We start from the raw sequence: 110,699 nt of genomic DNA, 5'->3' as shown, positions 1-110,699 counted from the left end.
CCGCTGCCGCCGATGCGGGCCAGCACGGTGCGCTTCGCGAACATGGCGGCGCTGGAGCAGGCGCAGCGCAGCAAGGCCGCCGGCGGCCGCGCGGCCACCTACGGCCGCATGGGCATGGACACGCACGCCGCGCTCGAACAGGTCTTCACCCAGCTCGAAGGCGGCACGCACTGCTACCTGGCGCCCTCGGGCCTGTCGGCCATGACGCTGGTGATGCTGGCGCTGTGCTCGGCCGGCGACCACGCCCTGATCTCGGACTGCGTGTACGGGCCGATGCGCGAACTGGACGATGCCGTGCTCAAGCGCATGAACATCGACATCACCTATTTCGCGGCCGGCGAAGACCTGGACGAACTGGTCCGTCCCAACACCCGCCTGCTGTACGTGGAGTCGCCGGGCTCGCTGCTGTTCGAGATGCTGGACATGGGCGCGCTGGCCGCCGTGGCGCAGCGCCACGGCCTGGTGCTGGCCACCGACAACACCTGGGGCTCGGGCTACATCTACCGTCCGCTGACCCTGGGGGCGCAGGTCTCGGTCATCGCCGGCACCAAGTACGTGGGCGGGCACTCCGATCTGATGCTGGGCGCGGTGGTCACCAACGACGAACAGATCGCCCGCAAGCTCAACCGCACGCAGTACGCGATGGGCTATTCCATCAGCGCCGACGACGCCTGGCTGGCGCTGCGCGGCGTGCGCACCATGCCCATCCGCATGGCCCAGCACGCGCGCCACGCGCTGCAGGTGTGCGAGTTCTTCAAAAGCCGCCCCGAGACCGTGCGCCTGTTCCATCCGGCCTGGCCGCAGGACCCGGGCCATGCGCTGTGGCAGCGCGACTGCACCGGCTCCAACGGCATGCTGTCGGTCGAGCTGCGCCTGTCGCCGGCGGCGGCGCGCGTGTTCGTCGATTCGCTGACGCTCTTCGGCATCGGCTTTTCCTGGGGCGGCTACGAAAGCCTGGTGCAGCTGGTGTCGGGCAAGGACCTGGCCAAGCACCGCTACTGGGGCGACGGCGACAACGCGCTGGTGCGCCTGCACATCGGCCTGGAATCGCCCGAGGACATCATCGCCGACCTGACCCAGGCGCTGGAAAAGGCCGCCGCCGTGCGCGAGTAAGGCGGCGCGGCGCGCTCAGGCGGCCGCGCCGCGTATCCAGGCGCCGATGCGCGCGGCGATATCGTCGCTGTTGTCGTCCATCATGGGCATGTGCGAATTGCCGGCCACGCCCATGTCGGCCAGGCGCCAGGTCTGCACGCGCGCGCCCTGCCGCGCCAGTTCGCCGGCATAGGCCTGGCCGGCGGCGCACAGCTTTTCCCACAGCGGCGTCGCGTCCAGGTAGTCGCCATAGACGAACAGAAAGGGCTTGTCCGCCACGGCCGCGGCCGCCACCTCCGGCGAGAAGCCCGAGGGCTCGATGCCGATGACGCCGCGCACCAGGTCCGGGCGCGCATGCAGCGCGCGGTAGGCGACCTCGCCGCCGTGGCTGTGCGCCATCACCAGGCACGGCCCCACGCGCTCCAGCACCGCGCAGAATCCCCGCAGCGCCGCATCGTTGTTGCCCAGCCAGCGCGGCACCGCGTGGCGGATGAAGGCGTCGAACGCCGCCACCGGAAAGCGCTGTCCCGCGAATGGCCGGCGCGCCGCGTAGTCCTCGGCGCGGCCGAAGCGAAACAGCGTCCAGCTTTCCTCGGCGTTGCGGATGATGGGCGGCTCCGGCCAGACTTCCTGGAACGGCGCCCAGCCCGCGCGGCCGCGCTCGACGTTGTCCACCACATACACCGCATGGCCCTGGCGCAGGAAATGCTGCATCCAGCCGGGCCGCCCGTCCGGCGTCTGCTCCCACATCGCGCCGGTCATGCCGCCGCCGTGCAGCATCACGATGGGCAGCGGATGCGCCAGCGCGGCCGGAATGAAGTACTGCACGTAGGCCTGCTCGAAGTGGTAGAGGCCGTTGGGGTCATAGGCCAGCGAGGCGCTTTGCGTGAATGCGATGTCGCGTCGCGGCAGGCCGTCGATGCGCACCTGCCGTCCGCCCGCGTAGAAGCTGCCGACATCGGCCAGCGCCAGCGTCCGCGTCATGGCTTGACCAGCGGGCACTGGCTGTCCGACAGGGGCCAGGCCAGCGTGGCGCCCGGGATGGTGCGCACGATGTTGTAGTAGTCCCACGGCGCCTTGGACTGCGCCGGGGTCTTGACCTGCGCCAGCATCATGTCGCGCACCACCAGCCCGTCTTCGCGGATGCGCGCGTTCAGGCTGAAGGGATCGTCGATGGGCAGCGATTTCATCTTCGCCATGACGGCGTCGGCCTCGACCGTGCCGGCGGCCTTCACGGCCTGCAGGTAATGGCGCACCGAGCCGTAGACGCCGGCCTGCAGGAAGGTGGGCGGACGCCCCACGCGGGCTTCGAATTTCTTGGCGAAGGCGCGCGTGCCGTCGTTCATGTCCCAGTAGGACGGCACGGTCAGGTAGGTTTTCTGCGCGGCCTGCAGCCCCAGGCTGTGGACGTCGGTAATCAGCAGCAGCATGGCGGCCAGCTGCTGCGCGCCGCCGATGCCGAATTCCGCTGCCTGCTTGATGGCCGATATGGTGTCGCCGCCCGCGTTGGCGATGGCGATGATCTGCGCCTTGGAGGCCTGCGCCTGCAGCAGGAAGGAGGCGAAATCCGATGCATTCAGCGGGTGGTAGACGGTGCCGGCCACCTCGCCGCCGTTGGCCTTGACCACGGCTTCCGTGTCCGCCGCCAGCTGCTTGCCGAAGGCGTAGTCCGACGCCAGGATGAACCAGCGCTTGTTGCCCTCGTTGACCACCGCGGTGGCCGTGCCGCGCGACAGCGCATAGGTGGTGTAGGTCCATTGCACGCCGTAGGGCGAGCACTGCGCCTGCGACAGCGCGGTGGTGCCGGGGCTGGAGAACAGCACCAGTTTCTTCTTCTCGCGCGCGATGCCCTGCACCGCCAGCGCCACCGAGGAGTTGGGCACGTCCACCACCACGTCCACGCCATCGGTGTCGTACCACTTGCGCACCATGCTGCTGCCGATATCGGGGCGGTGCTGGTGGTCGCCCGACACCAGCGAGATGGGCTTGCCCAGCACGCTGCCGCCGATTTCCTCGATGGCCAGCCGGGCCGCCTCGACCGAGCCCTTGCCGGTGGCGTCGGCGGTCACGCCCGCCATGTCGGTGAGCACGCCGATCTTCACGCCGTCGGCGTCGCTGGCATGCGCCAGGCCCGCGGCCAGCGCCAGGCACAGGCCGGCTGCACGGCCGCGCAGGATTTGCTGTTTCATGTCTTCCTCCCCTTGATATGCCGCCGCCGCGGCGATTTATTGTGGGAAAAGTGTAGCGTGGCCGCGGCGGCCCGGACACAAAAAAACGCCCCGGCCAGTGAAGGCTCGGGGCGTTGCGGACCGGGTCCGGGCGCGTCAGTTGCGCGCCATCGGGATCAGGCGGTCGACTTCCTTGAGCGCGCCTTCGTAGCTGTTGCCGGCCATGACGGGCGAGGTCATGAACTTGCCGCCGACGGCGAAGGACGGCGTGCCTTCGATGCGGTAGGCCTCGGCCAGCTGGGTGGCGCGCTGCACCTGCGTCTGCACGCTGAACGAATCGAATACCGAGTCGAACTTGGCGCGGTCCACGCCTTGCGCGGTGACCCATTCGCCCATGGCCTTCTTGTCGAACAGGCGCTTGTGTTCGCCGTGGATGGCGGTGAAGACCTTGGGATGCAGGTCGGCGCGGTCCAGGGCCAGCAGCGTGTAGTACAGCTGCTGCAGCGGCTTCATGCCGGCGTTGAAGGCGATGGGAACCTGCTTGAGCACCACGTCCTCGGGCTTGGTCTTGGCCCAGTCCTCGACCAGCGGTTCGATCGCCGCGCAGTGCGGGCAGGTGTAGGCGAAGAACTCCAGCACTTCCACCTTGCCCGGGGTGTCCGACGGCAGCGGCGGATTGATGGGCACGTATTGCTGCGTGCCCTGGGCGTGGCTCGCCGGGCTGAGGAACGTGGTGGCGGTCAACGCGGCCGCGGCCAGGATGCGAATAATCTTGGGGGACAGCATGGATGAGAGGTTCCTGAGCAAAAAAGTTACAGACAGGGGCGGGGCCGCATAAGTTCCGTCCGCCTCCGCGGACGGCCGCTTACTGGCGCACCACCGCGGTTTCGATCTTGTTCTCGCCCAGCCGGCCGCGGGCGCGGTTCATGTCGTCCAGGCGGGCGAACGGCCCCACCCTGACGCGGTTGATGGGCTTGCCGCCGACCTCGGCCTTCTGCACCGCGACCGGCAGGCCCAGCAGGATGATGCGGGCCTTGAGGGACTCCGCATCGCTTTCGCCGCGGAATGCGCCGGCCTGCAGGTAGTAAGTGCCGGTGGCCGCGGGAGCCGGCTTGGCGGCCGGCGCCGGGGCCTTGGAGATCGGCGTGGGCGGCGCGGCGCTGGGCGCGGGCGCGGCCGGGGCGGCCTGGCGGGTGGACGGCAGCGTGGCGATCAGCGCGCCCAGGTCGTCCATCTTGGAGGGCGGCTCATCGGTCTTGGGGGCGGCGGTGCCTGCGCCGGGCAGCGGCGCGGGGGCCGTGGCGGTCGGGCCGGTCGGGGCCGGGCCCGCGCCGCCGTCGCGCCCGTACAGGCCGGCGTTGGGGTCGGGCGCCAGGCGGGGATCGGGCAGCTTGCCGGTGTCGCCCTGGCGGCTGGCCCGGTCCACGAAGGGCACGGGCGCCTTGGTGACGTAGAAGGCGACGACGGCGGCCACGATCAGGCCGAGGAGCAGGCCGGCCAGCGCCCCGTACAGGGTGCTGCCGCTTTCGCCGGAGGAACGGCGGGAGGTTTTGCGCTTGGTTGCCATGAACCGATGTTACATCCGCTCGGGCGCCGAGACGCCCAACAGCGCCAGCCCGTTGGCCAGCACCTGGCGCGTGGTCGAGGCCAGGCGCAGGCGTGCCAGCTTCAGCGCGGTGTCGTCGACCAGCACGCGCTCGGCGTTGTACCAGGCGTGGAAGTCCGAGGCGCAGTCGCGCAGCCAGAAGGCGATGTGGTGCGGCGACAGCTCCTGCGCGGCCAGCGCGATCACGTTGGGGAATTCGGCCAGGCGCTGCATCAGCGCGAATTCGGTCGGGGCGGTCAGCAGCGCGGCGTCGGCCTGGGCCACGTCGGCGGCCGGCATGGCGGCGTTGGCGATCACCGAGCAGATGCGGGCGTGCGCGTACTGGATGTAGTAGACCGGGTTCTCGTCGCTCTTGGACAGCGCCAGGTCCACGTCGAACACGAACTCGGTATCGGCGCGGCGCTGGATCAGGAAGTAGCGCACCGCGTCGCGGCCGACCCAGTCGATCAGGTCGCGCATGGTCACGTAGCTGCCGGCGCGCTTGGAGATCTTGACCTCTTCGCCGCCGCGCATCACCTTGACCATCTTGTGCAGCACGTAGGACGGGTAGTCCTTGGGGATGCCCTCTTCCAGCGCCTGCAGGCCGGCGCGCACGCGCGCCACGGTGCCGTGGTGGTCGCTGCCCTGGATATTCACGGCGCGGTGGAAGCCGCGCTCCCATTTGGCCTTGTGGTAGGCCACGTCGGGCACGAAGTAGGTGTAGCCGCCCTCGCTCTTGCGCATGACGCGGTCTTTGTCGTCGCCCGTGCCCAGCTCGGTGGTGCGCAGCCACAGCGCGCCGCCTTCTTCGTAGGTGTGCCCGCCGGCGATCAGCGCCTGCACGGTGGCCTCGACCCGCCCGGAGGTGTAGAGCGAGCTTTCCAGGTAGTAATTGTCGAACGCCAGGCCGAAGGCCTGCAGGTCGAGGTCCTGCTCGCGGCGCAGGTAGGCCACGGCGAAGACGCGGATGTCGTCCAGGTTGTCGACGTCGCCCGAGGCGGTGACGTCCACGCCGTCGGAGTGCACGGTGGCGCGGGCCTGGAAGTCGCGCGCGATGTCGGCGATGTAGTCGCCCTTGTAGCCGTCGGCCGGCCATTCGGGGGAATCGGTGCTCAGGCCGCGGGCGCGCGCCTGCACGCTGATGGCCAGGTTGTTGATCTGGTTGCCGGCGTCGTTGTAGTAGAACTCGCGGGTCACGTCCCAGCCGCTGGCGTCGTACAGGCGGCAGATGGCGTCGCCCAGCGCGGCCTGGCGGGCATGGCCCACGTGCAGCGGGCCGGTGGGGTTGGCCGACACGAATTCGACCAGGATCTTCTCGCCGCTGCGGGGCGCGCGGCCGAAGTCGGCGCCCTGTTCGGCCACGGCGGCGATGACGGCCTGGCGGGCCGCGGCGGTGACGCGCAGGTTGATGAAGCCGGGGCCGGCGACCTCGGCGCTTTCGACCAGGCCGGTCGCGCCGGGCTGCGCCATCAGCGCGTCCACGATGGCCTGGGCCAGTTCGCGCGGGTTGCGGCGGGCCGGCTTGGCCAGCTGCATGGCCACGTTGGTGGCGACGTCGCCGTGGGCGGCGACCTTGGGGCGCTCCAGCAGCACGTTGGCCCGGGCCGCATCGGCGGCGGCGTCGGGCAGGCTTTGCGCGACGGCGGCCTGGATCAGGGAGATAAGCTGTTTCTGTTGCTCGAGGAGCATGGGCGTCTGGAGAGTTCTGAGTTGGTGACGGACGCGCCCGCGCGGGGCGGAGCGGACAGGATGGGGCGCTCTGCCTGCCGGTGGGCCGGCGGCCGCGCGCATGCCCGGTTTCGGGGCGGCGCAGGCCCTCCTGTCACGGGAATCCCCTGAATCATAGCTTGATTTGGCGGGCGGCCCGGCGCGCGCGGGGTCTGCGGGGGACGGATGGCCCGCGGGCGTATCCGCGGGGCAGGACCCTAGTTGGCATCCCCCGGGCGTTGCGGTAGTGTATGTAAGTAATCATTGTGGAGACCGGAATATGTTGATCACCTTTCACTCCAAGGTCGTGGCCGAGGTCCTGATGCTGACCGACCATGCCAGCGCGCTGCTGCACGCCGCCGGCAAGTCCTTCGGAGACAAGATTCCGGAGCGCGGCGTTTTCACCGTGGAACAGCTGCAGCCCGCCATCGACGGCATCGAGCGCGCGATCGAGGACTACCAGCGCGCCCACGAAGGCGCCGAGGACGAGGACGAAGACAAGCCGCCGGTGTCCCCGATGGCCCGCATGGTGGGCATGAAGGAGCGCGCCTTCCCGCTGCTGGACATGATGCGCCAGTCGCTGGCGGCCGGCGCGGAAGTCACCTGGGAAGTGTCGCGCGGCTGGTAACCCGCGGGCCAATGTCGCCGGACCGACAATCTGGCGGCGCTTTTTTTCCTACGCTTCTGGGCTGACGCCTTTTGAAGGAACCCCCATGCGCAGCGACATCACCATCGTTTTCGATCCCCGCCGTTCCGTGGACCTCGCGGCCGACGTCGAACCGTCTCCCGAGCGCCAGAACCAGGCCCGAGACTGGTTCGACGGCGCCTGGGAAACGCTGGGCTGCGAGCCCCTGCGTCCCAGCGGCAAGGTGCTGCTGCTGGACAAGGTGCTGGGCGTGGCGGACGCGCTCGGCTACGACACCCTGTCCACCGACGAAAAAGAAGCCCGCGAATTCGCCGAGAACCTGGCGCTGGCGCTGGAACGGCCGCGCATCACGGTGGACCTGCCGGGGCTGACGGTGGGGTATTAGAAGGGGTTCGCCCCGATGGGTTTCGCGCGTTCTGCGCCGGGGCCCTTGTCCCGACAGTTGGCGCGCTGCACCCATCGGCCTCCGCTACCTGATCCCCGCCCGCATGAACGACTGCACGAACTGGCGCTGGAACAGCAGGAACGCGATCAGCAGCGGCGCGGCCGACATCAGCGTGGCGGCGGTGATGACCGACCAGTCGATGCCCTGATCGGTGGACGAGAACACCTGCAGCCCCACCGTCAGCGGGCGCGATTCCACCGAGTTGGTGATGATCAGCGGCCACAGGAAGTTGTTCCAGTGGTGGCTGACCGACACCAGCCCGTAGGCCACGTAGATCGGCTTGGCCAGCGGCACGTACACCTTCCACAGGATCTGCAGCGCGTTGGCGCCCTCCATGCGGGCGGCCTCTTCGAGTTCGCGCGGCACGGTCTTGAAGGTCTGGCGCAACAGGAAGATGCCGAAGGCCGAGGCGAAGTACGGCAGGCCGATGGCGAACACCGTGTCGCGGATGCCGAGCTGACTCATGGAGCGGTAGTTCTCCACCAGCAGCACGTCGGGCATGATCATCAGCTGCAGCAGCACCAGCATGAAGACGAAGTCGCGGCCGCGGAATTCCAGGCGCGCGAACGCATAGCCGGCCAGGGTGGACAGCACCAGCTGGGCGGCCAGCACCATCGTGACGAGCAGGAAGGTGTTGAGGAAGTAGCGCGGGAACGGCGCGGCATGCCAGGCCCGCACGAAGTTGTCCAGCGTCAGCGGCGCGAACAGGTCGAAGCGGGTGGCGTAGGCGGGCGGGTGGAACGCTGCCCACATGGCGTACGCCAGGGGCAGGATCCACAGCAGGCCGAGCGCCCAGGCGCCCAGGGTATCGAGCTTGTCTTTCATTGATAGTGCGTCCTGCGGTCCAGCCAGCGGAACTTGACCAGCGCGGTCAGCGCCAGCACCACCAGCAACACGACGGTCAGCGTGGCGGCGTAAGCCGTGTCCCAGAAACTGAAACCCACCTGGTAGATGTAGTACAGCAGCAGCGTGCTGGCGTTGTCCGGCCCGCCGCGCGTCATGACCACGACGTGGTCCACCAGCCGGAAGGCGTTGATCAGCGCGTTGATGAGCACGAACAGCGTGGTCGGCATCAAGAGCGGCCAGAGGATGCGGCGGAAGTACTGCCAGCGCGAGGCGCCTTCGAGCATGGCGGCTTCGCGCAGCGACGGCGAGACGGTCTGCAAGGCGGCCAGGTAGAAGATCATGAAAAAGCCCGCTTCCTTCCACACGGTGACCAGCATCAGCGCCGGCAGCGCGGTTTCGCGCGAGCCCAGCCAGTTCGGCCCGGGCGTGCCGAAAAGCTGCATCACCTGCGCGATCAGGCCGTACTGCGGGGTGTAGAAGAACAGCCAGATATTGGCCACCGCCACCATCGGCAGCACCGTGGGCGTGAAGTAGGCCATGCGCAGGAACCCGCGCCCGCGCAGGTTGCGGTTGACCCAGAGCGCCATGATCAGCGCGATGCCGATGGAGGTGGGAATAGTGCCCAGCGCGAACCACAGGTTGTTCCACAGGGACTGCCAGAACACCGGATCGTCGCGCATGAGCGCGTAGTTCTCCAGCCCCACGTAGCGCGCCGGACGCGCGCCCTTGGGGGTGGAGAAAAAGCTGTGCCATAGCGTCGCCAGCGCCGGGTAGTGCGTGAACGCGGCGAGCAGCACGATGGCTGGCAGCAGAAGCAGCCAGCCATAAAGCGCATTCAAAGAGCGGCTCATCGTGCTTGTCGGTTTACTTGTAGGAACGCAGTATGCGGTCGGCCTCGCGCTGGGCGTCGGTCAGCGCCTGCTGGGGCGTCTTGGAGCCCGTCAGCGCGGCCTGCAGCGCATCGTTGAGCGTCTTGGTGACGCGCTGGTTTTCATGCGTGGAGAACTCGGCCACGCTGACTTCCAGCTGGTCGCGCGCGACCGTGGCGGCCGGCACTTCCTGCGCGTACTTCTTCATCTTTTCGGTTTCCCAGGCGGCCGGGGTCACCGCGACGTAGCCGGTCGCGATGCTCCAGTCGGCGGCGCGTTCGGGCGTGGTGACCCACTGCGCGAACTTGAGCGCGGCCTGCTGCTGCTCCGGCGTGCCGCTCTTGAAGATGTAGAAGTTGCCGCCGCCGGTCGGGCTGCCGCCGCGCTTCTGCTTGGGCATCATGGCGACGCCGAACGGGAAGTCGGCGTTCTTGCGGATGTTGGTCAGGTTGCCGGTGGTGGTCCAGACGATGGCGGCCTTCTTTTCGAGGAAGTCCTTGGGCGTGGTGCCCCAGTCGATGGTGCCGGCCGGCATGATCTTGTGCTTGGCCGACAGGTCGTGCCAGAACTGCGCGGCCTCGACCACCGCCGGCTTGTCCAGGTAGACCTCGTTGCCGGCCTCGTTCATCAGGATCGCGTCGTTCGGCGTGGTCAGCGCCTGGAACAGCCAGTAGGCGAACGCGCCGCCCGAGGGGATCTCGATGCCCCACTGCGTGGTGTTGCCGGCGGCGTCCTGCTTGGTCAGCTTCTTGCCGTACTCGACCAGTTCGGCCCAGGTGGCCGGCGCGCGTTCGGGGTCCAGCCCGGCGGCCTTGAACAGGTCCTTGTTGTAGTACATGACGATGGTCGAGCGCTGGAACGGCACGCCCCAGGTGTGGCCGCCGGTGCGGCTGTTCTGCATGAAGGCGTCATAGAAGCCGCCCAGCCACTTCTTGTCGGCCTCGCTCTTGGCCAGGCTGTCGATCGGGACGATGGCGTCCTCGTCGATCAGCGTGAACATGTCGGTCGACAGCAGCACCGCCAGCTGCGGCGGGGTGCCGCCCTTGAGCGCGGTCAGCGCCTTGGCGATCGAGTCCTGGTACGAGCCGGCGTAGATCGGCTTGATCCGGATGTTGGGATTTTCCTTCTGGAAGTCCGCCACCATGTCGTCGACGATCTTGGTGATGGGGCCGCCCACGGCGACCGGGTAATAGAACTCGACCTCGACGGGCTTGTTCTGCGCCTGCGCAGGCAGCGAAAGGCAGGCGGCGGCCAGGCTGGCGGCCAGGGTCTTCAGTACGGTGCGTCGCATGTTGGTTTTCCTTTCCTGTGCTGTGTGCGGGCTTGATCTAGTGCCCGACGGTGTTGATGACCGCCGAATCGGCGGCAAAGAAGTGCTGCTGCGCCTGCGGCCAGGACAGGCGCAGGGCTTCGCCGGCGCGCGCGCGCAGATGCCCGCTGACGCGCACGGCCACGCCGCTGGTGTCGCCGACGCGGCACACCACGATGGAGTCCGCGCCGAAGTACTCCACGCTTTCGACGGTGGCGGGGATGCCGCCGTCGTCGATCCGGATGTGTTCGGGCCGCACGCCCAGCTTGACCGCGCCGGCCGGCGCGCTGGCGATGGCCGGGCCGTCGGCGCCGGCGATGACGGTGGCGCCGTTGCCGCCGGCCAGGCCGATCAGGTTCATGGGCGGCGTGCCGATGAAGCGCGCGGCGAATTCGCTGGCCGGGCGCGCGTACAGGCCGTCGGGCGTGTCGTGCTGTTCGATCTGGCCGCCGCGCAGCAGCACCACCTGGTCGGCCATGCTCATGGCCTCGGTCTGGTCGTGCGTGACGTACACCATCGTGATGCCCAGCTCCTGCTGCAGCGCGCGGATCTCGCGGCGCATTTCGTGGCGCAGCTGCGCGTCGAGGTTGGAGAGCGGCTCGTCCATCAGGCAGACCGGGGCTTCGGAGATGACCGCGCGGCCCAGCGCCACGCGCTGCTGCTGGCCGCCGGACAGTTGCGAGGGCTTGCGGTCGAGCAGGTGGTTCAGGCCCAGCAGGCCGGCCACGCGCTGCAGGCGGCGGTCGTAGTCGCGCGCCGGCTCCTTGCGCACCTTCAGGCCGAACAGGATGTTCTCGCGCACCGACAGGTGCGGAAACAGCGCATACGACTGGAACACCATGGAGATGCGGCGCTTGGAAGGCGGCAGCTGGGTCACGTCGCGGTCGCCGATGCGGATGCTGCCCGAGGTGGGCGTGTCCAACCCGGCGATCATGCGCAGGGTGGTGGACTTTCCGCAGCCCGACGGACCCAGGAGGACCGTGAAGCTGCCGGCGGGAACGGTGAAGCTGACGCCATGGATCGCGGCGGCGGCGCCGTACTGCTTGGTGAGGTTATCCAGAACGATGGATGACATGCTGTCTCGAAGATCCGATAGTTGGATCCGCATTGTTGCCTGCGATGAAATCCTTTTCATTGTGCAGCGCAAACATGACGGATGTATGGCAAGGCGAGGTCCGATAGTCTAGCCGCAGGCCTCAGGCGAATGGGTAAGGTCCGGGGTATTCCCCAATGACGGCGTGGTGCGTGACCAGGTTGCCGCCATGCCACCAGTGCAATTGATAGCCCGGCGGCTCCATGATGTATTGCAGCGTCGGGCGCGGCCCGATCTCCAGCGCGAGCTGGTGCGCGGTGCCCGGACAGGTCGAGGCGATGGTGCCGCCGAAGCGCTGGAATATCGTGCGGTGCAGATGGCCGCAGAGCACGCGTTCCACGTTCGGGAAACGCGCCACGATGCGCTCGAGCTCGGGCGCGCCGGCCAGCAGGCCGATGGCGTCCATGTGCTCGATGCCGGTCAGGAATGGCGGATGGTGCATCAGCACCAGCGTGGGCCGCTGCGGCTGTTCGGCCAGGCGCGTGGCCAGCCAGTCGAGCCGGTCCTGGCACAGTTCGCCGTGGCTCTTCATCGGCACCACGGTGTCCAGCGCCAGCAGGCGCAGCGGATAGCTTTCGATGGCGTACTGGATGAACGGCCCGTCGCCTTGCAGATAGTCGTGGTCGCGAAACGCGGCGCGCAGCTGGGCGCGGTCGTCGTGGTTGCCGGGCAGCAGGAAGTACGGAATCTCCAGCGCCAGCAGGTGCTCGCGCAGCGCCTGGTATTCCTGGGGCCGGCCCAGGTCGGTCAGGTCGCCGGTGATGAGCACGCAGTCGGGCCGCGGCGTCAGGGCGTTGAGCGCGCGCACGGCCGGCGCCAGGAAGGCGGCCGGATCGATGATGCCGTAGGCCTTGTCGCCCGGGGTGCGCATGTGCAGGTCGGTAATCTGTGCGATGAGCATGATGCTTGGATATCGAAAGCGTTGAAGTGGCGGCGCCTAGGCGGCGGCCTTGCGCCGCACCGGCGCCGCGGTGCCGCCGACCACGATGCAATGCGGCAGGCGGTCGGATTGCGGCGGTTGTCCGTGGATCTGCGCCAGCAGATTGGAGCAGGCCGCCACGCCGATGCCGTCGCTGGGCTGCGCCACCGTGGTCAGCGGCGGCGTCAGCAAGGCGCCGAAACGCATGCCGTCGAAGCCGCAGACCGAGATGTCGGCCGGCACGGACAGGCCCAGCCCGACCAGGTCGGCGATCACCGCCGTGGCCAGCAGGTCGTTCGAGCAGAACAGGGCGGTGGGCGCCTGCTTGCCGCGCAGCGCGGCCTTGAGGGCATCGGCGTCGCTGCCGGTGTGCGAACTCATGGAGATGTGCTGGATGGCATCCAGGCCCAGGCGCTTGGCGCAGGCGCGCGCGCCGGTCAGGCGGCGGCGCGCGCGGTCGGAGGCGGTCAGCGGCCCGGTGACCAGCGCGATGCGGCGATGGCCCAGCGCCGCCAGATGGGCCACCATGTCGCTGGCGGCGGCGCGGTTGTCCACCGAGGCATAGGGATGGGCGGCCGATTCGTTGTAGACCAGCACATAGGGAATGCCGGCGCTGTCCAGGTCGTCCAGCGTCGCGCTCTTGGCCACGTCGGCGACCGTCAGGATCAGCCCGTCGACCTGGTGGTCCATCAGGCCCTGGACCGCGGCCGATTCGACCGCCGGATCGTAGCCGGTGGCCGTCAGCATCACGCTGTAGCCCGATTCGCGCGCGCGGCGCTCGGCGCCTTCGAAGCATTCTGCGAACACCGGGTTGGACAGCGTGGGCAGGATCAGCCCGATGGTGCGCGTGCTGCCCGAGCGCAGGCTGCGGCCCACGCGGTTGGGGCGAAAGCCCGCGCGCTTGGCGACGCTGCGGATATGGGCCAGCGTGTCGGGATGCACGATGTCCGGCTGGTTGAAGGCGCGCGACACCGTGGCCGGCGAAACCCCGGCCTTGCGGGCCACTTCAATGATGGAGAATCGGGGCGACGGGCGCGATGCCATGCGGAATTGCTGTCGGGTCGTGAAAACGATTTCATCTTACTAGACAAATATGACCTTTGTATTGCACGGGTTTGCGCTATGCTGGTGCCGACGCAACAGAAAAGCCAAGGCGCGACGCGCGGTTTCCGTGGAGAAAAGCGGTGATTTCCGTGTTTTTCCCAATTGACGCGTGGTGGACATTGGCAGCAGTCGGTTGGTCCGAAATGCGCGGCGGAATTTACCCGCCGCGTCTTCCGGCGAACCCCCGGTCAAGGGGACCGGGTGCGTCGCTCAGCCGCCGCGCGCCATGCGCGGCGCCGGTAAAGAGGAAAGGACCATGTCTATAGCCTTGAACAAGCTTGGCGCGCTCGAAGCCGCGCGCAAGCTGCAACGGCGCGAACTGACCGCGGAGCAGCTCGTGCGCGCTTGCTTCGCGCGCATCGAGCAGCGCGAGAACACCGTGCATGCCTGGACCGCGCTGCAAAAGCAGGCTGCGCTGGAACGCGCGCAGACGCTGGACCGCGGCGCGCTGCGCGGCCCGCTGCATGGCCTGCCCATCGGCGTCAAGGACCTGTTCGACACCGCGGACCTGCCCACCCGCTACGGCTCGCCCATCTACGAACGCCACCGCCCGGGTCTGGACGCGGCCAGCGTGGCGCAGTGCCGCGAGGCCGGCGCGATCGTGATCGGCAAGACCGTGACCACCGAATTCGCCACCTACCATGCCGGCCCCACGCGCAATCCGCGCAACGAGGCCTACACGCCGGGCGGCTCCTCCAGCGGCTCGGCGGCCGCGGTGGCCGACGACATGGTGCCATTCGCGCTGGGCACGCAGACCGCGGGCTCGATCATCCGGCCCGCCTCCTATTGCGGCGTGGTCGGCTACAAGCCCACCTTCGGCAGCATTTCGCGCGCGGGGGTCAAGAGCGTGGCCGAGTCGCTGGACACGGTCGGCGGCTTCGCGCGTTCGGTGCCGGACGTGGCGCTGTTCGCCTCGGTCCTGATGCGCGACCCGCGCATGCTGAACCTGTCGTACGACGGCAAGCCGCGCATCGGCATGTTCCGCACCCTGCAGTGGCGCCATGCCCAGTCCGAGACCAAGGAGGCCTTCGCGCAGGCGGCGGCCATCCTGTCGCGCGCCGGCGCCGTGGTGGAAGAAGTGCCGCAGCCGCAGGAACACTGCGCGCTGGTGCAGCTGCACGCGGACATCATGGCGTTCGAGCTGTCGCAGGCGCTGGCCTACGAGCGCATCGAGCACATGGGCCAGCTCAGCACCAAGCTGCAGGCCATCATCGAGGCGGGCATGCGCATCGGGGCCGAAGAACACCAGCAGAACCTGGCCCGCGCCGCCGAGCCGCGCGCGCGCGTGGACTCGTGGCTCGACACGTACGACGTGCTGATCGCGCCCAGCGCGGCCGGCGAAGCGCCCTTCGCGGACCTGGGCACGGGCGATCCGCAGTTCTCGCGGGCCTGGACGCTGTTCGGCCTGCCCTGCCTGAACCTGCCGTTCGCCACCGGCCCGCAGGGCCTGCCGGTGGGCCTGCAGCTGATCGGCAAGCGCCACGGCGACCACGCCATGCTGGCCATCGCGGCCTGGGTGCATCAGCGCCTGCTGGCCGCCAACTCGCCGGACATCGGCGCATCCGACATGTGGCCGCGCGGCTGACGCCGCCCGGAAACAAAAAGCCCGCCGGGTAGCGGCGGGCTGCTTTCATGCCGGGTTGCGGATCACGCGGTCTCGGCAGTCTCTTGCTCGGTGGTGGTCACGGCGCCGGCGTTGATGTGGCGGTTGACGGCGCTCAGCACGGCCTGGAACGAGGCCGTCACGATGTCGCGGTCGATGCCCACGCCGAAGCCCGTGCCGGAATCGCCCACGCGCAGCTCCACGTAGGATGCGGCGCGGGTGTCGGTGCCGGTGCCGATGGCGTGCTCATGGTAGTCCATGATGCGCACCGGCACGTCCAGCGCCGCAACGAAAGCCGAGATGGCGCCGTCGCCCTTGCCGGTGACGACGCGGCGTTCGCCGTTGTATTCCAGTTCGGCCTCGATGCTGAAATGCTGGCCTTCGCCGGCGGCCGGGTTGCCGTCGATGCGGTGGCGCACCAGCTTCCAGGGCGCCTTCTGCTCCAGGTATTCGCGGCTGAAGATGGTGTGCACGTCGTCGGCGGTGACCTCGCGGCCGGTCTCGTCGGTCACGCGCTGGATGGCGCGGCTGAATTCGATCTGCAGGCGGCGCGGCAACACCAGGCCGTGCTCCTGTTCGAGCAGGTACGACACGCCGCCCTTGCCCGACTGGCTGTTGACGCGGATCACCGCGTCGTAGCTGCGGCCCAGGTCGGCCGGGTCGATCGGGAGGTACGGCACTTCCCACACGGCGTCGGGCTGCTGCTGGGCGAAGCCCTTCTTGATGGCGTCCTGGTGCGAGCCGGAGAACGCGGTGAAGACCAGGTCGCCGGCGTACGGATGGCGCGGGTGCACCGGCAGCTGGTTGCAGTACTCGGCGCAGCGGCGCACTTCGTCGATGTCCGAGAAATCCAGGCCCGGATGCACGCCCTGGGTATAGAGGTTCAGCGCCAGCGTGACGAGGTCGACGTTGCCGGTGCGCTCGCCGCTGCCGAACAGGCAGCCTTCGATGCGGTCGGCGCCGGCCATCACGGCGAATTCGGCGGCGGCCACGGCGGTGCCGCGGTCGTTATGCGGGTGCACGCTGAGCACGATGCTGTCGCGGCGCGCCAGGTTCTTGTGCATCCACTCGATCTGGTCGGCGTACATGTTCGGCGTGGTGGCCTCGATGGTGGCCGGCAGGTTCAGCACCATCTTGCAGTCCGGCGTGGGCTCCCATACGTCGGCCACGGCGTTGGAGACTTCCAGCGCGAATTCGGGTTCGGTCGTGCTGAACACTTCCGGCGAGTACTGGTAGCGCCACTTGGTCTCGGGATGCTGGGCCATGTACTGCTTGACCAGGCGCGTGCCGGTCGTGGCGATGTTCTTGATCTCGTCCTTGCTCATGTTGAACACGACCTTGCGGAACGCCGGCGCGCAGGCGTTGTACAAGTGGACGATGGCCTGCTTGGCGCCGGCGGCCGATTCCACCGTGCGGCTGATCAGGTCTTCGCGCGACTGCGTCAGCACGATGATGGTGACGTCGTCGGGAATGCGCTTTTCGTCGATGAGCTTGCGCACGAAGTCGAAGTCGGTCTGCGAGGCCGACGGGAAGCCCACTTCGATTTCCTTGAAGCCGATCTTCACCAGCTGTTCGAAGAAGCGGAGCTTGCGCTCGACGCTCATGGGCTCGATCAGGGCCTGGTTGCCGTCGCGCAGGTCCGTGCTCATCCAGATCGGCGCGGCGGTAATGCGGCGGCTGGGCCAGGTGCGCTCGGAGAAATCGCGGGCAAACGGCGTGAACGGGACGTACTTGGTGGCGGGGTTGGCAAGCATCATGACTACACCTCGATCGGTTTCTTTTGAATCCCTATCCGGAGTCGTTCCGGAAGCTGCGCGGCCGGTTTGCGGCGTGCTGCGCGGGTTTGCCTTGACGGGTTCACCGTCGTCGTCTGGCTGGATTCAGAGATAAAAGGGAAAAATCGCGTGTGGCAAGCGTGGCTGCCGAGCTACCACGGGGACACTAGGCCCGGCAACCGATCGGTAGGTATAGCGATAGCGCGATGGAGGAGGTGCGAGCGCGCAGGCCGGCAACCGGAGCGTTAAAGCGTCCGATAGCAATCGCGAGGGGGTTGCGGTAAGCGGCCATAGGTTGCTAGTCAAACATATTTTTTCGTGCAGCGCAAACAAAATACGATGAAAAAGCCGGGGACGGATGGCTCCCCGGCTTTTTGCGCGGCCGTTTATTGCGTCTGCATGTGGCCGTTCTGCACGACCTTGCCCAGGCGTTCGCGTTCGTTGGCGGCGAATTCGGCGAAGCTGGCGCGCGAGCCGCCGCCGGGCTCGATGCTGCTCTGGCGCAGCGCGTCCCGCACCTCGGCCGTCTGCAGCGATTTGTCCACCGCGGCGTTCATGCGGTCCAGCACGTCGGCGGGCGTGCCGGCCGGGGCGAACAGGCCGGCCCAGTGGCCGATGCGCACGCCGGGAAAGCCTTGCTCGGCCGTCGTTGGGATGTCCGGCGCGCTGGCCATGCGCTTGTCCCAGGTGGTGGCCAGGGCCTTGAGCTTGCCGCTCTGGATCAGCGGCAGCGTGACGATGCTGGCCTCCGAGGTCGCGTCGACCTGGTTGCCGACCACCGCGGTCACGCCCTCCGAGCCGCTCTTGTAGGCGATGGGCTCGACCGGCAGGCCCGAGGCTTCCTTGAGCATTTCCGCGACGAAATGCGGCGTGCTGCCGTTGCCCGCGGTCGAGAACGTGATGCGGTCGGTCCTGGCCTGCTTGGCGCGGGCCACGAAGTCCTTGAGGTCCTTGGCCGGATTGGACGGGTTGGCGACGATGACCGAGGGCGTGATCGACAACAGCGCGACCGGGGTCAGCATGTCGTCCTTGTAGGGCTGGTCAGAGCGGATCAGGCTGTTGGTGACGGTGCCGTTGCTGCCCACCAGGTAGGTGTAGCCGTCGGCCGGGCTGCGCGCCACGTGCGCCGCGCCGATCACGCCGCCGGCGCCGGGCCGGTTCTCGACGATCACGGGCTGGCCCAGCTGGGACCCGACCGCCTTGGCGATGATGCGCGCGACCAGGTCATTGGCGCCGCCCGCCGTGAACGGGGCGACGAAAGTGATCGGTTTGTCGGGCCATTCGGCGGCTCCGGCGGCGCCGCAGGCAAAGGCGGCCGAGCAGGCCAGCAGCAGGCCGGCGGCGTACCGGCTGGGAGAGAAATGCATGAAAAAAACTCCAGGGGGCGGGCCGCGCATCCGGCAGGTCTGCGCTGCCGGTCGGTTGGAGTCGATGCGAAGGCGGCCGGCGGTTATGCGAGCCTGGAGTCCGAGTATAGGAGCGGCCGGCTGGCGGCTGCCTGAAACGAACAGGCCGCCCGTGGGCGGCCTGCGCGGCTTCAGTCGGCGGGGCCGCCGATGCGCGGTTCGACGTAGTGGTCGGTGCGCGGCTGGCGGCGGATTTCGCCGGGATCGCGATCGCGGCCGGTGGCCGACGCCGGATTGTCCAGGATGGCGGCCTGGTCGGCCACCATCGCGATCTTGTCGATGCGGCGGTGGCGCAGTTCGGACAGCGAGCGGCGCAGGTCGCCGACGGTGAACGGTTCCTGGCGGTCGCCCCAGGTCCAGCGCAGCACGCCCAGGGATTCATCCGAGAGCTGCGGCGCCAGGCCGGCCAGCACGTCGGTGTCCACCGGCGTGGCGCTGCCGGCGGCCAGGCTGGCGGACAGCCAGGCGCGGACGGTGAAAAATACAATCAGAGACCAGATGGCGGCGACGGCCCACCAGAGGTAGGGGTTGACCTTCTGCACCATGTCCACGGTCGGCTGGCCCAGGCTGTGCAGGAAGTCATAGTTCATGCTGCGGCCGAATGCCAGTATCCACTGGGCGACCAGATACCAGATGACGAGGGCGACGGCGATGACGATCGCACGCACTATGAGTCGGGGTAGCGCCAGTTTGAGCAGGGTCTGGCCGATCAGGCGGCAGTCCTGGCGGACGCTTGCGGGCGAAGTCAGATTCATCATGCAAAATATTGTACCTATGACCCGTCCTATTTTAGAACTGCGACCCGGCCAGCATCTGACGCTGACGCCACAGCTGCAGCAATCCATAAGGTTGCTGCAGCTGTCCACGCTCGAGCTCGAAGCCGAGATTTCGCAGGTGCTCGCGGAAAACCCCTTGCTGGAACGCGACGAGGACCCCCAGCCGGCCGAAGCGCAGGCCGAGTCCGAGCGCGAGTCCTCCGTGCAGGACGACGAGCCGCCGCTCGAACGCGAAACGCCGGCCGAGGAAATGCCCGGCTCGGGCGGCGTCTATCCGGACGAGGACTCCTCCATGCCCGAGGCGGCCCGGCCCGACACGCTGCGCGAATACCTGCTGGGCCAGCTGGTCCTGACCCGGGCGCAGGCCCGCGACGTGGCGCTGGCGGGGCTGCTGATCGACGAGCTGGACGAAAACGGCTATCTGGGCTCGCCGCTGGAGGAGATCCTGGGCTGGCTGCCGGCCGAAATGGAGCCCGACCTCGACGAGCTGAAGGCCGCGCTGTCGCTGCTGCAATCGTTCGATCCGCCCGGCATCGGTGCGCGCGACATGGCCGAATGCCTGCTGTTGCAACTGCGCAACCCCGATCTCGCCTGCCTGCCCGAGGCGGCCGACGCCGCCGTGCTGGACTGTGCGCGGCAAATCTGCGCGCAGCACCTGGCGCTGTTGGCTACCGGCAACACCGCCCGGCTGTGCGCCGCCGTGGGCTGCGACGAAGCCACGGTGCGCGCCGCGCATGCCCTGATCCTGCGGCTCGAACCCCGTCCCGGACGGGCCTGGACCGTGCCCGCCGCCGACTACGCGGTGCCCGACGTCATCGTGCGCAAGACCCGCCGCGGTTGGCAGGCCACCCTGAACAGCGCCGCCGTGCCGCGGCTGCAGATCAACGGGCTGTACGCCCAGATGCTGGGCAACCAGAAGGAATCGGCGCACGCCGGCCTGCAGGCCCAGCTGCAGCAGGCCCGCTGGATGATCCGCAACGTGGAGCAGCGCTTCGACACCATTCTGCGGGTGGCCCAGGCCATCGTGGAGCACCAGACCGCATTCTTCAGCCAGGGGCCGGGCGCCATGCGGCCGCTCATCCTGAAGGACATCGCGGGCGAGCTGGGCTTGCATGAATCCACGATTTCACGCGCCACAACACAGAAGTACATGCTCACTCCGTTTGGCACGCTGGAACTCAAGCGCTTCTTCGGCACGGGCGTGGCCACCGAGGGCGGGGACACCGCCTCGGCCACCGCGGTGCAGACCTTCATCCGCCAGATGGTGGCCGAGGAAAACCGCGCCAAGCCTTTGTCCGACAGCCAGATCACCCAAAAACTGGCCGATCAGGGGATCGTCATCGCCCGCCGCACGGTGGCAAAGTACCGCGAGGCGCTGCGGATCGCGCCGGCCGCGCTGCGCAAGGCCCAGGCCGCCGCCCGCTGAAATCAGGGACGGATAAATTCGAATTCGTCCCTGATTTCAAGCACTTGCGTGACACTTTGGTTGCAAATTTATTTACGCCTGGGACTTGTCAGTTATTGAATAATTTTCGATAATTATTCTCATGTACATTTGCGTATGTAATGCCATCACCGAACGCCAAGTCCGCGCCAGCGTGGACGCCGGCGCGACGACGCTTTCCGACCTGCAATTCGAGCTGGGCGTGGCCACGTGCTGCGGCTGCTGCGCGGCGACGGCCGCCGAATACCTGCCGGGCGGCCGCTGCTCCAGCGTGTGCGACGTGCGCTCGATTGCCGTTCCGGTCAATCCGCCGGCCACCGTGGCCGAACCGGGCGCGCCCGCTGCCAACAGCAGCTTCCCCATCGCGCTCGTCGCCACGGCTTAAACGGCGGATTCCTCTCCCGGCTCGCTGCTAGCTTGCGGCGGGCCGCGTCATTTCCTTCTCGCAAAACTCCTCGATCACCGTCGCCAGCCGGCGCACCGGCGCGCGTCCCGCGTCGGGCACGCACAGCGCCAGTTCGGTCGGCGGCACGCCGGGTAGCTCCGCATCGACGATGTGGTGGCCCGGCACGATGCAGCGCCGCTCCAGCAAGGCGATCCCCAGCCCGCCCTTCAGCGCCGCCTGCAGGCCCAGGAGATTCGGGCTTTCGTAGGCGATGCGCCAATGCCGGCCCGCGGCCTCCAGCGCGTGGATCGCCCGGTTGCGATAGATGCAGCCCTGCGGGAAAGCCACCAGCGGCACCGGCTCGTCGGCCGCCGGCGCCTGCGGCGTCCCGCCGATCCAGTGCAGATGTTCGGTCCAGGCCGCCGCGGCGCGGCCGACGCCGGGCTCGCGCTTGACCAGCGCCACGTCCAGGTCGCCGCGTTCCAGGCCGCGCACGAGCGCGGCGGTCAGGTCGCAGCGCACCGACAGCCGCACGCCGGGCTGCGAACGCGCGAATTCCGAAATCACGGCGGCCAGCGAGTCGGCGGCGAAGTCGTCGGGGATGCCCAGCCGGATCACGTCCACGCGCTTGCGGCCGCTGACCACCTCGCGCACCTCGGTCGACAGCGCCAGCATGCGCCGGGCGTAGCCCAGCAGGCGCTCGCCGTCCTCGGTCAGTAAGACCTGCCGGCCTTCGCGCACGAACAGGGCGCAGTCCAGCGATTCCTCCAGCTTGCGGATCTGCTGGCTGACGGTGGACTGGCTGCGGTGCACGCGTTCGCCGGCCGCGGTAAAGCCGCCGGCGTCGACCACCGACACGAAACTATGGAGCAGATCGAGATCCATTGGCGCTCCCGAAGCATCTGATTTTCAAATACTTTCGATCCGAATAAAGAGTTTGTCAATGGATCGGCCGCCGCGCAGAATCGCTCCATCGTTCGCGCTATTTCGGATCTCCCATGAAGGCCGTCTCCACCTTGTCCTCCAACGCCCTGCCCGCCGCACCGGGCCTGAGCTGGCTGCCCATCGCGGCGTTCTGCCTGCTCTGGAGCTCCGCCTTCGCGGCCGCCAAGATCGCGGTGCGCGACTGTCCGCCGCTGACCTTGCTGACCCTGCGCTTCCTGATCGCCGGCGCGCTGATGCTGGGCCTGGCCGCGGCGGGCGGGCGCTGGCGGCTGCCGCCGGCGCGCGACCTGGCGGTCCTGGTGCTGCTGGGCGTGCTGAACAACGCCCTGTACCTGGGGCTGAGCTGGTCGGGCATGACCACGGTGTCCTCGGCCTTCACCGCCGTGCTGATCAGCACCAATCCGCTGCTCATCGGCGTGCTGGCCGGGCCGGTGCTGGGCGAGCGGCTGGGCTGGCGCAAGCTGGCCGGCCTGTGCCTGGGGCTGGCCGGCGTGGCGCTGGTGCTGCGCTCGCGGCTGTCGGGCATGCAGGAGGACCTGCACGGCACTTTGCTGGTCACCGGCGGGCTGGCGGCGCTGGTGGCCGGCACGCTGCTCTACAAGCGCCTTGCGCCCGCCACCGGTCTGTGGACCTCGACCGGCATCCAGTCGCTGGCCGGCGCGGCCGCGCTGCTGCCGTTCGCGCTGGCCAGCGAGAGCCTGGGCGACGCGCACCTGACGGCCAGCCTCTTCTGGAGCATGGCCTACATGATCGTCGCCGTGTCGATGGGCGGCTACTACCTGTGGTTCATGATATTGGGGCGCGCCAGCGCCACCTCGGCCAGCGCGCTGCATTTCCTGATGCCGCCGCTGGGCCTGCTGTTCGGCTGGCTGGTGCTGGGCGAAGCGGTGTCGTGGCTGGACCTGCTGGGCATCGTGCCGATCGCCTTCGGCATCTGGCTGGCGACGCGGCGCGCCGGCTGAATTCCGCAGTGGCCGACCCGTAATCCGCGGGCCGCCAAGCCGCACGCATACTCATTCTCATTGGCCTATCGCTTTATGGTCGTGCTCCTAAAGCGGTTTACCAAATGCAGGGCAAAGGTAGCTTTGGCCACGTCACAAATGGTAGTCTGCCGGGGTTGCGTACGCGCGGCATCGTGCGCTCCTTTGTCGCGATGCATTCGCGTCGCGCCTGACTGCAAGGAGTCCATCATGAAAGGCGATAAAACCGTCATCCAGTTTCTGAACAAGCAACTCACCAACGAGCTGACGGCCATCAACCAGTATTTCCTGCATGCCCGCATGTTGAACCACTGGGGTTTCGACAAGCTGGGCAAGCACGAGTACGAAGAATCCATAGGCGAGATGAAGCATGCCGATCGTCTGATCGAACGCATCTTCATGCTGGACGGCCTGCCCAATCTGCAAGACCTGCACAAGCTGCTGATCGGTGAGGACGTGCCCGAGCTGCTGGCCTGTGACCTCAAGCTCGAACAGGCCGCCCAGGCCACCGTCAAGGAAGCGATCGCCCATTGCGAGTCGGTCCGCGACTACGTTTCTCGCGACCTGTTCCAGGACATCCTGGACGACACCGAAGAGCACATCGACTACCTGGAAACGCAGATCGAGCTGGTCGACAAGGTCGGCCTGCAGAACTACCTGCAGAGCCAGATGTCCGTGCCGGAATGATCGCCGCTCGCGGATAAGAAAATGGCGCCCGGTGGGCGCCATTTTTCATGGAGGGTCGGGTTCGCGCCGTCAGGGGCGGGCCGGGCATTCGGCCATGGTGCCCCAGGCGCGGTTGGGTCCGCAGTACTTGTTGCGCGCGGCCCAGGAACAGGAGGGGCGCTCGAAGAAGCCCTGGGTGGCGCAGTGCGCCAGTTCGCGCTTGAGGGCGTCCTGCCAGCCCGGCGCGCCGGGTGCCTGCGAGGAATTCGGCGGCGGGGGCGCCTGCACCATCTGGGTCGTGCCGTAGCCGCCGGCCTGCATCTGGCCGCCGTTGATGGCGGCGGAGGTGCCGGGGGCCTGCAGGTCCAGCGTGCTGACGTCCGACGGACCCGAGGGCAGCGGCACCTGCGAGTTCGCGGCGATTTCGCGGGCCTGTTCGGGGCTGATGCGCTCGCGCGAGATCTTCACGGAAGGATCGCTCACGCTGTCGAACAGCGACACCGTGTTGACCTGCCACTGCCGGTCGGCGGGCTTGTCCGGCACGCCCAGCGTGCCGTCGATGCGGGGCTGGGGCGGCTGCGCCACGTAGGGACGGCCATTGGCGTCCAGCACCGGCTGCTGCGAGGCCAGAGTGTCCTGGCCAGGAGCGGGCGCGGCGGTCGGCGCATGCGCCACCAGCCAGTCACCCAGTTGTATGCCGCCCCAGGCGGACGCGCCGAGCGCGACCAGGAGCGTTGCGAATAAAAAACGCCAAGACATTGCTACCCTCATCTGCCATGCGGAACCCCAACGGGCCTACGCTTTGTCTCCGAAAACCTTGCCGCCGTGCTCGCGCATGGCGTGGAATTTCACATCGGGATACAGTTCTTCGGCAACGCGCAATTGCGCGGGAGAACCGATCAAAAACGCCGCCGCATCCACCACATCATAGGCGATATGGGCTGCATTGGCATCCATGAACTTGCGCAGCGCCTTGGGGTTTTCAGAAGTAATCCAACGTGCCATTGTGTAGCGCGACGGCAGCATCCGGGCCTCCACGCCATACTCGGTCTTGAGGCGGTGGGCCACCACTTCGAACTGCAGCTGGCCGACCGCGCCCAGCAGCAGCGCGCCGCCGGCGGCCTCGGGCCGGAACACCTGGATGGCGCCTTCCTCGCCCAGCTGCGTCAGGCCGGTGCGCAGCTGCTTGGTGCGCAGCGGGTCCTTCACTTCCACCGCCTGGAACAGTTCCGGCGCGAAGAACGGCAGGCCGGTGAACTGCAGCGTCTCGCCTTCGGTCAGCACGTCGCCCAGCTGCAGCACGCCGTGGTTGGGAATGCCGATCACGTCGCCGGCATAGGCCTCGTCCAGCAGTTCGCGCCGCTGCGACAGGAAGGACACAACGTTGTTGGGCCGCATTTCCTTGTTGGTGCGCGCGACCTTCAGGCGCATGCCGCGCTCGAAGCGGCCGGAGCTGACGCGCACGAACGCCACGCGGTCGCGGTGCGCCGGGTCCATGTTGGCCTGCACCTTGAACACCACGCCGGTGAACTTGGGTTCTTCGGGCTGCACCTCGCGCTGCAGGGCCGTGCGCGGGCCCGGGGGCGGCGCCTGGTCGACCAGGGCGTCCAGCACTTCCTGCACGCCGAAGTTGTTGATGGCCGAGCCGAAGAATACCGGGGTCTGCTTGCCGGCCAGGAACTGGTCGCGGTCGAAGGCCGGCGCGGCTTCGTTGATGAGTTCGATCTCGCCGCTGGCCTGCTCGAAGGCCGAGCCGAAGCGCCGCGCGATCTCGGGATTGGTCAGGCCTTCGATGAAGTCGTCGTTGTCCGAGCGGCGCTCCTGGCCGGGGCGGAACACGCGCATGCGGTCGCGGCGGATGTCGAACACGCCGCCGAAGGCCTTGCCCATGCCCACCGGCCACGAGAACGGCACCGCGTCCATGCCCAGGTGGCCCTCGATCTCGGACAGCAGTTCCAGCGGCTCGCGCACCTCGCGGTCCATCTTGTTGATGAAGGTGATGATGGGCGTGTTGCGGGCGCGGCAGACCTGCAGCAGGCGGATGGTCTGCGGCTCGACGCCGTTGGCCGCGTCGATCACCATCAGCGCGGCGTCCACCGCCGTCAGCACGCGGTAGGTGTCTTCGGAGAAGTCCTGGTGGCCCGGGGTGTCGAGCAGGTTGATGACGCAGTCGCGGTACTCCATCTGCATCACCGAGGACGCCACGGAAATGCCGCGCTGCTTTTCGATCTCCATCCAGTCCGAAGAAGCGTGGCGCGAGGCCTTGCGCGCCTTGACGCTGCCGGCGATCTGGATCGCGCCTGCGAACAGCAGCAGCTTTTCGGTCAGTGTGGTCTTGCCTGCGTCAGGGTGGGAAATGATGGCGAACGTACGGCGCCGCGCAACTTCTTGGGTGATGTTCATGATCGGTGGATTTTACTCAGCGCCGTTGCATCGCCCGGCGCGGTCCGGTATCGGGCACGAAAGCGCGCGGGGCATGCGCCGTCGCCGGCGCATGCCCCGCGCAAGGGTTCAGGAATGGCGGCGGAACGAGGCCAGGAACACGCCGGCCAGGATGAACAGCGAGCCGAAGGTCCGGTTCATCCAGCGGATGTGCTTGGCGTCGCGCAGCATGCGCAGCACGCGCGCCGCCAGCAGCGTGTACACGCCCATCGCCACCAGGTCGGTGAACGCCAGCGTGGCCGCCAGCGCCGCGTACTGCGGCGTCAGCGGCAGCGCGGTGTCGACGAACTGCGGCACCACGGCCAGCAGGAACACCGTGCCCTTGGGGTTCATGGTGTTGATCAGGAAGCCGCGCAGCACCAGCTCGCGCACCGAGGCCAGCTTGGGGTCGCCGGCGTCGACCGTGACCGGCGCCGCGTCGGTGCGGATCTGGCGCACGCCCAGGTAGATCAGGTAGGCCACGCCCAGGTACTTGACGACGTTGAAGGCCATCTCGGAGGTGGCCAGCACCGCGCCCAGGCCCACGGCCACGACCACGAACTGGAACAGGATGCCCATGATCAGGCCGGCCGTGTTCCAGTAGCCGCGCGCGAACCCGTACTTCAGCCCGGAAGACATGGCCGAGATCGCGCCCGCGCCGGGCGAGAACGAAATGGCCCAGGAGGCCAGGAAAAACGTCAACCAGGTGGATAAGGGCATGGCGCGGGTCCGTGATCGCGGTTCTGGGGTTGCCGGTGATATTACTTGCTCAGCAGCGCGGCGCGCGCGGGGCGTCCCGCGCCGCCATTGCCGGCCGGACGGGCGGCGCCTTCCGGACGGCGATGGTTCTGCTGCGGGCGGTTTTCGTTGCGGCTGGCGTGGGCCGGGCGGTCGGCGGGCTTGCCGTCGCGCGGGGCGTGGCTGGCGCGGCCTTCGCCGGCGCGGGCCGGCACCGGCGCGCGGCCGCCGGCGGCCGAACGGGGCTGGCCCTGGGCCGGACGTCCGCGCCCGCCATTGGCGTTGCCGCCGCGGCCGTTGCGGTTGCCGCCGCGCGGGCTGCGGTTGTCTTCCTCGCGCTCCTGGCGCTCGTAGGCGGCGGCGCTGGTGGCGGGCGGGGTCCAGCCTTCGACCGGCTTGCGCTCGATGGTCTTCTTGATCAGGCGCTCGATGTCCTTGAGCAGCTTGATTTCGCTGTTGTCGACCAGCGAGACCGCGGCGCCGGTGGCGCCGGCGCGGCCGGTGCGGCCGATGCGGTGCACGTAGTCCTCGGGCACGTTGGGCAGCTCGAAGTTCACCACCTGGGGCAGCTGGTCGATGTCCAGGCCGCGCGCGGCGATGTCGGTGGCCACCAGCACCGCCACGGAGCTGTCCTTGAAGCCGGCCAGCGCGCGGGTGCGGGCCGACTGGCTCTTGTTGCCGTGGATGGCGGCGGCGGTCAGGCCGTCCTTGACCAGCTTTTCGGCCAGGCGGTTGGCGCCGTGCTTGGTGCGCGTGAACACCAGCACCTGGTGCCAGCCGCTTTCGCGGATGATGTGGCTGAGCAGGTCGCGCTTGTGGTGCTGTTCCACCATGTGCACGGTCTGGGTGACCAGCTCGGTGGCGGTGTTGCGCGGGGTTACGGAGACCTCGCCGGGGTTGTTCAGCACGCCGCGCGCCAGGGTGCGGATGTCGTCGGAGAAGGTGGCCGAGAACAGCAGGTTCTGGCGCTGCTTGGGCAGCAGCGCGAGGATCTTGCGGATGTCGCGGATAAAGCCCATGTCCAGCATGCGGTCGGCTTCGTCCAGCACCAGGATCTCGACGCCGGACAGGTCGATGGTTTTCTGGCCGCAGTGGTCCAGCAGGCGGCCGGGCGTGGCCACCAGGATGTCCAGGGGCTTTCTCAGCGCGGAGATCTGCGGGTTGATATTGACGCCGCCGAACATCACCATGGACGTCAGCGACGTGTACTTGCCGTAGGTCTGCACCGATTCCGCGACCTGCGCGGTCAGTTCGCGCGTCGGGGTCAGGATCAGGCAGCGCGGGCGGCCGGGCTTTCTCTGTTCGGGTTTTTTCTGCATCAGCAGATGCAGGATGGGCAGCGTGAAGCCGGCGGTCTTGCCGGTGCCCGTTTGGGCGGCGGCCAGCAGGTCGCCGCCTTTGAGCACCTGCGGAATGGCCTGGGCCTGAATGGGAGTGGGCGCGGTATAGCCGGTCTCGGCGATGGCACGCAACAGGGAATCAGCCAGCCCGAGGTCGGCGAAAGGGGAAGAGGTAGTCAAGACAACTCCAACGGCAGCCCGTCGCTCAAGTTGAGAGACTCCAATCCAGGCGGACGAACAAGGAGAAAAGGGAAGCGCCCTGATGGGCGAGGCTTGGCAGCGAAGGGCCTAGCGGACGTGTGCAGATTGGCAAAACACACGCAATGATTGTAGCCGATGTGGCGCTGCAGCACCGGTTCACGGCGGCGGATGCGTATCACCAGGTAACAAATAGCAGCGCCTGTGCACCAAATAAGTGTTTTCCCTAGGCTCCACTCCCTATAATCCGTGCGCTTTCCTCCATATTTGAAGAACAAAGGGTTGTTATGAAGAAATCGGCAGTAGTGGGCGTGGTCGTCGCGCTGGGCGCGGTCTGGACCGGCACGGCGTGGTACACGGGCCAGAAGGCCGAGGCCTTCGTCAAGCAATCGGTCGAGCAGGCCAACGTCGAACTGCAGAAATTCGGCGAGAAGTGGGGCGTGGCCGCCGTGGTCGAGCTGGTGTCGTTCGAGCGCGGCGTGTTCTCGTCGACCGAGCGCTACCGCGTGAAGATCACCGAGCCCGCGGCCGACGGCAAGCCGGCCCAGGAACATGAGATCCAGTTCGTCGAGCACCTGGACCACGGCCCGTTCCCGCTGTCGAACCTGAAGTCCGGCTCCTTCGCCCCGGCCATGGTGGCCAGCCGCTTCCAGCTCGAAGAAACGCCCGCCGTCAAGGATTGGTTCGCCGCCACCAAGGGCGTCGTGCCGCTGTCGGGCGCCTACAGCGTCAGCTACGCCAGGAACGTCGCCGGCACGTTCGACATGGCGCCGGTCGAGTTCGCCAAGGACGACACCAGCCTGTCGTTCTCGGGCATGAAGGGCGACGTCACCTACGCCACCGACAGCAAGCACGGCACCATCGCGCTGGCCGCCGAAAGCCTGGTGGCCGCCGGCCCGGCCTCCGAGGACAGCGACATCGAGCGCATGGCCCTGCAGGGCCTGACGCTGACCAGCGACATGACGCCCGGCAAGAACGACATGTATGTGGGCAGCCAGAAGCTGGGCATCAAGAACTGGACCATCACGTCCAAGGAAAAGCCGCCGGTCCAGCTCAAGGACACCAGCATGGCCGTCGACATGACCGAAGCCGACGCCACCGTGGGCGCCAAGATGGTGCTCGACCTGGGCATGATCAACATCCAGGAAAAGGACATGGCCGGCGCCAAGCTGGTCATCGACGCCCAGCGCCTGGACGCCAAGGCGTTCAAGGCCATCAACGACGTCTACGAAGCCGCTTCGCGCCGCATGCTGCAAAGCGATGACGAAGAGCAGACGCCCGAGTTCACCGATGAAGAGAAGCAGGTGCTCAAGACCAACGTCGAACTGCTGCTGGCCGGCAACCCGACGCTGAACGTGGCGCCGCTGGAAGTGCGCACCGCCAACGGCACCTCGACCTTCACGCTGGACCTGGACCTGACCAAGCCCGCCACGATGGACGGCGAATTCGCCGACACCGCCAAGGACGTGGTGCGCAAGCTCGCGGCCAGGCTGGTGCTGTCCAAGGCCAACCTGAGCGACCTGATGGCCATCGAGCCGCAGGTGCGCGGCGTGCCGGCCGAGCAGGCCCTGCAGACCGCCAAGGGCCAGGCCGAGATGGTGGGCACCATGGCCACGGCGATGGGCCTGGCCAAGATCGAAAACGACAACATCGTGACCTACCTGAACTACGCCGACGGCCAGGTGGACTTCAACGGCAAGAAGATGCCGGTCGAGCAGTTCCTGATGATGGTGCTGAGCGGCGCGATGGGCGGGGGGCGCTGAGCGCGGCGGCTGGGGCTGCCTGATGGGTGTCGCGCGCTGGGGATTTGGGTTCTTATCTGTACGGTCTCGCGCTATACCCATCCTACGAGCAACATGGCCGTAGGATGGGTATAGCGCGAGATCCCCTGAGCAAGAGCTCAGTTATCGAGCGCGCGACACCCATCAACCCGCCACCACGTCCAGCCCCTCCCGGGACATGGACTGCAGGCGCGGCATGAGCCCCAGCAGATGTTTGCTGTACGGATGCTGGGGCCGCTCGAACAGGTCTTCGGTGGCGGCGACTTCCAGCAGTTCGCCGTAGCGCATCACGCCCACGCGGTCGCACATCTGGCGGATCACCGGCAGATCGTGGCTGATGAACAGCATGGTCAGCCCCAGCTCTTCCTGCAGGTCCTTGAGCAGGTTGAGGATCTGCGCCTGGATCGAGACGTCCAGGGCCGAGGTCGGCTCGTCGCAGATCAGGAAGCGGGGGCGCGTGGCCAGGGCGCGCGCGATGCAGATGCGCTGGCGCTGCCCGCCCGAGAACTCGTGCGGAAAGCGCTCGGCCGCGCGCCCGCCCAGGCCGACCACGTCGAGCAGGTCGGCCACGATGCGGCGCGCCTCGGCCTCGCTGGCGGCCAGCTTGTGGAAGCGGATCGGCTCGGCCACGATGTCCAGCACGCGCATGCGCGGATTGAGCGAGGAGAACGGGTCCTGGAAGATCATCTGGATCTGCCGCCGGAACGGGTTAAGCTGCCTTTCCCCCTTGAGCGCGGTCAGTTCGACGCCGCCGAAATTCACCGACCCCGCGCTGGGCGTGTACAGCCCGGAAATCAGGCGCGCCACGGTGGATTTGCCCGAGCCCGATTCGCCCACCAGGCCGAACACCTCGCCTTCGGCGATGGAAAAATTGACGCGCTTGACCGCGTCCAGCGTGCGCTGGTTGCGCTTGAAGAACGCGCTCTTGAGCACGAAGCGCATGCTCAGGTCGCGCACCTGCACCAGCGGGCCGTCCGTGCGCGCGCCGAAGTCGCGCCGCTGCCCCAGCCAGTGCGTGGCCAGGTCCAGCGGCTGCGACGGCGTCTTGACGTCCTCGATGTAGGTGACCAGCGGAAACCGCTTGAGCTTGATGTCCGGGCGCGGCACGGCCGAGATCAGGCTGCGCGTGTAGGGATGGTCGGGGTCGCCCAGGATCTTGGCGGTGGGGCCCTGCTCGACCAGCTTGCCGTGGTACAGCACCGCGACGCGGTCGGTCACGTCCGCGATCACGCCCATGTCGTGGGTGATGATGATCATGCCCACCTGCTCTTCGCGGCACAGGCGCTTGAGCAGCTCCAGGATCTGCGCCTGGATCGACACGTCCAGCGCGGTGGTGGGTTCGTCGGCGATGATGACTTCGGGCTCGCAGCACAGGGCCAGCGCGATCACCACGCGCTGGCGCATGCCGCCGGAGAACTGGTGCGGGTATTGCTTGACGCGCAGCTCGGGCTGGTCGATGCCGACCTGTTCCAGCAGCTGCACGGCGCGTTTCTGCGCCTGGGCGTGCGACAGGTTCAGGTGCACCTGCATGGTTTCGACCAGCTGGCTTTCCACCGTCTGCAACGGGTCCAGCGAAGTCAGCGGGTCCTGGAAGATCATGCCGATGCGGCGGCCGCGCACGCGGCGCTGCTGCGCCGGGCTCAGGGTGTCGATGCGTTCGCCGTTGAGCAGCACCTCGCCGCCGGCCAGCCGTCCCGGCGCTTCCAGCAGCCCGATCACGGCGTTGCCGATGGTCGATTTGCCGGCGCCGGATTCGCCCACCACGCCCAGGATTTCGCCTTTTTCCAGCGCCAGCGATACGCCGTCCACCGCCACCAGCGTGCCGCGGCGGCTGGGGAACTCGATGCGGATGTCTTCGATGTTCAACAGGGCCATGGCGTCCTCAGCGCAGCTTGGGGTTGAGCGCGTCGCGCAGCCAGTCGCCCAGCAGGTTGACCGACAGCACCAGCGCCACCAGCGCGATGCCGGGGAAGATCGAGATCCACCACATGCCCGAGAACAGGTAGCTGTTGCCGATGCGGATCAGCGTGCCCAGCGACGGCGCGGTCGGCGGCACGCCCACGCCCAGGAACGACAGCGTGGCTTCGGTGATGATGGCGATCGCCAGGTGGATGGTGGCGATGACCAGCACCGGTCCCATGACGTTGGGCAGGATGTGGCGGCGCAGGATGGTGATCGGGCCGATGCCGATCAGGCGCGCCGCCTGCACGTATTCCTTGTTGCGCTCGACCAGCGTGGAGCCGCGCACCGTGCGCGCATACTGCACCCAGCCGGAGATGCCGATGGCGAAGATCAGCACGTACAGCGCGAGCTGGTCATGCAGGTCGCGCGGCAGCAGGCCGCGCGCCACGCCGTCGATCAGCAGCGCCACCAGGATGGCGGGAAACGACAGCTGCACGTCGGCGATGCGCATGATGAAGCTGTCGACCCGGCCGCCGGCATAGCCGCTGATCAGGCCCAGCGTCACGCCCAGCACCATCGAGAACAGCACCGAAGCGAAGCCCACCAGCAGCGACACGCGCGAGCCGTACAGCACGGCCGACAGGATGTCGCGGCCCTGGTCGTCGGTGCCGAGCAGGAAATCCGGGCTGCCGCCCTCTTCCCAGGACGGCGGGGTGTTGGCGTCCATGATGCTCAGGGAAGCCAGGTCGAAGGGGTTGTGCGGCGCGACGATGGGCGCGAACAGCGCGCCCAGCAGGATGGCCAGCGTGACGATGGCGGCGATGATGGCGCCGGGCGTGCGCTTGAAGCTGTGCCACAGGTCGCTGTCGGCGGCGCGCGAAAAAAAAGGGGCGATGCGGGCGATCATGCTGATTCCTTTATTTTCTCTGCACGCGCAGGCGCGGGTCGACGGCGAAGTACAGCAGGTCGACGATCAGGTTGATGACCACGAACATGAAGGCGATCAGCACCAGGTAGGCCGCCATCACGGGGATGTCCACCATGCTGATGGCCTGGATGAACAGCAGCCCCATGCCGGGCCACTGGAACACGGTTTCCGTGATGATGGCGAAGGCGATGATGGAGCCCAGCTGCAGCCCCGTGATCGTGATGACCGGCACCATGGTGTTCTTGAGCGCGTGGCGGAAATTGATCAGCCGTTCGGGCAGGCCGCGGGCGCGCGCGAACTTGATGAAGTCGGCGCGCAGCACCTCCAGCATCTCGGCGCGCACCAGGCGCATGATCAGCGTCATCTGGAACAGCGCCAGCGTGATGGCCGGCATGATCAGCGCCTGCCAGCCCGACTTGGTCAGAAAGCCCGTGGTCCACCATCCCAGGCTCACCACGTCGCCGCGGCCGAAGCTGGGCAGCCAGCGCAGCTGCACGCCGAAGAACAGGATGAGCAATATGCCGATCAAAAAGGTGGGCAGCGAGATGCCGGCCAGCGATATCGCCATGAAGGCCTTGGACAGCACGCCGTGGCGCTTGAGCGCGGTGTAGATTCCCATCGGGATGCCCAGCACTAGCGCCATGACCGCGGAAACGAAAGACAGTTCCAGCGTGGCCGGCATGCGTTCTTCGAGCAGTTCGCTGACGGGGCGGCGATGGCGGTAAGAGATGCCGAAATCGCCGCGCACGGCGTCGGCCACGAAATGCGCGTACTGCACCACGAAAGGATCGTCCAGGCCCAGCTGCTCGCGCAGCTGCGCCCGTTGTTCGGGCGTCGTGTCCTGGCCGACCATGCTGGCGATGGGATCGCCCACGTAGCGGAACATGGCGAACGCGATCAGCGCCACCGTCAACATCACCAGCACCGACTGGATAAGCCGTTGCGCAATAAAGGAAAGCATTAGGAGTGCCCCTCTGGTTCGGATAACGCCGGGCCGCGTTTCGCTGCTTGCGCAAAGCGGGGCTGGGCCGGGCGCGCCCGGGCGGCGCGCGCCGACCGGGCCTTTGCGTCAAGCCGTCAGGGCATCACGACGTCGCGCAGGTCGAGCACGTCGTCGGCGCGCTGCACGACCTGGATGTTGTCCTTCACGCCCCAGGACATGGGCTGCTGGTGCAGCGGCAGATAGCCGAAGTCGCTGCGCACGATGCCGAAGGCTTCCTTGATCATCGCGTTGCGCTTGGCCTGGTCGGTCTCGACGCCGATCTTGGCGGTGAGTTCGTCGACCTTCTTGTTGCAGTAGCCGCCCAGGTTGAACTGCCCCGCGGCCGTCTTGGCGTCGCGGCACGAAGTCAGGTTCAGCAGCGTGTTGTGCGCGTCGGTCGAGCTTGGCGTCCAGCCCAGCATGTACATGCTGGTCTGATTGCCGGCCTGCAGCAGGATCTTGCCGAAGTACTTGGACTTGGTCTGCGCCAGCAGATTGATCTTGATGCCCACGCGCGCCAGCATGCCGGCCACCGCCTGGCAGACCTTTTCGTCGTTGACGTAGCGGTCGTTCGGGCAGTCCATGGTGACGGTGAAGCCCTTGGGATACCCGGCCTCGGCCAGCAGCTTCTTGGCGCGTTCGGGGTCCGGCTTGTAGGGCGCGCCGAAGGATTCATCATAGCCGTTGATCGCCGTGGCGATGAGCGAGCCCAGCGGCTTGGCCGCGCCGCGCATGATCTTCTCGTTGATGGCCTTGGTGTCCACGGCCAGCACCACCGCTTCGCGGACCTTGGGGTCCTTGAACGGGTTCTTGCCCTTGACGTCCGAGAACAGCAGCTCGTCGCGGTCCTGGTCCATGCCGATGAAGATGGCGCGGGCTTCGGGCGCGGTCAGCGGCTTGACGCCCTTGGCGTCTTCCAGGCGCTTCCAGTCCTGCACCGGCACCGGCTGCACCAGGTCCATCTCGCCCGAGATCAGCGCGGCCACGCGCGTCGCTTCCTGCGTGATCGGCTGGAAGATGACTTCGTCCACGTTGGTCTTGATGTTCTTGTTCCAGTAGCCGTCGAAGCGCTTGAGCACCGTCTTCACGTCGGGCTGGCGTTCGGCCAGCATGAAGGGGCCGGTGCCGTTGGCGTGCAGGTTGGCGTAGTTGCCCTGGTTGTCGCCCTTGACGTTGGTGGCCTCGGTGGTCTTGTTCTTCTCCGACCACGACTTGCTCATGATGTACAGGAACACCCACTCGCGCGGCAGGATCGGGTTGGGCGTCGGGGTGATGACCTCGATGGTGTAGTCGTCGATCTTCTTGATGTCGGACGCCTTGGCGCCGTAGCCCTTCATGTCCGAACCGGGGGTCAGGCTGCGCTTCCACGAGAAGATCACGTCGTCTGCCGTGAACGGCGAGCCGTCATGGAACTTCACGCCCTTGCGCAGCTTGAACACCCACTTCGTGGGCTCCGGGTTTTCCCAGCTTTCGGCCAGCAGCGGGGTCAGTTTCAGGTTGCCGTCGTAGCCGGCCAGCGTTTCGTAGATATTGCCCTGGAAGCCCAGCGTGAACGTTTCGTTCAGGGCCATCGGGTCCATGGAAGTGGCGTCGCCCTGGTACGACCAATGGAAGGTCTTGGCGGCGACGGCGCTGGCGCTGAACGCCAGCGATGCCGCGACGGCCGCAGCCAGCGCCGCTTGCTTCAGGTGGGGAAAAGTACGCATAGCCCTCATGCTCCGTGTGATGCGCGGATAGCGCGACAGAAGTGATAGGCCCCTGGCCCCATCGGGGCGGGGCATGGCGTTGCTGCTTACGACGAAAGGCGGAGCGGGGTCGAACGGGATGCAGCGCGAAGCGCGCGCGGGCCGGTGATGGCGCGGCCGGGAATCACTGCGTGGGACTTCGAATTCACGATCGATCCAACCCCTTGTGATTATCATGACGGGGACGGACCCGCCGATGCAAAACGAATCTTATAGACGCATTCGTTTAAGCGTCAATCGGTTTGGATTGGGGTTAGTACGCGCTTGCCGCCGGCCTTGAATGGTGCGTGCCGCGGCCCTGCGGGTCAGGCGGGGAGCGGCGGCTGCGAAGCCAGGGTTTTCGCCAATTCGCCGACGATGCGCTTGCGCCGTTCGCTGTCTTCGTAGTGTTCGCCCAGCGCCGACCACTCGGGCCGGCTGCGCGCTTCTTTCAGCGCTTCGGGCAGCGGGCCCTTGCGCCAGGCCTCGTCATCCGGGCGGTCCAGTTGCAGCGGTTCGCGCGCGGCGTGCCCGCGGCGCTCCAGCGCTTCGATCAACTGCCGCTGGCGCAGCGCCAGCAGGCGCAGCACGGCGTCGTCCACGCTCAGTTCGCGCCAGCCGCGCAGCTTGCCGGCCATGCGCTTGCCCAGTTTTTCCACGCCCTGCCACAGGCCGCCGGCGGCGGCCCCGATCAGCATGCCGGTGCCCAGGCTCAGGCCGGCGCTGAGCAGGTCCACCGCGGCGCCCGCCATCGCGCCGGCGGCCGCGCCCATGCCCACCTGTACGCCCATGTCTTTCAAGGCCTGCGGATGGAACAGATCCATGCCCCAGCGTTCGCCGGCCAGCGGCAGCGCATCGCCCGCAAAATCGGAACGACGGAAGTTGTAGAGCGCCAGCAGGGCTTCGACGCTGGCCTGCTCGCGCTGGCGCACCAGCGCGCGCAGGCGCTCGGAAGCGGCGGCCAGCGCCGCTTCGTCGCTGGCGCTGGCCAGGTGCAGCGCGGCCGCGTCGACCAGCAGGTCGGCCAGCATTTCGTAGGCGGCCGCGCGCCGCGCGCGGCGCTGCGCGGCCAGGCTGTCGGCCAGTTGCGCCAGCGCGCCGGCGTGGCGGTCCAGCAGCACCCCGAGCTTGGCGTACAGCTGTTGCTCGCCGTCCAGCGGCGGGGCGACGGTATCGAACTCCACCACCGCGTGCAGCCCCAGGCGGGCCATGGCGTCGCGCCATTCATCGGCGCGGTGCGCCGGCGCGTTGACGAAATTCAGCACCGGCAGCAGCGGCCGGCCGCAGGCGGCCAGGATGGCGAGCTCGTCGCGGTGCTTGCCGAGAACCGGATCGCGCGCGTCGATCACGTACAGCGCGGCGTCGCACTCCAGCATCTTGGCCAGCACCCGCGCTTCCTGTTCGTAGCGGCCATGCGCCTCGGGCGTGTCGAGAAAGCGGCGGATGCGCGCCGGGCCGTCCAGGCGTTCGCCGGGGCGGTCCAGCCGTTCCAGGTACTCCAGCAGCGAGATGCTGTCTTCCATGCCCGGGGTGTCGAACCATTCCAGCACCGCGCGCCCTTCCAGGCGCAGGCGGGCGCCTTCGACGTGGCGCGTGGTGCCGGGGCTGTCGGCGACCTCGCCGAAGCCGGTGTCGCGCGTCAGCGTGCGCAGCAGCGAGGTCTTGCCGGTGTTGGTGTGGCCGACCAGCGCGATCTTGATGAGGGCGTCAACCATCGCCGGACTCCAGCCAGGCATAGGGCGCGGCCGACGACTGCACGACGGCCTGGGCCGGCAGACCCAGCGCCAGCAGGCGTTCGCGCCACAGCGGCGCGCGGCTGGCGGCAGGGGCCTGCGCCGCTGGCGGGATCAGCCAGACGCGGGTCTGGGCCGCGTGCGCGGCCAGTTCCGCGATCAGCGACAGCGTGCCGCGGTCGGGCGTCTGGCGCGCGTCGCAGGCGATCAGCAGGCGCGTGGCGGCGGTGTTGGCCAGCGCATCCAGCACGCGGTTGCGCTCCTCGCGGGTGTCCAGGTTGCCGGCCTGCTGCACCGCCGCCGGCACGTCCGCGGGCGGCCATTGCAGGTCCTGCGGCAGCTCCAGCCCCAGGATCACGGGGCGGCCGTCCAGGGCGGGCGGCGGGGCCGCGCGCACCCGCGGCTCATGCAGCGGATCGACCGGGCGGTCGATGCCGCTGGACAGGGCGGGCGGCTCCAGCCGGTCGCGCAGCGCCGCGAATCCGGGCAGCGCGGGATCGATGCGCAGGCGGCGCAGCGCGCGCAGGGCGGCGGCCGCGCACAGCGTCCCGGCCAGCAGGCGCGGCACGATGCCGTAGACCACCAGCACCCCGATCAGCCAGACCGACCACTGCACCTGCGCGTCGGCGGGCAGGACCTGGGCGCCGTCGCTGGCGCGCACCACCGCGGCGTCCGGCAGCGGAAAGCCGAGCTGCGCCGGCAGCCATCCCACGGCCTGCGTGAGCGTCACGAAGGTGTCGGGCGCCAGCAGCGTGGTGGCCCAGATGAAGCGGTAGCTGGCGGTGGACAGCACCGCCAGCAGCGCGGCCAGGGCCGCGCACAGGGCGGTCAGCCACAGCAGGTGGCTGACGGCGCCGAACAGGCCGCGCAGCGCGCCGGCGCGGGCCAGCAGGTTCAGGAAGGCTTGCGGCACCAGCGCGCCGTCCGGGCCGCGGGCGAGCTTGCGCGTGGCCCACAGCCACAGTCGGCCCAGCCCGGTCGCGCTGGAGGCCTTGAACAGAAAACTCGCCAGCCACAGCAGGAAGGTCAGCGCGTGCAGGCCGAGCAAGGCGCCCAGCGCCCACAGCACGTTGACCGGGCGCGTGCCGTCTCCCAGCGCGCCGAGCGCGGCGGCGGCGCCGGAAACCGCGGCCAGCGCGAACAGCGCGGCCAGGATGGCCAGCGCGCTGCGCCGCCAGGCATCGACCAGCGGGACGAGCTGCTCGCGTTGCGCCAGCAGCGCCGCGCGGGCCAGGATGCGGGCCGGCAGGCCGGCGTCCAGCTGGCGCACGCGGCGCACTGCGTCGGCGTCTTCCAGCGGGCCCCAGTGCGCTTCGCGCAGGCGGACGAGTTCGGCCAGCCAGTGCGCGCGCAGGCGGCTCGGATCGGCGGATTCAGGGTCGCGAGAGGTCGAAGACGGCATCGCGTCGGGGCAGGCGCGGTCAGGCCCTACGGGCGGTCCCCCATTGTAGACCGCGCGGCCGCGGAAACAGGGCCGGAACTAGTGCGCCGTCCTGTGGGCGCTGCGGTACTGGCCGGGCGTGGCCCCGACCGCGTCGCGGAAGACGCGCGCCAGGTGGCTGGCATTGCCGAAACCGCAGGCCTGGGCGATGCCGGCCAGGTCGCCCTTGCCGGCCGCCAGCAGCCCGCGTGCGCGCGCGATGCGCCTGGCCCGCACCCAGGCGTGCGGCGGTTCGCCGAAAGAGGCATGGAACATGCGGGCGAAGTGATAGGTCGACAGCGCGGCCACGCCGGCCAGCTGGTCCAGCGTGAGCGGTTCGGCCAGATGGGCCTCGACGTAGTCCATGACCCGGCGGCGCACGGCGGGCGCCAGGCCGCCCCGGGCCGGCGCGCCGGCCTTGCGCGCCACGCCCTGGTCGAGCAGGTGGTGCAGCACGGTCTCGGCGGCGCTGCTGGCCGCCAGGCGGTCGGCCGGCTGGTTCCAGTCGGTGCCCAGCAGCTGCCGGCAGACGTCGATCAGCGACGCGTCCTGGATATAGGTGCGGTCGCGCAGCTCCAGCGTGCGCGGCTCGCGGTCCAGCCGCAGCACCGCCTCGCGCGCCAGGCGTTCGGGCGCGATGTACAGGTGCAGGAAATGCACCGGATCGTTCATGCTCCAGCGCGAGTAATGCTCGGCCGGCAGCACACAGAACTTGCCGGCGCCGCCGTGCAGCGCATCGTGGCCCAGGCGGAAGGACTTGTCGCCGCCGCGCAGGTAGAGCGACAGCGTGTGGTGGCCCGGCGCGTCGTAGCCCATGGTCTCGCAGGCGCTGCGCGACCATTGCGAGATCGCCATGCCCTCGCCCAGCGTCACGGCGCGCGCCAGCCTCGCGGTGGAGCGCGACAGCGTGCGGAAAACGGAGAAGTCGGTCGGAGCCGATGCGACGGGAGCCATAGGATTGAAATGCTACTGCGATCTCGCGTGCGGCGCGCGCGCGAACCGCCAAAAAACCGCAAGAAACGGCAATCCAAAACGCGCCCGGACGCGCATACTGGCCGTCCGTTTCTGCCGCAAGCCCTCAACGTGAACCTGTTCCTGTATTTCCTCACCGTCGTCATCTGGGGCACCACCTGGATCGCCATCAAGTTGCAGCTGGGCGTGGTCGCCATACCGGTATCGATCTTCTACCGCTTCGCGCTGGCCGGATTGATCCTCTTCGGCGCCCTGCTGCTGACCCGCAAGCTGCAGCGGCTGGACCGTCGCGGCCACTGGCTGTGCGTCGGCCAGGGGCTGTGCCTGTTCTGCCTGAACTTCCTGTGCTTCTACACCGCCACGCAATGGATACCCAGCGGCCTGGTGTCGGTGGTGTTTTCCGCGGCCACGCTGTGGAACGCGCTGAACGCACGCCTGTGGTTCGGCACGCGCATCGCGCCGCGCGTGATGGTGGCCGGCGCGCTCGGCTGCTGCGGCCTGGTGCTGCTGTTCTGGCCGGAACTGGCCGGCCAGGAGGCCAGCCATGAAACCCTGCTGGGCCTGGGCTTCGCGCTGCTGGGCACGTTCTGCTTCTCCACCGGCAACATGCTGTCGTCTTTGCAGCAGCGCGCCGGCATCCGGCCGCTGACCGGCAATGCCTACAGCATGCTGTACGGCGCGGCCATTCTGCTGGCCGGCTGCCTGGCCGCCGGCCTGCCCTTCGAGTTCGACGGCTCGGCCTCGTATGTGGGCGCCCTGCTGTACCTGGCCATTCCCGGCTCGGTGATCGGGTTCACCGCCTACCTGACGCTGGTCGGGCGCATGGGGCCGGCGCGCGCCGCGTACTGCACGGTGCTGTTTCCGGTCGTGGCGCTGAGCGTGTCGGCCTACGCCGAAGGCTATCACTGGACGCCGACGGCGCTGCTCGGCCTGGGCCTGGTGATGCTGGGCAACCTGCTCGTGTTCACGAAATGGTCGCCCTTCGCGCGCCGCGCCGGGATTGCGTCCTAGAAACTGGGTCGGGATTGAGTCCTAAATGCTGCGCAACGCCTCCAGCAGCCGGTCGATCTCCTCCCCGCTGGTCAGGTAGCTGACCGACGCCCGCGCGATCTGCGTCAGGCCGCGGGCCTGCATGTCCAGCGGCGTGTAGGGCACGCCGTTGCTGCCGATGGTCACGCCGCGTCCGGCCAGGGCGCGCTGCACCGATACGGCGTCGCGCCCCGCCATATTGAACGACACCAGCCCCGAGCGCTCGCGGCCCTGGTCCAGCACCGTGATTCCGGCGATGTCCTCCAGTTGGGCGCGCAGCGTCTCGGCCGCCGCGTCGATGCGCATGCGGATCGCGTCCACGCCGATATCCAGCGCTTCCTGCAAGGCGTTGGCCAGGCCGCAGCGCAGCGCCAGCGAGTTCTCGGCGGATTCCAGGCGCGCCGCGTCCTGGCGCAGCACCGGCTGGCCGTCGGCGCCCAGCGGCGCCGAATGCGTGTCGACGCAGGCCGGGATCAGCTTGTCCAGAAAGTCCCGCCGCACGTACAACAGGCCGGTGCCGCGCGGGCCGCGCAAGGCTTTGCGCCCCGCGCCGGACAGCACGTCGCAGCCGATCTCCGCCACGTCTACCGGCAACTGGCCGACGGCCTGGGCCGCGTCCACGAAGTAGGCGATGCCGTGGCGCCGCGCCACCAGTCCGATGGCGGCGGCCGGGTTGATGAGGCCGCCGTTGGCGGGCAGCCAGGTCAGCGCGATCAGGCGTACCCGCTCGTCCAGCATGGCCTCCAGCGCCTGCGGGTCCACGCAGCCGCTTTCGTCGGAAGGAATGGTCTCCACGATGGCGCCCGTGCGCTGCGCGGCCAGGCGCATGGCCGCCAGATTGCCGCCCCATTCGTGGCGGCCGACCAGGATGCGGTCGCCGGGCCGCCAGGGTGGCAGCGCGGCGAAGGCCGCGCTCCAACCGGGCGAATTGCCGCCGGTCAGCGCGATCTCGTCCGGCTGCGCATTGAGCAGACGCGCCGCCAGCAGGCGGGCGCGCTCGGTCTGTTCGCGCGCGGCCACGCCGGCCTCCATCGGTCCCATCGTGGCTTCGCGCTGCAGATGCGCGTGGATGGCCTCCAGCGTGCCGGTCGAAGGCAGCGATGCGCCCGCATGGTTGAAGTGCACGGTGCTTCGCAGGCCCGGCGTCCGGGCGCGCAGCGATTCCAGGGTGGAGTCGGTGAGAAGGGAAGCAGTCTGGGAGGCGGGCATGAAGGCTCCGGCGAGGCGGTGGAACCCTCATGCTATCGGTTGCGCGGCGTTCGTCCAAATGCAAAAGGCCCGCAACGAATTGCGGGCCTTTCAGTACTGCATTCTTTGGCTCCCCGAGCTGGGCTCGAACCAGCGACCTGCGGATTAACAGTCCGTCGCTCTACCGACTGAGCTATCGGGGAACAGGTAGAGGGGCCGAATTATGCACAAAAAATGGAAAGAATGCAAAACGGGCCGGACGATGCAAGGTACTTTTACATCATTGCGATTGATAACCGTTCTTATTAATATAAGGCGCGTGCCGACGAGGTGCTACTACTCGCTACAGGAACCCCCATGCATTCCTCATTCCTGAACAAGGCACTGCTAAGCTTCCCGGCGTTCAAGCAGGCCAACCGGAGCACCCTGGAGGCGCTCGCCTCGAGCGCGCGGCGCATGGTGCTATCACCCAAACAGCACTTGTTCCATATGGGCGAGGCCGCGGAACACTTCTTCTGGATCGAGCGCGGCGGCCTCATCATGTACCTGCCCAGCTACAACGGCGACGAGAAAGTCGTGCAGACGCTGGAAGGCGGCTGCCTGGTCGCCGCCACCGTCATGTTCTCAGACAACCGCGACTATCCGCTGTCCGCGCAGGCCAGCGCGCGCACCGTGCTCTACCGCCTGGACCGCGAGCCGCTGCTCGACATGGCGCGCCATTCGCCGGCCTTCGCCTATACGCTGCTGCAGATCGTCTCCAGCCACGTGGTGCACGCCATCAACCGCATCGATCTGCTGACCATCACCAACGCCACGCAGCGCCTGGTCACCTATCTGCTGGACCTGTACCGCGAACACGGCAGCGCATGGATCACGCTGCCGGCCAGCCACGCCGTGCTGGCGCGCCAGCTCAACATGACGCCCGAAAATCTGTCGCGCACGCTGGGCGCGTTCCGGCGCGCCGGGCTGATCGGCGGACGCAATCGCGAACTGGTGCTGCTCGACGTCGACGCGATGTGCCGCCATGCGCGCCTGCCGCCGCCGGGGCCGAAGTTCGCCAGCCGCCACAGCGTGGCCGCGCAGGACAGCGCGCTGTTTCGTTGCTGCTCGCTGCACTGAGGCCCGCGCTTCAGCAGCGCGTCCCGTGGCGCGACATCGGGCTGCGCTGCTTGCCCAGCGGTTCGGCGCAGCCCTGCTGCCCGTCGGTCCGCGGCCCGCACAGCACTGGCCACGCGTGCCGCAGATAGGCCGCGAACACGCCGGTCCAGCCCAGGCCGGCGCCCAGCAGCAGCCATGACGCCCACGCGCCCAGCGCCGGCAGGCCGGCCGCGGCGCGCAGCAGGGCGGCCAGCGCCAGCACGGCGGCGGCCACGGGCACCCAGGGACGGCGATCCAGCCAGCGTCCCGCGTGTATGCGTCCGGCCAGGCTCATGATGGTGAAGATGGACAAGCCCATCGCGCCGGCCATCAACACATGGCGTCCCGACGACGCCGGCGCCAGTCCGGTCAGCCACGCCAGCCCCATCGCGCCGTAGCCCAGCGCGACCAGCCAGTAGCTGGCATACAGCATCAGCGCCCAGCGCGTGAAAAGCGCCTTGCCGATATGCCAGTCGTTGAGCAGGTTGAGCATGGCTGCCGCCGCCGCCAGCGCGGTCCAGCCGGTCACCGGCCCGCCGCCCAGCAGCCATTGCGCCACGCTGCAGGCCGCGATGCAGAACACCGCCAGATGCCTGCGCGGCGGACGCGCCACGTAGCCGGCCAGCCCGGGCGGCGGCGCGCCGGGGCGGCCCGCTTCGATATAGCCGTTGACCACGTTCATGGATACGCGGCTGCCGGCCAGCACGATCAGAATCATCATCAGGTCCACGCCCACGTGCAGCCAGGCCAGCGCGTCCGCCTGCCGCAGCAGGGCCGTGAAATAGCCCGCCTGCGCCGCGCCCAGCGCGCCCAGCGCCCAGGCGAAGCCCAGGTGGCTGCGCGCCGGATCGCGCCACAGCGCCGGCGCCAGCCGCAGCAGCAGCGCCAGCACGAACGCCAGATTGCAGACGCCCGCCAGCACCACGCCGCTGCCGCCGGGCAGCCATTGCGCGGCCGCGTAGGCCACCCGCGCCGCCAGCCACAGCCCGGCCAGCGCCGCCAGCACGCCGGGCCGCGGCGGCGCGGCGCCCGTGAACTCCGGCACCGCCGTCAACAGAAACCCCGCTACCGCCGCCATGCCGAATCCGTACAGCAGTTCATGGCCATGCCAGAGCAAGACGCCGCCGGGCGGCCGCCAGCCGTCCAGCCCGGGCAGCGCGGACTGCAGCGCCAGCAGCCAGATCGCCAGGAACAGCACCGCGCTCGCGGTGGTCAGTACGAAGAACGGCCGAAAGCCGCAGCTGAACAGAGGATGCCGCAGGTTCATGCGCGCGCGCTCCCGGTTGCAAGGTCCGACGCCTGCGGCGACGCGTCCGGCAGGCCGAAGCCGGCGCGCATGGCCGGGGTCTGGATGAGCTGCGCCGCCGTCTGGTAGATCCAGGCTTCATCGCGCCGCGACTGCGGCAGGCCGAGGGTGAACTCGTCCTGGATACGTCCGGGCCCCGGCGCCATCATGATGATGCGGTCGGCCAGCCGAACGGCCTCCATCAGGTCGTGCGTAATCATCAGCACGGCGGTGCCGCTGTGCTCGACCTGCCGGCGCAGCATGGCGTAGAACTCGAGTTTCAGACCGATATCCAGGGCCGAGAAAGGCTCGTCGAGCAACAGCAGGTCGGGCGCCAGCGCCAGCGCGCGGCCCAGCGCCACGCGGCTTTGCATGCCGCCGGACAACTCGTGCGGATACTTGCGCAGGTCCTCTTCGGCCAGCCCGAGGCGGCCGGCCCATTCGATGGCGCGCTGCCGCCGCGCCGCGGCGGGCAGGCCCAGCGCCTTCAACCCCATGCCGATATTGCCGACCACGTTCTTCCACGGCATGAGCCGCGGCTGCTGGAACATGCAGCCTATGCCCCGGAACCCGATATGCACCATGCCTTCGGAAGGCGCCAGCAGTCCGGCGACGATATGCAGCAAGGTGCTCTTGCCGCAGCCCGACGGCCCCATCAGCGCCAGCGTCTCGCCCGCGCGCAGATCCAGCGCGATCCCTTCCAGGACCTCGGACAGCCCGTAGCGCTGCGACAGTTCGCGGATGTGCAGCGCGCTCATGGATCGAGGCTGCGCCAGCGTTCGGCCATGCGCTTGAAGGGTTCCAGCAACAGGTATTCGGTCGTCAGCAGCAGCCCCAGCACGGCCACGACCCAGGCCATGGCGGCCGTGCTGTCGAGCTGCCCACGGGCCGCGCCCAGCGCCGCGCCGGTGCCGTCGGCCGCCGCCAGCAGTTCGGCCATCATCACCACTTTCCAGGAAGTGCCCAGCGCCGTGATCCAGGCCGGCAGCAGATACGAGGCCACGTGCGGCAACTGCACGTCGGCCAGCACCGCCCACCACGGCAGGCGGTAAACCCGCGCCACGTCCATGAGCTGGTTGTCCAGCGTGCGCGCGCCCTGCATGGCGCCGGCGAACACGATGGGCAGGCAGGCGATGAACACGGTGAACACCGGCGTCGCATCGCCCACGCCGAACCACAGCATGGCCAGCACCAGCCAGGCGATGGGCGGCATGCCCAGCAGCAGCGTGGCCAGCGGGCGCGACACCATCGCCGCCGTCAGCGAACGGCCCGCCAGCATGCCGAGCACGCTGCCCGCCAGCACCGCGCCTCCCAGCCCCGCCAGGCCCCGGCGCGCCGATATGGCCAGCTCCGGCACGGCCTCGCCCGCGGCCGTCATGGCCGCCAGCTTCATCATGGTCTCGGCCGGCCCCGGCAGGATCAGCGCGCCGTAATGCCGCGCCGCCAGTTCCCACAGGGCGCAGAACAGCAGCAGGCTGGCGATGGCGCCCCAGCCGCTCCAGAGATACGCCAGCACCGCGCCGCACGCGTCAAGCAAGCGGCGCATGGCTGACCCGCGCGTGGCGCATCGGTAGATCCGGCATGGAAAGTCACTCCCTTGAAGGCCGCGAATTCGATCCGCGAGTATCTGCGGCCCGGAAGCCCGGCCGTAATGACAATTGTCATCAACGGGCGGCCCGGCTCGCGAACCCGATGCGCCGCTTCGTCGAATTTTCAATCTTGATAATTATCATTATCGTTACCGATGCTGCGTTCGCACAATGGCCTCGCCACGCAGCCCTACGCACAACGGGTCACGCGGCTCTTCCCTACCCATCACCGTAAACAGGAAAGCCCGGGGGGCCCATGCACGTACCACATCGATTCACCGCCAGGACCTTGAGCTTGCTGCTTGCCGCGCTGGGCGCAACCAGCGTCCACGCGCTGCCGGCGCCCGCCCATCCGGAGGAAAAGCCGAAGGCGCAGCCAGACTCGGGCAAGAACAAGAACGTGCACGAGCTGCAGGAAGTGGTGGTCAAGGGCGATCGCACCGAGGACGAAACCGGGCACGACGACGTCTACGACAAGGACGTCTCGAATCTGTACGTGGACCGCCAGTACATGGAGCGCTATCAGGGCGTCTCGGTAGGCGACGTGTTCGCCGGCATGAACGGCGTCTACAACACCGACAACCGCAACGGCTCGGCGTTGTTCCCGAACATACGCGGCCTGGCCGGCAACGGCCGCATCCCCGTCACGGTGGACGGCACCGAGCAGTCGCTGGACGTCTGGATGGCGCTGCGCGGCATCAACAATCGCAACTACGTGGACCCCAACCTGTTCCGCAGCATCACAGTGGAAAAAGGCCCGTCCCTGACCCGCGACATCAAGAGCGGCATCGGCGGCTCGGTGGCGATCCGCACCATCGAAGCCAAGGACATCATTCCCGAAGGGCGCGACTGGGGCCTGGAATTCAAGGCCAGCACCGCCAGCGGATCGGTCAAGGATACGTCTGATCCCTTCGATATCGTTGGCATGGATTATCGCGATGTTCCCGGGGCTTTCGCCTCCGTGCCCGTGTCGAAGGATGTAGGGGTGAGTTTCATGAAGCCGCGAGTGGAAAGACACGAACGCGGCAGTACCACGCGCTTCAATCTGCAAGACCGCAAGGTCTTCGTCAGCGGCGCATACCGGCACGAGGTATTCGACCTGATGCTGGCTTATAGCGATGCCCGCCGCGGCAACTATTTTGCGGGTACCAGGGGGGCAGACAAATACCGTTCCAGACCGGTGCCTCCCGGCACCTTCCTGCCGCAGAACCTGTATCCCAACTTGGCCCGGCTGTACGGCCCGGCTACTGAAGTGCCCTATACCAGTTCGTCGGTCGAAAGTTTCCTGGCCAAGAACCAATGGTATCTGCCTCACGGTCAGAAGATCAGCCTTGCTTACACCCGCAACCGGTTGACGTTCGGTGAGCTGCCGGCGTTCACGTCGGAAGTGTGGATGAACATGGTGGATGGATACAACCTCGATCTCTCGACTTCCAAATTTCACTATCCCTTTCCCGTCTCGCACGTCAATCAGTCCGTTTACCGACTCGGTTATGCAGTCAAGCCCAACGGCGTGCGCTGGTTGGATTTGAACGTGTCATTGTGGCGGGCGGTCAACGACAGCACGCGCTACCAGAACGGCGATGTCACGTATCGGGTCCGTGGCAATGACCGCAACTGGGATAGATGGACGCAAGATTGTGCGCCTGATCGCAACAGTCAACACTGCAGGCGTCTGCTCGAGGGTGACCTGAAGGATCCGGCCGAGCCGGGTGCCAAGCCGCCCAACACCAACGGCCTTTTCAACATCTTCATCGGTAACCGGCACGACACCCGCTCGACTCGTACCGGGCTGGATTTGAGCAATCGCTTCCAGCTCAGCGACAGCGTGGCGCTGACGCTGGCGGCCGACTGGCAATACGAGCGCAAGACCGACTACCTGCCGGTGGATACTGGCGGCGTCATGGTGGCCGCCGTCGCGTCGACGGCGTTGGGCCCGGCCTCGGGCCGGCGCGAGGAGTACGGAACCGGCATGAGTCTGGACTGGCAGGCTACCGAGAAGCTGCGCATCAGCACCGGTGTACGTTACGGCAGCTACTGGAGCTTCGATGACGAAACCGATAAGCGTCGGTCCGAAAAGCGTGATGGCTGGGGCAGCACTCAGGTCATCACCAGTCAGCTCGTCCAATACCATCGGCTGGCCACTGACGAAGAACTGGCCAGAGAGCAGCGAGCCGAAGAAGGTGTGGACTCCTACGACGAATGGGACGCTTACCGGGCCTCGCATGGCATAGTGGGTAAGAATCGCGGTATGGCAATTGGTGATGCAGACGAGGGTCCGATGTACTGGGCCATCGATATGCCGGTCACCGTCAGGAACGGCAAGGCCGACCGCAACGAAAATCCCTACTACAACGGCCTGGTCGATCTGGATGCAACCGCGGTTGCCCAGGGCGGTACATACCCGAAGTACGAGGCGGTGAGGAATCTGGCTACCAGGTTCGCCAGCACCATGCCCGCCGACCAGTGGCGGCGCCCGGACAAGCAGCGCGGTCGCGCCTGGTCGTCGCAAATCGTGGCCTCATACCAGTTGGCCGAGCGCGCCCGCGTATACGGACGGCTGGCCAGCACGGCGCGCTTTCCCAGCATCCTGGAGGCCGCCAACCGCAGGGGCTTGTGGGGCGAGTTCCCGGTTACGACCAAGCCCGAGCGCAGCCGGGCCTGGGAAGCCGGCCTCGCCTATAACCTGGGCGGGCTGCTGCAAGGCGTGCCGCAGGCCGATGTCAAGCTGACCTACTACTACAACAGCATCCGCGACTTTTACGGCCGCACGGAAAACATGAACGTCATCCAGTTCGACCGCAAGACCATGAGCGGACTGGAATTCCTGAGCCGTTTCGACAGCGGGCGTTTCTACGGCAATCTGGGGGCGACCCTGCGTCTGCGGCAAGACATATGCGATGCCGACTTTGCCGTTCAGCTCGAACCCAGCCACAACAGCTATCCCGAATGCCTGCCCGGCGGCTTTCCCGCAAGCCTGTCCTACTACGCTCTGCAGCCCCGATATTCGATCAACCTGGACTTGGGCACGCGCCTGCTGGAACGCAAGCTGAACCTGGGCATGCGGATGCGCTACCACAGTCGTGCCGACAATAAGCCGTTGGAGCGAATTAGCACGCGAGCTGGCGGCGTGTTGAACGCGCGGCCCTACTACTGGGACCCGGTGATGTTGTTCGACCTGTACGCCGAATACAACTTCAGCCGCCGGGCCAGTGCGCGGCTGAGCGTGGAAAACCTGACCGATCTGTACTACCTCGATCCGCTGACCAAAGTCGCCGCCCCAGGACCGGGCCGCATCGTGCGGCTGGAGGTGGCGCTGCGCTATTGAAAGCGTTTTTGCCGGTGTTCATGAAAACCGGCGCCTTCCCACTCCTCTCTATGGAGAATCATCATGAAGAAAACCCTTATCGCCACCGCCGTCCTGGCCGTGGCCGCCTCGTCGGCGATGCACGCGCAAGCGGCCAACGTGCAGGGCGGCTCGTCGAACAATACGATGGTCGCAGTCGGCTACTCCAACTTCCCGCTGTTCATCACCACCTTGGGCTATACCGGGCTGAGCATGAAGCGCACGGATGGCTGGTTCTCCTCCTATATCGATGTCCACGGAGGGCCAGTCACCATCGTCAGAAACAATTCAGTTCCCAACAAGTCCGGTCCATACTATGTGAACTTCCCGGTGCTGACGTTCCTCAGAATCGCTCAGGTTTGGCACAGCACCCGCGATAGCGCGGCCAATGTCTACAGCATCCGCCAGGTGATGACCCCTTACTTGCCGTTCTGGCCGCAATTCGGCGGCCTGGTCGTAGGCCAGGTCAAGGGCACCTCCAAGGGCAACGGCGTGTACTTCGGCGAATGGTCCAGGTCCGTTCCCTATCTCAACGCGGGCAACAGCACCGACCTGAACATGACCAGCGGCAGCCGCACCGTATGGTACGCGGGCGACAACGCCGTTACCCGCATGCCGACGCTGGTCGCCGCCAAGTATGACGTGACCGGCATCCGTCAGACCGGCGTGGGCGACAACATGCCGTACGCGCCCAAGCTGTACAAGGGTGTGCTCACCGCCAACTACAGCGGCGGCCGTGGCACGATCGATGGCGCCATCGCACGGGGCCGCGACCGTGTCGACTTCGCCGGCACCACCATTGCCTCCAACGGCAAGTTCACCAAGGGTGGCGCGATCGAAGGCCGCTTCTACAACAACGCGGAGGCGCTGGCCGGCATCTACAAGGGCCAGACCGCCGCCGACCACGTCGCGTTCGGGGGTTCGCGCCGTTAAACCCCAGGCCCACAACTGAAGCAACAGGAGGACGAGCACGGGCCTCGCGCCGCCGCACCGGAAACCGTCGGTTGCGGCGGCGCATAAAGGGCCTGCTGAACTTCGTACTCATTCCTTCCCCGGCCCGATACCCCATGCCCATGATTTTTCGCCGCGGCGCCGCGCTGTGCCTGCTGTTGACCTGCCTGCCCGCTGCGTATGCCAGCGACGACGATACCCGCTACCTGCTCGAACGGACACGCCGCGCGACCGAGCAGCGCGTGCGGCAATTCGGCGAGCCCGTTGCGCCGCCCGGCGCGGTGGTGCACGAAGGCAAGATCTACGAAGTGCAGACGAACCTGCAGGATCTGGAACCCGCCATCTATATCGCCTTGAATACCGGCCAGTGGGAACGGCTGGTCGAATTCGTCGGCCGTTATCGGCTGTTGCGCGACCATCGTCCGGCGCTGGTCGATATGGCCGAAGGGCTGCTGGCCCGCCAGGCTGGCGCCATCGCATTGGCGGTACGCCGGCTGCAGGCCGCGCACGCCGCCGATCCCGAGGACGCCCGCATCCGCCTGGAACTGGCGCGGCTGCTGTTCGAAGACAATCGCGATGCCGAGGCGCGCGCCATGTTCGAGCAGGTGCAGCGCGGCATGCTGCCCGACTACGGCCGCATGCAGACGCAGCAGTACCTGTCCGCGCTGGGCGCCCGCGCCGGCTGGCATGGCGGCGTGGCGGTCGGCACGGGTTACGACAGCAACATCAATCAGGCCAACGGTGCCCGCACCTGCTTGAGCCGGTTCCTGAGCCTGTGCCTCAATGACCGCAAGATGCCGGACCCCATCGGTTCCAGCCTGGTGAACTATGAGCTTGTGCTGGAGCGCCGCGACAATCTGGCCGGCAACCACAACCTGCTGTTGCGGCCGATCAGCTACGGAACCTATTACCGCCGCGGCGACGCGGACGCCAGTTCGCTGGTCCGCAACTACAGCAGCGCCACCTCGGTGCTGTATCTGGGCTACCAGTACCTCGACGCGCGCAACAACGTCAGCCTGCTGCCCTATGTGGAGCACTATTTCCGCGACGGCTACACCTACTATCTGGCCGGCGGGCTGCAATGGGAGTGGCGTCGCAGCCTCGCAAGAAAATGGCAGATGAGCGTTCTGCTGGACGCGCGCCGCTTTCGTTATCGCGCGCGGGCGCGGTTCATCAACAGCGACTACAGCCAATACCAGGCCGGGTTGTCGGTCAGTTACCTGCCGAGGGCTTCGACCTCGATCACCGCCGGCGTGGACGTGGTGCGCAAGGCATTTGCGCTCAAGCCGGCCAGCGGCAAGGAACTGGTGCTGCGCGCCGGCGTCTTTCATGCTTTCAGGGGCAAGCCCGGTTTCTACCTGAATGCGCAAAGCATTTTCCGCATCGGCCGTAATGACGCCTACGACGGATTCCTGGGGGGACGCCGAGGCGACCGGTTGCAGGTCTATCTGGTGACGCTGGGCGCCGAGGGCTGGAAGATAGGCGGCATGACGCCGGAGTTGCGGCTGCGGCGCAGCATCAATCGCAGCAATCCGGACTGGGCCTACAGCTACGCCCAGAACGAAGTGGGGCTGACGCTGCGCCGCGTGTTCTGAGCCGCCTCAGCCGTAGAAATCCGCGGCGGGCAGCTTGCCGCCGATCAAGCCGGGCTGGACTTCATGCACGCGCTGGAAGAAATACTCCAGTTCGGCGCGCACGCTGGCCGCGGCCATGGGCTTGTCGCGCGAGGCCTTCAAGGCGTCGGCCACGGCCTGCGGGGTCAGCATGCGGATATGCTTGGCGACCAGTTCGCCGCAGGCCTCGGGGTTTTCGAGGCACCAGGCCTGCGATGCGGCGTATTGCCGGCGCACCCGTTCGCACAGTGCGGCATTGCCCAGCGCCTTGCCCAACGCCGCGAGTCCAGCCTGGGGAATGCGCGGTTCGCGTTTCAAGACCCTGCCCCATTCCGCGGATAGGTCCAGGCCGCGATGCAGTTTGGGCGCCACGGCGGACACGGGCAGGGACTGCGTCTTGCGCAGCGCCATGGACACGGCGGGCTCGGGCAGCACCGCGTGGCTCACGCGGCGCAGGACCAGCAGCTGGACCGCATCGAATGGGGTGGTGACGTAACGCAGCGAGAAGTCCTTCTGCGGGTCCAGCCCTTGCGCGCGCGCCAGCACGCCGAAGAGGATATCGGGCATGTCGCCGCGAAACGGCACGGCGATTTCCTGGCCGCGGAAGTCGGCCAGCGAGCCCGCTTCGCCATTGCGCGTGACCAGCCACAATATTCCCCACACGGACACGTTCAACAGCCGCAGCGGCACGCCGCGGTTGTACAGGTTGGCGGCCACGTTGGTGGGCGAGGCGATGAAGTCGGCGCCGCCTTCCACTGCCCAGGCGCGCATCTGATCGGGATTGGTCCAGAGCGCGAACTTGGGCGTCACGCCCTCTTCGGCCAGCGCGCCGGACTCGACCATGTGGATCAAGGGGAACGACACCGTGATCGGCGGCCCGGCCAGCACCAGCCGGTCCGTAGCGGCCGCGGCGCGCGCGCGCACGGCCGGCAGCGCCGCCAAGGCCGCCGCCGCCAGCAAGGCGCGCCGGCTGCGTGAAACGGGCAGTTCCTGATGTGAGTGTTGAGTATGCATGCCGCAAAGCCCTCCGGTTGGTATCCAACCCGCAGTCTTTGTGCTTTGCGTTCAAATGCGAATGATAATTATCAACTTGACGTGGTGGCCGATACGTAGGCGGACAGATGCGACTGCGCCGGGAGATCTATCGCGCGTAAAAAAGGAAGTCCACGGACGTCCTTTTTGAATTCAGGTGGGAACCCGCTGCTTTAGCGGCGATGGCGGACCGGCGTCCTCGAGCGCCCCTTGCCTGATGCCGGCGCTTCCGCTCGTAATTGCCCGCATTCCGAATTCGGTAAGCGTCAGTTCGCGAACTTTGATGACTGCACCCGGTTTCGAAATGAGCTTGGACTCTTTGACGAAAGTCTCGGACGACTTCTTGGTGGCAAGGTTCATATCAATACCTTTTCGTGACAAAGTCGCTAATGGCCTTGGCGCCAGCACCGACAATCTCCACAACATCGTCGCGTTCGAAGAGCGCACGGTCACTTGAATCAAAGTAGATCACGCCAATGGGATGCTGTCCAGATCGGTCCAGAACGGGCACGGCCATTGCCGAGTAGCGGCCGGGACCCAGTTTGCGGGCTTCCGCTTCCGTGTATCCCCATTCGCGCACCAGTTCGGTACGAAGTTGCTCCTCCGTCCCATCCTGACTGGACATTACCAGCGGCTTCTTGCTTCGGATGGCTCTGCCGGTTATGCCGGTATGGATGGAGAACGTCCGGCCAACGCCTTCGCCATTGGCGCCGGCATAGTTGACGATCTGCTCGATCTCCTGCGGCTCATGAATGGGCGGAACGACTCGATGGAAGGTGGCTCGAATGTCAGCGCCGCATCGGCGTTTGATGCACCATTCGGAAAGCAGGGTATGCACTGCTGACACCGCTGCATAGAGCCCTTCATGGACGACATCCGGGCCATCTTTCTGGTCTTCGGCGCGAGCGATCACAATCCGGACTATGGCCGACAAGACCAGCCAGACGCAGGCGGCCGTGGCAAGCCCGAACATCCATTGATCGAATTGGGGATCACGCCAGCTTTTTACTGCGGCCGAACCGGCGACAATAATGGGCGGGCCGTTGAACAAGGCTTCTCGGGGCCATTTTTTTTGCCAGAAGCGTTTTTGCCCTGCCCCTGGAAGATGGTTTGTACGCATGCGGCCGAGCCTCCTGGAGCCATAGAGCCGACATGATTGTATCGTCGCGTAGCAGCAGGGATGGCAGGGATTCCCGTCTGGTGCGGGTAAGAACCGGACGAGTCCAGGACTGCGACTTGTCGTTGCCGCCGGGCGCATATGGCTGGCTCGGCATCGCCCGGAAAAGCAAAAGCCCAACCTCGCGGCTGGGCCAAGCGCTTGGAAACATTGGTGCCGGTGAAAGGAATCGAACCCTCGACCTTCTCATTACAAGTGAGCTGCTCTACCAACTGAGCTACACCGGCGATGCGTGCGGGGGCACGCGCAGGGACCGCATTGTAATGAAAAAACGCAGTCCCCGCGTGGGCCGCCCGCCAGGGCGTTACTTGACGATGGTCAGGCGCGGGCGCTTGGGTTCGTCGTCGTCGCCGCCATCGTCGCCGGAGGCGGCGACGGCGTCGGAGCCTTCGGGTGCAGCGGGGGCCGCGGCGCCCTGGGCGCCGGCTTCCGGCGGTTCGTAGGGCTGCACTTCGAAGCCCATGCCTGCGCCGGTTTCGCGCGCGTAGATGGCGCTGACGGCGCCTACGGGTACGTAGACGTTTTCGGTCACGCCGCTGAAGCGGGCCTGGAATTCGATGAATTCATTGCCCAGCACCAGGCGGTTGGTGGCCAGCGTGCCGACGTTCAGTGTGATCTGCCCGTCGCGCACGTGGGCGACGGGCACCATGGTGTGCTCGTCGACCTGCACGGTGATGTACGGCGTGTAGCCGTTGTCGGTGCACCATTCATGCAGCGCGCGGATCAGATATGGTTTGGTCGAAGTTTCACCCATTACAAAACAACCTTAGCGACGCATCACTTTTTCCGAAGGCGTCAGCGCTTCGATATAGGCCGGGCGCGAGAAGATGCGTTCGGCGTATTTCTGCAGCGGGGCGGCGTTCTTCGGCAGTTCGATGCCGTAGTGGTCCAGGCGCCAGAGCAGCGGGGCCACGGCCACGTCCAGCATGGAGAACTCTTCGCCCAGCATGTACTTGTTCTTCAGCAGCATGGGGGCGAGCTGGGCCAGGCGGTCGCGGATGTTCTGGCGAGCGTTGGCCAGCTTCTTTTCGTCGGGCTTGGCGCTGCGGTCTTCGAGCGTCGAGACGTGGACGAACAGTTCCTTTTCGAAATTGTAGAGGAACAGGCGGGTGCGGGCGCGCATGACCGGATCGGCGGGCATGAGCTGCGGATGCGGGAAGCGTTCGTCGATGTACTCGTTGATGATGTTCGACTCGTACAGGACCAGGTCGCGCTCGACCAGAATGGGCACTTGACCGTACGGGTTCATCACCGCGATGTCTTCGGGCTTGTTGTACAGGTCGATGTCGCGGATCTCGAAATCCATGCCTTTTTCGAACAACACGAAGCGGCAGCGTTGCGAAAACGGACACGTGGTTCCGGAATAGAGCACCATCATGGCGGTAAGTCCTTTATTGAAAAACGAAAGGCCAGCGCCTTAATCTAGCAGGCGCTGGCCCCAATTGCCAGGCGGGATAGGCGTACTGCCCTATCCGCCTTGTCCGTCCCTAATTACAGCGGGGGACGGCGTAAAACCTGGCGGGGCGTTGCGGTTAGCGTACGTGTTTCCAGTACGAGGCATTGAGGCGCCAGGTAACCAGGAAGAACAGCAGCAGGAACAACATGACGCCGACGCCGAGACGGACGCGGAATGTCTGGACGGGTTCGGCCATCCAGGACATGAACGCGGTCAGGTCGGCGACGTCGTTGTCGTATGTTGCGACTTGGGCCGGGTTGGCGGCCTTGAACTTGGCATCGAAGGTGGCATGGCCCTGGTAGTTGGCTACCGGTTCGGCCTTGACCGTGGAAAAACCCTGTGCATCGTACACCGTGGTGACGCGTTCCCAGGTCTTGGGGGCGCCTTCCTTGCCTTCGACCTCGTGCATGGCGACGGTGGTGAGTTCGCGCGGACCCTGCACTTCCCAGAGGGCGTGCGGCATGCCGACGGACGGGAACACCAGGTTGTTCCAGCCGGTGGCGCGCGAGGTGTCGCGGTAGAACGTGCGCAGGTAGGTGTAGATGTAGTCGGATCCGGAAGGGCCGGCGTTCACGGACTTGGCGCGGGCGATCACGGACAGGTCCGGGGGCGTCGTGCCAAACCACTGCTTCGCGTCCTTGGCGGTCATGGCGACGGTCATCATGTCGCCGACCTTGTCGCCGGTGAACAGCAGGCTTTCCTTGATTTGCTGGTCGGTCAGCCCGATGTCCTTGAGCTTGTTGTAGCGCATCGAGGACGCGCTATGGCAGTTCAGGCAGTAGTTGACGAACAGCTTGGCTCCGTTCTGCAGCGACGCCATGTCGTTGACGCGGTACGGGGCCTTGTCCAGCGGGTAGCCGCCCTCGGCGGCGAAAGTGGCGGTACACGTGAGCATCAAGGCCACGGCACCAATCAGCTTCTTGATCATGGTTAATCCGTTATCTGGTGGGCTCAGTGGGCGTGGAACGTAACGCGCTCGGGCACTTTCTTGAAGGTGCCCAGGCGGCTCCAGACCGGCATCAGGAAGAAGAACGCCAGGTACAGCAGCGTGCCGATCTGCGACGTGAGGTTCAACGGCGGACTGGGCGGCTGCGTACCGATGTAGCCGAGCACCAGGAAGTTGACCATGAAGATGCCGTAGATCCACTTGTGCCAGGTGGGGCGGTAGCGGATGGACTTGACCGGGGAATGGTCCAGCCACGGCAGGAAGAACAGGATGACGACCGTGCCGCCCATGGCGACCACGCCCCAGAACTTGGCGTCGATCACGCGCAGCAGCACGGCCACGACGATCAGGATGCCGGGGACGGCGATGCGCATGAAGCCCTTCAGGTTGCTCTTGAGGAGCAGCGCGATGGCGCCCAGCACGGAAGCGCCCGCCAGCACCCAGGTGAATTCGTCGGTGGTGGCGCGCAGCATCGAGTAGAACGGCGTGAAGTACCAGACCGGCGCGATGTGCGGAGGCGTCTTCAGCGAGTCGGCGGGGATGAAGTTGTTGAACTCAAGGAAGTAGCCGCCCATTTCCGGGGCGAAGAACACGATGAACGCGAACACCAGCAGGAAGCCGGCCACGCCCATCAGGTCATGCACGGAATAGAAGGGATGGAACGGGATGCCGTCCTTGGGACGTCCGTACTTGTCCTTCGGGCCCTGTTTGATCTCGATGCCATCCGGGTTGTTCGAGCCGACTTCGTGCAGCGCCACCAGGTGGGCGGCGACCAGCCCCACCAGCACCAGCGGAATGGCGATGACGTGGAAGGCGAAGAAGCGGTTCAGGGTGGCGTCGGAGACGACGTAGTCGCCGCGGATCCAGATCGACAGTTCGGGGCCGATGAAGGGAATGGCCGAGAACAGGTTCACGATCACCTGGGCGCCCCAGTAGGACATCTGGCCCCAGGGCAGCAGGTAGCCGAAGAAGGCTTCGGCCATCAGACAGAGGAAGATCGCAACGCCGAAGATCCACACCAGTTCGCGCGGCTTGCGGTACGAGCCGTAGAGCAGCCCGCGCAGCATGTGCAGGTAAACGACGACGAAGAACATCGACGCGCCGGTGGAGTGCATGTAGCGCACCAGCCAGCCCCACGGGACTTCACGCATGATGTATTCGACGGATTGGAACGCACGTTCGGCATCCGGCTTGTAGTGCATGACCAGGAAAATGCCGGTCACGATCTGCAGCACCAGCACCAGCAGGGCCAGTGAGCCGAAGAAATACCAGAAATTGAAGTTCTTAGGTGCGTAGTACTCGGACAGGTGGGCTTTCCAGGTGGAGGTCACCGGAAAGCGCCGGTCCAGCCAGCCCAACAGGCCTGTCGTCTCGACGGTTTTCTCGCCAGCCATCTAACGGCTCCTTCTCTCACGTGGCGTAATGCGGATTTACTTACGTAATGAAAAAAGCGCGACGCGAGCGTCAGGCCTTGTTGTCCTCGTCGACGCCCACGATGATGCGGGTGTCGCTGAGATATTGGTACGGCGGAACTTCGAGGTTGTCGGGGGCGGGCTTGTTCTTGTAGACCCGGCCGGCCAGGTCGAACGTGGAGCCGTGGCAGGGGCACAGGAAGCCGCCTTGCCAGTTGGCGCCCATGCCGCCACCGCCGCCCGTTTCGAAGTGCGCGGTGGGCGAGCAGCCCAGATGAGTGCAGATGCCGACGCAGACGAAGATCTCGGGCTTGCGCGAGCGGCCCTCGTTTTCGGCGTAGGCGGGGGTGAAGCCGGGCCGCTTGGAATCAGGATCGGCCAGCAGGGCGTCCTGGCTCTTGAGGCCGGCGATCTGTTCGGGCGAACGGTGAATGATCCAGACGGGCTTGCCGCGCCATTCGACCGTTTTCATGGCGCCGACGGGAATGTCGCCGATGTCGACTTCCACGGGCGCGCCGGCCGCGCGGGCCTTTTCAGAAGGGGAAAACGTGCTTACCAACGGTATTGCCGTAGCGACACCTGCTACGCCACCCACAGCACAGGCGGTGGTTACCCAGAAACGTCGCGAAGGATCGGGCGGCAGATTTGGATCAACCGCACCGTCATCATCATGCACCAGCGTATCCTGACTCATCTTCCTATCCTTGTTGATGCGCCCGCTCTACGAGTAGCATCACTTCTGCGGCATCGGCTTCGCGGGAATATGTAACAACATAGCAACCGCGTATTATAGCGCCAGCCCACTGGGGGGCGTATCACGAAGGGAGTGCTTTTATGAGCAAAGCGACTGGTTTCGTCAAAGAATTTCGAGATTTCGCGGTAAAAGGGAATGCAGTAGACCTGGCGGTCGGTGTCATCATCGGTGCGGCGTTCGGCAAGATCGTCGACTCGCTGGTCAAGGACATCGTCATGCCGCTGGTTAATTTCGTGCTTGGCGGTTCGGTCGATTTTTCAAACAAGTTCCTGGTCCTGTCGATGCCGGATGGCTACAACGGCCCGATGACGTACGCCGACCTGACCAAGGCAGGCGCCAACGTTTTCGCGTGGGGCAACTTCGTCACGATCATCATCAACTTCGTGTTGCTGGCCTTCGTGATCTTCTGGATGGTCAAGGCCATCTACAAGGCCCGCACCAAGGCCGAGGAAGCGCCGGCCGCACCGGCTGCGACGCCGGAGGACGTGGCGCTGTTGCGCGAAATCCGCGATCTGCTCAAGAAGTAATGAAAAAGCGCCCTGCGGGGCGCTTTTTTTGGCCCCGCCGCCGGGCCGTCCCAAGGCGGGACAGCCCGGCGGCGTGGGGGCCGTCTTACGCCGGGTTGTCGATATCGACGAATTCGACTTTGATGCCGAAACGCTCCGCCACCGCCTGGCCCAGCGCCTGCACGCCGTAGCGTTCGGTGGCGTGGTGGCCGGCGGCGATGAAGCCCACGCCGGTCTCGCGCGCCAGGTGCACGGTCGATTCCGACACTTCGCCGGTGATGTAGGCGCTGGCGCCCGCGTCCACGGCGTCGGCCAGCATGCCCTGGGCGCCGCCGGTGCACCAGGCGATCCGCGCCAGCGGCTGCTTGGGGTCGCCCACCACCAAGGGCTGGCGACCCAGGCGTTGGGCGACGCGCTCGCCCAGCTCGCCGAGCGTCTTCAGGCCGCCGGCCTCGCCCAGCCACACCAGATTGTCCGGCCCGCAGGTCTGCGGCGAGCCGTCGTCGCGCAGCGACGGGGCCAGGCCCAGCACGCGGGCCAGTTGCGCGTTGTTGCCCAGCGTCGGGTGCGCGTCCAGCGGCAGGTGATAGGCGTACAGGTTGAGGTCGTTCTTCAGGGCCAGCGCCATGCGGGTGCGGCGCGTGCCGATGACGCGGCGGTCCTCGTTGCGCCACATCCAGCCGTGATGCACCAGCACCGCGTCGGCCCCGCGTTCGACGGCGACGCGCAGCAGGGCTTCGCTGGCCGTCACTCCGGCGATAATGTGTCCGATTCCGGATCGGCCTTCCACCTGCAGCCCGTTGGGACAGTAGTCTTTGAAGCGCGCCGCCTGCAGGGTGTCGTCCAGCCAGTTGGCCAGGACCTGGGAGTCCACTTTACTCATTGCTAGTCCTATCAGAAACATGCGCCGATATTGGCTGATATTCGCTCAGGCCGTCACGGTCTGCCTGGGTATTCTATTCGTCGTCACGACCTTGCGGCCCGACCTGCTGCAGCTTGCCGGGCCGGCCGCGGGAGGGCGGCAGGCCAGCGCCGCGGGCGGCATGCCCGCCGCGCGCGCGCCGGCGGTGGCGTCCTATGCCGACGGGGTGGCGCGCGCAGCGCCGTCCGTGGTCAACGTATACACCACCAAGCACGTGAACGTGCCGCTGATTCCGCTGCCCGACGATCCGGTGCTGCGCCAGCTGTTCGGCCAGATGCCGGGCGTGACCCGGCGGCAGGCCTCGACCAGCCTGGGTTCGGGCGTGATCGTCAACCAGGACGGCTATGTGCTGACCAATTACCACGTGGTGCAGGCGGCCGACGCGATCGAGGTCGCCCTGAGCGACGGCCGCCGCGACGTCGCCAAGGTGGTGGGCGCGGACCCGGACACCGACCTGGCGGTGCTGCGTCTGGCCACGCTGCGGTCGCTGCCGGCGGCCACGCTGGCCCCGGACCGCGGCCTGCGCGTGGGCGACGTGGTGCTGGCCATCGGCAATCCGTTCGGCGTGGGGCAGACCACCACGCTGGGCATCGTGTCGGCGCTGGGCCGCAACGGCCTGGGAATCAATACGTACGAGCATTTCATCCAGACCGACGCGGCCATCAATCCGGGCAATTCGGGCGGCGCGCTGATCGACGCGGCGGGCAATCTGGTCGGCATCAATACCGCCATCTATTCCGAGTCCGGGGGCTCGATGGGCATCGGCTTCGCCACGCCCATCGAGATCGCGCGCAAGGTCATGGACGAGATCGTCAAGACCGGCGGGGTCAAGCGCGGCTGGCTGGGCGTGGAACCGCAGGACGTGACGCCGGAGCTGGCGCGCGCGTTCGAACTGGACCGCGACACGACGGGCGTGATCATCGCCGGCGTGATGCGCGACGGGCCGGCCGCGCGCGGCGGGCTGCGGGTGGGCGACATCGTGCAGTCGGTCAACGGCAAGCGCGTGGCCGACACCGCCGGCCTGCTCTCCGAGATCGCCCAGCTGCCGCCGGGCCAGCGCGCCACGCTGGGCATCCTGCGCGGCGGCAAGGCGGCGGAACTGGCGCTGGTGGTGGGCACGCGGCCGGGCAAGCCGCGCTAGTACGCGCGGGTCTTGAGCATCAGGCGCAGCGCCATGAGCACGGCTTTCTTGGTGGCGGGCGGCTGCTGGCGCAGCAGCGCGCGGATTTCGGCGTCGTAGCCGTCGGCTTGGTCTTCCGGCCCCGCGCCGGGGCAGCCGGATGCGTCCGCGCCGGGCATTACGCCGTCGGTCAGCCAGGGCACGCAGGTATCGAGCGCGCGGGCCAGCCGCAGCAAGGTGGCGCGCGACGGCGAATAACCGTCGCGGCGGGTGAGGATGCGGTGGATGCAGGACTGCGGCACGCCGGAGATGCGCGCCAGTTGGCTCTGGCTTTTGATGCCGCGCCACCGCATCAGGGTGTACAGGCGTTGGGAAAGTGACATGGCTGCAATCTAGGATTGCAGCCATGGGCCTACAACGTGAAACGGTCCTGCATGGCTGCGGGACCGTGCGGGCGGCTTATTGGCGTTCGGTCAGGGAGCCGGAGGCTGCTTCGTCGGCCTCGTCCGGTTTGGGCGTGACCATGCGGGCGCAGATCAGGCCGACCTCGTAAAGCAGGCACAGCGGCACGGCCAGCATGAACTGGCTGACCACGTCGGGCGGGGTGACCACCGCGGCGATGACGAAGGCGCCCACCACCACGTAGCCGCGGGCGGACTTCAGCTTGGATAGTTCGACCACGCCCATCTTCACCAGCAGCACGACGGCCACGGGCACTTCGAAGGTGATGCCGAACGCCATGAACATGGTCATGACGAAGCTGAGATAGGCCTCGATGTCCGGCGCCGGCGTGATCGATTGCGGCGCGAAGGTGGCGATGAAGTGGAACACCGTGCGGAACACCACGAAATAGCAGAACGCCATGCCCGCGATGAACAGGAAGGTGCTGGAGACGATGAGCGGCAGCGCCAGGCGCTTTTCGTGCTTGTACAGCCCCGGGGCCACGAAGGCCCAGGCCTGGTACAGCACCACCGGCAGCGCCAGGATGAACGAGGCCATCAGAGTGACCTTGACGGGCACCATGAACGGCGTGATCACGCCGGTGGCGATCATGCGCGTGCCTTCCGGCAGCGAGGCCAGCATGGGCTGGGCCAGCACGTCGTAGATGGCCGATGCGCCGGGGTAGATGAAAAGCACGATGAACACGCAGATCACGGCGGCCACGGCGCGCAGCAGCCGGGTGCGCAGCTCGACCAGGTGGGAGATGAAGGTCTCCTGCTGGCCTTCTTCTTGGGAGGCGTCCTGGGTCACGTCGGAGTTCCGGAGGGCAAGACGGGCTTGGCCTCGTCAGCCTTGGGCGCGCTGGGCGCCGGGGCGGGTTGCGGGGCTGCGGCCGGAGCGGGCTGGGCCGCCGGAGGAAGATCCAGGTCCAGGCTGTGGTTCTGGCCGGGCGGGGCGATGCTGCGTTCGGGCTCGGCCGGCGCGTCGGCCTTGCCGCTGGCGGCGCGGGCGACTTCGTCGAGCTCGGCGCGGAACTGCTGCACCGGCTCCTGCAGCGAGGCCTGGGTCTCGTTCAGGGATTTCTGCACGCCCTGGGCGGCGTCTTCCATTTCGCTTTTGAACTTGCGCAGCTCGTCGAGCTCGATCTCGCGCTGGATATCGGACTTCACGTCGTTGACGTAACGCTGCGCGCGCCCGAGCAGGTGGCCGACGGTGCGGGCCACCTTGGGCAGGCGTTCGGGTCCGATGACGATCAGGGCGACGACGCCGATCACCATCAGTTCAGTGAGGCTGACATCAAACATTCGACGGCCGCTAGGAAGTTGATGCGATGAGGGCCGGCCCGGTCAGGACGGGCCCGGGAGACAGGCGGAGGTTCAGGAGTTGGATTTTTCCTTGGCCTGCACGTCGATGGTGTCGCCGGAGACGCGCTGCTGAGCGATGGGCTCGGCCGGCTTGTCGCCGTTGGCTTCCTTCATGCCTTCCTTGAATCCCTTGACGGCGCCGCCCAGGTCCGAGCCGATGTTGCGCAGCTTCTTGGTGCCGAAGATCAGCGCCACGATGACCAGAACGACCAACCAGTGCCAAATGCTGAAACTACCCATGATGTTTCTCCGAATTACGCGGTGGGGGCCACGCGACCTTTCCAGGGGCGCGGGCCGCCGATGATGTGGAAATGCAGATGCGGGACTTCCTGGCCGCCTTCGACGCCGGAGTTGATCATGATGCGAAATCCGCCATCGGGGCCTGGACTGCAACCGTTTTCCGCGGCTAGCCGCGGCGCCAATGACATCATTCTACCCAACCAACCTGCGTCCTCGGCCGTAATATCCTGCATGGATATGACATGACGTCGAGGGATAAGCAATAAATGTACCGGCGCGGCCGGATTGATGTCGTGGAAGGCGACGAAATCCTCGTCTTCATAGACTTTCTTGGACGGGATATCGCCGGTGGCGATCTTGCAGAAGATACAGTTATCGCTCATTTTTGCGGGTTTCCGTGATCAGTCTTGCGGGCGGCTTGCCTTCTCCGCCAGGCCCGACAGCCCTTCGCGGCGGGCCAGTTCGGCCAGCACGTCTTCGGGGCGCAGGTTGAAGTGGGTCAGCGCGACCAGGCAGTGGAACCACAGGTCGGCGGTTTCGCTGACGATGCGGTCGGGCACGCCATCCTTGGCGGCCATGACCAGCTCCGTGGCTTCTTCGCCGATTTTCTTGAGGAAGGCGTCGGGGCCCTTCGCCAGCAGCTTGGCGGCGTAGGACGCCTTGGGATCGCCGCCGTTTTCGGGACGGCGGGTGGCCAGGGTATCGGCGATGCGCGCCAGGATCTCGGCGGCGCTTGCGGCTTGGTCGGTCATTTGTAGATCAGTTCGGGGTCTTTGAGCACGGGGTCCACGGTGATCCAGGACGCCTGGACGCCCTGGCCTTCCAGGCGGCGGTAGAAGCAGCTGGCGCGCCCGGTGTGGCAGGCGATGCCGCCTTTCTGGTGCACCTTGAGCAGGATCACGTCGCCGTCGCAGTCCAGGCGCAGCTCGCGCACTTCCTGCACGTGGCCGGATTCCTCGCCCTTGCGCCACAGGCGCTGGCGCGAGCGCGACCAGTAAACGGCGCGCCCGGTGGCCGCGGTCTCGGCCAGCGATTCGCGGTTCATCCAGGCCACCATCATGATCTGGCCGTTGTCGGCGTCCTGCGCAATGGCGGGAATGAGGCCGTCGCCGTCGAAGACGACGTCGGCGATCCAGGCGGGTTCGTTGCTCATCTGTCTATCCATAATCGCGCGTGGCGCAACTGAACTGTAATCTTACGGCAATACCTTGTTGCAGGTGCGCGAGCGTCCGCCCTCTGCCAGCAAACGCCGCAGGCGCTCCGGGGGGAGTACTTACAGCCGGACTGGGATACCCAGTCCAGCCATGAACTGTTTGCACTCGCCGACCGTATGCTGGCCGAAATGGAAGATGCTGGCCGCCAGCACCGCGCTGGCGCGGCCGGCGGTGACGCCGTCGGCCAGGTGCTGCAGCGAGCCCACGCCGCCGGAGGCGATCACCGGCACCGGCACGGCGTCGGAGACGGCGCGGGTGAGTTCCAGGTCGAAGCCGGACTTGGTGCCGTCGCGGTCCATGCTGGTCAGCAGGATTTCGCCGGCGCCGTAGGCCGCCATGCGGCGGGCCCAGGCCACGGCGTCCAGGCCGGTGGCCTTGCGTCCGCCATGGGTGAAGACTTCCCAGCGCGCGGGTTCGCCGGCCGCCGACACGCGGCGCGCGTCGATCGCCACCACCACGCATTGCGAGCCGTGGTAGTCGGACGCGGCGCGCACCAGTTCGGGGTTGGCCACCGCGGCGCTGTTGATGCTGATCTTGTCGGCGCCAGCGTTGAGCAGGCGCTGGATGTCGGAGACCTGGCGCACGCCGCCGCCCACGGTCAGCGGGATGAAGACCTGCGAGGCCACCTGCTCGATGATGGGCAGGATCAGGTCGCGGCCGTCGCTGGTGGCGGTGATGTCCAGGAAGGTGAGCTCGTCGGCGCCCTGCTCGTTGTAGCGGCGCGCGATTTCGACGGGGTCGCCGGCGTCGGCCAGGTTGACGAAGTTCACGCCCTTGACGACGCGGCCGGCCGTGACGTCGAGGCAGGGGATGATGCGGCGGGTCAGCGCGCTGCCCGCGGGGGTGCTGCTGGAGTCGGTCATTTTGCCAGTTCGTCGGCGCGGGCCTGCGCCGACTGGAAGTCGAGCGTGCCTTCGTAGATGCTGCGGCCCAGGATGGCGCCTTCGACGCCTTCTTCCTCGACGGCGCACAGGGCTTCGATGTCCTGGACGCCGGCGATGCCGCCGGAGGCGTAGACGGGGATGCGCACGTGCTGGGCCAGGCGGACCGTGGCTTCGACGTTGACGCCCGAGAGCATGCCGTCACGGCCGATGTCGGTGTAGATGATGGCCTCGCAGCCGTAGTCCTCGAACTTCTTGGCGAGGTCGAGCACGTCGTGGCGGGTCAGCTTGCTCCAGCCGTCGGTGGCGATCTTGCCGTCGCGCGCGTCCAGGCCGACGATGATCTGGCCGGGGAAGGCGCCGCAGGCGTCCTGCAGGAAGCCGGGGTTCTTGACGGCGGCCGTGCCGATGATGACGTAGGAAATGCCGGCGTCGAGGTAGCGCTCGATGGTGTCGAGGTCGCGGATGCCGCCGCCGATCTGCACCGGGATGTCGTCGCCGACGGCGTTCAGGATGGCCTTGATGGGCGCTTCGTTCCTGGGCTTGCCGGCGACGGCGCCGTTCAGGTCTACCAGGTGCAGGCGGCGGGCGCCTTGGTCCAGCCAGCGGGTGGCCATGGCGGCGGGGTCTTCGGAGAACACCGTTGCATCGTCCAGGTCACCCTGGCGCAGGCGCACGCAGCGCCCGTCTTTGAGATCGATGGCGGGGATCAGCAGCATGGTGGGCAGCGAGAAAATATAGGGGTTGAATGGGCGGGCGGACGCAGGCCAGTGCCTACGGCTGCCAGTCTACAAAATTGCGATACAGGCGCAAACCGTGCTCGGCGCTCTTTTCGGGATGGAACTGCACCGCGAAAATGTTAGCTGCCGCCACTGCGCAGGTAAAGGCAAGGCCATAATCGGTTTCACCGACGGTCAGGCCGGCGTCCGCCGGGTCGGCGTAATAGCTATGGACGAAATAGAAGTGCGTTTCGTCCGGAATGCCGGCCCAGATAGGATGAGAGCGCGTCTGGCGCACTTTGTTCCATCCCATGTGCGGGACCTTGAGGCGTTCGGCCCCGGTGCCGGCCGCGCCGGCGGCGCCGGCGTCGGCCAGGCAGGCCTCGTCGCCGCCGGGCAGCGGGTCGGCGAAGCGCGGGCCGGCGAAGCGGCGCACCACGCCGGGAAACAGCCCCAGGCAGGCCGTGCCGCCTTCTTCGCTGGATTCGAACAGCATCTGCTCGCCCACGCACACGCCCAGCAGGGGCTTTTCGCGCGCGGCGCGCACGACGGCCTCGCGCAGGCCGGATTCATTGAGGGTGCGCATGCAGTCCGCCATGGCGCCTTGCCCGGGGAACACGACGCGGTCGGCCGCGGCGATTTCCTGGGGCTGGCTGCAGATGCGGATGTCCGCGTCGGGGGCGGCGTATTTCAGGGCGCGCGCGACGGAATGGAAATTGCCCATCCCGTAGTCGACGATGGCGATAGTGGTCACTTCTTTCTGCCTGGAGCGGTGGATCGCGAACGTTACAGCACGCCCTTGGTGGAGGGCACGGCGTCGCCCATGCGGGGATCGACTTCCAGGGCCATGCGCAGCGCGCGGCCACAGGCCTTGAACACGGTTTCGGCCTGGTGGTGGGCGTTGAAGCCGCGCAGGTTGTCGATGTGCAGCGTGATCAGGGCGTGGTTGACCAGGCCCTGGAAGAATTCGCGGGTGAGGTCCACGTCGAAGTCGCCGATGCGCGCGCGCGTGAACGGGATGTGGTATTCGAGGCCGGGGCGGCCGGAGAAGTCCACCACCACGCGCGACAGCGCTTCGTCCAGCGGCACGTAGGCGTGGCCGTAGCGGCGCAGGCCGGCCTTGGTGCCGGCGGCCTTGGCGATGGCCATGCCCAGCGTGATGCCCACGTCTTCCACCGTGTGGTGCGCATCGATGTGCAGGTCGCCCTCGGCCTTGATGTCGAGGTCGATCAGGCCGTGGCGCGCGATCTGGTCCAGCATGTGGTCGAGGAAGGGCACACCGGTGTCGATCGTCTGCTTGCCGGTGCCGTCGAGGTTGACGGCCACGCGGATGCGGGTTTCGTTGGTGTTGCGGGTGATTTCTGCGGTACGCATGTTAAGCACTCAGAATCTCTTGCAGGGCACAGAGCAAGGCGGCGTTTTCGGCCGGGGCGCCCACCGAGATGCGCAGGCAGTCGGCCAGTAGCGGATGGGCGTTGGAAAAGTTGCGAATCAATATTTTGCGCGTTTTCAGGGCTTGATGCACGGCGTTGCCGTCCAGCTTGCCGGAAAAGCGTACAAGCAGGAAGTTGCCCGCGGACGGGAACACGCGCACGCCGGGCAGCGCCGCCAGGGCCGCGGCCAGCGGTTCGCGGTCGGCGCGCAGGCGCGCGGCCTGCTCGTCGAGCACCGGCTTGTGGCGCAGCACCGCGGTCAGCGCGGCCTGGGTCAGCACGTCCAGGTTGTAGGGCGGGCGGACCTTGTCCAGTTCGGCGATCCAGTCCGGGTGGCCGGCCAGGTAGCCGAAGCGCAGGCCGGCCAGGCCGATCTTGGACACCGTGCGCATGACGAGCACGTTGGGGGCGTCCAGCACCCGCGGCATCCAGGTGGCGTCGGTGAACGGCTGGTAGGCCTCGTCCAGCACCACCAGCCCGGGGGCGGCGGCGATGATGGCGGCGATGGCGTCGTCGGGCCACAGGCCGCCGGTGGGATTGTTGGGCACGGCCAGGAACACCACCTTGGGCTGGTGCGCTTCGATGGCGGCCAGCATGGCGGGCAGGTCCAGCTCCAGGTCGGCGGTCAGCGGCACGCCGACGAAACGGGCGTGGTCGAAGCGCGCGGCCATGTCGAAATACACGAACGAGGGCCACGGCGACAGCACGGCCTCGCCGGGATTGCAGCAGGCCTGCACGATGAGGTGGATGAGCTCGTCCGAGCCGTTGCCGAACAGCAGGCCGGCGGCCTCGGGCACGCCGAAAGCCGTTTTCACGGCCTGCCGCAGGGCCGACAGGTCCGCCGCTGGATAGCGGTTCAGCGGCGTGTCGCGCACGGCGCGGGCGATGTCGTCGCGGACTTGCGGCGGCAGCTCGTACGGGCACTCCATGGCGTCGAGCTTGATGCAGCCTTCGGCGTGGGCCACGGGGTAGGCGGCCAGTTCGCGGATGTCCGCGCGGACCGTGCCGGCGATGCGGCCGGCGACGCCTGCCGCCGGGCTCATGGCTGGTCGATCCGGTACTGGGCGCTGGCGGCGTGCGCCTGCAGGCCCTCGCCCAGCGCCAGTTCGGCGGCGATGCGGCCCAGCGTCTGGGCGCCCTGGTGCGAGACCTGGATCAGGCTGGAGCGCTTCTGGAAGTCGTACACGCCCAGCGGCGACGAGAAGCGGGCGGTGCGCGAGGTCGGCAGCACGTGGTTGGGGCCGGCGCAGTAGTCGCCCAGCGCCTCGGAGCTGAAGCGGCCCATGAAGATCGCGCCGGCGTGGCGGATCTGCGCGGTCCATTGCTCGGGCTGCTCGGTGGAGATTTCGAGGTGCTCGGGGGCGATGTCGTTGGCGATGCGGCAGGCCTCTTCGAGGCTGCGGACCTGGATCAGCGCGCCGCGGTTGGCCAGGCTGACGCGCAGGATGTCGGCGCGCGGCATGGTGGGCAGCAGGCGCGCGATGGCGGCCTCGACCTCGTCGATGAAGGCGGCGTCCGGGCACAGCAGGATGGACTGCGCGAGTTCGTCGTGCTCGGCCTGCGAGAACAGGTCCATGGCGATCCAGTCGGCCGGCGTCTTGCCGTCGCAGATGACCAGGATTTCGCTGGGGCCGGCGATCATGTCGATGCCGACCACGCCGAACACGCGGCGCTTGGCGGCGGCGACATAGGCGTTGCCGGGGCCGACGATCTTGTCGACGGCCGGCACGGTGGCGGTGCCGTAGGCCAGCGCGCCCACGGCTTGCGCGCCGCCGATGGCGAACACGCGGTCCACGCCGGCGATGGCGGCGGCGGCCAGCACGATGGGGTTGCGCGCGCCGTCGGGCGTGGGCGTGACCATGACCAGTTCCTGCACGCCGGCGACCTTGGCCGGGATGGCGTTCATCAGCACGGACGAGGGATAGGCGGCCTTGCCGCCGGGCACGTACAGGCCCACGCGGTCCAGCGGGGTGACCTGCTGGCCCAGCAGGGTGCCGTCGGCTTCGGTGTAGGTCCAGGTCTCGGCGCGCTGGCGCTCGTGGTAACTGCGCACGCGGGCCGCGGCGGCCTGCAGCGCGTCGCGCTGGGCGGCCGGCAGCGCGGCCAGCGCGGCCTGCCAGTCGGCTTTGGGAATCTCCAGCGTGGCGGCGGACGCGCCGGGCATGCGGTCGAAGCGCTGCGTGTATTCCACCAGCGCGGCGTCGCCGCGGGCGCGCACGTCGGCCAGGATGCCGGCGGCGGCGCGGTCGATGGATTCGTCCTCGGTGGCCTCGAAGGCCAGCAGCTTGGACAGGGCGGATTGGAATCCGGGATCGCGGGAATCGAGACGATTGATCAGGGCCATGGCGTCATGGGGCAGGCGGGGTGGCGGCCGCCGCGGCGTCGCGGCGGGCGGAAATCAGGCGTTGCGGGCGGAGGCTCTTTCGAAGGCGTCCAGCAGCGGTTGCAGGCGCGCGCCGCGGGTCTTGAGCGCCGCCTGGTTCACGATCAGGCGCGAGGAGATCGGCATGATGTCTTCCACGGCGACCAGGTCGTTGGCGCGCAGCGTGCCGCCGGTGGACACCAGGTCGACGATGCAGTCGGCCAGGCCGACCAGCGGCGCCAGCTCCATCGAACCATACAGCTTGATGATGTCGACGTACACGCCCTTGGACGCAAAGTGTTCACGGGCTGAATGCACGTACTTGGTGGCCACGCGCAGGCGCGCGCCCTGGTGCACCGCGCCTTCGTAGTCGAAGCCCTTGCGCACGGCCACGGCCAGGCGGCACTTGGCGATGTTCAGGTCGATCGGCTGGTACAGGCCGCCGGGCTGTTCCTTGGCGTGCTCGATGAGCACGTCCTTGCCCGCGATGCCCAGGTCGGCCGCGCCGTATTGCACGTAGGTGGGCACGTCCGAGGCCCGCACGATGATCAGGCGCAGGCCGGGATCGCTGGTCGGGAGGATGAGCTTGCGCGAGCTTTCCGGATTCTCGGGCACGTCGATGCCGGCCTCGGCCAGCAGCGGCATGGTCTCTTCGAAGATGCGCCCTTTGGACAGGGCCAGGGTCAGGGGGGCGGGCGTGGCCTCTTTCATGCCGTTTCCTTGCCGGTAACGCGTTGGATGTTCGCGCCCAGGGCGCGCAGTTTCACTTCCATCTGGTCGTAGCCGCGATCCAGGTGGTAGATGCGGTCGACCAGGGTTTCGCCTTCGGCCGCCAGGCCGGCGATGACCAGGCTGGCCGAGGCGCGCAGGTCGGTGGCCATGACGGTCGCGCCCGACAGGCGCGGCACGCCGCGCACGATGGCGGTGTGGCCGTCGATGCTGATGTCGGCGCCCATGCGGCGCAGTTCCTGCACGTGCATGTAGCGGTTCTCGAAGATGGTTTCGACGATGACCGAGGTGCCTTCGGCCACGGCGTTCAGGGCCATGACCTGGGCCTGCATGTCGGTGGCGAAGCCGGGGTATTCCTGCGTGCGAAAGCCCACGGCGCGCGGGCGCGAGGACATGGCGCAGCGGATCCAGTCGGGGCCGGTCTCGATGGCCAGGCCGGCCTCGGCCAGCTTGTCCAGCGTGGCGCCGAGGATGCCGGGGTCGGTGTTGCGCAGCACGATGTCGCCGCCGGCCGCGCCCACCGCGCACAGGAAGGTGCCGGCCTCGATGCGGTCGGAGATGACGCGGTGGTCGGCGCCGTGCAGCCGGTCCACGCCGTCGATCACGATGCGGCTGGTGCCGTGGCCCTGGATGCGCGCGCCCATCTTGATGAGCAGCTCGGCCAGGTCGACCACTTCGGGTTCGCAGGCGGCGTTATCCAGCACGGTCCGGCCTTCGGCCAGCACGGCGGCCATCAGCAGGTTTTCGGTGCCGGTGACGGTGACCATGTCGGTGCGCACGGTGGCGCCCTTCAGGCGCTTGGCGCGCGCCACCACGAAACCGTGTTCGATGCTGATTTCGGCGCCCAGCGCGGCCAGGCCCTTGATGTGCTGGTCCACAGGACGCTGGCCGATGGTGCAGCCGCCGGGCAGGCTGACGCGGGCCTCGCCGAAGCGCGCCAGCAGCGGGCCCAGCACCAGGATCGAGGCGCGCATGGTCTTGACCAGTTCGTAGGGCGCTTCGAGATTGTCGACCTGGTTGGCCTGCAGCGTCACGGTCGCGTCGGCGCCGCGCTCGGCGCGCATGCCCATGCGGCCCAGCAGGCGCAGCATGGTGCCGGTGTCGTTCAGGTGCGGCACGTTGCGCAGCGTCACCGCGTCGGCCGTCAGCAGGCCGGCGCACAGGATGGGCAAGGCCGAATTCTTGGCGCCGGAGACGGCGACTTCGCCGTGCAGGCGCGCGCCGCCGGTGATGCGTAGCTTGTCCATTATTTGCCCGCTTGCTGGTATTCGGCGGGCGTCAGGGTGCGCATCGACAACGCGTGGATCTCGGCCTTCATGCGGTCGCCCAGCGCGGCGTAGACCAGCTGGTGGCGCTGGATCAGGCGCTTGCCTTCGAAGGCGGCGCTGACGATGACGGCGTCGAAATGCGAGCCGTCGCCCTGCACGTCGAGATGTTCGCAGGGCAGGCCGTCCGCGATGTATTGGCGGACTTGCGCGGGAGTGGGAAGCATGGACGTCAGTTCCTGAGTTTGTAGCCGCTGGCCAGGAGCCGCAGCGCGTAAAGCGTAAGCGCGAGGAACACCCCCGTCACCACCGCCAGGCTGCGCCAGGGGGAGACGTCCGACACCGAGAAGAATCCGTAGCGGAAACCGTCGATGGTGTAGAAGATGGGGTTCCAGTGGGACACGCCCTGCCAGAAGGCCGGGAGCGTATGGATTGAATAGAATACGCCGGACAGGAAGGTGGCCGGCATGATCAGGAAATTCTGGAAGGCCGCGAGCTGGTCGAATTTCTCGGACCACAGGCCGGCGATCAGGCCCAGCACGCCCATGATGCCGCAGGCCAGCACGGCGAACACGATCAGCCACAGCGGGTTGGCCGGCACCAGCGACACGAAGAACAGCGCCACCACCCACACGCACAGGCCCACGGCCAGGCCGCGCACGATCGCCGCCAGCACGTAGGCCGCGAAGATGTCGCGGTGCGACAGCGGCGGCAGCAGCATGAACACCAGGTTGCCCGTGATGCGGCTCTGGATGAGCGAGGACGAGGGGTTGGCGAACGCGTTCTGCAGCATGCTCATCATCATGAGCCCGGGGATCAGGAATGCGGTGTAGGGCACGCTGCCGTACACCATCACGCGGCCTTCCAGTACGTGGGCGAACACCAGCAGGTACAGCAGCGCCGTGATGACGGGCGCGGCGATAGTCTGGAAGCTCACCTTCCAGAAGCGCAGCAGTTCCTTGCGCAGCAGGGTGGGAAAGCCGGAGCCCGCGTCCAGGCGGGGCTGCACCAGCGGCTGGCCGGCGCTTGCGATGGGCTGGGTCATGACGGGATCTCTTCGGGTTGCGGGGCGGCGGCGGGGTCGTCCTGGTGCATGATGCGCACGAACGCGTCTTCCAGGTCCACGCCGCCCACGCGGGCCAGCAGGGCCTGGGTGGTGTCCAGCGCCACGATGCGTCCGCCCTTGAGCATGGCGATGCGCCCGCACAGGGCCTCGGCCTCTTCGAGGTAGTGGGTGGTCAGCATGATGGTGTGGCCGGCGCGGTTCAGGCGCGAGATGAATTCCCACAGCGTGCGGCGCAGGTCCACGTCCACGCCCGCGGTCGGCTCGTCGAGCACGATCACGGGGGGGCGGTGCACCAGCGCCTGCGCCACCAGCACGCGGCGCTTCATGCCGCCGGACAGCGCCCGCATGTTGGAATCGGCCTTGTCCGCCAGCCCCAGGTTGAAGAGGATTTCATCGATCCAGTCGTCGTTCTTGCGCAGGCCGAAATAGCCGGACTGGATGCGCAGGGTCTCGCGCACCGTGAAGAAGGGGTCGTAGACCAGTTCCTGCGGCACGACGCCCAGGGCTCGCCGTGCCGACTTGTAGTCGGCCACGACGTCGTATCCACAGACCGTGGCGCGCCCGGCGGTGGCGTGCGCCAGCCCGGCCAGGATGGAGATCAGGGTGGTCTTGCCGGCGCCGTTGGGGCCGAGCAGGCCGAAGAACTCGCCGTGCTCGATGTTGAGGCTGACGTTGTCCAGGGCCTGGAAGCCCGATCCGGACGCATGCCCGAGGAGCTTGCGCCAGCCGCTGGCGCGCGGCGAGTAGATCTTGGAGACGTTTTCTAGACAGACGGCTGACATGACGGGAGGGAGTGGCCCGAAAAGAGCGAATTGATCATTATATAAGCGCCCTGCCGCGGCATATGGGGATGGCCCCGGCGCGCGTGGGGACGGATGGTTTATCTGTCCCTGAAATAATCGGCCCGGCGGGCCTGAGGGCGCGCCGGGCCGGACCAGCCTGCATCGGGATCACTGGTTGCGCTGGTTCAGCGCCTGGATCAGGCCGTCGATGCCGTTCTGGTTGATCTGCTGGGCGAACTGGTTGCGGTAGTTTTCGATCAGCCAGATGCCTTCGACGTTCATGTCGTAGATCTTCCAGCCCTGGGCGGTCTTTTCCAGGCGGTAGTCGACGCCGGTCGGCTGGCCGTTGGCCTGGCTGATGAGCGTGCGCACGACCACGTCGTCGGCCTTGGGGTCGCCGCGAAACGGCAGCGTGCGCACGGTGGTGCTGGGCGTGACGCGGGTCAGCGCGCCGCTGTAGGTGCGCACCAGCGTGCCGCGGAAGGCTTCGGCCAGGGCGGTCTTCTGCTGCGCGGTGGCCTGGCGCCAGTAGCGGCCGGCGGCCAGGCGGGTGGTCTTCTGGAAGTCGACGTAGGGCAGGATGTGCTGGTTGACGACCTCGTTGATGCGGGCCGTGTTGCCGGCCTTGACCGCCCCGTCGGCCTTGAGCACGTCCAGGGTTTCGTTGGCGGCGGCCAGCACGAACTGCTCGGGCGGGCCGTTGGGGTCGGGCTTGGCCTGCGCGCCGGCGGCGGCCAGGCCCAGCAGGCTCGCAAAGGCCAGGCGCTGCAGCAGGGAAACAAAAGAAATTCGCATCGGGACTCCTTACAGGTACTGATGGCGCGGTTGCGCGGCCTTACTGGGCCGCGGGTTGCGGCGCGGGGGCCGCGGCAGGGGCGGCAGGCGCCGCCGCGGCGTCCTCGCCCTCGTCGTCTTCGTAGTTGGGCAGCGAGGACTCGTCGTCCACCTTGTGGCCCAGCACCATGGCGGCGCGGCGCTGCAGGTAGGCGTCGCGCACGAAGCTGTACGGGTCGAGCGCCACGCGGTCGACCGTGTCGGTCGCGTCCAGCAGGCTGGCGCGCGTGTCGACGATGCGCAGGCCCCAAAGCGAGTTGCGCAGGCGCACGTTGTCGATGGCGTCCACGCCCATGTAGCCGTAGGTGGTGCCGGCGTAGTCGCCGATCAGGCCGGCGCCGTCGCGCACGGTGGACGAGCCGAAGAACGGCAGCACCAGGTACGGGCCCTGGCCGAAGCCCCAGACGCCCAGCGTGGTGCCGAAGTCGTTCGGGATGCGGCGCGCGCCGTTGGCCGAGGCCACGTCGAAGCAGCCGCCCACGCCCATGGTGGTGTTGAACAGGAAGCGGCCCAGCGTGTTGACGAAGTCGTGGCCGCGGCCCTGCAGGAAACTGTTGGCGCCGGACCAGAGGTCGCCGACGTTGCTGAAGATGTTGTGCACACAGCTGCGCACCGGTTCCGGCGTGACGTAGGTGTAGGCCTGCGCCACCGGCTTGAAGACCGCGCGGTCGACCGTGTCGTTGAACTTGTAGATGCCGCGGTTCATGCCTTCCCAGGGATCGCGGGGGTCCGGGTTCTGCGGCGCGGCGCAGCCCGCCAGCAGCGCGCCAGCCGCCGCGACGGTGGCAATCCGGGAAATCGCTTTCTTATTCATGATCAGGGCATCCGTTTCGGTATTTCTTATGATATTGCGTGCTAGGGCGCGGCTTGTTACCGCGTCTTTCTCATTGTCTTCAATTTGGCGCGGGCGCGGCCGATTCCGGCGAACTCGTGCCCTGCTTCTCGGCCGATCCGTACAGGAACTGGCTGATCAGCTGTTCGAGCACGACGGCGCTCTGGGTGTAGCGGATCTTGCCGCCGTCGGCGAAGTTCTCCTCGTCGCTGCCCGCCGTCAGGCCCAGGTACTGCTCGCCCAGCAGGCCGGAGGTCAGGATGGAGGCCGACGAGTCCTTGGGGAACTGGTAGGCCGTTTCCAGCTTGACCGATACGACCGCCTGGAAGGTCTTGTCGTCGAACGAAATGCCGTCGACGCGGCCCACCACCACGCCCGCGCTCTTGACGGGCGCGCGGACCTTGAGGCCGCCTACGTTATCGAAGTTGGCCGTGACCGTATAGGTCGGGGCGAAGGAAAAGGTGCTCAAGTTGCCGGCGCGCAACGCCAGGAAAGCCAGCGCGACCGCGCCCAGCAATACGAACAGCCCTACCCAGAAGTCGGTTTTTTCGCGTGACATGATCGATCCGTTTCAATTTCCAAACATCAAGGCGGTGAGCAGGAAGTCCAGCCCCAGCACCGCCAGCGAGCCCACCACCACGGTGCGCGTGGTGGCGCGGGCGACGCCCTCGGGAGTCGGCTTGGCCTGCCAGCCTTCGTAAAGCGCGACCAGCGTGACCGCGACGCCGAACACCAGGCTCTTGATGACGCCGTTGGCCACGTCCTTCAGGACGTCCACGCCGTTTTGCATCTGCGACCAGAAGGCGCCGGCGTCCACGCCGATCAGGACCACGCCCACCACCCAGCCGCCCAGGATGCCCACCATGGAGAACACCGCGGCCAGGATGGGCATGGCGATGACGCCGCCCCACAGGCGCGGCACCAGCACCCGGCGGATCGGGTCCACCGCCATGACTTCCATGGCCGCGAGCTGCTCGCCGGCCTTCATCAGGCCGATTTCCGCGGTCAGCGAGGTGCCGGCGCGGCCGGCGAACAGCAGCGCGGTGACGACCGGGCCCAGTTCGCGCACCAGCGACAGCGCCACCAGCAGGCCGAGCGCTTCTTCGGAACCGTAGCGGTTCAGCGTGTAATAGCCCTGCAGCCCCAGCACGAAGCCCACGAACATGCCGGACACGGCGATGATGAGCAGCGAATAATTGCCGATGAAATGAACCTGCTGCGACACCAGGCGGGGGCGCGACAGGGCGATGCCGCTGCGCGCCAGCAAGGCGTTGACGAAGCGGGTGAAGTAGCCGATGCCGGTCACCTGGGCGTGCACCCAGCCGCCCAGCGCGCCGATGGGATTGCGCGATCCGCTCATGCCTTGCGCCTCTGTTGTTGCGAAAGCCACTTCTGGAAAGCCGGCGTTTCGGGGTACTGGAAAGCGACCGGGCCGTCGGGCTCTCCCTTGAGGAATTGCTGCACGTAGGGGTCCTGCGAGGCCGCCAGCGTCTGCGGGGTGCCGGCGGCGGCCAGCCGGCCCTGGCCCACCAGGTAGACCTGGTCGGCGATGGCGAAGGATTCCTGCACGTCGTGCGTGATCAGCACGGAAGCGCAGCCGAGGCGGTCGGCCAGGTTGCGGATCAGGCGGGCGGTGATGCCCATCGAGATCGGGTCCAGGCCGGCGAACGGTTCGTCGTACAGAATCAGTTCGGGTTCCAGCACCACGGCGCGCGCCAGCGCCACGCGCCGCGCCATGCCGCCGGAGATTTCGGAAACCTTGAGGTGCGCGGCGGCGCGCAGGCCCACCGCGTCGAGCTTGTCCAACACGCGTTCGGTGACTTCCGCCTCGGCCAGCCGGGTGTGTTCGCGCAGCGGGAAGGCGACGTTCTCGAAGACGTTCAGGTCGGTGAAAAGCGCGCCCTGCTGAAACAGCACGCCCATGCGGGTGCGCAGCGACTGCAGTTCGGCGCGGCTGACGCCGGCCATGTCCTGGCCGAAGGCCAGCACGCGGCCGCGCTGCGCGGTGAGCTGGCCGGTGGCCGCGCGCAGCAGCGTGGTCTTGCCCGAGCCCGAGCCGCCCATGATGGCGACCACCTGGCCGGCGCGCACGTCCATGGAAATGTCGCGCAGCACGGTGAAGTCGCCATAGCCGAGCGCCACGCCTTCCAGGCGCAGGGCGAATTCCGGGGTGCTGCTGGTTTGAGCGGGCATGGGCAACGAAAGCGTATTTCGGCGGCGGAGCTTGCCCTGCTGTCTGTTCGACACGTCTGGCGAAGCATGGGGCCGGCGCGGACAAGACAGGCGGCGTCGGGAAGCGCCCTGTTACTCAGATACCGGGAGACAAAGCGAGGCCCTGGCTCCCGACGGCGAGGCGCCATTGTAGCCCGACGCATAGCAATCACAACGCGACAGGCTGTTCGTGGAACAGTGTTTTCGACTCGGGGAACAATCCCTGCCTAGCGCCGCGCCTGGGCGGCCGCCGTCTCCCGGGACAGGCGCGCGATCAGGTCCGCCGTGCTTTCGCGGCGGGCCAGCGGCGCGCCCTGGCCGGCCCACAGGGACAGCACGTCGAGGTTGCCCGCCTTGCCGCCGGCCGTGCGCATGGGCCGGGTCAGCGCGTTCTGCAGCGGATACGGCAGGATGTCGGCGGCGATGGCCTCGGCGTCGCGCATGAAGGCGTTCTCGATGCCGCGCGCCGGCCGCCCGGAAAACGCCCGGGTCACGCGCGACTGTTCCGAGCGCGACGCCGGCAGGGCCGCCTTGTAGGCCTCGCCGATGCCGGATTCCTCGGTGGTCAGGAAGGCCGTCCCCATTTGCGCCAGGTCGGCGCCCAGCGCCAGCGCGGCGGCGATGCCGCGTCCGTCCATGATGCCGCCGGAGGCGATCACCGGCACCGAGACGGCGTCGGCCACCTGCGGCACCAGCGCCATGGTGCCGATCAGCGATTCCTCGAAGCCGCCCAGGAAGGTGCCGCGATGGCCGCCGGCCTCGGCGCCCTGGGCCACCACGGCGTCCACGCCGTCCTGCTCCAGCGCCACCGCTTCGGCCACCGTGGTCGCGGTGCCGACGGTCAGGATGCCGAGCTCGCGGCAGCGCGCCAGCGCCGCCGCCGGCATGCGGCCGAAGGTGAAGCTGAAGACCGCCGGGCGGGCCCGCAGCACCGCCTGGATCTGTTCGGCCAGCGGATCGGGCTGGGGTTCGGGCGCGGCCGGCGCGTCCAGGCCCAGCTGCTGGTGGTAGCGCGCCATCAGCGCCAGCATGCGGGCGGCGTCGCCGCGCATGGGCTGCTCGGGCACCGAGGCGAACAGGTTGATGGCGAACGGCCGCGGCGTGCGGGCGCGGATCGCCTGCGCCGCGGCCTCGATCTGGGCCGGCGTCATGTAGGCCGCCCCGAGCGAACCCAGGGCTCCCGCCGCCGATGCCGCGGACACCAGCTCCACCGTGGTGGCGCCGCCGGCCATGGGGGCCTGGACGATGGGGTGGAGCAGCTTGAGCAGATCAATCAGTCGGGATGCCATGGGGGGACTCCTGGAAGGTTATTGAAGCTGGATGTTTCCGGCCTTGATGACTTTCGCCCACTTCTCGGTTTCGCTCTTGATGAAGGCGCCGAATTCCTCGGGCGTGCCGCCGCCGGCCTGGCTGCCGGTGTCGGCGATGGCCTTCTGCACCTCGGCGTCCTTCAGGATGCGGTTGAACTCGGCGTTGAGCTTGGCGATGATGGGCGCCGGGGTGCCGGCCGGGGCGACGATGCCCTGCCAGTTGTACGACTCGAAGCCGGGCAGGCCCGATTCGGCCATGGTGGGCACGTCGGGCAGCACGGCCAGGCGCTTGGCCGAGGTCACGGCGATCGGGTGGATCTTCTTGCCCTGGATGGCCGGCAGCGCCGAGTAGCCCATTTCGAACATCATCGAGATATGCCCGCCCATGAGATCGGTGGCGGCCAGGCTGCCGCCCTTGTAGGGCACGTGGATGATGTCGATGCCGGCCTGCTCGCGGAACATCTCGCCGGACAGGTGGTGGGCGCCGCCCACGCCGGACGAGCCGAAGGTCAGCTTGCCGGGCTCTTTCTTGGCCAGCGCGATCAGGTCGGCCAGCGTCTTGACCGGCAGGTCGTTGTTCACGCTCAGCACCAGCGGGCTGTTTTCGATCAGGACGATGGGCGCCAGGTCCTTTTGCGGATCGTAGGGCATGTCCTTCATCAGGGTCGGGTTGACGGCCATGGGCGCCAGGTTGCCGGTGCCGATGGTGTAGCCGTCCGCGGCGGCGCGCGCGATCAGGTTGGTGCCGACCACGCCGCCCGCGCCCGCCTTGTTCTCGACCACGACGGGCTGGCCCAGCGAGTCGCCGAGCTTGCGCGCCAGCAGGCGCACGCGGGTGTCGGCGAAGCCGCCCGGCGCGTAGGGCACGATCATGGTGATGGGTTTGCTCGGCCAGTCGGCCGGCTGGGCCTGGGCGGCGCTGCCCAGGGCGGCGACGGCGGCGATGGCGGCGATCAGGGGACGCAACGGTTTCATGCTGGGAACTCCTCTTTATGCTTTCTTGTGGAACAGCCCTGCGGGCCGACCGCATTATGCCCAGCACTTCCGTCGTCTGTCGTGATTTTTCCCAGGCGCCAGGCCGACAGGCCCAGCAGCGCCGCGCTGCCGCCCAGCACTTGCGGCAGGCCCGCGCCCCAGTGCGCGGCCGCCGCGGCCAGCAGCGGACCCAGTATCTGGCCGGCGGCGAAGGCGGCGGTCATGAGGGCCGCCGCGCGCGGGGCGGCCGCGCCGGCGCCGCGCCGCGCGGCCAGCATGCCGGCCTGCGTGATGACCATGAAGGTGCCGCCCACCAGCAGCGCGGCCAGGATCACGGCGGCGATGTGCTGCCACAGCGCCGCGGCCAGCATGCCCAGGGCCATCAGCGCCTGCGCGGCGCGCCAGACCTGCCTGTGGTCGCGCCCACGCCCCAGCCGCGGGACCAGCAGGCAGGAGGCCGCCGCGGCCAGCCCGAACAGCGGCCAGGCCCAGCCGAAGACGGCCGGGTCCGCAATGGCCTGCTTGGCCATCACGGGCAGGAAGGTGGCGGGAATGATGTAGCCCACGCCGAACACGCCGTAATGCAGGGCCAGCCCAGGTATGCCGGCAGGCAGCGCGGCGCCCGCGGCGGCGGGCGTGGGCGCCACGGGCGCGGCCCTGCGGCGCATGCCGGACCAGGCCGCCGCCGACAGCGCCAGCGCCAGGGCGCCCAGGGCGATCCACAGCATGTCCGCGTCCGCGCCGAGCGCGGTCAGGGCCAGGCAGGCCAGGCCGGTGAGCGCGATGCCCGCGCCCACGCCGGCATAGGCCACGGCCGAAGCGCCCGCCTCGCGCGGGTCGCCGGCCGGCACGGGCCGCCAGGCCGCCACGCAGATGAAGGCGCTGGCGCTGGCGTAACCCGCGGCCAGCCGCAGCGCGCACCAGGCCGCCATTCCCGGCCACAGCGGCATGGCCAGGGTCAGCGCCGCCACGGCCAGCAGGCTGGCGGCCAGCATGCCGCGCAGGCGCCGCGGCGGCCAGGCGACGGCGGCCAGGGCGCCCAGCAGGTAGCCGGCGTAATTGGCCGAGGCCAGCCAGCTGCCCTGCGCCAGCGACAGCCCGGCTTCCTGCGCCATGGCGGGCCAGACCGGCGTGAAGGCGAACCGGCCGATGCCCATGGCGGCGGCCAGGGCCAGCGCCGCGGGCCAGGCCAGCGCGGCAGCGCCGCGGGGCGGCGGGAGGGGCGAAGCAGGCGTTGACATGCCCCCTACTCTAAGGCTGTACTAATATCTTTAATAGTGAATTATTCAGAACACGAGTTCTTGAAATGAGAAACTTGGACCTCGACGCGCTGCAGATATTCAAGGCGGTGGCCGACCAGGGCGGCGTGGCGCGCGCCGCCGCGCACCTGAACCGCGTGCAGTCCAATGTGTCGACCCGCCTCAAGCAACTCGAAGCCGAGCTGCAGACGCCGCTCTTTCGGCGCCAGAACCGCCGCCTGGTGCTGTCGGACCAGGGCCGCGTGCTGCTGTCCTACGCCGACCGCCTGCTGCGCCTGTCGGACGAGGCCCAGGCCGCGGTGCGCGAGGGCGCGCCGCGCGGCGTGCTGCGCATCGGCACCATGGAAAGCACCGCGGCAGCGCGCCTGCCGCCCATTCTGGCGGCCTACCACGCGGCCTGGCCGCAGGTGCGCATCGAGCTGGTGACGGGCACTTCGGCGGCGCTGGCCGAGCAGGTGCGCGGCTACGCCATCGAAGCCGCTTTCGTGGCCCGGCCGTTTCCGGCGCAGGGGCTGGCGGCGATGGACGCGTTTCGCGAAGAGCTGGCGCTGATCTCGCCCGCGGCCTGGGGGCCGGTCGGGCGGGCGCAGGAATTGAGCGGGCGCAGCGTCATCGCGTTCGCGGCGGGGTGTTCGTACCGCCGCATCCTGGAGTCATGGCTGAACCAGGAAGGCGTGACGCCGGCCAACGTGATGGAGTTCGCGTCGTATCACGCCATCGTGGCCTGCGTGGCGGCCGGATCGGGCGTGGCCATCGTGCCGCGTTCGGTGCTGGAGGTGCTGGGGCCGGCGCATTCGGTGCGCATCGGCGCCCTGCCCGGCTCCCATGCGCGCGCCCTGACCCAGCTGGTCTGGCGCGCCGACGACGACACGCCGGCTCTGCAGGCGTTGCGCCAGGCCTTGCAACAGGCCGCTCAGAAGCGGTAGCCCACGCCCACCGTGGCGACCCACGGGTTGATGCGGGCGGTGCCGATGTGCTGGCCGTCCAGCTTCACCTTGGACGAGATGTCGATGTAGCGGATGTCCGCGTTCATGAACCAGCGGTCATTGATCTTGATGTCCGCGCCGAGCTGCGCGGCCACGCCCCACGAATCCTTCAGCTTCAGGTCCGAGCCGCTCAGCGCGCCCTTGGTCTGGGTGTCGAAGAAGGTGGTGTAGTTGATGCCGACGCCGATGTAGGGCTGGATCATGCTGTCGGGCAGGATGTGCCATTGCAGGCTCAGCGTGGGCGGCAGGTGCTTGGTGGTGCCGATCTTGCCCAGGCCGCTGCCGCGGATGTCGTGCTGGAAGGGCCAGGCGCCGAGCAGTTCGATGCCGATGTTGCGCGTGGCCATGTAGGTGAGCGTGAAGCTGGGGCGGACGTTGTTGTTGACGTCGAGCTTGACGCTGCCGTCGAGCACGCTGCCGTTGTTGGAGGCCGGCATGACGCTGGTGGCGCCAACCTTGACCAGCACGTCCCCGGCCTCGTGCGCATGCGCGGGGGCGGCGAGCGAGGCGGCGGCGATCAGGCCGGCGATGGCGGTGGCGCGGGCGTGGCTGTGCAGCGAAAACATTTTCCTCTCCGATCTTTTCTGGGGTTGAGCAGCTAGGTTCTCAAACCTGCTCCGGACCCCGGTTGACGCGTGTCAAACCGTGAAAAGACCGCAAGGAAAAAGTGGTTATGTTGCAACAAGTCGTAGCACGACCCATGAAAAACGCCGCCGCGCGCTTTCGCGCCGGCGGCGTCGCATGCTGCGCCCAGGCTCAGCGCGGCAGTTCGCTCGACCCCATCAGGTAGGCGTCCACGGCGCGCGCGCACTGGCGGCCTTCGCGGATGGCCCAGACCACCAGCGACTGGCCGCGGCGCATGTCGCCGGCGGCGAAGACCTTTTCCACGTTGGTGCGGTAGTCGTCGGTGTTGGCGCGCACGTTGCCGCGCGCGTCGCGGTCCACGCCGAAGGCGTCGAGCACGGTCTGCACCGGCGACACGAAGCCCATGGCCAGCAGCACCAGGTCGGCCTTGATCTCGAACTCCGAGCCTTCGACTTCGCGCATCTTCATCTGGCCGGTGGCTTCGTCCTTGAACCATTCGACGCGCGCGCCGACCAGTTTCTCGACGCGGCCGTTGCTGCCCTTGAGCAGCTTGGTGGTCACCGACCAGTCGCGCTCGCAGCCTTCCTCGTGCGAGGACGAGGTGCGCAGCTTGAGCGGCCAGTAGGGCCAGGTCATGGCCTTGTTTTCCGACTCGGGCGGCTGGGGCATCAGCTCGAATTGCGTGACCGAGGCCGCGCCGTGGCGGTTGCTGGTGCCGACGCAGTCCGAACCCGTGTCGCCGCCGCCGATCACCACCACGTGTTTGCCCTTGGCCAGCGTCTGGTTGGCCAGGCGGTCGCCGGCCACGGCCTTGTTCTGCTGGCGCAGGAAGTCCATGGCGAAGTACACGCCGGACAGCTCGCGGCCCGGCACCGGCAGGTCGCGCGGGGTTTCCGAGCCACCGCTCATCACCACGGCGTCGAACTCGGCCAGCAGCGATTCAGGCGTGCGCACCGTGAGGCCGTCGGCCACCGGGTCGCTGGGGTTGCCGATATAGGTCGAGGGCGCGAACTCCACGCCTTCGGCCTCCATCTGCGAGATGCGGCGGTCGATCTGGTGCTTTTCCAGCTTGAAGTCGGGGATGCCGTAGCGCAGCAGCCCGCCGATGCGGTCGCTCTTTTCGAACAGGGTCACGGAATGGCCGGCGCGCGCCAGCTGCTGCGAGCACGCCATGCCCGCCGGGCCGGAGCCCACCACCGCGACCTTTTTGCCGGTCTTGCGCGCCGGCACCTGCGGCGTGACCCAGCCTTCGGCCCAGCCCTTGTCGATGATGGCGTGCTCGATGGACTTGATGCCCACGGCCTCGCTGTTGATGTTCAAGGTACAGGCGGCTTCGCACGGCGCCGGGCAGATGCGGCCGGTGAACTCCGGGAAGTTGTTGGTGGAGTGCAGCACGTCCAGCGCGCGCTTCCAGTCCTGGCGGTACACCAGGTCGTTCCAGTCCGGGATGATGTTGTTGACCGGGCAGCCGTTGTTGCAGAACGGAATGCCGCAGTCCATGCAGCGCGCCGCCTGCTGCTTGGCCTGCTCGTCGGTCAGGTGCAGCACGAACTCGCGCCAGTTCTTCAGGCGCTTCTGCGGGGCCTCGGAGGCCTCCTGCAGGCGCTGGTATTCCATGAATCCGGTGATCTTTCCCATGATTTCCCTCACGCAGCCAGTTGTTGCGGGTTGGCTGCACGCCACATTTCACCCAATGCGCGGCGGTAGTCCGTCGGCATGACCTTTACGAATTTGCCGCGCGAGGCTTCCCAGTCGCCCAGGATTTCGCGGGCGCGGAAGCTGCCGGTGTAGCGGAAGTGGTCTTCCACCAGGCGGCGCAGGATGGTTTCGTCCGTTTCGCGTTCGCCGCCGCGCTGGGCGCTGTGCCAGGTGTCCATGTTGTCCTGCGCGGCCTGTTCGGCGTGCGGGACCACGGGTTCCAGTTCGACCATGGACAGGTTGGCGCGGTGCTTGAGCGTGCGCTCCGGGTCCCACACATAGGCCACGCCGCCGGACATGCCGGCCGCGAAGTTGCGGCCGGTGGCGCCCAGCACCACGACGGTGCCGCCGGTCATGTATTCGCAGCCGTGGTCGCCGGTGCCTTCCACGACGGTGGCCGCGCCCGAGTTGCGCACCGCGAAGCGTTCGCCGGCCACGCCGTTGAAGAACGCCTCGCCCGCCAGCGCGCCGTACAGCACGGTGTTGCCGGCGATGATGTGATCCGGGCCGAAGCCGCGGAAATCGTTGGGCGAGCGCACGATGATGCGGCCGCCCGACAGGCCCTTGCCGACGTAGTCGTTGCCTTCGCCCACCAGGTCCATGGTGATGCCATGGGCCAGGAAGGCGCCGAAGCTCTGGCCGGCGGTGCCATTGCACTGGATGTGGATGGTGTCGTCCGGCAGGCCCTCGTGGCCGTAGCGCGCGGCCACCGCGCCCGACAGCATGGCGCCGATGGTGCGGTTGCGGTTGCGCACCGGCACGATGAACGAGACCTTCTCGCCGCGCTCCAGCGCCGGCTTGCTGCGCTCGATCAGCTGGTGGTCCAGCGCGCCGGCCAGGCCGTGGTCCTGCTCTTCGGTCTGGCGCACTTCGGCGTCGGACAGGGTCTGGTGGAACACGCGGGTGAAGTCCAGGCCCTGGGCCTTCCAGTGCTCCACGCCCGAACGCATGTCGAGCAGGTCGGCGCGGCCGATCAGGTCGTCGAACTTGCGGATGCCCAGCTGGGCCATGATTTCGCGCACTTCCTCGGCGATGAAGAAGAAGAAGTTGACGACGTGCTCGGGTTTGCCCTGGAATTTCTTGCGCAGCACCGGGTCCTGCGTCGCCACGCCCACCGGGCAGGTGTTCAGGTGGCACTTGCGCATCATGATGCAGCCTTCGACGACCAGCGGCGCGGTGGCGAAGCCGAATTCGTCGGCGCCCAGCAGCGCGCCGATGACCACGTCGCGGCCGGTCTTCATCTGGCCGTCGGCCTGCACGCGGATGCGGCTGCGCAGGCGGTTGAGCACCAGCGTCTGCTGCGTCTCGGCCAGGCCCAGCTCCCAGGGCGTGCCGACGTGCTTGATGGACGACACCGGCGAGGCGCCCGTGCCGCCGTCATGGCCGGCGATCACGACGTGGTCGGCCTTGGCCTTGGCCACGCCCGCGGCCACCGTGCCCACGCCCACTTCGGACACCAGCTTGACCGAGATCGAGGCCTTGGAATTGACGTTCTTCAGGTCGTGGATCAGCTGGGCCAGGTCTTCGATGGAATAGATGTCGTGGTGCGGCGGGGGCGAGATCAGGCCCACGCCCGGCACCGAATAGCGCAGCTTGGCGATGTATTCCGACACCTTGTGGCCGGGCAGCTGGCCGCCCTCGCCGGGCTTGGCGCCCTGGGCCATCTTGATCTGGATCTGGTCGGCCGAGGACAGGTATTCGGCGGTCACGCCGAAACGGCCCGAGGCCACCTGCTTGATCTTCGAGCGCAGCGAGTCGCCCTTCTTCAGCGCGACGTCGGCTTCGATGCGCTCGGCGCCCAGCACCGAGGCCAGCGTGTCGCCGTCCTTGATGAGGCTCTTGCCTTCGCGCATCTCGGCGCGGTAGCGCAGTTCGTCCTCGCCGCCTTCGCCGGTGTTGGACTTGCCGCCGATGCGGTTCATGGCCACGGCCAGCACCGAGTGCGCCTCGGTCGAGATCGAGCCCAGCGACATGGCGCCGGTGGCGAAGCGCTTGACGATCTCCTTGGCCGGCTCGACGTCGTCGAGCGGGATGGCGCGCGACGGATCGAAGCGGAACTCGAACAGGCCGCGCAGCGTCATGTGGCGGCGGCTCTGGTCGTTGATGATCTGCGCGTACTCCTTGTACGTGCGGTAGTTGTTGGCGCGCGAGGCGTGCTGCAGCTTGGCGATGGAGTCCGGCGTCCACATGTGCTCTTCGCCGCGCACGCGATAGGCGTATTCGCCGCCCGCGTCCAGGTCGTTGGCCAGGACCGGATCGGTGCCGAAGGCGGCGCGGTGCTGGCGCAGCGCTTCCTCGGCGACCTGGAAGATGCCGATGCCTTCGATGTTGGAGGCGGTGCCGGTGAAGTACTTGTTCACCAGGGCGCTTTGCAGGCCCACGGCTTCGAAGATCTGCGCGCCGGTGTAGGACATATAGGTGGAAATGCCCATCTTGGACATGACCTTGTTCAGGCCCTTGCCGATCGCCTTGATGTAGTTCTTGACCGCCTTTTCGGGGTCATTCATCTTGCCCAGCGATTCCAGCGCCAGGTAGGGGTGGATGGCTTCGGCGCCATAGCCGCCCAGCAGCGCGAAATGGTGCACCTCGCGCGCCGAGCCGGTCTCCACGACCAGGCCGGTGTTGGTGCGCAGGCCGGCGCGGATCAGGTGCTGGTGCACCGCCGAGGTGGCCAGCAGCGCGGGGATGGCCACGCGTTCGCTGTCGACCAGGCGGTCGGACACGATCAGGATGTTGTAGCCGCTGCGCACCGCGTCCACGGCGCGCGCGCACAGCGCGGCCACGCGGGCTTCGATGCCCTCGGGACCCCAGGCGGCCGGATAGGTGATGTCCAGCTCGAAGCTGCGGAACTTCTTGCCCGTCACCTGCTCGATGTCGCGGATCTGCGCCATGGCGGCAAAGTCCAGCACCGGCTGCGACACTTCCAGGCGCAGCGGCGGGTTGACGTTGTTGATGTCCAGCAGGTTGGGCTTGGGGCCGATGAACGACACCAGCGACATCACCAGCTGCTCGCGGATCGGGTCGATCGGCGGGTTGGTGACCTGCGCGAACAGCTGGCGGAAATAGTTGTAGAACGGCTTGGCGCGGTCCGACAGCACGGCCAGCGGGGCGTCGTTGCCCATCGAGCCGATCACTTCCTCGCCGCTGGCGGCCATGGGCTCGAGGATGAACTTGTAGTCTTCCTGGGTCCAGCCGAAAGCCTGCTGGCGGTCCAGCAGCGAGACCGGCGATTGCGTGGCCGTGGCGGCCTGGCGCGGCGCCGGCAGCGATTCCAGCTTGATCTGCAGGCGCTCGATCCACTGGCGGTAGGGGCGGCTGTTGGACAGCTGCAGCTTGATCTCGGCGTCGTCGATGATGCGGCCCTGCTCCAGGTCGATCAGGAACATCTTGCCCGGCTGCAGGCGCCACTTCTTGACGATGCGGTTCTCGGGGATGGACAGCGTGCCGGCCTCGGAGGCCAGAATCACCATGTCGTCGTCGGTGACCAGGTAGCGCGCCGGGCGCAGGCCGTTACGGTCCAGCGTGGCGCCGATCTGGCGGCCGTCGGTGAACGCGACCGCGGCCGGGCCGTCCCACGGCTCCATCATGGCGGCGTGGTACTCGTAGAAAGCGCGGCGGCTTTCGTCCATCTGCGTGTGCTGCTCCCAGGCTTCCGGGATCATCATCATCATGGCGTGGGCCAGCGAGTAGCCCGAGTTCACCAGCAGTTCCAGGCAGTTGTCGAAGGTCGCGGTGTCGGACTGGCCTTCGTAGACGATGGGGTACAGCTTCTTCAGGTCGTCGCCCAGCACGGCCGACTGCATCATGCCTTCGCGCGCGCGCAGCCAGTTGAAGTTGCCCTTGACCGTGTTGATTTCGCCGTTGTGGGCGATCATGCGGTACGGGTGGGCCAGCGGCCAGGCCGGGAAGGTGTTGGTGGAGAAGCGCTGGTGCACCAGGGCCAGGGCCGAGACGGTGCGGGTGTCGGCCAGGTCGCGGTAGTAGCGGCCGACCTGGTCGGCCAGCAGCAGGCCCTTGTAGACCACGGTGCGCACCGAGGCCGAGGGCACGAAGTATTCCTTGCCATGCGCCAGATGCATGTTCTGGATGGCGTGGCTGGCGGTCTTGCGGATCACGTACAGCTTGCGTTCCAGCGCGTCCGGCACCATCACGTCGGCGCCGCGGCCGATGAACAGCTGGCGGATCACCGGCTCGCAGGCGCGCACGGCGGGCGACATGGGCATGTCCACGTCCACCGGCACATTGCGCCAGCCCAGCACGACCTGGCCCTCGGCGCGCACCGAACGCTCCAGCTCTTGCTCGCAGGCCAGGCGCGAGGCGGTTTCCTTGGGCAGGAACACCATGGCCACGCCGTATTCGCCGGGCGGCGGCAGGACGATGCCCTGCTGGCTCAGCTCGTCGCGGTACAGCGCGTCGGGGATCTGGATCAGGATGCCGGCGCCGTCGCCCATCAGCTTGTCCGCGCCCACCGCGCCGCGATGGTCCAGGTTCTCCAGGATCTTCAGGCCCTGCTGGATGATGGCGTGGCTTTTCTTGCCCTTGATGTGGGCGACGAAACCGACGCCGCAGGCGTCATGTTCGTTCTTGGGGTGGTACAGGCCCTGGGCGGGAGGCAGACCGATGCGGCTCGCATCGATGGGGGTCGCCTTGGGCGGGAGACAGGATTCGATCTGGGTGTTTTGGGGCATGGCGCGCTCCGCAGTAGGCCTGCGTCGTGATGTTGCAGTGCAGGAGACGGACAATACCCCTGACAGGAGCAGGGTGCAATAGGAATAAACAGGGTATGTCCCTAATTATATTTATGGCCGCTCATAGGATGATTATTTGGTGACGTATCTAGAGCGTTGCCTGGCGCGGGTTTCCAGATGGGGGTGCAGACGGAGAAGCGATGTTTGACCGGGATTTGGCCGTTTTTTAGGTTATGCGTCCCCAATAATTTTGGATATCTAGGCCGATCGTATCCGCAATCCGGTGTTGCGCAATCGCAATGGCGAGCGCCGCGACGCGCCCAGGGCGCGTCATGCATGCAGGAAAACGGGAAAGGAATCCGCCCGGGACGGGGCGGATCAGGAATTGGACGTGGAAGAGGAAGGTTCGGCATCGGCCGGCGCGGCTGCGGCCGGCTTCTTGCGCGGGCGTCCGCGCTGGCCCGGGGCCACGCGCCGGCTGGCGGTGTGGGCCAGGCTGGCGATGAAGGCGGGGCCGCCCAGCGCCCACTGGCCGGAAACCGCCTGGTCGATGCGCTGGCTTTCCTCGCGCGACAGGCCGTCCTGCAGGCGCTTGCGGTAATTGGCCTGGCGGTCGAAAGGCGTGTTGCCGCAGGCCCAGTAATCGGCGTGGTCCGACTGCCATTGGGCGGGGGCGGCCGTGGTGTTGCCGGTGTGGCTGGAGGCCGAGGACCAGGGCCAGGAGTCCGGGTCCTGCGAGGCGCCGCTGCGTACGGGATAGGTTTCCAGCCAGACCAGGGCCGGCAGCACCCAGGCGCCCGGTTCCAGCAGGGCCGAGCGGTAGCGGCCGGCGAATACGCGCCCGCCGCGCAGCCGCGCCGCCAGGTTGCGGCCCAGCGTCTGCATCAGCCGCGGCAGGCCTTCTTCGTCGGCCGGCGTGGCCAGCAGCAGGATGCGGTCGTTGGCGAGCAGCCAGCCATGAACCGAGACCCGATGGCGCTGGGCGGATTCGCCCAGCCACGTGGCCAGCTGGTTCAGGATGTCGGCCGGCGCGGGTTGAGACGGCGCCGCCAGCGGCTGGATGAAATTGGCCTGCACCAATTGGGGCAGCCCAGGGGCGTACAGACGGGGCAGACGGGCCATAGTGTCAGGACTTGCGTATCCGGAAGAACGGGTTGTCTTCTCTCACGGTATATAAATAGTGCCACGGTAGGCGGCGGTCAAGTCCCGTGATCGCGATATGGGCAAGGATCCGTCATTTTTTTCGTCGTCCGTACCCGAATACGTGCAGGTTAACATTCGGCGACGGAACGTCGTACCGTGGATATACCCTAACCCGCGGGCGTTTTTTCATCCCCTACGACTGGAGCAGACCTATGGCCGTGGCCCTCGAACTCATCTCGCAGCACCGCTGTTTCGGCGGCTGGCAGCGCTATTACCGCCACGAATCCGCGCAGATCGGCCTGCCCATGCGGTTCTCGGTCTATCTGCCGTCCCAGGCCGAGCAAGGCCCGGTACCCGTCCTGTTCTACCTGGCCGGGCTGACCTGCACCGAAGAGACTTTCATGATCAAGGCCGGCGCCCAGCGCCTGGCTGCGGAGCTGGGCGTCATGCTGGTGGCCCCGGACACCAGCCCGCGCGGGGCCAACGTGCCGGGCGAGGACGAAAACTGGGACCTGGGCACCGGCGCGGGCTTTTACGTGGACGCCACCACGCCGGCCTGGCGCACGCACTACCGCATGTACAGCTACGTGACCGAAGAACTGCATGCCATCGTCACCGGCGGCGCGCTGCCGGGCGACGCGTCGCGCACCGGGATCTTCGGCCATTCCATGGGCGGCCACGGCGCGCTGGTGCTGGCGCTGCGCAACCCCGCCAAATTCCGCTCGGTGTCGGCCTTCGCGCCCATCGCCGCGCCCAGCCTGTGCCCGTGGGGCAAGAAGGCCTTCGGCGCCTACCTGGGCGCCGACGTCCAGGACTGGGCCGCCTACGACGCGTCGGCGTTGATGCGCCAGGCCCGCCAGCCGTTTCCCGGGGGCATCCTGATCGACCAGGGAGAATCGGACCAGTTTTTGGCGGAACAGTTGTATCCCGAGGTATTCGAGCAGGCCTGCGCCGCCGCCGGCCAGCCGTTGACCCTGCGTCGCCACGAGGGCTACGACCACGGCTATTACTTCATCTCGACGTTTATCGAGGATCACATCCGGTTTCACGTCGAGCGGCTTGGAAAACCCGCGGCCTGAGGCCGCTTCTATACTGGCCGGCCACCGCCCGCGGCGGTTCTTACCTAATCGGGAACGGCTGATTTGATCAACGGAATCGCTCCTTTCGTCTGGATACTGCTGGGCGCCATCGTCGTCCTGCTGCCGGGCATCGTCATGCTGCTGGGCAAGGGCGGCCCGCGCGACGAGCGCGGCCGCAAAATGTTCCAGCTCCGGCCGGTGCGCCGCCTGTTCGGGCTGATGCTGGTGCTGCTGGGCTGCGTGTCCGGCCTGCTGGCCCTGTCGCTGGTGCAGTTCTTCCGCCTGACCACCGACGAGCCGGTGGCCCGCGTCGAGATCCGCCAGCTGGCCGAGGGCCAGTTCCAGGTGGACGCCAGCGCGCCGGCCATCGGCAACCGCCAGTACGTGCTGTACGGCGACCAGTGGCAGATCGACGCGCGGGTGGTGCGCTGGAAGGTGCCGGCGCTGATGGCGGGCGTGCCGCCGCTGTACCGCCTGGAGCGGCTGTCCGGCCGCTACAGCGACGCGGCCCGCGAGGCCTCGGCCACCCGTTCGGTGCATCCGCTGGACGACTGGCCCGCGCCCGACCTCGGTTCGCTGAAGAAGAATTTCCCGAACTGGTTCCCCTTCGTCGATGTCCAATTCGGCAGCGGCGCCTACATGCCCCTGTTCGACGGCGCCCGCTACCAGGTCTTCCTGGACCCGCGCGGGGCGCTGTTCATCCGCCCCGACGGCCAGGCTACGGTCGACGGCCTCAAGCGCCTGGGCTGGTAGTGTGAACACCCACGCTGCGCCGCCTTGGGGCGGCCCGGCGGCGGCGCGGCCATTCTTGCGCTGGCTCGAACTTCTCGGGCCAAAAAAATTGGGGGCGAATCATGTGTGGTGGAACTTTGATGCGCCGCAATAGTCGAATTAGCACTCCCTTTACTAGAGTGCTAACATCGAATTCATGTCGTCATCCTTAAGCCTTCCGGAGACTCCCGTTATGAAACAACCCAGTACCTCGTTGGCCACTTCCGGCAACGCCCTGGCGTTGGCCATCGGCAATCCGGGCGCGCTCGGCACGATCGACGCATACATTTCCGCGGTGAATCGCCTGCCGGTGCTGTCGGCTGAACGAGAAACCGAGCTGGGACGCCGCCTGCGCGACCAGGAAGACCTGGGCGCGGCGCGCGAGTTGATCCTGTCGCACCTGCGCCTGGTGGTGTCCGTGGCCCGCCAGTACCTGGGCTACGGCCTGCCCCACGCCGACCTGATCCAGGAAGGCAACGTCGGCCTGATGAAGGCCGTCAAACGTTTCGACCCCGAGCGCGGCGTGCGCCTGGTGTCGTTCGCCGTGCACTGGATCAAGGCGGAAATCCACGAATACATCATCCGCAACTGGCGCTTGGTCAAGGTGGCCACCACCAAGGCCCAGCGCAAGCTGTTCTTCAACCTGCGCAGCATGCGGCCCGACGGCCAGACGCTGGACCCCGAGCAGGTCGATCACATCGCGCGCGAGCTGAACGTGCGCCGCGAAGACGTGAGCGAAATGGAAGTGCGCCTGTCCGGGCGCGACATGTCGCTGGAAAACCAGGACGACGACGATGAGAGCTACGCGCCCATCGCCTATCTGTCCGACGACGGCCGCCAGGAACCCACGCGGGTGCTGGAGCGCGCCGCGCGCGACCGGCTGCAGGGCAGCGGGCTGAGCGAGGCGCTGGAAGCGCTGGACCCGCGTTCGCGCCGCATCGTCGAGGCGCGCTGGCTGCAGGACGACGGCGGCGCCACGCTGCACGAACTGGCCCAGGAATTCGGCGTCTCGGCCGAACGCATCCGCCAGATCGAGGCCGCCGCCCTCAAGAAAATGCGCGGCAATCTCCAGGCCTGACGCGCCTGCCGCCCGCCCATGCAAAAGGCCGCTTTCGAGCGGCCTTCGTCTTTTGCGGCGCGCCTGGCGGCCGTTACATGAATTGATACAAATTCACCCGGAATTTTTGCGCCGCGCCAGAAACTTAATGCGGGCCGCGCCGACTAACTTCATGTAGACCGCGAACTCCGGTTGGCTGTCTAGTCGTCCGTCTCGGCTTCTCCTCTTTCCCCTCCCCTATGAGACGGATGTTTGCGGGGCACCAATAATCTATGTATTGGTGCCCCGTTTTTTATGCCTAGGCCGCCTGCACCTTGTCCGACGCCGCCAGCGCCGGACGCCACAGCGCGTCCTGCACCCGCCGCACGCCGGTCGCCAGCGATCCGTCCTGGTACAGCTTGATCCAGCGATACCCCGGCGCCATGTTGTCCACCACGTGCTGCCCGTCGCGGATGCTGAACTGGAAGCACGTGGACGGCGTGGCCAGCATGCGCAGGTTGTGGCGGCGGCGGTCGAAGTCGTGGTGCACGTGTCCCCACAGCAGCACGCGGGCCTGCGGCCAGCGGGCCAGCAGCTTGAACAGCGCCTGCGGGTTGTCGATCATCATCGTGTCGTGCCAGTGGCTGTCGATCTGCATGGGGTTGTGGTGCATCGCGACTAGCGTGTGGCGCCCGGGCGCTTCGGCCAGGGCGGCCTCCAGCAGATCCAGCTGGCTGGCGGGCAGGTGGCCCGCGTCGGAGCCGGGCACCGTGGTGTCCAGCGTCACGACGCGCCAGGCGCCCACGTCGGTGACCGGCTCGGACCACTGCGCCAGTTCCTCGCGCATCACGGCAGGCAGGTCATGGTTGCCCGGCAGGCAGCGGATGGTGGCGCGGTCCAGCGCCGGCGCCTCGGACAGGATGGAGGCAAAGCGGCGGTAGGCCGCCGCCGCGCCGTCCTGGGACAGGTCGCCGGTGGCCAGCAGCAGGTCGGGATGGCGGCCGTCGGCCTCGATCTGGCGCAGCACGGCGCGCAGGCTGGCGTCGGTGTCGACGCCCAGCATCACGGTGCCGGGCTCGCCGAACAGGTGGCTGTCGGTGAGCTGGACCAGCATGGCGGGCGCGTCGTCGCGCCGGGTCAGGGCATGGATGCGGGCCAAGTGCCGCTCCTGAAAAGTTGAAGCGATTCCACATTACCCAAAAAACGCGTCGCCACGCGTATCGCGCTTGCGTATTGGGGTAACCAAACGTGCATTCTCTACGATTCTCTACAGTTCGCCGCCCGGACTTGGGGAAAAAAGCCGCTATTCTTGTGAAATTTCTCCCTAGCCTCAGACGCGGCGCTATCCATGGATGTCGGTTTTCTCGTATTCGGCCTGGCCGGTTTGCTCACGCTGGTCTGCTTCATGCCGCCTTTGGCCGGCCGCCTCAAGCTGCCGTACTCGGTGCTGCTGGCCATCGTCGGCTGTCTGCTGGGCATCATCGTGCACCTGCACGGCTGGGCGCCGCGCTGGATCGGCGATTTTCTGGATTCGCTGGAACGCTTCGAGATCTCGTCGGAAACCTTCCTGATGGTGTTCCTGCCGGTGCTGCTGTTCGAGACCGCGCTGTCGATGAACGTGCGGCGCCTGATGGACGACATCGGCCCCATCCTGATGATGGCCATCGTGGCCGTGGTGGTGTGCACCGTGGCCGTCGGGGTGGCGCTGGACGCCGTGTCGTCCTACGGCCTGGTGGTCTGCCTGCTGCTGGGCGCCATCGTGGCCACGACCGACCCGGTGGCGGTGGTGGGCATTTTCCGCGAGGTGGGCGCGCCCAAGCGCCTGACCACGCTGGTCGAGGGCGAAAGCCTGTTCAACGACGCGGCCTCCATCGCCTTGTACTCGGTGCTGCTGGCGGTGCTGGGCGGCCACGGCGAACTGACCGTGAGCGGCATTTTCAATGACTTCATCGTGCACTTCCTGGGCGGCGGCCTGGCCGGCTACGCGATGGGGCGGCTGGCCTGCTTCCTGTTCGCGTGGCTGCGCGGCTTTCCCACCGCCGAAATCACGCTGACGCTGACGCTGGCCTATCTGTCCTTCTTCATTTCCGAGCACTACCTGAACGTCTCGGGCGTGGTCGCCACGGTGATCGCCGGCCTGGTGGTCGGGTCCACCGGCCGCACCCGCATGTCGCCCACCACGTTCGAATACCTGTCCAGCGCCTGGGGGCAGTTCGGGTTCTGGGCCAATTCGCTGATCTTCTTGTTCGCGGCCATGCTGATCCCGAAGCTGATGGCGGCGGCCGACTGGCAGGAATTGCTGCTGGTGGTGGTGCTGTTCGTGACCACGCTGGCGGCGCGCGCCATCGTGGTGTTCGGCCTGCTGCCGCTGTTGGGCCTGACCCGGCTGGGCACCAAGGTCAGCAGGCCGTACAAGGTGGTGATGCTGTGGGGCGGCCTGCGCGGCGCCGTCTCGCTGGCGTTGGCGCTGGCCGTCACCGAACAGACCGGCGTGCCCGAAGAGGCGCGCCAGTTCATCGCGGTCGCCACCACCAGCTTCGTGCTGCTCACGCTGTTCGTCAACGGCATCAGCCTGCGTCCGCTGATCCGCGCGCTGGGCCTGAATCAGCTCTCGCCGGTGGAGCGCACCATCCGCAACCAGGCCCTGGCCGTGGCGCTGGAAGACCTGCAGGGCAAGACGGAAGAGGTCGCGCGCAGCGAGCACATCGGCGCCGAGGTGCGCGACCGCATCCGCGCGGTGTTCGACGCCAGCCTGACCAGCGTGCACGACGGCCAGGTCGGCCAGATGAGCGACGAGCAGCGCGTGGCGGTGGGCCTGGCCATCGTGGCGCAGCGCGAAGAGGAAATGTTCTTCGACATCCTGAAGGCGCAGATCGTGGACTGGCGCATGGCCGAGGCGCTGCTGGCGCGGGCCGAGCGGCTGGAGGACGCGATCCGGCAGGGCGGCGTCGCGGGCTTCGAGCGCGGGATCGTCGACGACGTGCGCTATTCGCCCGGTTTCCGGCTGGCGCTGCGGCTGCACTACGTGTTCGGCTTCCAGAGCTGGCTGGCGCGCGAACTGGCCCAGCGTTTCGCCAACCTGATGAGCAAGCGGTCGGTCGCGCAGCGCCTGATCGCGTTCGCGCGCGAACAGATCACGCCGCTGCTGGGCGAAGAGGCCACCGCGCGCATCGTGTCCCTGCACCAGCGCCGCCTGGACCTGATCGAAAACGCCATACAGGCGCTGAATCTGCAATATCCGTCCTACGCGCAGTGGCTGCAGGAAAGCTATCTGGGCCGCGTGGCGCGCGAAATGGAGCGCATCCGCTACCGCGACATGCTGGAGCAGTTCCTGATCAGCGGCGAGGTGTACGCCGACCTGATGGCGCAGTTGAAGAGCCGCTGGGCCCATATCGACCGCCATCCGCCGCTGGACATCGAAATGAGCGCGGCCGAGCTGATCAAGCGCGTGCCGCTGTTCGAGGGGCTGTCGGCCGATTCGCTGCGCGCCATCAGCAAGCTGCTCAAGCCGCGGCTGTCGCTGCCGGACCAGCGCGTGCTCACCAAGGGCCGGCACGGCGGCGAAATGTGCTTCGTGGCCTCCGGGGCCGTGGCCGTGCACCTGCCGGACAACACCCTGATCGAACTGGGCAGCGGCGAATTCTTCGGCGAACTGGGGCTGCTGGGCGAGCAGCAGATCGAGCCCGACGTGACCTCGCTGGGCTACAGCAAGCTGCTCATGCTGTCGTCGCGGGATTTCCACGCGCTGCTGGCGCGCGACGAGAACCTGCGCGAGCGCATCCAGCTGGTGGCCAAGCAGCGCCTGCGCGCCATCGAGGTGTGGAAGCAGTTCTCGCAGGCCAATGCCGCGGCCGCGCCGGCGCCCGCGCCGGCCTCCGCGCCCAGCCCGGCCCAGGCCGCGGAAGCCGCCGAGGCCGCGGGCGCAACCCCGCCCGCCGGCGAGGCGCCGCAAGCCGATCCGCCGCCCGCGGGCATGCTGGACGCGGCGCGTCCGGGCTGACGGGCCTCAGGCCGGGATTTCGCCGGCCGCGCGGCGCTGCATGATGTCTTCGACGATCACCAGCGCCGCTTCCAGCGTGAATTCGCCCTCGGCGATGCGGCGCAGCACCGTGGCCACGTCCAGCGTGGCGATCTCCATGACTTCGCCGTCGCGGTTGGCGGGCCGGGCGTCGGCTTCCAGCACGCAGGTGCTGGTCAGCACGTCCTCGACCTGATAGCCCTCGGGCAGGCGCCGATGGATGCGCAATATGGTGCGCAGCGGCGTGCGACGCGCCAGGTCGGGTTCGTCCAGCCCGGCTTCCTCGCCGCATTCGCGCACCAGCGCCAGTTCCAGGTCCTCGCGGCTGCCGGCCAGGCCGCCCACCAACGTATCCCACATGCCGGGATCGGTGGACTTGCTGAGCGAGCGGCGCGCGACCCACAGGCGGCCGTCGGGCGTCCACGCGTTCAGGTGCACGGCCTTGGTGAGCAGGCCCAGGGGGCGCACCGCGGCGCGTTCGATCACGCCCAGGGCAGTGTCGCCGTCCATGACGTCCAGCAATTCGTCGCGCCAGCCGCGCAGGCAGTTGGCTTGGCGCAACAGTTGCGCGGCCCGTTCGAGCACGCCATCCAGTTGCGCGCCCGGCTCCAGGCCCGCGCCGATGCGCAGGGTCTCGCCGTCGGCGTCGATATCGGCCGCGCCGCGCAGCGCGTCGCACGCCGCGTGCGTGGCCCAGCCGCAGCGGCGCCCCGCTATATATAAAGCGCGCGCGCCGTCGGGAGCGGGCTCCTGGGCGCGTGCGCAAAGGGCGGCGTACAGATCGGGCAACTGTTGTGGCATCGGGGAATCGTGGTGTTGATGTTACCGACGATTTTATGCCAGCCTGTTTTCAGCCCCAGGTCAAGAGGGCGAGGCCAAATGGGGGCGGCGCCTACGAATTCAAGGGCGCTAACTTACATCTGTTTGCGCGTCCGCTATAATCCGGCAGTTTCTTTGTGATTTCGAGTGGGAACGACAGGGGCCGCTCTATCTCCCTGCCTCGCCCCTGCCATCTAATAATTGCGTGTTGCCCGTTTCCGGTGACTTCCGCCACTAGAGAACGGACCTACGCGCCGTGTTTCGAGGTAAGCATGAAGAAGTGGAGAGGGATACTGGGGACTTGTGCGATGCTGATGGCCAGCGTGGCGAGTGCTCAGGTGCAAGACATGCCCGGCGGCCCGAAGGTCAACCAGCTGAACCTGCATGAGGGCGTGACGTCGATTTCGCGCGACATCATGTGGCTGCACTGGATGCTGCTCACGATCTGTATCGTGATCTTCATCGGTGTGTTCGGGGTGATGTTCTATTCCATCTGGGCGCACCGCAAGTCGCGCGGCCACAAGGCCGCCACCTTCCACGAACACCTCGGCGTCGAAGTCGCATGGACGGTCATCCCGTTCATCATCGTCATCGCCATGGCGCTGCCGGCCACCAAGACCGTGGTCGCCATGAAGGACACCTCCAGCGCCGATCTCACCGTCAAGGTCACCGGCTATCAATGGAAGTGGGGCTACGAGTACCTCGACGGCCCGGCCGCCGGCGTCAAGTTCCTGTCCACCTTGTCGACCCCGCGCGCGCAGATCGAGAACCGCGAGCCCAAGGGCGAGTTCTACCTGATGGAAGTGGACAATCACCTGGTGGTGCCGGTGAATAAAAAGGTCCGCATCGTCCTGACCGCCGCCGACGTCATCCATTCCTGGATGATTCCGGACTTCGGCGTCAAGCAGGACGCCATCCCCGGCTTCCTGCGCGATGCCTGGTTCAATGCCGACAAACCCGGCATTTACCGCGGCCAGTGCGCGGAACTCTGCGGCAAGGACCACGCTTTCATGCCCATCGTCGTGGAAGTTATGGCGCAAGCCGACTACGATAAGTGGGTCGAAGACCAAAAGAAGAAGATGGCGGCGAACGCCGACGATCCCAACAAGGAGTGGACGGAAGCCGAACTGGTTGCCCGCGGCGAGAAGGTTTTCGCGGCGAATTGCGTGGCCTGTCACCAGGCCAACGGCAAGGGCATCCCGGGCAGCTTCCCCCCGCTCGACGGAGACAAGGTTGTTCTGGGGCCGAAGGCCGAACAGATCAACACCGTGCTGAAGGGCAAGCCCGGCACCGCGATGGCGCCGTTCGGCGGCCAGCTCAACGATGTCGAGATCGCGGCGGTCATCAGCTATACGCGCCATGCCTGGAGCAATGCAGGCAAGGGGCAGGACCCGACGGTTCAGCCGAAGGACGTGACGGCTGCGCGCTGATCGCGCGCGCCCAGCCACGCCTACGCAGAACCGGTTCCGTTTAGTTAGAGATACCCTGCCGGCCCCGTGGATCGGGCCCGGCACTCAGCAGGAAGGAGTCCATCATGAGCAGCGTCACTGTAGACCACGTGTCGCCGGGCCACGGCCACGGTCACGATGACCACCACCACGCCATCCCCACCGGCTGGCGCCGCTGGCTTTTCGCCACCAACCACAAAGACATCGGGACGATGTACCTCATCTTCTCGTTCGTCATGCTGCTGGAAGGCGGCACGCTGGCCTTGCTGCTGCGCACCGAGCTGTTCGAGCCGGGCCTGCAGTTCTTCCGCCCCGAGCTTTTCAACCAGTTCACCACCATGCACGGCCTGGTGATGGTGTTCGGCGCCATCATGCCGGCCTTCGTGGGCTTCGCGAACTGGATGATCCCGATGCAGATCGGCGCTTCCGACATGGCCTTCGCGCGCATGAACAACTTCAGCTTCTGGTTGCTGCCCATGGCCGCCATCATGCTGACGGCCTCGTTCTTCGTGCCCGGCGGCGCCACCGCGGCCGGCTGGACCCTGTACGCGCCGCTGTCGCTGCAGATGGGCCCCGGCATGGATCTGGCGATCTTCGCGCTGCACATCATGGGCGCCTCGTCCATCATGGGCGCGATCAACATCATCGTCACCATCCTGAACATGCGCGCGCCCGGTCTGACGCTGATGAAGATGCCGCTGTTCTGCTGGACCTGGCTGATCACCGCCTTCCTGCTGCTGGCCGTGATGCCGGTGCTGGCCGCCGCCATCACCATGGTGCTGACCGACCGCCATTTCGGCACGGGCTTCTTCAACGCCGCCGCCGGCGGCGACCCGGTGCTGTACCAGCACGTGTTCTGGTTCTTCGGGCACCCCGAGGTCTACATCATGATCCTGCCGGCGTTCGGCATCGTGTCGGCCATCGTTCCCGCCTTCGCCCGCAAGAAGCTGTTCGGCTACGCCTCCATGGTGTACGCCACCGCCTCCATCGCCGTGCTGTCCTTCATCGTGTGGGCGCACCACATGTTCACCACCGGCATGCCGGTGACCGGCCAGCTCTACTTCATGTACGCCACCATGCTCATCTCCATCCCGACCGGGGTGAAGGTGTTCAACTGGGTCGCCACCATGTGGCGCGGCTCCATGACGTTCGAGACCCCGATGCTGTTCTCGATCGGCTTCATCTTCGTGTTCACCATGGGCGGCTTCACCGGCCTGATCCTGTCGGTGGCCCCGATCGACATCCAGGTGCACGACACCTACTACGTGGTGGCCCACTTCCACTACGTGCTGGTGGCCGGCTCGCTGTTCGCGCTGTTCGCCGGCGCCTACTACTGGGTGCCCAAATGGACCGGCCGCATGTACAGCGAAAAGCTGGGCAAGCTGCACTTCTGGTCCACGCTGATCTCGTTCAACGTGACCTTCTTCCCGATGCACTTCCTGGGCCTGGCCGGCATGCCGCGCCGCTACGCCGACTACGCAGGGCAGTTCACGACCTTCCACCAGATGGCCACCATCGGCGCGTTCTGGTTCGGCCTGTCGCAGCTGATCTTCCTGTGGGCGATCCTGCGCTGCTACCGCGGCAAGGGCGAAGTCGCCGCCGCCAAGCCGTGGGACGGCGCCGAAGGCCTGGAATGGACGGTGCCCTCGCCCGCGCCCTTCCACACCTTCGAGACTCCGCCCGAAGTGAAGTAAACCGCTTTCACGTTCCAGGTAGCACAGCCATGACACCCGAGCAGCGCCGCCGCAACAAGATCGCAGGATTGGTCCTGCTGGCTTTCGTCATCGCCGTGTTCGCCTGGACCGTGCTGCGCGGCTCGGCCCTGATGTCCGGCATCGCGCTCAAATAGGCCCGGCCATGAGCGACGACCTGCGCGAGACCGCCCAGCGCAAGCTGAGCTTCCTGCAAACCATGAAGGCGGTGGCATGGGGATTCTTCGGGGTCCGCAAGGGGGCGGGCCACCGGGAGGACATCGCCAAGCTCAACCCGGTCCACGTGATCCTGGGCGGACTGCTGGCAGCGGCCATCTTCGTTACTGTGCTGGTATTAATTGTGCGTTGGGCCGTTTCCAGCCTGACTTGACTCACTTGATTCTATAAATCTGTACCAGGGAGAAAGCCATGAGTGCAAGCCACTCGGTTCAAGGTAAAGAGGCACCGTACTACTTTGTGCCCGCCGACTCGGGTCACCCCGTGCGCACGGCCGTGACGCTGCTCGTGATGGCCCTGAGCGCCACGGCCTGGTTCAACGGCGTGGGCTGGGCCAAATGGACCCTGCTGGTGGGCTTCGTCGGCCTGATCTCGGTGCTGTACTTCTGGTTCGGCGACGCCATCCAGGAATCCGAGTCCGGCCTGAACAGCAAGCGCATCGACGGTTCGTACCGCTGGGGCATGAGCTGGTTCATCTTCTCCGAAGTCATGTTCTTCGCGGCGTTCTTCGGCGCCCTCTGGTACACCCGCACCGTCACCACGCCGTGGCTGGGCGACATGGACCACCGGCTGATGCTGTGGCCCGACTTCCAGGCCGTGTGGCCGAACTTCGGCCCGGCCGGCGTGGTCGAGCAGTTCCAGACCGTCGGCCCCTTCTGGCTGCCCACGATCAACACCGCGCTGCTGCTGAGCTCCGGCGTCACGCTGACCATCGCCCACCACGCGCTGCGCGAAAACCACCGCGGCAAGGCCATTTTCTGGCTGCTGGCCACGGTCGTGCTGGGCTTCGTCTTCGTCGCCTGCCAGGCCTATGAATACCACCATGCCTACACCGAGCTGAACCTCAAGTTCAACTCCGGCGCCTACGGCTCGCTGTTCTACATGCTTACCGGCTTCCACGGCTTCCACGTGCTGCTGGGCGCGACCATGCTGACCGTGATCCTGGTGCGCCTGATCCGCGGCCACTTCACCGCCGACCACCACTTCGGGTTCGAAGGGGCGGCGTGGTACTGGCACTTCGTGGACGTGGTGTGGCTGGGGTTGTACTTGTTTGTGTATTGGTTCTGAGATAGGCGGCTGGCGCCGCCTGATGGGTTGCGCGCGTTGACGGGTGGGTTTTTTTCACGGGTGTCCGCGCGCTGCACCCATCCTACGCCGTCACGCCGTCGCGTCGTCATGTCGCCGGCCGCGGTGCGGCCGGGAACCTCGCCAGGCCAGGCCTATCTAAGGCCTGTGCTCTCGATCCAGCCCATGTGGTGGGCGAACAGCACGAACAGGAAAAGGGCCACGGACAGCCCGATGCGTACCGTCAGCGCGTTCACCGTGCGGTTGGTGGTGCCTTTGTCCCGCATCAGGTAGACCAGGGCGGATGCCAGACTGGCCAGAATACCGATAAAGGCCAGGACGACGAAAACGCGCATGGTGGTCTCCGGACAAATCAGAGTTATTGAAGAAAGATGGCCCGACCGCATTCAACCCGCAACACGGTAGCTGCGCTGCTGCTGCTCGGCGCCGCCGTGGTGGTTCTGGCGTCGCTCGGGCAATGGCAGCTGCGCCGCGGCGACGAGCGACGCGCCATTCTGGCGGCTATCGAGGCCGGCCGCAAGCAAGCGCCGCTGCCCTTGACGCCGGCCACCGACCCCGCCGCCATGACGGCATGGCGCGCCGCGCGGGCCACGGGCGTGTGGCTGCCGCAATTCAGTGTACTGCTGGACAACCGCAACCAGGACGGCAAGCCCGGCTACTGGCTGGCCACGCCGCTGCGGCTCGACGGCCCCGAAGGCCGCGCCGTGCTGGTGTTGCGCGGCTGGCTGCCGCGCGTCATGGCCGCGCCCGGACAGGGGCCGGCGCAGCCCGACCTGCCCGCCGCGCCCGCCGGGCCGCAGACCGTGGCGGGCGAACTTTCGCCGCGCGTGCCGCGGCTGTTCGAGATCTGGTCGCTGGGCGGGTCCGACGAGTCGGCCCTGCCGGCCGCGCTGCCGGCGGCGGGCGGCGCGGCGCCGCAGGTGCAGAACCTGCCGCTGGAGGAATACGCGAAGGCGACCGGCCTGGCCTTGCTGCCCACGGTGCTGATGCAGTCGGACGACGGCGCCGGCGACGGCCTGGTGCGCGACTGGCCGCAGCCCTCGGTGGATTTCCAGCAGAACACCTCTTATGCCGTACAGTGGTTCGCTTTCGCCTCGATCGCCGCCATCGCGTGGCTGGTGGTGCTGGGGGGCGCCATCCGCCGCATGAGGCGCTCATCCGCAACCCGCAACACAGGATAAAAAGTGGCTCGCGACATTTCTTCCAACCGGCCCGCAGGCAAGCGTTCGCTGCTGCCCATGCTGCTGGTGTTCCTGTGCTCTTTGGCGCCCATCGTCGGCGCCGTCGTGGTGTACATGAACCCGCAGTGGTGGCCCGCCGAATCCAGCAACTACGGCGCGCTCATCGAGCCGCAGCGGCCCATGCCCGCGGCCGGCGAACTGCGTCTGACCACGCTGGACGGCCGGCTCTTCGACCTGCAGAGCCTGAAAGGCAAATGGCTGCTGGTGGCCGCCGACGGCGGCGCCTGCCCCGACAGCTGCGCGCGCAAGCTCTTCATCACGCGCAACAGCCACGCCAGCCAGGGCAAGAACGTGGAGCGCCTGGCGCGCATCTGGTTCATCACCGACGACGCGCCGGTGCCGGAAAAAGTGCTGGAGGCCTACAAGGGCACGGTGATGGTGCGCGCCGACCCCGACCAGCTGGCGCGCTTCCTGCTGGCGCGCGAGCGCGCCGCCGGCCAGCCCGGCCTGCAGGACCCGATCTGGGTGATCGATCCGCTGGGCAACCTGATGATGCAGTTCCCGGCCGAGGCCGACGGGGTGAAGGTCCGCAAGGACATCAGCAAACTGGTCTATAACTCAAGAGTAGGGTAGGTCCCCCCCCCGAAGCGCCTTTGGCGCTTCCCCCCCAGGGGGGCGCCGCTACGGACCGGCGGAGCCGGATCCGTGCGGCCTGGGTTGTGGGGCGTTGGTTTGATGCGGCGTGCGGTTTTGTGGCGCGTAATTTGATTTTTTGCCGTTTTTTTATTGTTTTTATGGATATCGAACGCCTTCGGACGCGTTATCGCAAGCTGGTTTTTTTCACCTGGTTCCTGACGCTGGACCTCATCATGTTCGGCGCTTTCGTGCGCCTGACCGATTCGGGGCTGGGCTGTCCCGACTGGCCGGGCTGCTACGGCAGCGTGACGCCGCTGGGCGCCATGGGCGATATCCATGAAGCGTCGCAGGCCATGCCTTTCGGTCCCGTCACGCTGTCCAAGGCCTGGATCGAGATGATCCACCGCTATGTCGGTTCCATCCTGGGCATGCTCATCATCGGCATCGTCTACATGGCCTGGCGCTATCGCCGCGAACTGGGCCGTTCGCCGGCCCTGGCCGTGACCACGCTGGTGGCCGTCTGCGTGCAGGGCGCGTTCGGCGCCTGGACCGTGACCCACAAGCTCATGCCCGCCGTCGTCACCGCGCATCTGGTGTTCGGCCTGTCGGTGCTGGCGCTGATGACCTGGCTGTCGGCGCGCGAGCGTCCGCACCTGGCCCTGTCGGCGGCCGCCGCGCGCTGGAGGCCGTGGGTGGCCGGGGGCTTCGCCCTGCTGCTGGTGCAGGTGACGCTGGGCGGCTGGGTCAGCACCAACTACGCCGCGCTGGCCTGCATGGACTTTCCCATGTGCCATGGCCAGTGGGTGCCCGAAATGGACTTCCACGGCGGCTATTCGGTGATCCGCGCGCTGGGCGAGCTGCCCTCGGGCGAGATGATTTCGCAGCCGGCGCTCACCGCGATCCACTGGGTCCACCGCAATTTCGCCTTCGTGGTGTTCCTGTACCTCGGCACGCTGGCCTGGCGGCTGCGCGCCGAGCCCGGCCTGCGCGGCCCCGCCACGCTGATGCTGGCGCTGCTGGCGGCGCAGCTGCTGACCGGCCTGACCACGATCTTCTTCCAGTGGCCGCTGCTGATCGCGGTGCTGCACAACGGCGGCGCCGCCGGCCTGACGCTGGCCGCGGTCGTATTGATGGTGCGTTTGTCCACGGCAGGACGTGCGCCGGCGGGGAATTACGGCCCCGATTTGGTGCGCGTTTAAAATAGGGCTCATCATGACCAGTATTGCCGCTCCCCAATCCGGATTGCTCCGCCAGTATTTCGTCCTCACCAAGCCGCGCGTGACGCAGCTGGCGGTGTTTTGCGCCGTGATCGGCATGTTCCTGGCCGCGCCCGGCATTCCCGACATGCGCCGGGTGCTGTTCGGCACCATCGGCATCTGGCTGCTGGCCGCCGCCGCCTTCGCCATCAACTGCCTGATCGAACAGGAAGTCGACGCGCGCATGCTGCGCACGGCGCGCCGCGCTACCGCGCGCGGCACGATCTCGGCGTTCCAGGTGCTGAGCCTGTCGGGCCTGCTGGGCGGGGCCGGCATGTTCGTGCTGTACCACCTGGTCAACCCGCTGACCATGTGGCTGACCTTCGCCACCTTCGTCGGCTACGCCGTCATCTACACGGTCATCCTCAAGCCGCGTACGCCGCAGAATATCGTCATCGGCGGGCTGTCCGGCGCCATGCCGCCGGCCCTGGGCTGGGCCGCGGTGGCCGATTCCGTGCCGGCCGAGGCCTGGGTCCTGGTCCTCATCATCTTCATCTGGACGCCGCCGCACTTCTGGGCGCTGGCGCTGTACCGCAACCACGATTACGCCAAGGCCGGCCTGCCCATGCTGCCGGTGACGCACGGCAACCAGTTCACGCGCCTGCACATCCTGCTCTACAGCGTGGCCCTGATGGCCACCACGCTGCTGCCCTACGCCATCCGCATGAGCGGCGAACTCTACCTGGCCAGCGCGCTGGCGCTGGGCGGCATGTTCGTGTCGTATGCATGGCGGCTGTACCGCGCCTACAGCGACGAGCTGGCGCGCAGCATGTTCCGTTTTTCGATTCTTTACCTGGCGCTGCTGTTCGGCGCCCTGCTGGCGGACCACTGGGTCGGCCTGCTGCGCTGATGTCCTGGAGGTTGTCGATGTCCGTGTTTTCCGCCAGCCGCCGGCTGGCCCTGCGACTGGGCGCAGCCGCCGCCTTCGCCGCCGCCCTGGCCGCCTGCGGCGAGAGCGCGCCCACTTTCAAGGGCAGCGACATCAGCGGCACCCAGCTGGGCCGTGGCATGGAGCTGTCCGATTTCAACGGCAAGACGCGCCAGTTGTCCGACTTCGCCGGCAAGGTCGTGGTGGTGTTTTTCGGCTTCACCCAGTGCCCGGACGTGTGCCCCACGTCGCTGGCCGAACTGGGCGAAGTCATGAAAAAGCTGGGGCCTGACGCCGACCGCGTCCAGGTGCTGCTGATTTCGGTCGATCCCGAGCGCGACACGCCCGAGGTCCTGAAGCAATACGTGACCGCCTTCGATCCGCGCTTCCTGGGCCTGACCGGCACGCCGGACCAGGTCAAGAAGGCCGCGGCGTCGTTCAAGGCCTATTACGCCAAGGCGCCCACCAAGGACGGCGGCTACACCATGGACCACACCGCCGCCTTCTACCTGTTCGACGGCAAGGGCGAATCGCGGGTGCTGGCCAACAACAATATCGGCGTGGACGCGCTGGCCCACGACATCCAGGCGCTGCTGAAGCAGTAACTAAAGCGTCGCCGCCCAGCCGTCCAGCGCGGCGCGCGCCGCCTCGCCGAGTTCGGCGGTGGCGATCTCGCGGCGGTGGGCCATGATCATCAGCGCGTAGGGCGCCGCCAGCGCGGCCGCCTCGGGGCAGAGCCGGCATTCGTCACCGACCGAGGGCGATACGTTGCGCCAGTAATTGATCGCCTGTTCGAGCTGGGGCAGGGTGATGACGGAGTCCATGGACCTATTGTCCACGATTGGCCTGCGCTGTCCACCGGCGCGCCGGGCTGCAAAGAAGCGTCACCATCGCAACATGCCGAAACCGCGGGCGGGTGCTATACCACTGCCGGTTAGTAACGATGGAGCATCGTCATGAGTACCCCTACCCGAATCGACTCTCCGCGCCGCGGCCTGCATCCGCTGGTGGCGGCCGCCGCAATCGCCGTCATCGTCATGTGCTCGGTCGGCGTGGCCGCCGTGATGGGCTGGCTGCCCACGCCTTCGGCCAATCCGCATGCCGACGAACCGGTGGCCGAGGCCGGCCCGGAAGGCGCCAACCTGGCCCCGCTGCCGGCCGAATCGGCGCAGGCCGCGGCCCAGACGCCGTCCCAGCCCGCGCCTGCGCCCAAGGCCCGTCCTGCCCCCGCCCCGGCGCCCGCTCCCGCGCCCGCCAAGCAGGCCTGCGCCAACTGCGGCGTGGTCGAAACCATCCGCCAGGTGCAGGTGCCGGCCAAGGACGATAGCAACCATCTGGTCGGCACCATCGCCGGCGGCGTGGCCGGCGGGGTGGTCGGCAACCAGTTCGGCGGCGGCAGCGGCAAGACCGCGCTGACCGTGCTGGGCGCGGTCGGCGGCGCTTTGGCAGGCCGTGAAGTTGAGCGTAATATCAGACAGCAACAAACGGTGACGCACTATGAGCTCACCGTGCGCATGAACGACGGCAGCAAGCGCCAGTTCCGCAGCGCCCAGCCGTTCGCGTTCGCTTCGGGCGACCACGTGCGCGTGGAAAACAATCAGCTGCTGCCGGGATGAGCCCGGCGCGAGCCTAATCATCCGTCTTTGGGGAGACCAGGAATGAGCGACCAACAATCCAACCCGTTCGTCCTGCCCGGCATGGGCCAGCATTCCGACTTGTCGGGCAACCCGCTGCTGGCCAGCATGGAAATGATGCGCCAGGCCTGGGCCGGGCTGACCGGGCCCGGCGGCCTGGCCAGCAGCCTGCCCATGGCTCCCCCGATGAACCTCGAAGACCTGGACCGCCGCATCGCCGAACTGCGCTCGGTGGAAAACTGGCTGCGCATGAACCTGAGCATGCTCTCCAGCACGATCCAGGGCATGGAAGTGCAGCGCTCCACCATCAGCACGCTGCGCGCCTTCGTCGACAGCGCGGCCAACATGGACATGGCGGCCGTGCGCGCCAGCGGCGCGGCCTCGCCGCTGGAAGTGGTGCTGGGGCTGAAGCCCGCGCCCAAGCCGGCAGCGGCCAAGGCGCCGGAGAGCGCCGGCGCCAAGGACGGGCAGGCGCAGGCGGCGGCCGACGAGGCGCCCGCCAGCGCGCCGGGCATGAGCGAGCAGATGGGCGCGGCGGCCCAGTCGGCCTCCAAGGCCTGGTGGGACCTGCTGCAGCAGCAGTTCAACCAGATCGCGGCCGCCACCGCCGCTTCCATGCCGGCCGCGCCCGCCGCCGCGCCCGCGCCGGCCAAACCGCAGGAACCCGCGCCCGAGGCGGGCGCCGCCAAGCCGGCGGCGCGCAAGCCCGCGGCCCGCGGCGCCAAGGCCGCCAAGAAAACCGGGCCTGGCGCGAGCTAGCCCTCTCTTTCAATCGATGCCCCGGCCGGCCGCCAGGCCGCCGGGCCGTCTCAACACCGTGGAACTTATGCTTAACGTAGTGATTCTCGCCGCCGGACTGGGCAAACGCATGCAGTCCGATCTTCCCAAAGTGCTGCACACGCTGGCGGGCAAGCCCATGCTGGCCCACGTGCTCGACAGCGCGCGCGCGCTCGAGCCGGCGCGCATCATCGTCGTGGTCGGCCACGGCGCGGATCGCGTCAAGCAGGCTTTCGAAGGCCAGCCCGACCTGCACTTCGCGCTGCAGCAGCCGCAGCAGGGCACCGGCCACGCGGTGCAGCAGGCCGTGCCGCTGCTGCTGGAAGGCGGCGGCCAGGACGACGTGACGCTGGTGCTGTACGGCGACGTGCCGCTGGTGCAGCCCGACACGCTGCGCCGCCTGCTGCAGGCCCGCGGCGCCGGCGCCGCCGTGCTGACCGAAGTGCTGGCGGACTCCACCGGCTACGGCCGCATCGTGCGCGACGCCGCCGGCAACGTGTGCCGCATCGTCGAGCACAAGGACGCCTCCGAAGGCGAGCTCGCCATCAAGGAAGTCAACACCGGCATCCTCAGCGCGCCCACCGCCAGGCTCAAGGACTGGCTGTCCCGCATCGACAACAACAACGCCCAGGGCGAGTACTACCTGACCGACACGGTCGGCCTGGCCGTGGCCGACGGCGTGCCGGTGGGCGCGGCGCAGCCGGGCGCGGCCTGGGAGACGCTGGGCGTGAACAGCCGCGTCCAGCAGGCCGAACTGGAGCGCCGCTGGCAGGCCGAGCAGGCCCGCCGCCAGCTCGAAGCCGGTGTCACGCTGGCCGATCCGGCGCGCTTCGACGTGCGCGGCACGCTCACCTGCGGGCGCGACGTGTTCATCGACGTGGGCTGCGTGTTCGAAGGCAGCGTGACGCTGGCCGACGGCGTGCGCGTGGGTCCGCACTGCGTGCTGCGCGACGTCAGCGTCGGCGCGGGCACCCAGATCGAGGCCTTCAGCCACCTGCAGCAGGCCCTGGTGGGCAGCGACGCGCGCGTCGGCCCGTATGCGCGCCTGCGCCCCGGCGCCGAGCTCGGCGACCGCAGCCACGTGGGCAACTTCGTCGAGATCAAGAAAAGCGTGCTGGGCGAGGACAGCAAGGCCAATCACCTGGCCTACATCGGCGACGCCGACATCGGCGCGCGCGTGAACGTGGGGGCGGGCACCATCACCTGCAACTACGACGGCGTGAACAAGCACCGCACCGTCATCGAGGACGACGCCTTCATCGGCTCGGACACCCAGCTGGTGGCGCCGGTGCGCGTCGGCCGCGGCGCCACGCTGGGCGCGGGCACCACGCTGACGCGCGACGCGCCGGCCGACAAGCTGACCGTCTCGCGTCCCAAGCAGCTCACCATCGACGGTTGGCAGCGCCCGGTCAAGAAATCGTGATGGAACAGCAAGACCGGGCGCCGGGCGGCGGCGCCAAGCCCGCCCCGCCCGACGGCCTGCCGACGCCGCGGCGCTATTGGGCCGCGGCAACGGTGATGACGGGCATCAGCCTGTCGGTGCTGGACACCACCATCGCCAACGTCGCGCTGCCCACCATCGCAGTCGATCTCAATGCCTCGCCGGCCCAGGCGGTCTGGATCGTCAACGCCTACAACCTGGCCGTGGTGACCATGCTGCTGCCGCTGTCGGCGCTGGCCGAGCGCATCGGTTTCCGCCGCATGTTCTCCTTCGGCCTGGCGCTGTTCACGCTGGCCTCGCTGGGCTGCGCCCTGGCCGGCACGCTGTGGCAGCTGACGG

General features: G+C 67.5%; 108 protein-coding genes and 2 tRNA genes (2 of these 110 only partly in view). 35 read left to right on the top strand and 75 right to left on the bottom strand.

What is annotated here, in order from left to right; genetic code table 11:
- On the top strand, positions 1-1,113 hold the 3' portion of the coding sequence (gene metC / locus A6B37_RS15345; RefSeq protein ID WP_102772963.1) for a cystathionine beta-lyase. Its footprint begins 81 nt before the window's first position; only the last 1,113 of its 1,194 coding nucleotides appear in the window; the start codon falls outside the window, past its left edge; it ends in the stop codon at positions 1,111-1,113.
- A 15-nt stretch (positions 1,114-1,128) separates the two neighbouring features.
- On the opposite strand, the gene A6B37_RS15340 is transcribed toward metC, so the two are convergent.
- From A6B37_RS15340 to argS, 5 genes are all read right to left on the bottom strand, one after another.
- A complete protein-coding gene (locus tag A6B37_RS15340; protein WP_210405801.1) occupies positions 1,129-2,076 on the bottom strand; it encodes a hypothetical protein in 948 nt (315 codons plus the stop codon).
- The gene (locus A6B37_RS15335) at positions 2,073-3,281 is read right to left on the bottom strand and encodes an ABC transporter substrate-binding protein (protein WP_111826224.1); all 1,209 of its coding nucleotides are present in this window, start codon (positions 3,279-3,281) and stop codon (positions 2,073-2,075) included. The genes A6B37_RS15340 and A6B37_RS15335 overlap by 4 nt, the downstream gene beginning before the upstream one ends.
- Positions 3,282-3,416: 135 nt before the next feature.
- Positions 3,417-4,046: a thiol:disulfide interchange protein DsbA/DsbL gene (locus A6B37_RS15330; protein ID WP_111826223.1), complete on the bottom strand. Its 630-nt coding sequence runs from the start codon at positions 4,044-4,046 to the stop codon at positions 3,417-3,419.
- Positions 4,047-4,125: 79 nt separating this feature from the next.
- Positions 4,126-4,827 carry an SPOR domain-containing protein gene (locus A6B37_RS15325; RefSeq protein ID WP_102772967.1) on the bottom strand — a complete coding sequence of 234 codons (702 nt, stop codon included), beginning with the start codon at positions 4,825-4,827 and terminating at the stop codon, positions 4,126-4,128.
- Between the two features lie 9 nt (positions 4,828-4,836).
- Positions 4,837-6,534, bottom strand: a complete 1,698-nt coding sequence (argS, locus tag A6B37_RS15320) for an arginine--tRNA ligase (protein ID WP_111826222.1) — start codon at positions 6,532-6,534, stop codon at positions 4,837-4,839.
- 298 nt (positions 6,535-6,832) lie between these two features.
- Between argS and A6B37_RS15315 the strand changes: the two genes are divergently transcribed.
- Positions 6,833-7,180: a DUF1840 domain-containing protein gene (locus tag A6B37_RS15315; protein ID WP_111826221.1), complete on the top strand. Its 348-nt coding sequence runs from the start codon at positions 6,833-6,835 to the stop codon at positions 7,178-7,180.
- Positions 7,181-7,265: 85 nt separating this feature from the next.
- The gene (locus tag A6B37_RS15310) at positions 7,266-7,583 is read left to right on the top strand and encodes a hypothetical protein (RefSeq protein WP_102772970.1); all 318 of its coding nucleotides are present in this window, start codon (positions 7,266-7,268) and stop codon (positions 7,581-7,583) included.
- A gap of 84 nt (positions 7,584-7,667) precedes the next feature.
- Here the strand turns inward: A6B37_RS15310 and A6B37_RS15305 are convergent, their stop codons facing one another.
- The 6 genes from A6B37_RS15305 to A6B37_RS15280 all read right to left on the bottom strand — a co-directional run bounded on the left by A6B37_RS15305 (position 7,668) and on the right by A6B37_RS15280 (position 13,723).
- Complete coding sequence (locus tag A6B37_RS15305) at positions 7,668-8,468, bottom strand: carbohydrate ABC transporter permease (protein WP_102772971.1); 801 nt, start codon at positions 8,466-8,468, stop codon at positions 7,668-7,670.
- Positions 8,465-9,340 carry a sugar ABC transporter permease gene (locus A6B37_RS15300; protein WP_102772972.1) on the bottom strand — a complete coding sequence of 292 codons (876 nt, stop codon included), beginning with the start codon at positions 9,338-9,340 and terminating at the stop codon, positions 8,465-8,467. The genes A6B37_RS15305 and A6B37_RS15300 overlap by 4 nt, the downstream gene beginning before the upstream one ends.
- A 13-nt stretch (positions 9,341-9,353) precedes the next feature.
- Positions 9,354-10,649, bottom strand: a complete 1,296-nt coding sequence (locus tag A6B37_RS15295) for an ABC transporter substrate-binding protein (protein WP_102772973.1) — start codon at positions 10,647-10,649, stop codon at positions 9,354-9,356.
- Between the two features lie 37 nt (positions 10,650-10,686).
- Positions 10,687-11,742, bottom strand: a complete 1,056-nt coding sequence (locus A6B37_RS15290; protein ID WP_102772974.1) for an ABC transporter ATP-binding protein — start codon at positions 11,740-11,742, stop codon at positions 10,687-10,689.
- A 121-nt stretch (positions 11,743-11,863) separates the two neighbouring features.
- Positions 11,864-12,661, bottom strand: coding sequence for a phosphodiesterase (locus tag A6B37_RS15285; protein ID WP_111826220.1), 798 nt, complete (start codon positions 12,659-12,661; stop codon positions 11,864-11,866).
- Positions 12,662-12,697: 36 nt separating this feature from the next.
- Positions 12,698-13,723 carry a substrate-binding domain-containing protein gene (locus A6B37_RS15280; RefSeq protein WP_111826219.1) on the bottom strand — a complete coding sequence of 342 codons (1,026 nt, stop codon included), beginning with the start codon at positions 13,721-13,723 and terminating at the stop codon, positions 12,698-12,700.
- A gap of 316 nt (positions 13,724-14,039) precedes the next feature.
- Between A6B37_RS15280 and A6B37_RS15275 the strand changes: the two genes are divergently transcribed.
- Complete coding sequence (locus tag A6B37_RS15275) at positions 14,040-15,368, top strand: amidase (protein WP_111826218.1); 1,329 nt, start codon at positions 14,040-14,042, stop codon at positions 15,366-15,368.
- 62 nt (positions 15,369-15,430) lie between these two features.
- Here the strand turns inward: A6B37_RS15275 and leuA are convergent, their stop codons facing one another.
- The 3 genes from leuA to A6B37_RS15260 form a co-directional block, all read right to left on the bottom strand.
- A complete protein-coding gene (gene leuA / locus A6B37_RS15270) occupies positions 15,431-17,143 on the bottom strand; it encodes a 2-isopropylmalate synthase (protein WP_102772978.1) in 1,713 nt (570 codons plus the stop codon).
- Positions 17,144-17,547: 404 nt separating this feature from the next.
- Positions 17,548-18,528 (bottom strand): tripartite tricarboxylate transporter substrate binding protein, encoded by a 981-nt coding sequence (locus A6B37_RS15265; protein ID WP_102772979.1) that lies wholly within the window; start codon positions 18,526-18,528, stop codon positions 17,548-17,550.
- A 170-nt stretch (positions 18,529-18,698) separates the two neighbouring features.
- Positions 18,699-19,325 (bottom strand): hypothetical protein, encoded by a 627-nt coding sequence (locus A6B37_RS15260; RefSeq protein WP_111826217.1) that lies wholly within the window; start codon positions 19,323-19,325, stop codon positions 18,699-18,701.
- Between A6B37_RS15260 and rpoN the strand changes: the two genes are divergently transcribed.
- Complete coding sequence (rpoN, locus tag A6B37_RS15255) at positions 19,324-20,769, top strand: RNA polymerase factor sigma-54 (RefSeq protein WP_102772981.1); 1,446 nt, start codon at positions 19,324-19,326, stop codon at positions 20,767-20,769. The two genes, A6B37_RS15260 and rpoN, sit on opposite strands and share 2 nt — an antisense overlap.
- A 121-nt stretch (positions 20,770-20,890) precedes the next feature.
- Positions 20,891-21,172: a (2Fe-2S)-binding protein gene (locus A6B37_RS15250; RefSeq protein ID WP_102772982.1), complete on the top strand. Its 282-nt coding sequence runs from the start codon at positions 20,891-20,893 to the stop codon at positions 21,170-21,172.
- Positions 21,173-21,199: 27 nt separating this feature from the next.
- Here A6B37_RS15250 and A6B37_RS15245 read toward each other — a convergent pair whose 3' ends face one another.
- Complete coding sequence (locus tag A6B37_RS15245; protein WP_111826216.1) at positions 21,200-22,057, bottom strand: LysR substrate-binding domain-containing protein; 858 nt, start codon at positions 22,055-22,057, stop codon at positions 21,200-21,202.
- 113 nt (positions 22,058-22,170) lie between these two features.
- On the opposite strand from A6B37_RS15245, the gene A6B37_RS15240 reads away from it, so the two are divergent.
- Together A6B37_RS15240 and bfr are read left to right on the top strand one after the other, a co-directional pair.
- The gene (locus tag A6B37_RS15240) at positions 22,171-23,079 is read left to right on the top strand and encodes a DMT family transporter (protein WP_102772984.1); all 909 of its coding nucleotides are present in this window, start codon (positions 22,171-22,173) and stop codon (positions 23,077-23,079) included.
- A 228-nt stretch (positions 23,080-23,307) separates the two neighbouring features.
- Complete coding sequence (bfr, locus tag A6B37_RS15235; protein ID WP_102772985.1) at positions 23,308-23,784, top strand: bacterioferritin; 477 nt, start codon at positions 23,308-23,310, stop codon at positions 23,782-23,784.
- A 69-nt stretch (positions 23,785-23,853) separates the two neighbouring features.
- Here bfr and A6B37_RS15230 read toward each other — a convergent pair whose 3' ends face one another.
- From A6B37_RS15230 to A6B37_RS15215, 4 genes are all read right to left on the bottom strand, one after another.
- Positions 23,854-24,534, bottom strand: coding sequence for a hypothetical protein (locus tag A6B37_RS15230; RefSeq protein WP_181390938.1), 681 nt, complete (start codon positions 24,532-24,534; stop codon positions 23,854-23,856).
- A 24-nt stretch (positions 24,535-24,558) separates the two neighbouring features.
- Positions 24,559-26,166 (bottom strand): peptide chain release factor 3, encoded by a 1,608-nt coding sequence (locus A6B37_RS15225; RefSeq protein ID WP_102772987.1) that lies wholly within the window; start codon positions 26,164-26,166, stop codon positions 24,559-24,561.
- Between the two features lie 108 nt (positions 26,167-26,274).
- Positions 26,275-26,904, bottom strand: coding sequence for a LysE family transporter (locus A6B37_RS15220; protein ID WP_111826215.1), 630 nt, complete (start codon positions 26,902-26,904; stop codon positions 26,275-26,277).
- Between the two features lie 41 nt (positions 26,905-26,945).
- On the bottom strand, positions 26,946-28,442 hold the full coding sequence (locus A6B37_RS15215; protein WP_210405800.1) for a DEAD/DEAH box helicase: 1,497 nt from the start codon (positions 28,440-28,442) through the stop codon (positions 26,946-26,948).
- Positions 28,443-28,747: 305 nt separating this feature from the next.
- On the opposite strand from A6B37_RS15215, the gene A6B37_RS15210 reads away from it, so the two are divergent.
- Positions 28,748-30,223 (top strand): YdgA family protein, encoded by a 1,476-nt coding sequence (locus A6B37_RS15210; protein WP_111826213.1) that lies wholly within the window; start codon positions 28,748-28,750, stop codon positions 30,221-30,223.
- A gap of 162 nt (positions 30,224-30,385) precedes the next feature.
- Here A6B37_RS15210 and A6B37_RS15205 read toward each other — a convergent pair whose 3' ends face one another.
- The 7 genes from A6B37_RS15205 to A6B37_RS15175 form a co-directional block, all read right to left on the bottom strand.
- Complete coding sequence (locus A6B37_RS15205) at positions 30,386-32,116, bottom strand: ABC transporter ATP-binding protein (RefSeq protein ID WP_102772992.1); 1,731 nt, start codon at positions 32,114-32,116, stop codon at positions 30,386-30,388.
- A gap of 7 nt (positions 32,117-32,123) precedes the next feature.
- Positions 32,124-33,050 carry an ABC transporter permease gene (locus A6B37_RS15200; protein ID WP_102772993.1) on the bottom strand — a complete coding sequence of 309 codons (927 nt, stop codon included), beginning with the start codon at positions 33,048-33,050 and terminating at the stop codon, positions 32,124-32,126.
- 10 nt (positions 33,051-33,060) lie between these two features.
- The gene (locus A6B37_RS15195) at positions 33,061-34,032 is read right to left on the bottom strand and encodes an ABC transporter permease (RefSeq protein WP_102772994.1); all 972 of its coding nucleotides are present in this window, start codon (positions 34,030-34,032) and stop codon (positions 33,061-33,063) included.
- Positions 34,033-34,148: 116 nt separating this feature from the next.
- The gene (locus tag A6B37_RS15190) at positions 34,149-35,759 is read right to left on the bottom strand and encodes an ABC transporter substrate-binding protein (protein WP_102772995.1); all 1,611 of its coding nucleotides are present in this window, start codon (positions 35,757-35,759) and stop codon (positions 34,149-34,151) included.
- A gap of 344 nt (positions 35,760-36,103) precedes the next feature.
- Positions 36,104-37,492 carry a GTPase/DUF3482 domain-containing protein gene (locus A6B37_RS15185; protein ID WP_111826212.1) on the bottom strand — a complete coding sequence of 463 codons (1,389 nt, stop codon included), beginning with the start codon at positions 37,490-37,492 and terminating at the stop codon, positions 36,104-36,106.
- Positions 37,485-38,912, bottom strand: a complete 1,428-nt coding sequence (locus A6B37_RS15180; protein ID WP_111826211.1) for a DUF2868 domain-containing protein — start codon at positions 38,910-38,912, stop codon at positions 37,485-37,487. The genes A6B37_RS15185 and A6B37_RS15180 overlap by 8 nt, the downstream gene beginning before the upstream one ends.
- Positions 38,913-38,990: 78 nt before the next feature.
- Positions 38,991-39,884 carry a helix-turn-helix domain-containing protein gene (locus A6B37_RS15175; protein WP_102772998.1) on the bottom strand — a complete coding sequence of 298 codons (894 nt, stop codon included), beginning with the start codon at positions 39,882-39,884 and terminating at the stop codon, positions 38,991-38,993.
- Positions 39,885-40,013: 129 nt separating this feature from the next.
- Between A6B37_RS15175 and A6B37_RS15170 the strand changes: the two genes are divergently transcribed.
- Entirely contained in the window at positions 40,014-40,913 is a 900-nt protein-coding gene (locus A6B37_RS15170) for an EamA family transporter (protein ID WP_102773514.1), read from the top strand.
- Between the two features lie 21 nt (positions 40,914-40,934).
- On the opposite strand, the gene A6B37_RS15165 is transcribed toward A6B37_RS15170, so the two are convergent.
- Both A6B37_RS15165 and A6B37_RS15160 read right to left on the bottom strand, forming a co-directional pair.
- The gene (locus A6B37_RS15165) at positions 40,935-42,140 is read right to left on the bottom strand and encodes an aminotransferase class V-fold PLP-dependent enzyme (protein WP_111826210.1); all 1,206 of its coding nucleotides are present in this window, start codon (positions 42,138-42,140) and stop codon (positions 40,935-40,937) included.
- Positions 42,141-42,246: 106 nt separating this feature from the next.
- Positions 42,247-42,322: transfer RNA gene (locus A6B37_RS15160), tRNA-Asn, on the bottom strand.
- A 154-nt stretch (positions 42,323-42,476) separates the two neighbouring features.
- Here A6B37_RS15160 and A6B37_RS15155 point away from each other — a divergent pair.
- Positions 42,477-43,238 (top strand): Crp/Fnr family transcriptional regulator, encoded by a 762-nt coding sequence (locus tag A6B37_RS15155; protein WP_102773000.1) that lies wholly within the window; start codon positions 42,477-42,479, stop codon positions 43,236-43,238.
- Positions 43,239-43,248: 10 nt separating this feature from the next.
- Here A6B37_RS15155 and A6B37_RS15150 read toward each other — a convergent pair whose 3' ends face one another.
- Genes A6B37_RS15150 through A6B37_RS15140 form a run of 3 tightly spaced genes read right to left on the bottom strand, consistent with a single transcriptional unit; the run spans position 43,249 to position 46,087 of the window.
- Complete coding sequence (locus A6B37_RS15150; RefSeq protein WP_111826209.1) at positions 43,249-44,523, bottom strand: NnrS family protein; 1,275 nt, start codon at positions 44,521-44,523, stop codon at positions 43,249-43,251.
- Complete coding sequence (locus A6B37_RS15145) at positions 44,520-45,299, bottom strand: ATP-binding cassette domain-containing protein (RefSeq protein ID WP_111826208.1); 780 nt, start codon at positions 45,297-45,299, stop codon at positions 44,520-44,522. Before A6B37_RS15145 ends, A6B37_RS15150 begins: the two co-directional genes overlap by 4 nt.
- Positions 45,296-46,087 carry an ABC transporter permease subunit gene (locus A6B37_RS15140; protein WP_111826207.1) on the bottom strand — a complete coding sequence of 264 codons (792 nt, stop codon included), beginning with the start codon at positions 46,085-46,087 and terminating at the stop codon, positions 45,296-45,298. The genes A6B37_RS15145 and A6B37_RS15140 overlap by 4 nt, the downstream gene beginning before the upstream one ends.
- A gap of 338 nt (positions 46,088-46,425) precedes the next feature.
- Here A6B37_RS15140 and A6B37_RS15135 point away from each other — a divergent pair, with 338 nt between their 5' ends.
- The 3 genes from A6B37_RS15135 (at position 46,426) to A6B37_RS15125 (ending at position 52,022) form a co-directional block, all read left to right on the top strand.
- Complete coding sequence (locus tag A6B37_RS15135) at positions 46,426-49,458, top strand: TonB-dependent receptor (RefSeq protein WP_210405799.1); 3,033 nt, start codon at positions 46,426-46,428, stop codon at positions 49,456-49,458.
- Between the two features lie 63 nt (positions 49,459-49,521).
- Entirely contained in the window at positions 49,522-50,409 is an 888-nt protein-coding gene (locus tag A6B37_RS15130; RefSeq protein WP_111826205.1) for a Slam-dependent surface lipoprotein, read from the top strand.
- Positions 50,410-50,543: 134 nt separating this feature from the next.
- Complete coding sequence (locus A6B37_RS15125; RefSeq protein WP_111826204.1) at positions 50,544-52,022, top strand: porin family protein; 1,479 nt, start codon at positions 50,544-50,546, stop codon at positions 52,020-52,022.
- 6 nt (positions 52,023-52,028) lie between these two features.
- On the opposite strand, the gene A6B37_RS15120 is transcribed toward A6B37_RS15125, so the two are convergent.
- The 9 genes from A6B37_RS15120 to petA all read right to left on the bottom strand — a co-directional run bounded on the left by A6B37_RS15120 (position 52,029) and on the right by petA (position 58,757).
- Positions 52,029-53,054 (bottom strand): ABC transporter substrate-binding protein, encoded by a 1,026-nt coding sequence (locus A6B37_RS15120; RefSeq protein WP_111826203.1) that lies wholly within the window; start codon positions 53,052-53,054, stop codon positions 52,029-52,031.
- Positions 53,055-53,225: 171 nt separating this feature from the next.
- A complete protein-coding gene (locus A6B37_RS15115; RefSeq protein WP_111826202.1) occupies positions 53,226-53,432 on the bottom strand; it encodes a sulfatase in 207 nt (68 codons plus the stop codon).
- A gap of 1 nt (position 53,433) precedes the next feature.
- Positions 53,434-54,192 (bottom strand): GAF domain-containing protein, encoded by a 759-nt coding sequence (locus A6B37_RS15110; RefSeq protein WP_246842477.1) that lies wholly within the window; start codon positions 54,190-54,192, stop codon positions 53,434-53,436.
- Between the two features lie 208 nt (positions 54,193-54,400).
- A tRNA-Thr gene (locus A6B37_RS15105) sits at positions 54,401-54,476 on the bottom strand.
- Between the two features lie 77 nt (positions 54,477-54,553).
- Positions 54,554-55,003 (bottom strand): ClpXP protease specificity-enhancing factor, encoded by a 450-nt coding sequence (locus A6B37_RS15100; RefSeq protein WP_102773009.1) that lies wholly within the window; start codon positions 55,001-55,003, stop codon positions 54,554-54,556.
- A 12-nt stretch (positions 55,004-55,015) separates the two neighbouring features.
- On the bottom strand, positions 55,016-55,627 hold the full coding sequence (locus A6B37_RS15095; RefSeq protein ID WP_006216817.1) for a glutathione S-transferase N-terminal domain-containing protein: 612 nt from the start codon (positions 55,625-55,627) through the stop codon (positions 55,016-55,018).
- A gap of 154 nt (positions 55,628-55,781) precedes the next feature.
- Entirely contained in the window at positions 55,782-56,633 is an 852-nt protein-coding gene (locus A6B37_RS15090) for a cytochrome c1 (RefSeq protein ID WP_111826201.1), read from the bottom strand.
- Between the two features lie 23 nt (positions 56,634-56,656).
- Entirely contained in the window at positions 56,657-58,045 is a 1,389-nt protein-coding gene (locus A6B37_RS15085) for a cytochrome bc complex cytochrome b subunit (RefSeq protein ID WP_102773011.1), read from the bottom strand.
- 70 nt (positions 58,046-58,115) lie between these two features.
- Positions 58,116-58,757 carry a ubiquinol-cytochrome c reductase iron-sulfur subunit gene (petA, locus tag A6B37_RS15080; RefSeq protein WP_102773012.1) on the bottom strand — a complete coding sequence of 214 codons (642 nt, stop codon included), beginning with the start codon at positions 58,755-58,757 and terminating at the stop codon, positions 58,116-58,118.
- Positions 58,758-58,897: 140 nt separating this feature from the next.
- On the opposite strand from petA, the gene mscL reads away from it, so the two are divergent.
- Positions 58,898-59,344 (top strand): large conductance mechanosensitive channel protein MscL, encoded by a 447-nt coding sequence (mscL, locus tag A6B37_RS15075; RefSeq protein ID WP_102773013.1) that lies wholly within the window; start codon positions 58,898-58,900, stop codon positions 59,342-59,344.
- 85 nt (positions 59,345-59,429) lie between these two features.
- On the opposite strand, the gene A6B37_RS15070 is transcribed toward mscL, so the two are convergent.
- On the bottom strand, positions 59,430-60,206 hold the full coding sequence (locus A6B37_RS15070; RefSeq protein ID WP_111826200.1) for a Nif3-like dinuclear metal center hexameric protein: 777 nt from the start codon (positions 60,204-60,206) through the stop codon (positions 59,430-59,432).
- A gap of 19 nt (positions 60,207-60,225) precedes the next feature.
- Between A6B37_RS15070 and A6B37_RS15065 the strand changes: the two genes are divergently transcribed.
- Positions 60,226-61,386, top strand: a complete 1,161-nt coding sequence (locus A6B37_RS15065) for a trypsin-like peptidase domain-containing protein (protein ID WP_102773015.1) — start codon at positions 60,226-60,228, stop codon at positions 61,384-61,386.
- Here the strand turns inward: A6B37_RS15065 and A6B37_RS15060 are convergent.
- The 26 genes from A6B37_RS15060 to A6B37_RS14935 form a co-directional block, all read right to left on the bottom strand.
- The gene (locus A6B37_RS15060) at positions 61,383-61,748 is read right to left on the bottom strand and encodes a helix-turn-helix transcriptional regulator (RefSeq protein ID WP_102773016.1); all 366 of its coding nucleotides are present in this window, start codon (positions 61,746-61,748) and stop codon (positions 61,383-61,385) included. The genes A6B37_RS15065 and A6B37_RS15060 overlap by 4 nt on opposite strands.
- Before the next feature lie 76 nt (positions 61,749-61,824).
- A complete protein-coding gene (gene tatC, locus A6B37_RS15055) occupies positions 61,825-62,616 on the bottom strand; it encodes a twin-arginine translocase subunit TatC (protein WP_102773017.1) in 792 nt (263 codons plus the stop codon).
- Complete coding sequence (gene tatB / locus A6B37_RS15050; protein WP_111826199.1) at positions 62,613-63,110, bottom strand: Sec-independent protein translocase protein TatB; 498 nt, start codon at positions 63,108-63,110, stop codon at positions 62,613-62,615. The genes tatC and tatB overlap by 4 nt, the downstream gene beginning before the upstream one ends.
- A 72-nt stretch (positions 63,111-63,182) precedes the next feature.
- Positions 63,183-63,410, bottom strand: a complete 228-nt coding sequence (gene tatA, locus A6B37_RS15045; RefSeq protein WP_102773019.1) for a Sec-independent protein translocase subunit TatA — start codon at positions 63,408-63,410, stop codon at positions 63,183-63,185.
- A 14-nt stretch (positions 63,411-63,424) separates the two neighbouring features.
- Positions 63,425-63,793, bottom strand: coding sequence for a histidine triad nucleotide-binding protein (locus A6B37_RS15040; protein WP_102773020.1), 369 nt, complete (start codon positions 63,791-63,793; stop codon positions 63,425-63,427).
- 18 nt (positions 63,794-63,811) lie between these two features.
- Positions 63,812-64,162, bottom strand: a complete 351-nt coding sequence (locus A6B37_RS15035; RefSeq protein ID WP_102773021.1) for a phosphoribosyl-ATP diphosphatase — start codon at positions 64,160-64,162, stop codon at positions 63,812-63,814.
- The gene (gene hisI / locus A6B37_RS15030; protein WP_102773022.1) at positions 64,159-64,563 is read right to left on the bottom strand and encodes a phosphoribosyl-AMP cyclohydrolase; all 405 of its coding nucleotides are present in this window, start codon (positions 64,561-64,563) and stop codon (positions 64,159-64,161) included. The genes A6B37_RS15035 and hisI overlap by 4 nt, the downstream gene beginning before the upstream one ends.
- Positions 64,564-64,683: 120 nt before the next feature.
- Positions 64,684-65,487 (bottom strand): imidazole glycerol phosphate synthase subunit HisF, encoded by an 804-nt coding sequence (gene hisF / locus A6B37_RS15025; RefSeq protein ID WP_102773023.1) that lies wholly within the window; start codon positions 65,485-65,487, stop codon positions 64,684-64,686.
- Complete coding sequence (hisA, locus tag A6B37_RS15020) at positions 65,484-66,224, bottom strand: 1-(5-phosphoribosyl)-5-[(5-phosphoribosylamino)methylideneamino]imidazole-4-carboxamide isomerase (RefSeq protein WP_111826198.1); 741 nt, start codon at positions 66,222-66,224, stop codon at positions 65,484-65,486. The genes hisF and hisA overlap by 4 nt, the downstream gene beginning before the upstream one ends.
- 55 nt (positions 66,225-66,279) lie before the next feature.
- On the bottom strand, positions 66,280-66,978 hold the full coding sequence (locus tag A6B37_RS15015) for an imidazole glycerol phosphate synthase subunit HisH (protein WP_102773025.1): 699 nt from the start codon (positions 66,976-66,978) through the stop codon (positions 66,280-66,282).
- A gap of 32 nt (positions 66,979-67,010) precedes the next feature.
- The gene (gene hisB / locus A6B37_RS15010; protein ID WP_102773026.1) at positions 67,011-67,598 is read right to left on the bottom strand and encodes an imidazoleglycerol-phosphate dehydratase HisB; all 588 of its coding nucleotides are present in this window, start codon (positions 67,596-67,598) and stop codon (positions 67,011-67,013) included.
- 1 nt (position 67,599) lies between these two features.
- Positions 67,600-68,700 (bottom strand): histidinol-phosphate transaminase, encoded by a 1,101-nt coding sequence (gene hisC, locus A6B37_RS15005; protein WP_111826197.1) that lies wholly within the window; start codon positions 68,698-68,700, stop codon positions 67,600-67,602.
- Positions 68,697-70,001: a histidinol dehydrogenase gene (gene hisD, locus A6B37_RS15000; protein WP_111826196.1), complete on the bottom strand. Its 1,305-nt coding sequence runs from the start codon at positions 69,999-70,001 to the stop codon at positions 68,697-68,699. The genes hisC and hisD overlap by 4 nt, the downstream gene beginning before the upstream one ends.
- A gap of 54 nt (positions 70,002-70,055) precedes the next feature.
- A complete protein-coding gene (gene hisG / locus A6B37_RS14995) occupies positions 70,056-70,730 on the bottom strand; it encodes an ATP phosphoribosyltransferase (protein ID WP_102773029.1) in 675 nt (224 codons plus the stop codon).
- On the bottom strand, positions 70,727-71,995 hold the full coding sequence (gene murA / locus A6B37_RS14990; RefSeq protein WP_111826195.1) for a UDP-N-acetylglucosamine 1-carboxyvinyltransferase: 1,269 nt from the start codon (positions 71,993-71,995) through the stop codon (positions 70,727-70,729). Before murA ends, hisG begins: the two co-directional genes overlap by 4 nt.
- A complete protein-coding gene (locus tag A6B37_RS14985; protein ID WP_059376809.1) occupies positions 71,995-72,240 on the bottom strand; it encodes a BolA family protein in 246 nt (81 codons plus the stop codon). Before A6B37_RS14985 ends, murA begins: the two co-directional genes overlap by 1 nt.
- Before the next feature lie 5 nt (positions 72,241-72,245).
- A complete protein-coding gene (locus A6B37_RS14980) occupies positions 72,246-73,058 on the bottom strand; it encodes an ABC transporter permease (protein WP_102773032.1) in 813 nt (270 codons plus the stop codon).
- Positions 73,055-73,861, bottom strand: a complete 807-nt coding sequence (locus A6B37_RS14975; RefSeq protein ID WP_102773034.1) for an ABC transporter ATP-binding protein — start codon at positions 73,859-73,861, stop codon at positions 73,055-73,057. Before A6B37_RS14975 ends, A6B37_RS14980 begins: the two co-directional genes overlap by 4 nt.
- Positions 73,862-74,029: 168 nt before the next feature.
- The gene (locus A6B37_RS14970; RefSeq protein WP_102773035.1) at positions 74,030-74,656 is read right to left on the bottom strand and encodes an ABC transporter substrate-binding protein; all 627 of its coding nucleotides are present in this window, start codon (positions 74,654-74,656) and stop codon (positions 74,030-74,032) included.
- Between the two features lie 40 nt (positions 74,657-74,696).
- A complete protein-coding gene (locus tag A6B37_RS14965) occupies positions 74,697-75,509 on the bottom strand; it encodes a VacJ family lipoprotein (RefSeq protein WP_102773036.1) in 813 nt (270 codons plus the stop codon).
- Between the two features lie 79 nt (positions 75,510-75,588).
- A complete protein-coding gene (mlaD, locus tag A6B37_RS14960; protein ID WP_102773037.1) occupies positions 75,589-76,086 on the bottom strand; it encodes an outer membrane lipid asymmetry maintenance protein MlaD in 498 nt (165 codons plus the stop codon).
- Positions 76,087-76,098: 12 nt separating this feature from the next.
- The gene (gene mlaE / locus A6B37_RS14955) at positions 76,099-76,887 is read right to left on the bottom strand and encodes a lipid asymmetry maintenance ABC transporter permease subunit MlaE (protein ID WP_102773038.1); all 789 of its coding nucleotides are present in this window, start codon (positions 76,885-76,887) and stop codon (positions 76,099-76,101) included.
- On the bottom strand, positions 76,884-77,720 hold the full coding sequence (locus A6B37_RS14950) for an ABC transporter ATP-binding protein (RefSeq protein WP_102773040.1): 837 nt from the start codon (positions 77,718-77,720) through the stop codon (positions 76,884-76,886). The genes mlaE and A6B37_RS14950 overlap by 4 nt, the downstream gene beginning before the upstream one ends.
- Positions 77,721-77,965: 245 nt before the next feature.
- The gene (locus A6B37_RS14945) at positions 77,966-79,027 is read right to left on the bottom strand and encodes a nitronate monooxygenase (protein WP_102773042.1); all 1,062 of its coding nucleotides are present in this window, start codon (positions 79,025-79,027) and stop codon (positions 77,966-77,968) included.
- An 18-nt stretch (positions 79,028-79,045) separates the two neighbouring features.
- Complete coding sequence (locus A6B37_RS14940; protein WP_111826194.1) at positions 79,046-80,023, bottom strand: tripartite tricarboxylate transporter substrate binding protein; 978 nt, start codon at positions 80,021-80,023, stop codon at positions 79,046-79,048.
- Complete coding sequence (locus tag A6B37_RS14935) at positions 80,020-81,264, bottom strand: YbfB/YjiJ family MFS transporter (protein WP_111826193.1); 1,245 nt, start codon at positions 81,262-81,264, stop codon at positions 80,020-80,022. Before A6B37_RS14935 ends, A6B37_RS14940 begins: the two co-directional genes overlap by 4 nt.
- A 65-nt stretch (positions 81,265-81,329) precedes the next feature.
- Between A6B37_RS14935 and A6B37_RS14930 the strand changes: the two genes are divergently transcribed.
- Positions 81,330-82,208, top strand: a complete 879-nt coding sequence (locus tag A6B37_RS14930) for a LysR family transcriptional regulator (protein WP_111826192.1) — start codon at positions 81,330-81,332, stop codon at positions 82,206-82,208.
- On the opposite strand, the gene A6B37_RS14925 is transcribed toward A6B37_RS14930, so the two are convergent.
- The 4 genes from A6B37_RS14925 to A6B37_RS14910 form a co-directional block, all read right to left on the bottom strand.
- Complete coding sequence (locus A6B37_RS14925) at positions 82,196-82,834, bottom strand: OmpW family outer membrane protein (RefSeq protein WP_111826191.1); 639 nt, start codon at positions 82,832-82,834, stop codon at positions 82,196-82,198. The two genes, A6B37_RS14930 and A6B37_RS14925, sit on opposite strands and share 13 nt — an antisense overlap.
- A gap of 190 nt (positions 82,835-83,024) precedes the next feature.
- Positions 83,025-84,491, bottom strand: coding sequence for a glutamate synthase subunit beta (locus tag A6B37_RS14920; RefSeq protein ID WP_102773053.1), 1,467 nt, complete (start codon positions 84,489-84,491; stop codon positions 83,025-83,027).
- 8 nt (positions 84,492-84,499) lie between these two features.
- On the bottom strand, positions 84,500-89,239 hold the full coding sequence (locus tag A6B37_RS14915; RefSeq protein ID WP_111826190.1) for a glutamate synthase-related protein: 4,740 nt from the start codon (positions 89,237-89,239) through the stop codon (positions 84,500-84,502).
- Between the two features lie 378 nt (positions 89,240-89,617).
- The gene (locus A6B37_RS14910) at positions 89,618-90,361 is read right to left on the bottom strand and encodes a hypothetical protein (RefSeq protein ID WP_111826189.1); all 744 of its coding nucleotides are present in this window, start codon (positions 90,359-90,361) and stop codon (positions 89,618-89,620) included.
- Positions 90,362-90,594: 233 nt separating this feature from the next.
- On the opposite strand from A6B37_RS14910, the gene fghA reads away from it, so the two are divergent.
- The 3 genes from fghA (at position 90,595) to rpoH (ending at position 93,310) form a co-directional block, all read left to right on the top strand.
- A complete protein-coding gene (gene fghA / locus A6B37_RS14905) occupies positions 90,595-91,461 on the top strand; it encodes an S-formylglutathione hydrolase (RefSeq protein WP_111826188.1) in 867 nt (288 codons plus the stop codon).
- A 63-nt stretch (positions 91,462-91,524) separates the two neighbouring features.
- Entirely contained in the window at positions 91,525-92,214 is a 690-nt protein-coding gene (locus A6B37_RS14900; protein WP_111826187.1) for a hypothetical protein, read from the top strand.
- A 211-nt stretch (positions 92,215-92,425) separates the two neighbouring features.
- Positions 92,426-93,310, top strand: a complete 885-nt coding sequence (rpoH, locus tag A6B37_RS14895) for an RNA polymerase sigma factor RpoH (RefSeq protein WP_111826186.1) — start codon at positions 92,426-92,428, stop codon at positions 93,308-93,310.
- A 277-nt stretch (positions 93,311-93,587) separates the two neighbouring features.
- On the opposite strand, the gene cpdA is transcribed toward rpoH, so the two are convergent.
- Positions 93,588-94,427 (bottom strand): 3',5'-cyclic-AMP phosphodiesterase, encoded by an 840-nt coding sequence (gene cpdA, locus A6B37_RS14890; RefSeq protein ID WP_102773062.1) that lies wholly within the window; start codon positions 94,425-94,427, stop codon positions 93,588-93,590.
- A gap of 189 nt (positions 94,428-94,616) precedes the next feature.
- On the opposite strand from cpdA, the gene A6B37_RS14885 reads away from it, so the two are divergent.
- Positions 94,617-97,268 (top strand): cation:proton antiporter, encoded by a 2,652-nt coding sequence (locus tag A6B37_RS14885; protein ID WP_102773063.1) that lies wholly within the window; start codon positions 94,617-94,619, stop codon positions 97,266-97,268.
- Between the two features lie 6 nt (positions 97,269-97,274).
- Here the strand turns inward: A6B37_RS14885 and A6B37_RS14880 are convergent, their stop codons facing one another.
- Entirely contained in the window at positions 97,275-98,087 is an 813-nt protein-coding gene (locus A6B37_RS14880) for an NUDIX domain-containing protein (RefSeq protein WP_102773064.1), read from the bottom strand.
- A gap of 290 nt (positions 98,088-98,377) precedes the next feature.
- Here A6B37_RS14880 and coxB point away from each other — a divergent pair, with 290 nt between their 5' ends.
- The 5 genes from coxB (at position 98,378) to A6B37_RS14860 (ending at position 102,549) form a co-directional block, all read left to right on the top strand.
- On the top strand, positions 98,378-99,535 hold the full coding sequence (gene coxB / locus A6B37_RS14875) for a cytochrome c oxidase subunit II (RefSeq protein WP_102773065.1): 1,158 nt from the start codon (positions 98,378-98,380) through the stop codon (positions 99,533-99,535).
- A 104-nt stretch (positions 99,536-99,639) separates the two neighbouring features.
- Entirely contained in the window at positions 99,640-101,247 is a 1,608-nt protein-coding gene (gene ctaD / locus A6B37_RS14870) for a cytochrome c oxidase subunit I (protein WP_102773066.1), read from the top strand.
- A 29-nt stretch (positions 101,248-101,276) separates the two neighbouring features.
- On the top strand, positions 101,277-101,402 hold the full coding sequence (locus A6B37_RS26170; protein ID WP_209165517.1) for a cytochrome oxidase small assembly protein: 126 nt from the start codon (positions 101,277-101,279) through the stop codon (positions 101,400-101,402).
- A gap of 8 nt (positions 101,403-101,410) precedes the next feature.
- A complete protein-coding gene (locus A6B37_RS14865) occupies positions 101,411-101,635 on the top strand; it encodes a DUF2970 domain-containing protein (protein WP_102773067.1) in 225 nt (74 codons plus the stop codon).
- Between the two features lie 38 nt (positions 101,636-101,673).
- On the top strand, positions 101,674-102,549 hold the full coding sequence (locus A6B37_RS14860; protein ID WP_102773068.1) for a cytochrome c oxidase subunit 3: 876 nt from the start codon (positions 101,674-101,676) through the stop codon (positions 102,547-102,549).
- A gap of 152 nt (positions 102,550-102,701) precedes the next feature.
- Here A6B37_RS14860 and A6B37_RS14855 read toward each other — a convergent pair whose 3' ends face one another.
- Positions 102,702-102,902, bottom strand: a complete 201-nt coding sequence (locus tag A6B37_RS14855; RefSeq protein ID WP_102773069.1) for a twin transmembrane helix small protein — start codon at positions 102,900-102,902, stop codon at positions 102,702-102,704.
- A gap of 36 nt (positions 102,903-102,938) precedes the next feature.
- Between A6B37_RS14855 and A6B37_RS14850 the strand changes: the two genes are divergently transcribed.
- The 5 genes from A6B37_RS14850 (at position 102,939) to A6B37_RS14830 (ending at position 107,113) form a co-directional block, all read left to right on the top strand.
- Complete coding sequence (locus A6B37_RS14850) at positions 102,939-103,748, top strand: SURF1 family protein (protein ID WP_111826185.1); 810 nt, start codon at positions 102,939-102,941, stop codon at positions 103,746-103,748.
- Between the two features lie 3 nt (positions 103,749-103,751).
- Positions 103,752-104,381: a hypothetical protein gene (locus A6B37_RS14845; RefSeq protein WP_210405798.1), complete on the top strand. Its 630-nt coding sequence runs from the start codon at positions 103,752-103,754 to the stop codon at positions 104,379-104,381.
- A 167-nt stretch (positions 104,382-104,548) separates the two neighbouring features.
- Entirely contained in the window at positions 104,549-105,583 is a 1,035-nt protein-coding gene (locus A6B37_RS14840; RefSeq protein WP_102773517.1) for a COX15/CtaA family protein, read from the top strand.
- 13 nt (positions 105,584-105,596) lie between these two features.
- Positions 105,597-106,490 (top strand): heme o synthase, encoded by an 894-nt coding sequence (cyoE, locus tag A6B37_RS14835; RefSeq protein ID WP_102773071.1) that lies wholly within the window; start codon positions 105,597-105,599, stop codon positions 106,488-106,490.
- 17 nt (positions 106,491-106,507) lie between these two features.
- Positions 106,508-107,113 carry an SCO family protein gene (locus A6B37_RS14830; protein ID WP_111826184.1) on the top strand — a complete coding sequence of 202 codons (606 nt, stop codon included), beginning with the start codon at positions 106,508-106,510 and terminating at the stop codon, positions 107,111-107,113.
- Here the strand turns inward: A6B37_RS14830 and A6B37_RS14825 are convergent, their stop codons facing one another.
- Complete coding sequence (locus A6B37_RS14825; protein WP_111826183.1) at positions 107,114-107,332, bottom strand: DUF3717 domain-containing protein; 219 nt, start codon at positions 107,330-107,332, stop codon at positions 107,114-107,116.
- Between the two features lie 132 nt (positions 107,333-107,464).
- Between A6B37_RS14825 and A6B37_RS14820 the strand changes: the two genes are divergently transcribed.
- From A6B37_RS14820 to A6B37_RS14805, 4 genes are all read left to right on the top strand, one after another.
- The gene (locus tag A6B37_RS14820; RefSeq protein WP_111826182.1) at positions 107,465-108,124 is read left to right on the top strand and encodes a glycine zipper 2TM domain-containing protein; all 660 of its coding nucleotides are present in this window, start codon (positions 107,465-107,467) and stop codon (positions 108,122-108,124) included.
- Positions 108,125-108,166: 42 nt separating this feature from the next.
- The gene (locus A6B37_RS14815) at positions 108,167-108,901 is read left to right on the top strand and encodes a PhaM family polyhydroxyalkanoate granule multifunctional regulatory protein (protein WP_102773075.1); all 735 of its coding nucleotides are present in this window, start codon (positions 108,167-108,169) and stop codon (positions 108,899-108,901) included.
- Between the two features lie 67 nt (positions 108,902-108,968).
- Complete coding sequence (glmU, locus tag A6B37_RS14810) at positions 108,969-110,342, top strand: bifunctional UDP-N-acetylglucosamine diphosphorylase/glucosamine-1-phosphate N-acetyltransferase GlmU (protein ID WP_102773076.1); 1,374 nt, start codon at positions 108,969-108,971, stop codon at positions 110,340-110,342.
- Positions 110,342-110,699, top strand: partial view of an MFS transporter gene (locus tag A6B37_RS14805; protein ID WP_102773077.1) — the 5' end (the start) only. Its footprint extends 1,022 nt past the window's final position; only the first 358 of its 1,380 coding nucleotides appear in the window; its start codon is at positions 110,342-110,344; its stop codon lies off the right edge, out of view. Before glmU ends, A6B37_RS14805 begins: the two co-directional genes overlap by 1 nt.

This window comes from Achromobacter sp. HZ01 (assembly GCF_003267925.1).
In the GTDB taxonomy this organism is placed as follows: domain Bacteria; phylum Pseudomonadota; class Gammaproteobacteria; order Burkholderiales; family Burkholderiaceae_B; genus Achromobacter; species Achromobacter pulmonis_A.
This window is presented reverse-complemented; position numbering and strand designations above follow the sequence as displayed.

Excerpts from the sequence above, each read along its gene's own strand:
- A6B37_RS15340 (WP_210405801.1), bottom strand. The coding sequence starts at position 2,076 with ATGACGCGGACGCTGGCGCTGGCCGATGTCGGCAGCTTCTACGCGGGC.
- A6B37_RS15335 (WP_111826224.1), bottom strand. The coding sequence starts at position 3,281 with ATGAAACAGCAAATCCTGCGCGGCCGTGCAGCCGGCCTGTGCCTGGCG.
- A6B37_RS15330 (WP_111826223.1), bottom strand. The coding sequence starts at position 4,046 with ATGCTGTCCCCCAAGATTATTCGCATCCTGGCCGCGGCCGCGTTGACC.
- A6B37_RS15325 (WP_102772967.1), bottom strand. The coding sequence starts at position 4,827 with ATGGCAACCAAGCGCAAAACCTCCCGCCGTTCCTCCGGCGAAAGCGGC.
- argS (WP_111826222.1), bottom strand. The coding sequence starts at position 6,534 with ATGCTCCTCGAGCAACAGAAACAGCTTATCTCCCTGATCCAGGCCGCC.
- A6B37_RS15315 (WP_111826221.1), top strand. The coding sequence starts at position 6,833 with ATGTTGATCACCTTTCACTCCAAGGTCGTGGCCGAGGTCCTGATGCTG.
- A6B37_RS15310 (WP_102772970.1), top strand. The coding sequence starts at position 7,266 with ATGCGCAGCGACATCACCATCGTTTTCGATCCCCGCCGTTCCGTGGAC.
- A6B37_RS15305 (WP_102772971.1), bottom strand. The coding sequence starts at position 8,468 with ATGAAAGACAAGCTCGATACCCTGGGCGCCTGGGCGCTCGGCCTGCTG.
- A6B37_RS15300 (WP_102772972.1), bottom strand. The coding sequence starts at position 9,340 with ATGAGCCGCTCTTTGAATGCGCTTTATGGCTGGCTGCTTCTGCTGCCA.
- A6B37_RS15295 (WP_102772973.1), bottom strand. The coding sequence starts at position 10,649 with ATGCGACGCACCGTACTGAAGACCCTGGCCGCCAGCCTGGCCGCCGCC.
- A6B37_RS15290 (WP_102772974.1), bottom strand. The coding sequence starts at position 11,742 with ATGTCATCCATCGTTCTGGATAACCTCACCAAGCAGTACGGCGCCGCC.
- A6B37_RS15285 (WP_111826220.1), bottom strand. The coding sequence starts at position 12,661 with ATGCTCATCGCACAGATTACCGACCTGCACATGCGCACCCCGGGCGAC.
- A6B37_RS15280 (WP_111826219.1), bottom strand. The coding sequence starts at position 13,723 with ATGGCATCGCGCCCGTCGCCCCGATTCTCCATCATTGAAGTGGCCCGC.
- A6B37_RS15275 (WP_111826218.1), top strand. The coding sequence starts at position 14,040 with ATGTCTATAGCCTTGAACAAGCTTGGCGCGCTCGAAGCCGCGCGCAAG.
- leuA (WP_102772978.1), bottom strand. The coding sequence starts at position 17,143 with ATGATGCTTGCCAACCCCGCCACCAAGTACGTCCCGTTCACGCCGTTT.
- A6B37_RS15265 (WP_102772979.1), bottom strand. The coding sequence starts at position 18,528 with ATGCATTTCTCTCCCAGCCGGTACGCCGCCGGCCTGCTGCTGGCCTGC.
- rpoN (WP_102772981.1), top strand. The coding sequence starts at position 19,324 with ATGCAAAATATTGTACCTATGACCCGTCCTATTTTAGAACTGCGACCC.
- A6B37_RS15260 (WP_111826217.1), bottom strand. The coding sequence starts at position 19,325 with ATGATGAATCTGACTTCGCCCGCAAGCGTCCGCCAGGACTGCCGCCTG.
- A6B37_RS15250 (WP_102772982.1), top strand. The coding sequence starts at position 20,891 with ATGTACATTTGCGTATGTAATGCCATCACCGAACGCCAAGTCCGCGCC.
- A6B37_RS15245 (WP_111826216.1), bottom strand. The coding sequence starts at position 22,057 with ATGGATCTCGATCTGCTCCATAGTTTCGTGTCGGTGGTCGACGCCGGC.
- A6B37_RS15240 (WP_102772984.1), top strand. The coding sequence starts at position 22,171 with ATGAAGGCCGTCTCCACCTTGTCCTCCAACGCCCTGCCCGCCGCACCG.
- bfr (WP_102772985.1), top strand. The coding sequence starts at position 23,308 with ATGAAAGGCGATAAAACCGTCATCCAGTTTCTGAACAAGCAACTCACC.
- A6B37_RS15230 (WP_181390938.1), bottom strand. The coding sequence starts at position 24,534 with ATGAGGGTAGCAATGTCTTGGCGTTTTTTATTCGCAACGCTCCTGGTC.
- A6B37_RS15225 (WP_102772987.1), bottom strand. The coding sequence starts at position 26,166 with ATGAACATCACCCAAGAAGTTGCGCGGCGCCGTACGTTCGCCATCATT.
- A6B37_RS15220 (WP_111826215.1), bottom strand. The coding sequence starts at position 26,904 with ATGCCCTTATCCACCTGGTTGACGTTTTTCCTGGCCTCCTGGGCCATT.
- A6B37_RS15210 (WP_111826213.1), top strand. The coding sequence starts at position 28,748 with ATGAAGAAATCGGCAGTAGTGGGCGTGGTCGTCGCGCTGGGCGCGGTC.
- A6B37_RS15205 (WP_102772992.1), bottom strand. The coding sequence starts at position 32,116 with ATGGCCCTGTTGAACATCGAAGACATCCGCATCGAGTTCCCCAGCCGC.
- A6B37_RS15200 (WP_102772993.1), bottom strand. The coding sequence starts at position 33,050 with ATGATCGCCCGCATCGCCCCTTTTTTTTCGCGCGCCGCCGACAGCGAC.
- A6B37_RS15195 (WP_102772994.1), bottom strand. The coding sequence starts at position 34,032 with ATGCTTTCCTTTATTGCGCAACGGCTTATCCAGTCGGTGCTGGTGATG.
- A6B37_RS15190 (WP_102772995.1), bottom strand. The coding sequence starts at position 35,759 with ATGCGTACTTTTCCCCACCTGAAGCAAGCGGCGCTGGCTGCGGCCGTC.
- A6B37_RS15185 (WP_111826212.1), bottom strand. The coding sequence starts at position 37,492 with ATGGTTGACGCCCTCATCAAGATCGCGCTGGTCGGCCACACCAACACC.
- A6B37_RS15180 (WP_111826211.1), bottom strand. The coding sequence starts at position 38,912 with ATGCCGTCTTCGACCTCTCGCGACCCTGAATCCGCCGATCCGAGCCGC.
- A6B37_RS15175 (WP_102772998.1), bottom strand. The coding sequence starts at position 39,884 with ATGGCTCCCGTCGCATCGGCTCCGACCGACTTCTCCGTTTTCCGCACG.
- A6B37_RS15165 (WP_111826210.1), bottom strand. The coding sequence starts at position 42,140 with ATGCCCGCCTCCCAGACTGCTTCCCTTCTCACCGACTCCACCCTGGAA.
- A6B37_RS15155 (WP_102773000.1), top strand. The coding sequence starts at position 42,477 with ATGCATTCCTCATTCCTGAACAAGGCACTGCTAAGCTTCCCGGCGTTC.
- A6B37_RS15150 (WP_111826209.1), bottom strand. The coding sequence starts at position 44,523 with ATGAACCTGCGGCATCCTCTGTTCAGCTGCGGCTTTCGGCCGTTCTTC.
- A6B37_RS15145 (WP_111826208.1), bottom strand. The coding sequence starts at position 45,299 with ATGAGCGCGCTGCACATCCGCGAACTGTCGCAGCGCTACGGGCTGTCC.
- A6B37_RS15140 (WP_111826207.1), bottom strand. The coding sequence starts at position 46,087 with ATGCGCCGCTTGCTTGACGCGTGCGGCGCGGTGCTGGCGTATCTCTGG.
- A6B37_RS15130 (WP_111826205.1), top strand. The coding sequence starts at position 49,522 with ATGAAGAAAACCCTTATCGCCACCGCCGTCCTGGCCGTGGCCGCCTCG.
- A6B37_RS15125 (WP_111826204.1), top strand. The coding sequence starts at position 50,544 with ATGCCCATGATTTTTCGCCGCGGCGCCGCGCTGTGCCTGCTGTTGACC.
- A6B37_RS15120 (WP_111826203.1), bottom strand. The coding sequence starts at position 53,054 with ATGCATACTCAACACTCACATCAGGAACTGCCCGTTTCACGCAGCCGG.
- A6B37_RS15115 (WP_111826202.1), bottom strand. The coding sequence starts at position 53,432 with ATGAACCTTGCCACCAAGAAGTCGTCCGAGACTTTCGTCAAAGAGTCC.
- A6B37_RS15110 (WP_246842477.1), bottom strand. The coding sequence starts at position 54,192 with ATGCGTACAAACCATCTTCCAGGGGCAGGGCAAAAACGCTTCTGGCAA.
- A6B37_RS15100 (WP_102773009.1), bottom strand. The coding sequence starts at position 55,003 with ATGGGTGAAACTTCGACCAAACCATATCTGATCCGCGCGCTGCATGAA.
- A6B37_RS15095 (WP_006216817.1), bottom strand. The coding sequence starts at position 55,627 with ATGATGGTGCTCTATTCCGGAACCACGTGTCCGTTTTCGCAACGCTGC.
- A6B37_RS15090 (WP_111826201.1), bottom strand. The coding sequence starts at position 56,633 with ATGATCAAGAAGCTGATTGGTGCCGTGGCCTTGATGCTCACGTGTACC.
- A6B37_RS15085 (WP_102773011.1), bottom strand. The coding sequence starts at position 58,045 with ATGGCTGGCGAGAAAACCGTCGAGACGACAGGCCTGTTGGGCTGGCTG.
- petA (WP_102773012.1), bottom strand. The coding sequence starts at position 58,757 with ATGAGTCAGGATACGCTGGTGCATGATGATGACGGTGCGGTTGATCCA.
- mscL (WP_102773013.1), top strand. The coding sequence starts at position 58,898 with ATGAGCAAAGCGACTGGTTTCGTCAAAGAATTTCGAGATTTCGCGGTA.
- A6B37_RS15070 (WP_111826200.1), bottom strand. The coding sequence starts at position 60,206 with ATGAGTAAAGTGGACTCCCAGGTCCTGGCCAACTGGCTGGACGACACC.
- A6B37_RS15065 (WP_102773015.1), top strand. The coding sequence starts at position 60,226 with ATGCGCCGATATTGGCTGATATTCGCTCAGGCCGTCACGGTCTGCCTG.
- A6B37_RS15060 (WP_102773016.1), bottom strand. The coding sequence starts at position 61,748 with ATGTCACTTTCCCAACGCCTGTACACCCTGATGCGGTGGCGCGGCATC.
- tatB (WP_111826199.1), bottom strand. The coding sequence starts at position 63,110 with ATGTTTGATGTCAGCCTCACTGAACTGATGGTGATCGGCGTCGTCGCC.
- tatA (WP_102773019.1), bottom strand. The coding sequence starts at position 63,410 with ATGGGTAGTTTCAGCATTTGGCACTGGTTGGTCGTTCTGGTCATCGTG.
- A6B37_RS15040 (WP_102773020.1), bottom strand. The coding sequence starts at position 63,793 with ATGAGCGATAACTGTATCTTCTGCAAGATCGCCACCGGCGATATCCCG.
- A6B37_RS15035 (WP_102773021.1), bottom strand. The coding sequence starts at position 64,162 with ATGACCGACCAAGCCGCAAGCGCCGCCGAGATCCTGGCGCGCATCGCC.
- hisI (WP_102773022.1), bottom strand. The coding sequence starts at position 64,563 with ATGAGCAACGAACCCGCCTGGATCGCCGACGTCGTCTTCGACGGCGAC.
- hisF (WP_102773023.1), bottom strand. The coding sequence starts at position 65,487 with ATGACCGACTCCAGCAGCACCCCCGCGGGCAGCGCGCTGACCCGCCGC.
- hisA (WP_111826198.1), bottom strand. The coding sequence starts at position 66,224 with ATGCTGCTGATCCCCGCCATCGATCTCAAAGACGGGCGCTGCGTGCGC.
- hisB (WP_102773026.1), bottom strand. The coding sequence starts at position 67,598 with ATGCGTACCGCAGAAATCACCCGCAACACCAACGAAACCCGCATCCGC.
- hisC (WP_111826197.1), bottom strand. The coding sequence starts at position 68,700 with ATGAGCCCGGCGGCAGGCGTCGCCGGCCGCATCGCCGGCACGGTCCGC.
- hisD (WP_111826196.1), bottom strand. The coding sequence starts at position 70,001 with ATGGCCCTGATCAATCGTCTCGATTCCCGCGATCCCGGATTCCAATCC.
- hisG (WP_102773029.1), bottom strand. The coding sequence starts at position 70,730 with ATGAAAGAGGCCACGCCCGCCCCCCTGACCCTGGCCCTGTCCAAAGGG.
- murA (WP_111826195.1), bottom strand. The coding sequence starts at position 71,995 with ATGGACAAGCTACGCATCACCGGCGGCGCGCGCCTGCACGGCGAAGTC.
- A6B37_RS14985 (WP_059376809.1), bottom strand. The coding sequence starts at position 72,240 with ATGCTTCCCACTCCCGCGCAAGTCCGCCAATACATCGCGGACGGCCTG.
- A6B37_RS14980 (WP_102773032.1), bottom strand. The coding sequence starts at position 73,058 with ATGACCCAGCCCATCGCAAGCGCCGGCCAGCCGCTGGTGCAGCCCCGC.
- A6B37_RS14975 (WP_102773034.1), bottom strand. The coding sequence starts at position 73,861 with ATGTCAGCCGTCTGTCTAGAAAACGTCTCCAAGATCTACTCGCCGCGC.
- A6B37_RS14970 (WP_102773035.1), bottom strand. The coding sequence starts at position 74,656 with ATGCGAATTTCTTTTGTTTCCCTGCTGCAGCGCCTGGCCTTTGCGAGC.
- A6B37_RS14965 (WP_102773036.1), bottom strand. The coding sequence starts at position 75,509 with ATGAATAAGAAAGCGATTTCCCGGATTGCCACCGTCGCGGCGGCTGGC.
- mlaD (WP_102773037.1), bottom strand. The coding sequence starts at position 76,086 with ATGTCACGCGAAAAAACCGACTTCTGGGTAGGGCTGTTCGTATTGCTG.
- mlaE (WP_102773038.1), bottom strand. The coding sequence starts at position 76,887 with ATGAGCGGATCGCGCAATCCCATCGGCGCGCTGGGCGGCTGGGTGCAC.
- A6B37_RS14950 (WP_102773040.1), bottom strand. The coding sequence starts at position 77,720 with ATGCCCGCTCAAACCAGCAGCACCCCGGAATTCGCCCTGCGCCTGGAA.
- A6B37_RS14945 (WP_102773042.1), bottom strand. The coding sequence starts at position 79,027 with ATGGCATCCCGACTGATTGATCTGCTCAAGCTGCTCCACCCCATCGTC.
- A6B37_RS14940 (WP_111826194.1), bottom strand. The coding sequence starts at position 80,023 with ATGAAACCGTTGCGTCCCCTGATCGCCGCCATCGCCGCCGTCGCCGCC.
- A6B37_RS14935 (WP_111826193.1), bottom strand. The coding sequence starts at position 81,264 with ATGTCAACGCCTGCTTCGCCCCTCCCGCCGCCCCGCGGCGCTGCCGCG.
- A6B37_RS14930 (WP_111826192.1), top strand. The coding sequence starts at position 81,330 with ATGAGAAACTTGGACCTCGACGCGCTGCAGATATTCAAGGCGGTGGCC.
- A6B37_RS14925 (WP_111826191.1), bottom strand. The coding sequence starts at position 82,834 with ATGTTTTCGCTGCACAGCCACGCCCGCGCCACCGCCATCGCCGGCCTG.
- A6B37_RS14920 (WP_102773053.1), bottom strand. The coding sequence starts at position 84,491 with ATGGGAAAGATCACCGGATTCATGGAATACCAGCGCCTGCAGGAGGCC.
- A6B37_RS14915 (WP_111826190.1), bottom strand. The coding sequence starts at position 89,239 with ATGCCCCAAAACACCCAGATCGAATCCTGTCTCCCGCCCAAGGCGACC.
- A6B37_RS14910 (WP_111826189.1), bottom strand. The coding sequence starts at position 90,361 with ATGGCCCGTCTGCCCCGTCTGTACGCCCCTGGGCTGCCCCAATTGGTG.
- fghA (WP_111826188.1), top strand. The coding sequence starts at position 90,595 with ATGGCCGTGGCCCTCGAACTCATCTCGCAGCACCGCTGTTTCGGCGGC.
- rpoH (WP_111826186.1), top strand. The coding sequence starts at position 92,426 with ATGAAACAACCCAGTACCTCGTTGGCCACTTCCGGCAACGCCCTGGCG.
- A6B37_RS14885 (WP_102773063.1), top strand. The coding sequence starts at position 94,617 with ATGGATGTCGGTTTTCTCGTATTCGGCCTGGCCGGTTTGCTCACGCTG.
- A6B37_RS14880 (WP_102773064.1), bottom strand. The coding sequence starts at position 98,087 with ATGCCACAACAGTTGCCCGATCTGTACGCCGCCCTTTGCGCACGCGCC.
- coxB (WP_102773065.1), top strand. The coding sequence starts at position 98,378 with ATGAAGAAGTGGAGAGGGATACTGGGGACTTGTGCGATGCTGATGGCC.
- ctaD (WP_102773066.1), top strand. The coding sequence starts at position 99,640 with ATGAGCAGCGTCACTGTAGACCACGTGTCGCCGGGCCACGGCCACGGT.
- A6B37_RS26170 (WP_209165517.1), top strand. The coding sequence starts at position 101,277 with ATGACACCCGAGCAGCGCCGCCGCAACAAGATCGCAGGATTGGTCCTG.
- A6B37_RS14865 (WP_102773067.1), top strand. The coding sequence starts at position 101,411 with ATGAGCGACGACCTGCGCGAGACCGCCCAGCGCAAGCTGAGCTTCCTG.
- A6B37_RS14860 (WP_102773068.1), top strand. The coding sequence starts at position 101,674 with ATGAGTGCAAGCCACTCGGTTCAAGGTAAAGAGGCACCGTACTACTTT.
- A6B37_RS14855 (WP_102773069.1), bottom strand. The coding sequence starts at position 102,902 with ATGCGCGTTTTCGTCGTCCTGGCCTTTATCGGTATTCTGGCCAGTCTG.
- A6B37_RS14850 (WP_111826185.1), top strand. The coding sequence starts at position 102,939 with ATGGCCCGACCGCATTCAACCCGCAACACGGTAGCTGCGCTGCTGCTG.
- cyoE (WP_102773071.1), top strand. The coding sequence starts at position 105,597 with ATGACCAGTATTGCCGCTCCCCAATCCGGATTGCTCCGCCAGTATTTC.
- A6B37_RS14830 (WP_111826184.1), top strand. The coding sequence starts at position 106,508 with ATGTCCGTGTTTTCCGCCAGCCGCCGGCTGGCCCTGCGACTGGGCGCA.
- A6B37_RS14825 (WP_111826183.1), bottom strand. The coding sequence starts at position 107,332 with ATGGACTCCGTCATCACCCTGCCCCAGCTCGAACAGGCGATCAATTAC.
- A6B37_RS14820 (WP_111826182.1), top strand. The coding sequence starts at position 107,465 with ATGAGTACCCCTACCCGAATCGACTCTCCGCGCCGCGGCCTGCATCCG.
- A6B37_RS14815 (WP_102773075.1), top strand. The coding sequence starts at position 108,167 with ATGAGCGACCAACAATCCAACCCGTTCGTCCTGCCCGGCATGGGCCAG.
- glmU (WP_102773076.1), top strand. The coding sequence starts at position 108,969 with ATGCTTAACGTAGTGATTCTCGCCGCCGGACTGGGCAAACGCATGCAG.